Origin of the sequence: Agrobacterium sp. SOY23 (assembly GCF_027212525.1) — a bacterium.
GTDB classification, from domain to species: Bacteria; Pseudomonadota; Alphaproteobacteria; order Rhizobiales; family Rhizobiaceae; genus Agrobacterium; species Agrobacterium tumefaciens_I.
The window spans coordinates 112,836-225,573 of sequence record NZ_JAPWDT010000004.1; the positions used below are offsets into that span (position 1 = coordinate 112,836).

The 112,738-nt window shown below is 59.5% G+C and carries 109 protein-coding genes, 5 tRNA genes and 1 pseudogene (1 of these 115 running past the window's edge); 51 read left to right on the top strand and 64 right to left on the bottom strand.

Translation table 11 applies throughout. The annotated features are described in order from the left end of the window. Nucleotides 1–51 precede the first annotated feature (51 nt). Entirely contained in the window at nt 52–756 is a 705-nt protein-coding gene (locus O3S81_RS12770; protein ID WP_269343703.1) for a metal-dependent hydrolase, read from the bottom strand. An 83-nt stretch (nt 757–839) separates the two neighbouring features. Here O3S81_RS12770 and O3S81_RS12775 point away from each other — a divergent pair, with 83 nt between their 5' ends. Next, nucleotides 840–1,142, top strand: a complete 303-nt coding sequence (locus O3S81_RS12775; protein WP_269343705.1) for a zinc ribbon domain-containing protein YjdM — start codon at nt 840–842, stop codon at nt 1,140–1,142. A gap of 13 nt (nt 1,143–1,155) precedes the next feature. Further along, the gene (ruvX, locus tag O3S81_RS12780; protein ID WP_269343707.1) at nt 1,156–1,635 is read left to right on the top strand and encodes a Holliday junction resolvase RuvX; all 480 of its coding nucleotides are present in this window, start codon (nt 1,156–1,158) and stop codon (nt 1,633–1,635) included. Here ruvX and O3S81_RS12785 read toward each other — a convergent pair. The 6 genes from O3S81_RS12785 to O3S81_RS12810 form a co-directional block, all read right to left on the bottom strand. Then, nucleotides 1,587–1,904, bottom strand: a complete 318-nt coding sequence (locus tag O3S81_RS12785) for a DUF6105 family protein (RefSeq protein WP_269343709.1) — start codon at nt 1,902–1,904, stop codon at nt 1,587–1,589. The two genes, ruvX and O3S81_RS12785, sit on opposite strands and share 49 nt — an antisense overlap. Continuing rightward, nucleotides 1,901–2,032 (bottom strand): hypothetical protein, encoded by a 132-nt coding sequence (locus O3S81_RS12790; protein WP_269344467.1) that lies wholly within the window; start codon nt 2,030–2,032, stop codon nt 1,901–1,903. The genes O3S81_RS12785 and O3S81_RS12790 overlap by 4 nt, the downstream gene beginning before the upstream one ends. A gap of 279 nt (nt 2,033–2,311) precedes the next feature. Beyond that, nucleotides 2,312–2,956: a TetR/AcrR family transcriptional regulator gene (locus O3S81_RS12795; protein WP_269343711.1), complete on the bottom strand. Its 645-nt coding sequence runs from the start codon at nt 2,954–2,956 to the stop codon at nt 2,312–2,314. Nucleotides 2,957–3,111: 155 nt separating this feature from the next. Continuing rightward, nucleotides 3,112–3,723 carry a GNAT family N-acetyltransferase gene (locus O3S81_RS12800; RefSeq protein ID WP_269344423.1) on the bottom strand — a complete coding sequence of 204 codons (612 nt, stop codon included), beginning with the start codon at nt 3,721–3,723 and terminating at the stop codon, nt 3,112–3,114. 139 nt (nt 3,724–3,862) lie between these two features. Continuing rightward, nucleotides 3,863–5,515: an acyl-CoA dehydrogenase family protein gene (locus O3S81_RS12805; RefSeq protein WP_269343713.1), complete on the bottom strand. Its 1,653-nt coding sequence runs from the start codon at nt 5,513–5,515 to the stop codon at nt 3,863–3,865. 137 nt (nt 5,516–5,652) lie between these two features. Further along, nucleotides 5,653–6,231, bottom strand: a complete 579-nt coding sequence (locus O3S81_RS12810) for a LysE family translocator (RefSeq protein WP_269343715.1) — start codon at nt 6,229–6,231, stop codon at nt 5,653–5,655. Between the two features lie 286 nt (nt 6,232–6,517). Here O3S81_RS12810 and O3S81_RS12815 point away from each other — a divergent pair, with 286 nt between their 5' ends. From O3S81_RS12815 to dprA, 5 genes are all read left to right on the top strand, one after another. Then, nucleotides 6,518–6,949 carry a nuclear transport factor 2 family protein gene (locus O3S81_RS12815; protein ID WP_269343716.1) on the top strand — a complete coding sequence of 144 codons (432 nt, stop codon included), beginning with the start codon at nt 6,518–6,520 and terminating at the stop codon, nt 6,947–6,949. Between the two features lie 244 nt (nt 6,950–7,193). Next, complete coding sequence (locus O3S81_RS12820; protein WP_003521487.1) at nt 7,194–8,135, top strand: aspartate carbamoyltransferase catalytic subunit; 942 nt, start codon at nt 7,194–7,196, stop codon at nt 8,133–8,135. Next, nucleotides 8,132–9,424, top strand: a complete 1,293-nt coding sequence (locus tag O3S81_RS12825; RefSeq protein ID WP_269343717.1) for a dihydroorotase — start codon at nt 8,132–8,134, stop codon at nt 9,422–9,424. Before O3S81_RS12820 ends, O3S81_RS12825 begins: the two co-directional genes overlap by 4 nt. 48 nt (nt 9,425–9,472) lie before the next feature. After that, on the top strand, nt 9,473–10,090 hold the full coding sequence (gene plsY / locus O3S81_RS12830) for a glycerol-3-phosphate 1-O-acyltransferase PlsY (RefSeq protein WP_269343718.1): 618 nt from the start codon (nt 9,473–9,475) through the stop codon (nt 10,088–10,090). A gap of 20 nt (nt 10,091–10,110) precedes the next feature. After that, on the top strand, nt 10,111–11,250 hold the full coding sequence (gene dprA, locus O3S81_RS12835) for a DNA-processing protein DprA (RefSeq protein ID WP_269343719.1): 1,140 nt from the start codon (nt 10,111–10,113) through the stop codon (nt 11,248–11,250). Here the strand turns inward: dprA and O3S81_RS12840 are convergent. Next, on the bottom strand, nt 11,206–11,436 hold the full coding sequence (locus tag O3S81_RS12840; RefSeq protein ID WP_269343721.1) for a hypothetical protein: 231 nt from the start codon (nt 11,434–11,436) through the stop codon (nt 11,206–11,208). The genes dprA and O3S81_RS12840 overlap by 45 nt on opposite strands. Before the next feature lie 257 nt (nt 11,437–11,693). Here O3S81_RS12840 and topA point away from each other — a divergent pair, with 257 nt between their 5' ends. The 6 genes from topA to rpmG all read left to right on the top strand — a co-directional run bounded on the left by topA (nt 11,694) and on the right by rpmG (nt 19,344). Continuing rightward, nucleotides 11,694–14,378 carry a type I DNA topoisomerase gene (gene topA / locus O3S81_RS12845; RefSeq protein WP_269343723.1) on the top strand — a complete coding sequence of 895 codons (2,685 nt, stop codon included), beginning with the start codon at nt 11,694–11,696 and terminating at the stop codon, nt 14,376–14,378. Further along, nucleotides 14,375–16,729: a ribonuclease R gene (gene rnr / locus O3S81_RS12850; protein WP_269343724.1), complete on the top strand. Its 2,355-nt coding sequence runs from the start codon at nt 14,375–14,377 to the stop codon at nt 16,727–16,729. The genes topA and rnr overlap by 4 nt, the downstream gene beginning before the upstream one ends. A 43-nt stretch (nt 16,730–16,772) precedes the next feature. Next, nucleotides 16,773–17,216, top strand: coding sequence for a DUF983 domain-containing protein (locus O3S81_RS12855; protein ID WP_269343726.1), 444 nt, complete (start codon nt 16,773–16,775; stop codon nt 17,214–17,216). Between the two features lie 62 nt (nt 17,217–17,278). Next, entirely contained in the window at nt 17,279–17,905 is a 627-nt protein-coding gene (locus O3S81_RS12860; RefSeq protein WP_269343727.1) for an NUDIX hydrolase, read from the top strand. Nucleotides 17,906–17,922: 17 nt separating this feature from the next. Then, nucleotides 17,923–19,089 carry an MFS transporter gene (locus tag O3S81_RS12865; RefSeq protein ID WP_269344424.1) on the top strand — a complete coding sequence of 389 codons (1,167 nt, stop codon included), beginning with the start codon at nt 17,923–17,925 and terminating at the stop codon, nt 19,087–19,089. Nucleotides 19,090–19,176: 87 nt separating this feature from the next. Beyond that, nucleotides 19,177–19,344: a 50S ribosomal protein L33 gene (gene rpmG, locus O3S81_RS12870; RefSeq protein ID WP_003496403.1), complete on the top strand. Its 168-nt coding sequence runs from the start codon at nt 19,177–19,179 to the stop codon at nt 19,342–19,344. Nucleotides 19,345–20,236: 892 nt separating this feature from the next. On the opposite strand, the gene O3S81_RS12875 is transcribed toward rpmG, so the two are convergent. Continuing rightward, entirely contained in the window at nt 20,237–21,607 is a 1,371-nt protein-coding gene (locus tag O3S81_RS12875) for a PleD family two-component system response regulator (protein WP_269343732.1), read from the bottom strand. Between the two features lie 18 nt (nt 21,608–21,625). Next, nucleotides 21,626–21,997, bottom strand: a complete 372-nt coding sequence (locus tag O3S81_RS12880; RefSeq protein WP_003521498.1) for a response regulator — start codon at nt 21,995–21,997, stop codon at nt 21,626–21,628. 129 nt (nt 21,998–22,126) lie between these two features. On the opposite strand from O3S81_RS12880, the gene O3S81_RS12885 reads away from it, so the two are divergent. The 3 genes from O3S81_RS12885 (at nt 22,127) to O3S81_RS12895 (ending at nt 25,201) form a co-directional block, all read left to right on the top strand. Beyond that, nucleotides 22,127–22,435 carry a DUF3572 domain-containing protein gene (locus tag O3S81_RS12885; protein ID WP_269343733.1) on the top strand — a complete coding sequence of 103 codons (309 nt, stop codon included), beginning with the start codon at nt 22,127–22,129 and terminating at the stop codon, nt 22,433–22,435. Between the two features lie 69 nt (nt 22,436–22,504). Next, nucleotides 22,505–23,788 (top strand): DNA polymerase IV, encoded by a 1,284-nt coding sequence (locus tag O3S81_RS12890; RefSeq protein WP_269343734.1) that lies wholly within the window; start codon nt 22,505–22,507, stop codon nt 23,786–23,788. 174 nt (nt 23,789–23,962) lie between these two features. Further along, nucleotides 23,963–25,201 (top strand): L,D-transpeptidase family protein, encoded by a 1,239-nt coding sequence (locus O3S81_RS12895; RefSeq protein WP_269343736.1) that lies wholly within the window; start codon nt 23,963–23,965, stop codon nt 25,199–25,201. Nucleotides 25,202–25,212: 11 nt separating this feature from the next. Here the strand turns inward: O3S81_RS12895 and dnaE are convergent, their stop codons facing one another. The 26 genes from dnaE to O3S81_RS13025 form a co-directional block, all read right to left on the bottom strand. Beyond that, complete coding sequence (gene dnaE, locus O3S81_RS12900) at nt 25,213–28,713, bottom strand: DNA polymerase III subunit alpha (RefSeq protein ID WP_269343738.1); 3,501 nt, start codon at nt 28,711–28,713, stop codon at nt 25,213–25,215. Between the two features lie 536 nt (nt 28,714–29,249). Continuing rightward, complete coding sequence (locus O3S81_RS12905; RefSeq protein WP_269343739.1) at nt 29,250–29,933, bottom strand: ABC transporter ATP-binding protein; 684 nt, start codon at nt 29,931–29,933, stop codon at nt 29,250–29,252. Between the two features lie 15 nt (nt 29,934–29,948). Further along, nucleotides 29,949–31,256, bottom strand: coding sequence for a lipoprotein-releasing ABC transporter permease subunit (locus tag O3S81_RS12910; protein ID WP_269343740.1), 1,308 nt, complete (start codon nt 31,254–31,256; stop codon nt 29,949–29,951). 125 nt (nt 31,257–31,381) lie between these two features. Next, nucleotides 31,382–32,704 (bottom strand): proline--tRNA ligase, encoded by a 1,323-nt coding sequence (gene proS, locus O3S81_RS12915; RefSeq protein WP_269343742.1) that lies wholly within the window; start codon nt 32,702–32,704, stop codon nt 31,382–31,384. Between the two features lie 762 nt (nt 32,705–33,466). Continuing rightward, nucleotides 33,467–33,736 (bottom strand): DUF1467 family protein, encoded by a 270-nt coding sequence (locus O3S81_RS12920; RefSeq protein ID WP_269343744.1) that lies wholly within the window; start codon nt 33,734–33,736, stop codon nt 33,467–33,469. Between the two features lie 312 nt (nt 33,737–34,048). After that, entirely contained in the window at nt 34,049–35,716 is a 1,668-nt protein-coding gene (locus O3S81_RS12925; RefSeq protein ID WP_269343745.1) for a ribonuclease J, read from the bottom strand. Nucleotides 35,717–35,920: 204 nt separating this feature from the next. Next, complete coding sequence (locus O3S81_RS12930; RefSeq protein ID WP_269343746.1) at nt 35,921–36,661, bottom strand: biotin--[acetyl-CoA-carboxylase] ligase; 741 nt, start codon at nt 36,659–36,661, stop codon at nt 35,921–35,923. Between the two features lie 26 nt (nt 36,662–36,687). Continuing rightward, a complete protein-coding gene (nuoN, locus tag O3S81_RS12935) occupies nt 36,688–38,130 on the bottom strand; it encodes an NADH-quinone oxidoreductase subunit NuoN (RefSeq protein WP_269343748.1) in 1,443 nt (480 codons plus the stop codon). Between the two features lie 18 nt (nt 38,131–38,148). Next, nucleotides 38,149–39,660: an NADH-quinone oxidoreductase subunit M gene (locus O3S81_RS12940; RefSeq protein ID WP_269343749.1), complete on the bottom strand. Its 1,512-nt coding sequence runs from the start codon at nt 39,658–39,660 to the stop codon at nt 38,149–38,151. Continuing rightward, entirely contained in the window at nt 39,660–41,657 is a 1,998-nt protein-coding gene (gene nuoL, locus O3S81_RS12945) for an NADH-quinone oxidoreductase subunit L (RefSeq protein ID WP_269343750.1), read from the bottom strand. Before nuoL ends, O3S81_RS12940 begins: the two co-directional genes overlap by 1 nt. Before the next feature lie 7 nt (nt 41,658–41,664). After that, complete coding sequence (gene nuoK / locus O3S81_RS12950) at nt 41,665–41,973, bottom strand: NADH-quinone oxidoreductase subunit NuoK (protein WP_003521516.1); 309 nt, start codon at nt 41,971–41,973, stop codon at nt 41,665–41,667. Between the two features lie 28 nt (nt 41,974–42,001). Beyond that, a complete protein-coding gene (locus O3S81_RS12955; RefSeq protein WP_269343752.1) occupies nt 42,002–42,616 on the bottom strand; it encodes an NADH-quinone oxidoreductase subunit J in 615 nt (204 codons plus the stop codon). Between the two features lie 136 nt (nt 42,617–42,752). Next, nucleotides 42,753–43,244 (bottom strand): NADH-quinone oxidoreductase subunit NuoI, encoded by a 492-nt coding sequence (gene nuoI, locus O3S81_RS12960; RefSeq protein ID WP_004441327.1) that lies wholly within the window; start codon nt 43,242–43,244, stop codon nt 42,753–42,755. Between the two features lie 36 nt (nt 43,245–43,280). After that, nucleotides 43,281–44,327 carry an NADH-quinone oxidoreductase subunit NuoH gene (gene nuoH, locus O3S81_RS12965; RefSeq protein ID WP_269343757.1) on the bottom strand — a complete coding sequence of 349 codons (1,047 nt, stop codon included), beginning with the start codon at nt 44,325–44,327 and terminating at the stop codon, nt 43,281–43,283. A gap of 13 nt (nt 44,328–44,340) precedes the next feature. Then, nucleotides 44,341–46,422 carry an NADH-quinone oxidoreductase subunit NuoG gene (gene nuoG, locus O3S81_RS12970; RefSeq protein ID WP_269343759.1) on the bottom strand — a complete coding sequence of 694 codons (2,082 nt, stop codon included), beginning with the start codon at nt 46,420–46,422 and terminating at the stop codon, nt 44,341–44,343. Between the two features lie 148 nt (nt 46,423–46,570). Continuing rightward, nucleotides 46,571–47,875, bottom strand: a complete 1,305-nt coding sequence (gene nuoF / locus O3S81_RS12975; RefSeq protein WP_269343761.1) for an NADH-quinone oxidoreductase subunit NuoF — start codon at nt 47,873–47,875, stop codon at nt 46,571–46,573. Between the two features lie 10 nt (nt 47,876–47,885). Then, the gene (locus O3S81_RS12980) at nt 47,886–48,983 is read right to left on the bottom strand and encodes an NADH-quinone oxidoreductase subunit E (protein ID WP_269343762.1); all 1,098 of its coding nucleotides are present in this window, start codon (nt 48,981–48,983) and stop codon (nt 47,886–47,888) included. Between the two features lie 16 nt (nt 48,984–48,999). Further along, nucleotides 49,000–49,260, bottom strand: a complete 261-nt coding sequence (locus O3S81_RS12985) for a hypothetical protein (RefSeq protein WP_269343763.1) — start codon at nt 49,258–49,260, stop codon at nt 49,000–49,002. After that, entirely contained in the window at nt 49,260–50,450 is a 1,191-nt protein-coding gene (locus tag O3S81_RS12990) for an NADH-quinone oxidoreductase subunit D (RefSeq protein WP_020012326.1), read from the bottom strand. The genes O3S81_RS12985 and O3S81_RS12990 overlap by 1 nt, the downstream gene beginning before the upstream one ends. A gap of 1 nt (nt 50,451) precedes the next feature. Then, entirely contained in the window at nt 50,452–50,880 is a 429-nt protein-coding gene (locus tag O3S81_RS12995; protein WP_269343764.1) for a GFA family protein, read from the bottom strand. Further along, nucleotides 50,877–51,479, bottom strand: coding sequence for an NADH-quinone oxidoreductase subunit C (locus tag O3S81_RS13000; protein ID WP_269343766.1), 603 nt, complete (start codon nt 51,477–51,479; stop codon nt 50,877–50,879). Before O3S81_RS13000 ends, O3S81_RS12995 begins: the two co-directional genes overlap by 4 nt. A gap of 21 nt (nt 51,480–51,500) precedes the next feature. After that, nucleotides 51,501–52,085 (bottom strand): NuoB/complex I 20 kDa subunit family protein, encoded by a 585-nt coding sequence (locus O3S81_RS13005; RefSeq protein ID WP_003521524.1) that lies wholly within the window; start codon nt 52,083–52,085, stop codon nt 51,501–51,503. Continuing rightward, complete coding sequence (locus tag O3S81_RS13010) at nt 52,076–52,441, bottom strand: NADH-quinone oxidoreductase subunit A (RefSeq protein WP_035259670.1); 366 nt, start codon at nt 52,439–52,441, stop codon at nt 52,076–52,078. Before O3S81_RS13010 ends, O3S81_RS13005 begins: the two co-directional genes overlap by 10 nt. A 437-nt stretch (nt 52,442–52,878) precedes the next feature. Then, nucleotides 52,879–52,955 (bottom strand) — tRNA-Asp (locus O3S81_RS13015). 39 nt (nt 52,956–52,994) lie between these two features. Beyond that, nucleotides 52,995–53,071: transfer RNA gene (locus O3S81_RS13020), tRNA-Asp, on the bottom strand. Between the two features lie 98 nt (nt 53,072–53,169). Continuing rightward, nucleotides 53,170–53,475, bottom strand: a complete 306-nt coding sequence (locus O3S81_RS13025; RefSeq protein WP_269343767.1) for a hypothetical protein — start codon at nt 53,473–53,475, stop codon at nt 53,170–53,172. A gap of 41 nt (nt 53,476–53,516) precedes the next feature. Here O3S81_RS13025 and O3S81_RS13030 point away from each other — a divergent pair. After that, a tRNA-Val gene (locus O3S81_RS13030) sits at nt 53,517–53,592 on the top strand. A 655-nt stretch (nt 53,593–54,247) separates the two neighbouring features. Here the strand turns inward: O3S81_RS13030 and O3S81_RS13035 are convergent. The 5 genes from O3S81_RS13035 to clpP form a co-directional block, all read right to left on the bottom strand. Continuing rightward, nucleotides 54,248–56,446: an esterase-like activity of phytase family protein gene (locus tag O3S81_RS13035; protein ID WP_269343769.1), complete on the bottom strand. Its 2,199-nt coding sequence runs from the start codon at nt 56,444–56,446 to the stop codon at nt 54,248–54,250. A gap of 349 nt (nt 56,447–56,795) precedes the next feature. Beyond that, the gene (gene hupB / locus O3S81_RS13040; protein WP_003496481.1) at nt 56,796–57,071 is read right to left on the bottom strand and encodes a DNA-binding protein HupB; all 276 of its coding nucleotides are present in this window, start codon (nt 57,069–57,071) and stop codon (nt 56,796–56,798) included. A gap of 290 nt (nt 57,072–57,361) precedes the next feature. Then, nucleotides 57,362–59,779: an endopeptidase La gene (gene lon / locus O3S81_RS13045; protein ID WP_269343771.1), complete on the bottom strand. Its 2,418-nt coding sequence runs from the start codon at nt 59,777–59,779 to the stop codon at nt 57,362–57,364. Nucleotides 59,780–60,194: 415 nt separating this feature from the next. Further along, nucleotides 60,195–61,472, bottom strand: a complete 1,278-nt coding sequence (gene clpX, locus O3S81_RS13050; protein ID WP_003521528.1) for an ATP-dependent Clp protease ATP-binding subunit ClpX — start codon at nt 61,470–61,472, stop codon at nt 60,195–60,197. 292 nt (nt 61,473–61,764) lie between these two features. Then, nucleotides 61,765–62,397, bottom strand: coding sequence for an ATP-dependent Clp endopeptidase proteolytic subunit ClpP (gene clpP / locus O3S81_RS13055; protein WP_003521529.1), 633 nt, complete (start codon nt 62,395–62,397; stop codon nt 61,765–61,767). Nucleotides 62,398–62,851: 454 nt separating this feature from the next. Here clpP and O3S81_RS13060 point away from each other — a divergent pair, with 454 nt between their 5' ends. Together O3S81_RS13060 and O3S81_RS13065 are read left to right on the top strand one after the other, a co-directional pair. Continuing rightward, a complete protein-coding gene (locus tag O3S81_RS13060; RefSeq protein ID WP_269343773.1) occupies nt 62,852–64,099 on the top strand; it encodes a GGDEF domain-containing protein in 1,248 nt (415 codons plus the stop codon). Nucleotides 64,100–64,186: 87 nt separating this feature from the next. Next, a complete protein-coding gene (locus O3S81_RS13065; RefSeq protein WP_269343775.1) occupies nt 64,187–65,434 on the top strand; it encodes a cytochrome P450 in 1,248 nt (415 codons plus the stop codon). Between the two features lie 18 nt (nt 65,435–65,452). On the opposite strand, the gene O3S81_RS13070 is transcribed toward O3S81_RS13065, so the two are convergent. After that, the gene (locus O3S81_RS13070) at nt 65,453–66,223 is read right to left on the bottom strand and encodes an SDR family NAD(P)-dependent oxidoreductase (RefSeq protein WP_269343777.1); all 771 of its coding nucleotides are present in this window, start codon (nt 66,221–66,223) and stop codon (nt 65,453–65,455) included. 85 nt (nt 66,224–66,308) lie between these two features. On the opposite strand from O3S81_RS13070, the gene O3S81_RS13075 reads away from it, so the two are divergent. After that, entirely contained in the window at nt 66,309–66,632 is a 324-nt protein-coding gene (locus O3S81_RS13075; protein WP_269343779.1) for an ArsR/SmtB family transcription factor, read from the top strand. 14 nt (nt 66,633–66,646) lie between these two features. Here the strand turns inward: O3S81_RS13075 and O3S81_RS13080 are convergent, their stop codons facing one another. The 3 genes from O3S81_RS13080 to O3S81_RS13090 all read right to left on the bottom strand — a co-directional run bounded on the left by O3S81_RS13080 (nt 66,647) and on the right by O3S81_RS13090 (nt 68,194). Continuing rightward, on the bottom strand, nt 66,647–66,988 hold the full coding sequence (locus O3S81_RS13080) for a cupin domain-containing protein (RefSeq protein ID WP_269343780.1): 342 nt from the start codon (nt 66,986–66,988) through the stop codon (nt 66,647–66,649). A gap of 150 nt (nt 66,989–67,138) precedes the next feature. After that, nucleotides 67,139–67,651, bottom strand: a complete 513-nt coding sequence (locus O3S81_RS13085; RefSeq protein WP_269343782.1) for a DUF5004 domain-containing protein — start codon at nt 67,649–67,651, stop codon at nt 67,139–67,141. 78 nt (nt 67,652–67,729) lie between these two features. After that, entirely contained in the window at nt 67,730–68,194 is a 465-nt protein-coding gene (locus O3S81_RS13090; protein WP_269344425.1) for a hypothetical protein, read from the bottom strand. A 236-nt stretch (nt 68,195–68,430) separates the two neighbouring features. Here O3S81_RS13090 and O3S81_RS13095 point away from each other — a divergent pair, with 236 nt between their 5' ends. Continuing rightward, complete coding sequence (locus O3S81_RS13095; protein WP_269343783.1) at nt 68,431–68,787, top strand: MarR family winged helix-turn-helix transcriptional regulator; 357 nt, start codon at nt 68,431–68,433, stop codon at nt 68,785–68,787. A gap of 161 nt (nt 68,788–68,948) precedes the next feature. Here the strand turns inward: O3S81_RS13095 and O3S81_RS13100 are convergent, their stop codons facing one another. Then, nucleotides 68,949–70,232, bottom strand: a complete 1,284-nt coding sequence (locus O3S81_RS13100; RefSeq protein WP_269343784.1) for an O-acetylhomoserine aminocarboxypropyltransferase — start codon at nt 70,230–70,232, stop codon at nt 68,949–68,951. A gap of 73 nt (nt 70,233–70,305) precedes the next feature. After that, entirely contained in the window at nt 70,306–70,740 is a 435-nt protein-coding gene (locus O3S81_RS13105) for a CoA-binding protein (protein ID WP_269343786.1), read from the bottom strand. An 896-nt stretch (nt 70,741–71,636) separates the two neighbouring features. Here O3S81_RS13105 and O3S81_RS13110 point away from each other — a divergent pair. From O3S81_RS13110 to O3S81_RS13135, 6 genes are all read left to right on the top strand, one after another. After that, the gene (locus tag O3S81_RS13110) at nt 71,637–72,473 is read left to right on the top strand and encodes an EamA family transporter (RefSeq protein WP_269343788.1); all 837 of its coding nucleotides are present in this window, start codon (nt 71,637–71,639) and stop codon (nt 72,471–72,473) included. Between the two features lie 252 nt (nt 72,474–72,725). Further along, nucleotides 72,726–73,190 carry a 50S ribosomal protein L13 gene (gene rplM / locus O3S81_RS13115; protein WP_006312738.1) on the top strand — a complete coding sequence of 155 codons (465 nt, stop codon included), beginning with the start codon at nt 72,726–72,728 and terminating at the stop codon, nt 73,188–73,190. A 2-nt stretch (nt 73,191–73,192) separates the two neighbouring features. After that, entirely contained in the window at nt 73,193–73,660 is a 468-nt protein-coding gene (rpsI, locus tag O3S81_RS13120) for a 30S ribosomal protein S9 (protein WP_003496509.1), read from the top strand. A 131-nt stretch (nt 73,661–73,791) separates the two neighbouring features. Continuing rightward, on the top strand, nt 73,792–74,745 hold the full coding sequence (gene speB / locus O3S81_RS13125) for an agmatinase (RefSeq protein WP_269343793.1): 954 nt from the start codon (nt 73,792–73,794) through the stop codon (nt 74,743–74,745). Nucleotides 74,746–74,815: 70 nt separating this feature from the next. Next, nucleotides 74,816–75,748, top strand: a complete 933-nt coding sequence (gene argC, locus O3S81_RS13130) for an N-acetyl-gamma-glutamyl-phosphate reductase (protein ID WP_269343795.1) — start codon at nt 74,816–74,818, stop codon at nt 75,746–75,748. Beyond that, nucleotides 75,745–76,590, top strand: a complete 846-nt coding sequence (locus tag O3S81_RS13135) for an aminoglycoside phosphotransferase family protein (RefSeq protein WP_269343797.1) — start codon at nt 75,745–75,747, stop codon at nt 76,588–76,590. Before argC ends, O3S81_RS13135 begins: the two co-directional genes overlap by 4 nt. Before the next feature lie 6 nt (nt 76,591–76,596). On the opposite strand, the gene O3S81_RS13140 is transcribed toward O3S81_RS13135, so the two are convergent. Then, on the bottom strand, nt 76,597–77,700 hold the full coding sequence (locus O3S81_RS13140; RefSeq protein ID WP_269344427.1) for a COX15/CtaA family protein: 1,104 nt from the start codon (nt 77,698–77,700) through the stop codon (nt 76,597–76,599). A 143-nt stretch (nt 77,701–77,843) separates the two neighbouring features. Between O3S81_RS13140 and O3S81_RS13145 the strand changes: the two genes are divergently transcribed. Both O3S81_RS13145 and uppA read left to right on the top strand, forming a co-directional pair. Next, nucleotides 77,844–78,056, top strand: coding sequence for a DUF2842 domain-containing protein (locus O3S81_RS13145; RefSeq protein ID WP_269344429.1), 213 nt, complete (start codon nt 77,844–77,846; stop codon nt 78,054–78,056). Between the two features lie 97 nt (nt 78,057–78,153). Then, nucleotides 78,154–79,386: a polysaccharide biosynthesis GNAT family N-acetyltransferase UppA gene (uppA, locus tag O3S81_RS13150; protein WP_269343799.1), complete on the top strand. Its 1,233-nt coding sequence runs from the start codon at nt 78,154–78,156 to the stop codon at nt 79,384–79,386. Nucleotides 79,387–79,402: 16 nt separating this feature from the next. Here uppA and uppB read toward each other — a convergent pair whose 3' ends face one another. Next, the gene (uppB, locus tag O3S81_RS13155) at nt 79,403–81,667 is read right to left on the bottom strand and encodes a polysaccharide biosynthesis protein UppB (RefSeq protein WP_269343801.1); all 2,265 of its coding nucleotides are present in this window, start codon (nt 81,665–81,667) and stop codon (nt 79,403–79,405) included. Nucleotides 81,668–81,877: 210 nt separating this feature from the next. Here uppB and uppC point away from each other — a divergent pair, with 210 nt between their 5' ends. The 6 genes from uppC to O3S81_RS13185 all read left to right on the top strand — a co-directional run bounded on the left by uppC (nt 81,878) and on the right by O3S81_RS13185 (nt 87,716). Further along, nucleotides 81,878–82,450: a polysaccharide export protein UppC gene (gene uppC / locus O3S81_RS13160; protein WP_003502309.1), complete on the top strand. Its 573-nt coding sequence runs from the start codon at nt 81,878–81,880 to the stop codon at nt 82,448–82,450. A gap of 16 nt (nt 82,451–82,466) precedes the next feature. After that, complete coding sequence (uppD, locus tag O3S81_RS13165) at nt 82,467–83,609, top strand: polysaccharide biosynthesis type 4 glycosyltransferase UppD (protein ID WP_269343804.1); 1,143 nt, start codon at nt 82,467–82,469, stop codon at nt 83,607–83,609. Nucleotides 83,610–83,831: 222 nt separating this feature from the next. Beyond that, complete coding sequence (gene uppE, locus O3S81_RS13170) at nt 83,832–85,385, top strand: polysaccharide biosynthesis glycosyltransferase UppE (RefSeq protein WP_269343806.1); 1,554 nt, start codon at nt 83,832–83,834, stop codon at nt 85,383–85,385. Beyond that, the gene (gene uppF, locus O3S81_RS13175) at nt 85,382–86,623 is read left to right on the top strand and encodes a polysaccharide biosynthesis O-antigen ligase family protein UppF (protein ID WP_269343808.1); all 1,242 of its coding nucleotides are present in this window, start codon (nt 85,382–85,384) and stop codon (nt 86,621–86,623) included. Before uppE ends, uppF begins: the two co-directional genes overlap by 4 nt. Nucleotides 86,624–86,700: 77 nt before the next feature. Then, entirely contained in the window at nt 86,701–86,850 is a 150-nt protein-coding gene (locus O3S81_RS13180) for a hypothetical protein (RefSeq protein WP_269343810.1), read from the top strand. 221 nt (nt 86,851–87,071) lie between these two features. Further along, complete coding sequence (locus tag O3S81_RS13185) at nt 87,072–87,716, top strand: hypothetical protein (protein WP_269343812.1); 645 nt, start codon at nt 87,072–87,074, stop codon at nt 87,714–87,716. 64 nt (nt 87,717–87,780) lie between these two features. Here O3S81_RS13185 and O3S81_RS13190 read toward each other — a convergent pair whose 3' ends face one another. Beyond that, nucleotides 87,781–88,317 carry a DUF1269 domain-containing protein gene (locus O3S81_RS13190; RefSeq protein WP_269343814.1) on the bottom strand — a complete coding sequence of 179 codons (537 nt, stop codon included), beginning with the start codon at nt 88,315–88,317 and terminating at the stop codon, nt 87,781–87,783. Between the two features lie 230 nt (nt 88,318–88,547). Between O3S81_RS13190 and O3S81_RS13195 the strand changes: the two genes are divergently transcribed. The 3 genes from O3S81_RS13195 (at nt 88,548) to O3S81_RS13205 (ending at nt 89,421) form a co-directional block, all read left to right on the top strand. Further along, nucleotides 88,548–88,624: transfer RNA gene (locus O3S81_RS13195), tRNA-Pro, on the top strand. 137 nt (nt 88,625–88,761) lie between these two features. Beyond that, complete coding sequence (locus O3S81_RS13200) at nt 88,762–89,022, top strand: hypothetical protein (RefSeq protein WP_020012294.1); 261 nt, start codon at nt 88,762–88,764, stop codon at nt 89,020–89,022. A 195-nt stretch (nt 89,023–89,217) separates the two neighbouring features. Continuing rightward, entirely contained in the window at nt 89,218–89,421 is a 204-nt protein-coding gene (locus tag O3S81_RS13205; protein WP_269343817.1) for a hypothetical protein, read from the top strand. 191 nt (nt 89,422–89,612) lie between these two features. Here O3S81_RS13205 and O3S81_RS13210 read toward each other — a convergent pair whose 3' ends face one another. Both O3S81_RS13210 and O3S81_RS13215 read right to left on the bottom strand, forming a co-directional pair. Beyond that, entirely contained in the window at nt 89,613–90,167 is a 555-nt protein-coding gene (locus O3S81_RS13210; protein ID WP_269343819.1) for a dual specificity protein phosphatase family protein, read from the bottom strand. A 248-nt stretch (nt 90,168–90,415) separates the two neighbouring features. Next, nucleotides 90,416–91,003 (bottom strand): YqaA family protein, encoded by a 588-nt coding sequence (locus O3S81_RS13215; protein WP_269343820.1) that lies wholly within the window; start codon nt 91,001–91,003, stop codon nt 90,416–90,418. 513 nt (nt 91,004–91,516) lie between these two features. Here O3S81_RS13215 and O3S81_RS13220 point away from each other — a divergent pair. Further along, nucleotides 91,517–92,161 (top strand): exopolysaccharide biosynthesis protein, encoded by a 645-nt coding sequence (locus O3S81_RS13220; protein ID WP_269343822.1) that lies wholly within the window; start codon nt 91,517–91,519, stop codon nt 92,159–92,161. Here the strand turns inward: O3S81_RS13220 and O3S81_RS13225 are convergent. Continuing rightward, entirely contained in the window at nt 92,158–92,442 is a 285-nt protein-coding gene (locus tag O3S81_RS13225) for a hypothetical protein (RefSeq protein ID WP_269343824.1), read from the bottom strand. The two genes, O3S81_RS13220 and O3S81_RS13225, sit on opposite strands and share 4 nt — an antisense overlap. 176 nt (nt 92,443–92,618) lie before the next feature. Here O3S81_RS13225 and O3S81_RS13230 point away from each other — a divergent pair. Further along, nucleotides 92,619–92,693: transfer RNA gene (locus tag O3S81_RS13230), tRNA-Asn, on the top strand. Between the two features lie 100 nt (nt 92,694–92,793). Here the strand turns inward: O3S81_RS13230 and O3S81_RS13235 are convergent. Continuing rightward, a complete protein-coding gene (locus O3S81_RS13235; RefSeq protein WP_269344431.1) occupies nt 92,794–93,240 on the bottom strand; it encodes a DUF2934 domain-containing protein in 447 nt (148 codons plus the stop codon). A gap of 172 nt (nt 93,241–93,412) precedes the next feature. On the opposite strand from O3S81_RS13235, the gene O3S81_RS13240 reads away from it, so the two are divergent. Further along, nucleotides 93,413–93,652 carry a hypothetical protein gene (locus O3S81_RS13240; protein WP_269343825.1) on the top strand — a complete coding sequence of 80 codons (240 nt, stop codon included), beginning with the start codon at nt 93,413–93,415 and terminating at the stop codon, nt 93,650–93,652. Nucleotides 93,653–93,718: 66 nt separating this feature from the next. Here O3S81_RS13240 and O3S81_RS13245 read toward each other — a convergent pair whose 3' ends face one another. The 3 genes from O3S81_RS13245 to O3S81_RS13255 all read right to left on the bottom strand — a co-directional run bounded on the left by O3S81_RS13245 (nt 93,719) and on the right by O3S81_RS13255 (nt 95,251). Next, the gene (locus O3S81_RS13245) at nt 93,719–94,162 is read right to left on the bottom strand and encodes a TIGR02594 family protein (protein ID WP_269343827.1); all 444 of its coding nucleotides are present in this window, start codon (nt 94,160–94,162) and stop codon (nt 93,719–93,721) included. Nucleotides 94,163–94,275: 113 nt separating this feature from the next. Next, nucleotides 94,276–94,833 (bottom strand): methylated-DNA--[protein]-cysteine S-methyltransferase, encoded by a 558-nt coding sequence (locus O3S81_RS13250; protein ID WP_269344433.1) that lies wholly within the window; start codon nt 94,831–94,833, stop codon nt 94,276–94,278. A gap of 136 nt (nt 94,834–94,969) precedes the next feature. Next, nucleotides 94,970–95,251: a DUF982 domain-containing protein gene (locus tag O3S81_RS13255; RefSeq protein WP_269343829.1), complete on the bottom strand. Its 282-nt coding sequence runs from the start codon at nt 95,249–95,251 to the stop codon at nt 94,970–94,972. A 188-nt stretch (nt 95,252–95,439) separates the two neighbouring features. Between O3S81_RS13255 and O3S81_RS13260 the strand changes: the two genes are divergently transcribed. The 4 genes from O3S81_RS13260 to sseA all read left to right on the top strand — a co-directional run bounded on the left by O3S81_RS13260 (nt 95,440) and on the right by sseA (nt 100,227). Next, nucleotides 95,440–96,879 (top strand): cryptochrome/photolyase family protein, encoded by a 1,440-nt coding sequence (locus O3S81_RS13260; RefSeq protein WP_269343831.1) that lies wholly within the window; start codon nt 95,440–95,442, stop codon nt 96,877–96,879. A gap of 122 nt (nt 96,880–97,001) precedes the next feature. Next, nucleotides 97,002–98,039 (top strand): cysteine synthase A, encoded by a 1,038-nt coding sequence (locus O3S81_RS13265; protein ID WP_269343832.1) that lies wholly within the window; start codon nt 97,002–97,004, stop codon nt 98,037–98,039. A 12-nt stretch (nt 98,040–98,051) separates the two neighbouring features. Then, nucleotides 98,052–98,789, top strand: coding sequence for an alanyl-tRNA editing protein (locus O3S81_RS13270; protein WP_269343834.1), 738 nt, complete (start codon nt 98,052–98,054; stop codon nt 98,787–98,789). A gap of 16 nt (nt 98,790–98,805) precedes the next feature. Next, nucleotides 98,806–100,227: a 3-mercaptopyruvate sulfurtransferase gene (gene sseA, locus O3S81_RS13275; RefSeq protein ID WP_269343836.1), complete on the top strand. Its 1,422-nt coding sequence runs from the start codon at nt 98,806–98,808 to the stop codon at nt 100,225–100,227. A 106-nt stretch (nt 100,228–100,333) separates the two neighbouring features. Here the strand turns inward: sseA and O3S81_RS13280 are convergent. Further along, nucleotides 100,334–100,978: pseudogene (locus O3S81_RS13280) on the bottom strand (dihydrofolate reductase family protein). A gap of 51 nt (nt 100,979–101,029) precedes the next feature. Beyond that, nucleotides 101,030–101,914, bottom strand: coding sequence for a DUF4344 domain-containing metallopeptidase (locus O3S81_RS13285; protein WP_269343838.1), 885 nt, complete (start codon nt 101,912–101,914; stop codon nt 101,030–101,032). Nucleotides 101,915–102,078: 164 nt separating this feature from the next. Between O3S81_RS13285 and O3S81_RS13290 the strand changes: the two genes are divergently transcribed. From O3S81_RS13290 to O3S81_RS13300, 3 genes are all read left to right on the top strand, one after another. After that, nucleotides 102,079–102,546 (top strand): DUF1203 domain-containing protein, encoded by a 468-nt coding sequence (locus O3S81_RS13290; RefSeq protein ID WP_269343839.1) that lies wholly within the window; start codon nt 102,079–102,081, stop codon nt 102,544–102,546. A 98-nt stretch (nt 102,547–102,644) separates the two neighbouring features. Beyond that, entirely contained in the window at nt 102,645–102,980 is a 336-nt protein-coding gene (locus tag O3S81_RS13295) for a PilZ domain-containing protein (RefSeq protein WP_269343841.1), read from the top strand. A gap of 214 nt (nt 102,981–103,194) precedes the next feature. Then, on the top strand, nt 103,195–105,183 hold the full coding sequence (locus O3S81_RS13300; protein ID WP_269343843.1) for a bifunctional 2',3'-cyclic-nucleotide 2'-phosphodiesterase/3'-nucleotidase: 1,989 nt from the start codon (nt 103,195–103,197) through the stop codon (nt 105,181–105,183). Nucleotides 105,184–105,301: 118 nt separating this feature from the next. Here O3S81_RS13300 and O3S81_RS13305 read toward each other — a convergent pair whose 3' ends face one another. Together O3S81_RS13305 and O3S81_RS13310 are read right to left on the bottom strand one after the other, a co-directional pair. Beyond that, the gene (locus O3S81_RS13305) at nt 105,302–105,844 is read right to left on the bottom strand and encodes a DUF2087 domain-containing protein (RefSeq protein WP_269343845.1); all 543 of its coding nucleotides are present in this window, start codon (nt 105,842–105,844) and stop codon (nt 105,302–105,304) included. 388 nt (nt 105,845–106,232) lie between these two features. Next, on the bottom strand, nt 106,233–107,201 hold the full coding sequence (locus O3S81_RS13310; RefSeq protein WP_269343847.1) for a LysR family transcriptional regulator: 969 nt from the start codon (nt 107,199–107,201) through the stop codon (nt 106,233–106,235). Nucleotides 107,202–107,350: 149 nt separating this feature from the next. Here O3S81_RS13310 and O3S81_RS13315 point away from each other — a divergent pair, with 149 nt between their 5' ends. Next, the gene (locus O3S81_RS13315; RefSeq protein WP_269343849.1) at nt 107,351–107,968 is read left to right on the top strand and encodes an FMN-dependent NADH-azoreductase; all 618 of its coding nucleotides are present in this window, start codon (nt 107,351–107,353) and stop codon (nt 107,966–107,968) included. Nucleotides 107,969–108,008: 40 nt separating this feature from the next. On the opposite strand, the gene O3S81_RS13320 is transcribed toward O3S81_RS13315, so the two are convergent. The 3 genes from O3S81_RS13320 to ilvA all read right to left on the bottom strand — a co-directional run bounded on the left by O3S81_RS13320 (nt 108,009) and on the right by ilvA (nt 111,051). After that, on the bottom strand, nt 108,009–109,274 hold the full coding sequence (locus tag O3S81_RS13320; protein WP_269343851.1) for a GGDEF domain-containing protein: 1,266 nt from the start codon (nt 109,272–109,274) through the stop codon (nt 108,009–108,011). 117 nt (nt 109,275–109,391) lie between these two features. Further along, nucleotides 109,392–109,703: an HlyU family transcriptional regulator gene (locus O3S81_RS13325; RefSeq protein ID WP_269343852.1), complete on the bottom strand. Its 312-nt coding sequence runs from the start codon at nt 109,701–109,703 to the stop codon at nt 109,392–109,394. A gap of 73 nt (nt 109,704–109,776) precedes the next feature. Next, on the bottom strand, nt 109,777–111,051 hold the full coding sequence (gene ilvA, locus O3S81_RS13330; protein WP_269343854.1) for a threonine ammonia-lyase: 1,275 nt from the start codon (nt 111,049–111,051) through the stop codon (nt 109,777–109,779). Between the two features lie 80 nt (nt 111,052–111,131). Here ilvA and O3S81_RS13335 point away from each other — a divergent pair, with 80 nt between their 5' ends. Together O3S81_RS13335 and O3S81_RS13340 are read left to right on the top strand one after the other, a co-directional pair. Next, nucleotides 111,132–112,589 carry a TrkH family potassium uptake protein gene (locus tag O3S81_RS13335; RefSeq protein ID WP_269343856.1) on the top strand — a complete coding sequence of 486 codons (1,458 nt, stop codon included), beginning with the start codon at nt 111,132–111,134 and terminating at the stop codon, nt 112,587–112,589. A 107-nt stretch (nt 112,590–112,696) separates the two neighbouring features. Next, nucleotides 112,697–112,738: the 5' end (the start) of a heavy-metal-associated domain-containing protein gene (locus tag O3S81_RS13340; protein ID WP_269343859.1), read on the top strand. The gene runs 213 nt beyond the window's last position; 42 of the gene's 255 nt are visible here — the first part of the coding sequence; its start codon is at nt 112,697–112,699; its stop codon lies off the right edge, out of view.

Genomic DNA, 112,738 nt, shown 5'->3' on the forward strand with positions numbered 1-112,738 from the left:
CGCGTCAAACTGCGGAGCGGTTTTGCGGCAACGACATGCTCTGGGGGAGCCTCAGAAGGAGAGCGTATCGCCCGTCTTCGGCGTGTGGACACGCGCTTCCGCGCCTTCCATGCCGGCCACGAACTTTTCCGGCGTCTGGTCGATGATCGGGAAGGAACCGTAGTGGCAGGGAATGACGTGCTCGAACTTGAAGAAGCGCTGGCAGGCGAGCGCCGCCACGGCACCGCCCATGGTGAAACGATCACCGATCGGCACCAGGCCGATATCCGGCTGGTGCAGTTCGTTGATGAGCTTCATGTCGGAGAAGATATCCGTGTCACCCATATGATAGACGGCCGGACCGTCCTCGAAATGCAGCATCAGACCGTTGGCATTGCCGAGCGAATGGGAGACGCCGTCTTCGGTGATCTGGGCCGAGGAATGCAGCGCATTGGTGAAAGTGACGGAAAAACCGTCGAAATGCACGGTCCCGCCGGTATTGCCCATATCGACCTTCGCGACACCCTTTGCGGAAAGCCACGCGGCAAGATCGGCGTTCGCCAGCACCGTGGCACCCGTTTCGCGGGCAAGCTGGACGGTATCGCCGACATGGTCGCCATGGCCGTGGGTCAGGAGAATATGGGTGATGCCTTCGGCCGCCGTTTTCGCATCCTGTCCGGCAAAAGCAGGGTTGCCGGTGAAGAACGGATCGATGAGGATTTTCGTTCTGCCGTTCTCAAGGCGGAAGGCGGAATGGCCGAGCCAGGTGATTTTCATGGGAAGTTCTCCTTGTATTGCCCTTGTAGTATGACATAGGACGGCTTGAGAAACCGCACTACCGATATTTAGGAGAAGCGACAATGGCCGCTGACAATGACGATTATGTGTATGACGAAGCCACCGGCGAATGGCGGCCGGCTTCCGAACTGGCTGCTGAAGCGGCGCGCTCAAAGGAAGTGCGCGATGCGGCCGGCAATCTGCTGGCGGATGGCGATTCCGTGACGCTGATCAAGGACTTGAAAGTCAAGGGCACCAGCACGGTCATCAAGCAGGGCACCGTCATCAAGTCGATCCGCCTGACCGACAATCCCGAAGAAATCGATTGCAGGCATGATGCGGTCAAGGGTCTGGTGCTGCGCACCGAATTCGTCCGCAAACGATAAGGCAGCGCGCGACATGGCGATACTCAGCATCGAGGAACTGGCGGAAACCCTTCAGCCCGGACAGGCGATTGCCGGCCTCGACCTTGGCACGAAGACCATCGGGCTTGCCATGTCGGACCTGTCGCGGCGTTTCGCGACGCCGCGCCCCGTCATCAAACGAGTGAAATTCACGCAGGACGCGGAAGTGCTGCTGGCTTTTGCCGAAAAGGAAAAAGTCACCGCCTTCATCATCGGGCTGCCGATGAACATGGATGGTTCGGCCGGTCCGCGCGTGCAGGCGACACGCGCTTTCGTGCGCACCATGGGCGAAAAAACCGCCCTGCCCTTCATTTTCTGGGATGAACGGCTTTCCACCGTCGCGGCCGAACGCGCGCTGCTGGAAATGGACGTCTCACGCGCCAAGCGTGCCGAACGCATCGATTCGGCCGCCGCGAGCTTCATTCTTCAGGGTGCGCTGGACAGGCTTTCCGCGCTGACCCGCGCGGCCGACTGACGGCCCTGCCACCAGGCGGCGATCTGCTTTCTCTTGCGGAAGGCGAGGATCGCAAAAACGATCAGGCTGTCGACCGCAATGGCACGCGCCACCAGCGGCGGCAGGCTTTCCGGCGGCAGGCCGAGAATAGTGCCGTAAATCTCGAATACCAGATCATGTGTCTGGCGCGTCAGCATATAGAAGCCGAAACTCATGTCGTAATAGGAAAGCCAGTACCAGCTGCCAAGCAGCGCGACGGGACCGGCCCAGAGGATCAAAAACCACTTCATGCCGCCTGCCCTCGCGCAAAAATCGTATCGGGAATGCCAGCAAGCACCGCCCAGCGCACCACGGCCATAAGGCACAGGTTCAGCGCCGGCACGTCGATATCCAACGGCAGCATAGCAAAAAACGTCATCATGACGCCCAAGGCTGTCCAGCGGCTCACTTGCGGCTCCCTTATGCGCAGTCATTGCGCATGGTTAACACTTTATTAATACACACTGGACCCGCAGCCGTGGCGAGGCAAATGAAAGCTGTCATTATGGTTAATGCGGCCGGCATGGGTGTGGAAAACCCGTGGCAGAAGCAACGGATGGACCTGCCCTGCGGTTGCCTGCCGATGAAAACATGGCTGATTTTTCTTTAATGCCCCATCGGCCCCGAAGGCCGGCTGACTTCCGCCGGTGAAACCGGCTCAGCCGTAAACGCCGCGCACCAGCCTTTTGACGGCCGTGGCGATCTTGTCCCAGTCCCGGTCCGATTTGAGCGGCACGCCGGCAAACTGGCCGCTTGTGGCAGCGGAGATGACAAGGTGCTGGATGGCGGCGAACAGTACGGCGTTGACGGCAGCGGTATCCACGCCCTTCGGAGCAGCAAGCGAACCGCGCATGCGCTCCAGCCATTTGCCCAGCGACTTGGCGCGGGCTTCGGCCAGTTGGCGCACCTGCGGCGAGCCATCGGACACTTCCCAGGCGATGATCTTGCAGACGAGCGGATCGCTGCGCAGCGCATCCATGAAATAAAGCGCCAGCTTTTCCATGAGGTCGCCATAGGTCAGCAGAAACATGCCGCCGGTATCCTCGGGAATGCGATCCTTCACCCAGGAACCGAGATCCTCGCCGATCGCCTCGATCAGACCATCAAGGCCGCCGAAATAACGGTAGATCAGTTGCTTGTCACAGCCGGCGCGGCGGGCAACGGCATTGATGCCGAAGCCCTGAAACCCCTCTTCGGCAAGCAGCGACCGCGCCGCATTAAAAATCGCCTTCTCGGTCTGAGCGCGATCCTTGATGCGCTTTTCCGGTCTGTCGGCTGAAATCGCCTCTGCGTTCGCCAGCATGATTCCCTACCCGTTCTCTGAAAGGCCTTTTGAACGGGTTAACAAAGCATGAAGACAAGAACAATGTGGCGGGATGGATGAACGGAAGGTTCCTGTGGATGAAGGGTTGTTGACGTGAACAATCCCGAATCCATGTCTCATGGAATCCGCCAATGTCACTCCAGCCCCATACCGAACCAGACGCTGCCGGGCGTTTCGTGGCTGTCGAGACGTTTGAAGCCACGGGTTTCCCAGAACCGCATGCCCGCATGGTTACGTTCGCTGGCGCCGAGGTGAATGCCGTAGACGCTGTTCTGTCGCGCCATGTCGAGCCAGCGGGACAGAAGCCGGGTGCCACCGCCCTTGCCCTGCGTGCGCGGCAAAAGGTTCATGTGAATATGGGCCGGAAACGGATCGGTAAGCCAGGACGGCGTGCGGCGCGGATGGTGGATGAAATGGGCGCGGCGCTGGTCGGCGTCCCATGTCTGCTGGTCGCCACCGGGATCGGGATAAAGGGCGCGCAGATGCGGCCACCATTCCTGCTCCAGCCGTTCTTCGTGCGAAGCCGTATCGAGCGCGCCGACGATGTAACCGCAGACACCCTCCTCATCCTCCGCCACGAAAACGGCATCGGGCCAGAGATGAAGATAGGGCGCGGAATAGATGTGCCCGACCATGTGGCCGTCATTGTAAAGCGCCGTAGCATCCTGCCCGGCATCGCCGGTGGCAAGGCTTATGGCGTAGAGCGCCTCTTCATCTTCAGAGCGGGCGGAGCGGAAGGTCAGCATTTGCAGGCACCCTCCATCTTCACGCGCGGACACGCGCCAACCGCCTGAAAAACAGGAATACACCCCACACCAACGCTTCGTCTCAAATCCGATACCCCTCCCACAGGGACTGCAACAATTGCTCTCCGCCCTTTATCGGTCAGGATGCGGGCGGATACAATAAATCGATTATATAAGTCGGATCGAAGCGGGAATCGAGCATGCCGTAAGTGTGGCGCCAGCCGCCTGCGAGACGCGTTTCGAGGAAGGCATCGGCGATCTTGCCGGCACCCAGCCGGCAAAGCTCGGCAGCAGCGGCCGCAAGCGCGAACTGTTCCACCAGCAGGCGGGCCGCGCCCTCGTCGCGTTCGGCAAGGGCGATTGCGGCACGCAACACGTCGGTGGTCTTCTTGCCGGCAGGTCCGAGATCGCGCTCCAGCGTCTGGAAGACGAGATCGAACAGATCCTTGCCGCGCTGGAGAACCCGCAGCACATCCAGCGCCATGACGTTGCCCGAGCCTTCCCAGATGGCGTTGATGGGCGCTTCGCGATAGTGGCGGGCAATCGGCCGCTCTTCCACGTATCCATTGCCGCCAAGGCATTCCATGGCCTCATAGATGAGCGCCGGCGCGATCTTGCAGCACCAGTATTTGACGATAGGCGTCATGACCCGCGCATAAGCGGCTTCTGCCGGATTGTTGCGGGCAGCATCGAAGGCCGTCGCCAGCCGGAAGGAGAGTGCCGTCGCGGCGGCCACATCCAGCGCCATGTCGGCGAGAACGCGCGTCATGATCGGCTGGCTGACCAGCATCTTGCCGAAAACCGAACGGCCGCGGGCGAAATGCACGGCTTCGGCGAGCGAGGCGCGCATCATGCCTGATGATGCCAGCGCGCAATCGAGCCGCGTCAACGTCACCATATCCAGGATGGTGCGGATGCCGCTGCCGGGATCGCCGAGCAGATAACCGAAGGCATCGGTGAACTCGACTTCGGCCGACGCATTGGAGCGGTTGCCGAGCTTGTCCTTCAGCCGCTGGAAATGCAGGCCGTTCTTCGAACCGTCCTCGAGATAACGCGGTACGAGGAAGCAGCCCATGCCATCGCCCATCTGGGCCAGCATGACGAAGCCGTCGCTCATCGGCGCGGAGAGGAACCACTTGTGGCCGGACAGGCGATAGATGCCCTCGCCCACCCGCTCGGCCGTGGTGCGGTTGGCACGCACATCCGTGCCGCCCTGCTTTTCCGTCATGCCCATGCCGATGGTGACGGCGGTTTTCTGCAGGGCCGGTTTCTGCGCAGAATCATATTTGCGCGAGAGAATCTTCGGCGCCCATTCCTTCTGTACGCGCGGCGAAGCCATGATGGCGGCAACGGAGGCGCTCGTCATGGTCAGCGGGCAGAGATGCCCCGCCTCCAGCTGCGAAGTCAGGTAGAATTTCGTGGCGCGGGCCTTGTGCTCATTGCCGCGCGTATCGGGAGAGTTCTCCCAGACGCTGGAATGCAGGCCTGATGACATCGAACGGCGCATCAGCGCATGCCAGGCGGGATGGAATTCCACCTGGTCGAGACGCTCGCCGCGCGGGCCGTGGGTGTGCAGCTGCGGCACGCCCTGATTGGCCATGCGCGCCAGCTCCTGCGCCTCATGCGAGGTGACGTAGCGGCCGAGCTGATCGTACTCGTCCCTCAGATTGCGCGACAGGCCGGAGGTGAGATCGACGATCAGCGGATCGGAACGATAGGCATTGATGCCGGACCAGAGGCTAGGCTGGTTCAGTTCGGCGAGCGATTCTTCTGTCCGGGAATTCTGGGTCATCCGCTGCTTCTAGCTGTTTTGTACTGGCATTGCATAGTGGGGTGATATTGCATAATTCCACCCACAGGAAGCGATTGAGACGATTAAGCCGCCGCTTTCAGCATTTTTCGGGAGTGACCCTGATTTAGGTATCCGGCCTAGAGAATGCCAAACACGTTTCCGGCAAGACCGAGCGAAAGCACCAGGAGGAAGCCCGAAGCGGTGCCGCGCACCAGCCGCGGCGAAGACTGGCCGGCATGGCGGATAAGAAGCGCCCCGGCCGATAGCCATACGAGGGCCGCAAAACCCACCAGCACCGAAAAAAGCAGGATATGCGGCCAGATTTCAGCCAGCGGGGCCTGCGGCAACAGGACGAGGCCGACGATCAGCGCCTTCGGGTTGAGGCAGGTGGTCACGAAAACCCGGCGAAGTGTTATCGCCTCCCCGATCGGCGTTGAGGACGGCAACGTCCATAACCGGGCGGCCAGAAACGCCACCCAGATGGCAGCGCAGAGCTTGATTGCCTGCGCAAGGCCCGCATGCGTTTTCAGAAACTCGGAAAACAGCACGGCAACGGCAAGGATGACGAGCAGGTAGCCGGTGATTTCACCGATCATCAGCGGCAGCGACGCCCGGACGCCACGACCGGCACCGGAAAGGGCCAGAAGCGTGTTCGTCGGGCCGGGCGTCAGAAGCAGAGCCAGAACGGCAAGAGCGAAAACAGAATAGGAATACATTTCGATAGGTCCGATCACCTGCGTCGTAGCCAGGAATTAGCTTTGAACTCCAACTGAAACTGACTGATGCCACGGCGGTGCGCCTTGATATAAGGCAAGTGAAGAAGCATTCCCGACTCTGACCAAACTTCGGGTTCCGCCTATTGCAAGTCCCCGCCTGCAGCTCTCGGACGATCTCGTTTGAACCACCATCATCAACATTCTGCATAATCCTTCGCCCGGTGTGGAACTTGCGGCAGGCTTTTTCGGTTCGCGACTTACTGAAAGGCTGCACAGGGAGGAAGCCATGGAGGCCAGCGCAAGAAAGCTCTTCGAACGATATGAGCGGTTTTTCAACAAGTCTCTCAAGGGCGACATGAATATGGAGGAGGTTGCATCCCTCTACGCCTCCAACTTCATCGCCGCATCCCCTGCCGGGGTGATGACCGGAAAGAACGATGACCACCTGAAGCAGGTCATGACGAAGGGTTACGAGCGCTATCGGGCCATAGGAACGAAGGAGATGCGGATACGCCATATCCGTATCTCGCCCATCGATGAACATCATTGCGTCGCCCATGTCGCCTGGACGGCGACCTTCGCCCGCAAGGGCCGACCCGATGTCGCGATCGATTTCGACGTTCACTACTTCGTACAGGAGCTGGACGGGCCGCCGAAAGTTTTCGGCTGGGCGTCGGGAGACGAGCAGGCGCTTTTAAAGAAGCATGACATCGTATGACACGCGCTCGTCCCATCACCGCCCGCCGAAATGCCGGTCTAGAGGGTTGGGGAAACATCGTCGTGTTTTCATTTCAGGGGCCGCCGGCGCTTGCCCCGCGACCATGCAGTCTCTATAGAGCGCAGGACCGAATTCCGCGGCACTCCTGAGGCGTGTTCACAGCGAATGGGAGCGCACGGATCAGCATTCGGGCGTTCCGGGCATTTTCACGGGAAAATGCGGCGCCCGTCAGGAGGCAAACCGCATGGTCTTCTTCCCCCATCGCCATCTCCTCGGCATCAAGGGGCTTTCCCATCAGGATATCACCCTGCTTCTCGACAAGGCCGACGAGGCGGTGAAAATCAGCCGTCAGCGCGAGAAAAAGACCTCGACGCTGAGAGGCCTGACGCAGATCAACCTGTTCTTCGAAGCCTCGACGCGCACGCAATCCTCCTTCGAGCTGGCCGGAAAGCGCCTCGGCGCAGACGTGATGAACATGTCGGTCGGCAATTCCTCGGTGAAGAAGGGCGAAACGCTGATCGACACGGCGATGACGCTGAATGCGATGCGTCCGGATGTGCTGGTGGTGCGCCACTCTTCCGCCGGTGCAGCAGCCCTTCTCGCGCAGAAGGTCGCCTGCTCCGTGGTGAATGCCGGCGACGGCCAGCATGAGCACCCGACGCAGGCGCTACTCGATGCGCTGACCATCCGTCGCGCCAAGGGGGAACTTTCCGGCATCACGGTTGCGATCTGCGGTGATGTGCTGCATTCGCGCGTGGCCCGCTCCAATATCATCCTCCTCAACCAGATGGGCGCGCGCGTCCGCGTTGTCGCCCCCGCCACGCTTCTGCCTTCGGGCATTCGCGACATGAGCGTGGAAGTCTTCCACGACATGAAGGAAGGTTTGAAAAACGCCGACGTGGTGATGATGCTGCGCCTGCAGCGTGAGCGCATGTCCGGTTCCTTCGTGCCTTCGGTGCGCGAATATTTCCATTATTACGGCCTCGACGCCGAAAAGCTGAAGGCGGCGAAGGAAGATGCGCTGGTCATGCATCCCGGCCCGATGAACCGCGGCGTGGAAATCGCCTCCGACGTGGCAGACGGTCCGCAGAGCGTCATCGAAAGCCAGGTGGAAATGGGGGTTGCCGTGCGCATGGCCGTCATGGAAACCCTGCTTGTCTCGCAAAACCAGGGTGAGCGCGTATGAGTGCCGTTACCGTTCTCAAGAACCTCCGCATCGTTGATCCCTCCCGCAATCTGGATGAGACCGGCAGCATCGTCATCGGTGCCGATGGCACCATTCTCGCAGCAGGCAAGGATGCGCACAATCAAGGCGCGCCGGAAGGTGCGACGGTGCGCGACTGCAAGGGTATCGTGGCCGTTCCCGGTCTGGTTGATGCCCGCGTCTTTGTCGGCGAACCCGGTGCCGAGCACCGCGAAACCATCGAATCCGCCTCACGCGCGGCAGCGGCCGGCGGTGTCACCAGCGTCATCGTGATGCCGGATACCGATCCTGTCATCGATGACATCGCGCTTGTCGAATATGTGAAGAAGACGGCGCGCGACAAGGCAATCGTCAATGTCCATCCGGCAGCGGCCCTGACCAAGGGCCTCAATGGCGAGGAAATGACCGAATTCGGCATGTTGAAGGAAGCCGGTGCGGTTGCCTTCACCAATGGTCGCAAGGCGCTTTCCGACACGCTGGTGCTGCGCCGCGCCATGACCTATGCCCGCGAACTGGGCGCCGTCATCGCGCTCGAGACCCGCGACAAATATATCGGCGGCGGCGACATGAACGAGGGGCTTTTCGCAAGCTGGCTCGGGCTGTCGGGCGTTCCGAAGGAAGCCGAGATCATTCCGCTGGAGCGTGACCTTCGCATTGCCGGCCTGACGCAGGCGATCTACCACGCCGCCAAGATTTCCGTACCGGAATCGGCAGAGGCGATCCGTATCGCCCGGCAACGGGGCGTGAAAGCCACCTGTGGCATTTCCATCAACCACCTCACGCTCAATGAGAACGATATCGGCGAATACCGCACCTTCTTCAAGCTTTCCCCGCCGCTGCGCGCCGAAGACGACCGTAAGGCCATGGTGGAAGCCCTGAAGGACGGCACGATCGACATCATCGTCTCCTCCCATGACCCGCAGGATGTCGACACCAAGCGCCTGCCGTTTTCCGATGCGGCGAGCGGCGCGGTGGGGCTGGAAACTATGCTGGCGGCGGCGCTGCGCCTCTACCACAGTGGCGAGGTTCCGCTGATGCGGCTGATCGATGCGCTCTCCACCCGCCCGGCCAAGATTTTCGGTCTCGACGCCGGAACGCTGAAGGCTGGCGCGAAAGCCGATATCACCCTGATCGATCTCGACGAACCGTGGCTCGTGGCGAAGGAACAATTGGTGTCGAAATCCAAGAACACGCCGTTCGAGGATGCCCGTTTCAGCGGCCGTGCCGTCGCCACTTATGTGGCTGGCAAAGCCGTTCATTCCTTGGCATAAGATCACCGGCAGAGATCACGCGGGCAGCGCGACAGAGGGGACGTTTGAATGAGTGCTTTGACTGACTGGCAGACGGCGCCTGCCCTTCTCGCGCTGGCGGCGCTGATCGGCTATCTGCTTGGCTCCATCCCCTTCGGCCTCATCCTCACCCGCATGGCGGGGCTGGGTGACGTGCGCAAGATCGGCTCCGGCAATATCGGCGCCACCAATGTGCTGCGCACCGGTAACAAGAAGCTCGCCGCCGCAACCCTGCTGCTCGACGCGCTTAAGGGTACGGCGGCGGTTCTGGTCGCCAATGCTCTCTGGGGTTACGAGGCATCGCTGGTCGCCGGTTTATTCGCCTTTCTCGGTCACCTGTTTCCGGTGTGGCTGGGTTTCAAGGGCGGCAAGGGTGTGGCGACCTATATCGGCGTGCTCCTGGGTGCAGCACCGCTGATGATGCTGGCCTTTGCGCTGATCTGGCTCGCGACAGCCTTCATCACCCGTTATTCCTCGCTCTCGGCGCTGCTTGCCATGCTGGTCATTCCCGTGGCGCTCTGGGTGCTTGGTCCGGAAAAGACGGCGCTGCTGGTGACGCTGCTCAGCGTGATTTCCTGGTGGAAACACCGCGAGAATATCGCGCGCCTGCTGGCGGGCACCGAAAGCAGGATCGGTCAAAAGGGCTGAGCCCATCTTGAGGACAAGCCATGCCGCATGAGGAAACGACACGGCAGGGCATAGAGCTTTCCGCGCGACAGCGGGTCGCGTGGCTGAGGCTCATCCGCAGCGACAATATCGGTCCCGTTACCTTTCGCGAACTCATCAATCATTTCGGCAGCGCCGAAAAGGCGCTCGATGCCCTGCCCGAGCTTTCGCGGCGCGGCGGTTCCTCCCGCAGCCCGCGCATCGCCACACAGGCGGAAGCGGAAGGCGAGATCGAAACCGCTGAGAGATGCGGCGCGCGTTTCGTCGGCATTGGCGAACCGGATTACCCACCTGCCCTGCGGCAGATGGATGGCGCGCCACCGCTGATCGCCATGAAGGGCTCGGCAGATGCAGCGACAAGGCCGTGCGTCGGCATCGTCGGCTCGCGCAATGCCTCCATCAACGGCGCGAAATTCGCCGCCATGCTGGCACGCGACTGTGGACGTGCCGGTTATACGATCGCCTCCGGGCTGGCGCGTGGCATCGATGCGGCCGCACACCGGGCAAGCCTTGCAACGGGCACCGTGGCGATGCTGGCAGGCGGCCTCGACCGCCCTTACCCGCCGGAAAATTTCGGGCTTCTGCAGGACATATATGATCAGGGCGGCGCAACGATCAGCGAAATGCCCTTTGGCTGGGAACCCCGCGCCCGGGATTTTCCCCGCCGCAACCGGTTGATCGCGGGCGTGTCGCTTGGCGTCGTCATCGTGGAGGCGGCGGAGCGCTCGGGTTCGCTGATTACGGCGCGGCTTGCCGGCGAAGCGGGACGGCTGGTTTTTGCCGTGCCCGGCTCCCCGCTCGATCCACGCTGCGAAGGCACCAACCGGCTGATCAAGGAAGGCGCCATGCTGACCACGGGTGCGGCCGATATTCTCGAAGCGCTGCGACCGCTGATGGAGCCGCAATTGCCCTATGACCGCAAGATCGAGGAACCGCGCTCCGACGAGGACATGTCACCTCCCGGAGACGATGAGCGCAGCGTTATCGCTTCCGCCCTCGGCCCCTCGCCCGTGGAGATTGACGACATCATCCGACACACGGGCTTTTCCGCTGCCACCGTTCATCTGGTGCTGCTGGAGCTTGATATAGCGGGACGCCTAAACCGGCATGCCGGGGGACGGGTTTCGCTCCTCGCGGATTGACAGCTTGCGCCGTCCGCTCTGGATATCGCCGACTTCGACATAGGCCATCTCGATCAGATAACACAGCATGTCCGCGCCCTCGCGGCTGGCGACCTGGCGCAACTCCGCCAGCATCTGGCGAATGTAAGCCAAGTTCTCTCTGGTCCCTTCATTATCAGCATTATTGTTTGTCGCGTTCGGGACCATATATTTATCCTGCAATATCCGCCTGAAACGAAGAGCTTAAGTAGATTCAAATGATGTTGCCCATCATAACCAATTTACCAAAGATTGCAATACAACAATAGATTATCCATAGGTTGCAGTCACCTTGAAGCGATAAAATCGGGCTTGCCTCTTGACCAGCGGGCATTACCTGTCCATGTCGAATTATAAGGAAGGCCAATTGCGGCATCGCGCCGTGACCGGGCCACGTTAACGGACCAGTTCCAGAGAAGAACAATATGAATGTCGTCGTCGTAGAATCTCCTGCCAAAGCCAAGACGATCAACAAGTATCTTGGCTCGGGCTATAAGGTTCTTGCATCCTTTGGCCACGTCAGAGACCTTCCTGCCAAGGACGGATCGGTGCTGCCCGACCAGGATTTCGAAATGTCCTGGGAGGTCGACAGCGCATCCGCCAAGCGCATGAAGGATATTGCCGATGCGGTGAAATCCTCCGACGGCCTCATTCTCGCAACCGACCCGGATCGCGAAGGCGAGGCCATTTCCTGGCACGTTCTCGATCTTTTGAAGAAAAAGCGCGTTCTCGGCGACAAGCCGGTGAAGCGCGTGGTCTTCAACGCCATCACCAAGAAGGCGGTGCTGGACGCGATGGCGAACCCGCGCGACATCGACGTGCCGCTGGTCGACGCCTATCTCGCACGCCGCGCGCTCGATTATCTCGTCGGTTTCAACCTGTCGCCAGTGCTGTGGCGCAAGCTGCCCGGCGCGCGTTCCGCCGGCCGTGTGCAGTCGGTTGCGCTACGTCTTGTCTGCGACCGTGAATCCGAGATCGAGCGTTTCGTCTCCGAGGAATACTGGAACATCAGCGCGCTTTTGAAGACACCGCGCGGTGACGAGTTCGAAGCCAAGCTGGTTTCCGCCGACGGCAAGCGACTGCAAGCCCGCTCGATCAAGACCGGCGAGGATGCGAACCGGCTGAAGGTGCTGCTGGAAGGCGCGAGCTATGTCGTGGAGAGCGTCGAGGCGAAGCCCGTCAAGCGCAACCCCGGCCCGCCCTTCACCACCTCGACGCTGCAGCAGGCCGCGTCTTCGCGCATGGGCTTTGGTGCCTCGCGGACGATGCAGGTAGCGCAGAAGCTTTACGAAGGCATCGATATCGGCGGCGAGACTGTCGGTTTGATCACCTATATGCGTACTGACGGCGTGCAGATGGCGCCGGAGGCGATCGACGCTGCGCGGCGCGCCATCGGCGAGCAGTTCGGCGGCCGTTATGTGCCGGAAAAGGCGCGCTTTTATTCCACCAAGGCCAAGAACGCCCAGGAAGCGCACGAAGCGATCCGCCCGACCGATTTCAACCGCACGCCGGATCAGGTGAAGCGTTATCTCGATCCCGACCAGCTGCGTCTTTATGACCTGATCTGGAAGCGCGGTATCGCCAGCCAGATGGCGTCCGCCGAAATCGAGCGCACGACCGTCGAAATCCTCGCCAGCAATGGCGGCGAAAAGGCGGGCCTGCGCGCCGTCGGTTCGGTGATCCGTTTCGACGGCTTCATCGCCGCCTATACCGACCAGAAGGAAGATGGCGAACAGAGCGACGACGGTGATGACGAAGGCCGTCTGCCGCCGATCAATGAGCGCGAGAACCTCGCCAAGCAGAAGATCAACGCCAGCCAGCACTTCACCGAGCCGCCGCCCCGTTATTCGGAAGCCTCGCTGATCAAGAAGATGGAAGAGCTCGGCATCGGCCGTCCTTCCACCTACGCAGCGACGCTGAAGACGCTGAGCGACCGCGAATATATCGTCGTCGATAAACGCAAGCTGATTCCGCATTCGCGCGGCCGGCTGGTGACGGCTTTCCTCGAGAGCTTCTTCACCAAATACGTCGAGTATGATTTCACTGCAGCGCTGGAAGAAAAACTCGACCGCATTTCCGCCGGTGAGCTGGACTGGAAGCAGGTTCTGCGTGATTTCTGGAAGGATTTCTTCGCCCAGATCGAAGACACCAAGGAACTGCGGGTCACCAATGTTCTGGATGCGCTGAACGAGGTTCTGGCGCCGCTGGTCTTCCCGAAGCGCGAAGACGGTTCCGATCCGCGCATCTGCCAAGTTTGCGGTACCGGCAATCTTTCGCTGAAGCTCGGCAAATATGGCGCCTTCGTCGGTTGCTCCAACTATCCGGAGTGCAACTACACGCGCCAGCTCACCTCCGATGGTGCGGAAGCGGAGGCTGCGGCCTCGAACGAGCCGAAAGCACTCGGTTCCGATCCGATGACCGGCGAGGAGCTGACGCTTCGCTCCGGCCGTTTCGGACCCTATATCCAGCGCGGCGATGGCAAGGAAGCCAAGCGTTCCTCGCTGCCCAAGGGCTGGAAGCCGGAAGATATCGACCACGAAAAGGCGCTGGCGCTGATCAACCTGCCGCGCGATATCGGCAAGCATCCGGAAACCGGCAAGATGATTTCCGCCGGCCTCGGTCGCTACGGGCCGTTCCTTTTGCATGACGGTTCCTATGCGAATCTCGAAAGCATCGAGGACGTGTTCTCGATCGGCCTGAACCGTGCCGTCACCGTCATTGCCGAAAAACAGAGCAAGGGACCGGGGCGTGGCCGCAGCGGCACGCCGGCTGCTCTGAAGGAACTCGGTGACCATCCCGATGGCGGCGCCATCACCGTGCGCGACGGGCGTTATGGCGCTTACGTCAACTGGGGCAAGGTCAACGCCACCATTCCGAAGGGTCAGGACCCGGCTTCGGTGACGCTGGACGAGGCGCTGGTGCTGATTGCCGAGCGCATCGCCAAGACCGGCACCGGCGGCAAGCCTGCCAAGGGCAGGAAGACGGCTGCCAAGAAGGCCGATGGCGACGCGGCAGCAAAGCCGAAGGCCACCAAGGCCAAGGCGGCAACCAAGAGCAAGGCGGCCGCCAAGCCGAAGGCAGCGGCCAAACCCAAGAAGGCAGCAGAGTGAGCAAAGCGCCGCGTCAGAGACAAGGTTCCGCCAGCGACGGTTTCGGACGCACCGGGCGTGGCAAGCGAGTGAGCGAAGGTGAAGGCATCATCCATGGCGAGGTGCCTTCCCGCGAAGTTTTGCTGAAATTCATCGCGGACCATCCGCAGCAGGCCTCCAAACGCGAGATCGCCAAGGCTTTCGGGCTGAAGGGCGAAAACCGCGTGGTTCTGAAGGCGCTGCTGAAGGAGCTTGAAACCGATGGCATGGTGCAGAAGAGCCGCAAGTCGCTGACGCGGCCGGGCGGTCTGCCGCCCGTCACGGTTCTCGACATCACCACCCGCGACAAGGATGGCGAATTGATCGGCCGTCCGGCGGAATGGCCGGAGGATCAGGGCGCGGCACCGGCCGTGCTGATCCGCCAGTCATCGCAGGATCGCGGCAAGAAGGCCCCGGCTGCCGGTCTCGGCGACCGCATTCTCGCAAAGATATTCCCCTCCAAGGAAAGTTCCGGCCCGGCCTATACGGCCCGCGTCGTCAAGCTGATCGACCGCCGCCAGAATGCGCTGCTCGGCGTGTTCAAGGAAACGGCGGGCGGTGGCGGAAGGCTGATGCCCATCGACCGGCGCGGCGAAGAAATGGTTATCGACCCCGACGGCGTTGGTGACGCCAGGGATGGTGATCTGATCGAGGTGGAAACCTCGCGCAATAGCGGCCGTTACGGGCTGACGCGCGCCAAGGTGCTTTCGGTCATCGGCTCCGTGGCCTCGGAAAAGGCGATCTCGATGATCGCGATCCATTCCCACGGCATTCCTCATATCTTCCCGCAGAATGTTCTGGCCGAAGCGGATGCCGCCAAGGCCGCGACCATGTCGCACCGCGAGGACTGGCGCGATCTGCCGCTCATCACCATCGATCCGGCCGACGCCAAGGACCATGACGATGCGGTCTATGCCGAACCGGACACTTCGCCCGACAATCCGGACGGTGTCATCGTCACCGTCGCCATTGCCGATGTCTCCTGGTATGTGCGGTCCGGTTCTCCGCTCGACCGCGAGGCGCTGAAGCGAGGCAATTCCGTCTATTTCCCCGACCGCGTCGTGCCGATGCTGCCAGAGCGCATCTCCAACGATCTCTGCTCGCTGAAGGAAGGCGTCGACCGCCCTGCCCTTGCTGTGCGGATGACTTTCTCGAAGGAAGGCCGCAAGGCTGGCCATACCTTCCACCGCATCATGATGAAGAGTGCCGCCAAGCTCTCCTACAGCCAAGCGCAGTCCGCCATCGACGGACGGCCGGACGACAAGACCGGCCCGCTGCTGGAGCCGATCCTGAAGCCGCTGTGGCACGCCTATGAGGTGATGAAGCGCGGCCGCGACCGTCGCCAGCCGCTGGAGCTCGACATGCCGGAGCGCAAGATCCTGCTTCGGCCTGATGGAACGGTGGACAAGGTCGTCATTCCCGAGCGGCTCGACGCGCATAAGCTGATCGAAGAAATGATGATCCAGGCGAATGTCGCCGCCGCCGAGACGCTGGAAAAGAAAAAGCAGCCGCTGGTCTATCGTGTCCACGATGCTCCCACACTTTCCAAGCAGGAGGTGCTGCGCGAATTCCTCGGCACCATCGGTATTTCCATGGCCAAGGGTGCGGCCATGCGTGCCAATTCCTTCAACGGCATTCTGGCGCGTGCCATTGATACGCCGCACCAGATCATGGTCAACGAGATGGTGCTGCGCAGTCAGAGCCAGGCGATCTACAGCCCGGAAAATATCGGCCATTTCGGCCTAAACCTGATGAAATACGCCCATTTCACCTCGCCGATCCGCCGTTATGCCGATCTGATCGTGCATCGGGCATTAGTGGGCTCGCTGGGGCTCGGCGAAGGCGGCATCACGCCGCAGGAAGAGGCGACGCTCGACGATATCGCCGCCGAAATCTCGACCTTCGAGCGCCGCGCCATGGCAGCCGAGCGCGACACCATCAACCGGCTGATCGCCCATCATCTGTCCGAACGGGTGGGCGAGGAATTCGAAGGCCGCGTCGGCGGTGTCACCAAGGCGGGACTATTTGTCGCGCTGCCGCAGTTTGGTGCTGATGGCTTTGTTCCTATATCTACACTCGGAACCGATTATTTCCTGTATGATGAAGCCCATCAGGCTCTGACCGGGGAAAAGACCGGTCTCGGCTATCAGCTTGGCGACACGGTTCAGGTCCGGCTTGCGGAAGCCGTGCCACTGGCGGGTGCGCTGCGGTTCGATATGTTGAGCCCGGGGCGCAAGATGCCGGTCGGCGCGCGCTCTTTCCACAAGGCGGGCCGGCGGACATCGCGTCTTGCCGCCAAGCCAGGAACAAGGCCGCCGAGAAGGCGACGATAACAAAACCGCTTCAGGCGGTTGAAAGCGGGAGAAGGACTTAGGGATGAGTGCACATCAGGGCTCGGAAACGGTCACCTTCGGAGATAGCAGTGCGGAACGGCCGCTTGGCCGCTCGATCATGCGGGGTATGGCCAACCGCTGTCCGGCCTGCGGCAGCGGCCGCCTGTTCCGGGCCTTCCTGAAGCCGGTGGATGCCTGTGCGGCCTGCGGCGAGGAAATGCACCATCACCGTTCGGACGACCTGCCGCCCTATATTTCCATCGTCATCATCGGCCATATCGCCGTTGGCGGCTTCATGATGACAGACATGGTGTTTTCCGTGCCCATGTGGGTGCATTTCGCCATCTGGGTGCCGATCACCATCCTGGCCGCGCTCCTGACGCTGCAGCCCATCAAGGGCGGCGTCATCGGCCTGCAATGGGCGCTAAGGATGCACGGCTTCGACCGAAAACAACCAAAAGCGCAGATAGACGGCTCGTCTCACTGACGGTGCGCGGGACCTTGCAAGAGCCTCAGCGCTCCCGGGATGCCGAAACGGCAGGCGCGCCCATGCGGCCGCGCGATGCCGCCTCCATCATCCTGTTCGACCGTTCCGGTCCGCAGCTCAGGGTGCTGATGGGCCAACGCAGCAGCGCCCACGTCTTCATGCCCGGTGCTTACGTATTTCCGGGCGGCAAGCGCGATCCACGTGACCATGCGCTGCCCTTTTCCGGCGATCTGCATCCCGCCGTCCTTCACAGCCTCACCGCTTCCGCAGCGCGCCGCCTGAGTGCCGCCGGTGCAAGAGCACTGGCGCTGGCCGCCGCGCGCGAACTTTTCGAGGAAACCGGCATGGATCTGGGACTCAGCGCCGACGGTCCGGATCTTTCCCGTTTTCGTTATGTGGCGCGCGCCATCACCCCACCCGGAAATGTTCGACGTTACGACACGCGATTCTTTTGCTGTTATACCGATGAATTGGGGCTCGATACCCGGCTAACACGGGATTCCGACGAGTTGCACGGTGTGCAATGGCTTGACATGACAGACCTTTCCGGTCTGAACATGCCCAAAATCACGCGTACGGTTCTCGAAGATGTCACAAAACTCATGATAGGTGATCCCTCATTACCCTTTGAAAGCCCCGCGCGGCTCTATGTCACGCGCCACGGCCGGTTCATTCGAGACTTTGTATAAAGGCCGTCATGTCACAAATGAAATGCGAAGAAGCGGACGCCATTCACTGGCCCTCACTGATCGCCGCGATTTCTGCCATCAGCGCGGTTGGTGTCGCCATCGGTCTTGGCCTGCCGCTCCTGTCGATCATCCTTGAAAAGCGTGGCATCTCCTCCACCATGATCGGCGTGAACTCGGCCATGGCCGGCGTCGCGGCGATGATGGCGGCACCGGTGACCACCAAGATCGCCCATGATTTCGGCGTGGCGCGAACCATGCTGTTTGCGGTCTTCATTTCGGCGGTCAGCGCACTCGGCTTTTATTTCGCCGAGGCCTTCTGGATGTGGTTTCCGCTCCGAATCGTCTTCCACGGCGCCACCACCACGCTGTTCATTCTCTCCGAATACTGGATCAACATGACCGCGCCGTCGAAGAAACGCGGCATGGTTCTCGGCATCTATGCCACCGGCCTCGCTGTCGGCTTTGCAGTCGGGCCGCTGCTGTTTTCCGTGGTCGGCAGTGAGGGCATCCTGCCGTTTCTGGTGGGTGCGGCGATCATCATGCTCGCGGCGATCCCGATCTTCGTGGCGCGCAGTGAAAGCCCGGAGCTGGACGAGCGGCCCAACCACCATTTCGTGCGTTATGTCTGGCTGGTGCCCATGGCTTCCGCCGCGGCCTTCGTCTTCGGCTCGGTGCAGGCGGGCGGTCTTTCACTCTTTCCGATCTACGCTACCCGTGAAGGCTTCAACGAATCGCAGGCCGCCCTTCTGCTCACCGTGATGGGCATCGGCAACATGGTCTTCCAGATCCCGATCGGCCTGCTTTCCGACCACATGAAGGACCGGCGAACCATGCTGGGGCTGATGGCCTTTGCGGGCGTCTGCGGCACGCTGGCACTGCCTTTCCTGGTGGAAAGCTGGATGCTGGTGGCGGCCTTGCTGCTGTTCTGGGGCGGGCTTGTTTCCGGCATGTATACGGTCGGCCTAACCCATCTCGGCTCACGCCTGAAGGGTGCCGATCTGGTCGCCGCCAATGCCGCCTTCATCTTCTGTTATGCCGTCGGCACGATTGCCGGTCCGCAGGCTGTCGGCATTTCCATGGACATTGCCGGAACCGATGGCTTTGCCTGGTCGCTCGCCGTATTTTTCGGGCTTTACGTGGTGCTTTATGTCGTCCGTTTTGTTTTCCGGGCAAAACAGGCTTGACTTTTCGGGCGCGATACGTAGTTTCGCGCCAGATTTAGCCGAGGTGAGAAGCGCCTGGCTTCTCTTTTGTTTAAAGGCAGGACGACCATGGCGAAAGCTACAACAATCAAGATCAAGCTGCTGTCGACAGCCGACACCGGTACCTTCTACGTCACCACCAAGAACAGCCGTACGTTCACGGACAAGATGACGAAGACGAAGTACGACCCGGTTGTACGCAAGCACGTTGAATTCAAGGAAACCAAGATCAAGTAATCTGCTTGATCGGTATTCCGGCAAATAGCGCGCCCAATGGGCGCGTTTTTTGTTTGTGCATGTATGGACCGGCTGGCCGCAAATGCGCCCCTCCCAGCCTGAAACAACCCTGCTTTTTTCGCAGGCCATGGCCCCTGCCCGACCGGCAGATCCAGGAATCATACTCAGCCAACATCGATATTCTGATTCTGCCCCTCCCGAGAGATGCGCCAGCGACGCCAAACAGGCCCACGCGACGGGCGGGAACCCAGTGCGACCGCACATCGAACCTGATCTCTGGAAAGCGCAACAGGCCGCTTAAAAGCACGAGAGCGCCGTTCACCCTCTCAAGGCGGGCAGCGCTGCAACAGGCGAATTTCGGGAAGAAGGCGGTCGGCCAACGATGCGATTACGGCACGAGGAACCGATTCGGACATCGTCAGCCGACCGACCCCACGATTCAGGAGATGCGGCGGACCTGAGCATCATGGGGCATTCAAACTACGCAATACCAGCCCCTGAGCAGCGAAATCACGGGCGGCCAAAGCCACCATCATCCCACCATCACGAGACGGAAAAACCGCCGGAAGAACTGTTACTCTCAATAGGGAGTGTGCGCAGAAGTAAAATAAAAATCAACAAATTCTTAAGCCAGAGATACATCACCTCGGAAACATGGTTAAATATACCAAGCTGGCACACTATAGTTCTCTGAGAGATTGAATTCAATGTATTTTTCAACTTGGACTCTATTAATCTCGCTCAATTTCATCCATTCATTGTAAAATGATAAAATACATCCAAGGTCAACAGCTTGCAGTCTCGCAAGCCCTGCCCTCGATTGTTGAATGACTATTTCGCCGGGAAAAACCGGAGAAAAATGAACTATTTTATTTTATCCGTTGCTGCCGGCTCAGGCCGCCGCCGCCACGACGCGGTTGCGTCCGGCGTGTTTTGCCTCGTAAAGCGCCCTGTCGGCCTGCTTTAATATCTCGTCCGGCGCACCGAAGGCGCCGCTGCTGGTGGCGATGCCGAGGGAAGCGGTGATGCTCAATTCACGATCGATGGAACGAACATAAAAAGGCTGGTCCTCAACGATCGCCCTCAGGCGCTCGGCAACGCTTGCGGCAAGCTCCATCGGCGTATCGGGCATGACAACGACGAATTCCTCGCCGCCATAACGGCAGGCGAGATCGGCGCCACGCACCGTACTGCGGATGCGCGCTGCAAATTCCCGCAGGACCTCGTCACCCACATCGTGGCCATAGGTGTCATTGACCAGCTTGAAGCGGTCTATATCGGTCATGCAGATGGAAATCGGGCGGCCACGAACGGCGGCGCGATCGAAGAGTATCTTCAGATGATTGTCGAGATAACGGCGATTGTTGAGGCCCGTCAGCCCGTCAACGATGGCAAGCTCCATCGTGTGCTGCAGGTTGAGCCGCAGATGCTCGTTGTAGCGCTTGCGCCTGATCTGCGTCAGCGACCGGGCGACGAGTTCGTTTGGATCGATCGGACGGAGAATGTAATCATTCACACCAAGATCGAGCGCACGCGCCACCATGTCATCCGCCCCCTGCTCCGCCACCAGAAGCAGCGGCAGGAACCGGGTGCGCTCCAGCGAGCGAAGCTGTGAACATAGCCGCAGCGGATCGTAGTCCTCGAAATTCGAATTGACGATGACAAGCTCAAACGGGTTACTCGCCGCCTTGAGCAAGGCCGCCTGCGGTTCCGTCACGGCATCGACCTCGGCAACCGGCTTCAGCGCCCGGACGATACGTTCCTGCGAACTGGCGCGGCCATCGGCAACCAGCACGCGGCCCGGCGTCTGCATCAGGCCGTCGCTGCGCAGCATCTCCTCGATGCCGATCTGCCGCGCGGTTTCGGCACGCAGCCGCAATTCGTCACTGACAGCCTTGAGACGGACCAGACTTTTGACGCGGGCGATCAGCTGGAGGTCGTTGACAGGCTTGGTCAGGAAATCGTCGGCGCCGGCTTTCAGGCCACGCACGCGGTCCGAGGGCTGATCGAGCGCGGTGACCATCACCACCGGAATATGCGCGGTTTTCGGGTCGGCCTTCAGCCTTTCGCAGACCTCGAAGCCATCCATGCCCGGCATCATGATATCGAGCAGGATGATATCCACCTGCTCCTCGTCGCAGATGGCCAGCGCCTTGAATCCATCCTCGGCGGTGACCACATCGAAATATTCCGCAAGAAGCCGCGCTTCGAGAAGCTTCACATTGGCCGGAATATCGTCAACAACCAGAACTCTCGCCGTCATAACCGTTCCCCAGTCGCCTCACGCATCGCCCAGATAAGTCTTGATGACTTCGATGAATTTCGGAACGGAAATCGGCTTCGACACATAAGCCTCGCATCCACCCTGACGAATACGCTCCTCGTCACCCTTCATGGCAAATGCCGTGACCGCAATGACCGGGATGACGTGCAATTCGTCATCCTCTTTCAGCCACTTCGTCACCTCCAGTCCCGAAACCTCCGGCAACTGGATATCCATCAGAATAAGGTCCGGGCGGTGCTTGCGGGCGAGATCGAGCGCTTCCATGCCATTGCGCGTCTGGATCGTCGTATAACCGGACGCCTCGATCAGGTCGCGAAAGAGCTTCATGTTCAGCTCGTTGTCTTCGACTATCATGACCTGCTTGGGCATGGTGAGCAGTCCCCGTTTCACTTTGAAACCTTCTTCCAGACATATAAGTTGCCAGAGAACCGATTCCATCGTCCATTTTGCGCAAGGCTAGAGGGATTTGGTTTCAAAATAGGTAACTTCGGGGAAGAAATGCTGCGCGATACGAAAAACAAAGGCAAAGCCAGCCAGGATCCGCAAGAAACGGCGGCCGCCATACTTGGCTGGCTGGCAAACGAACCGGACATGCTGGCACGTTTTCTGGCATTGAGCGGACTGCAGGCCAACATGCTGCGCCAGGCCGCCACCGATCCCGGCTTTCTGGCCGGGCTCACCGATTTCCTGATGAGCCATGAACCGGACCTGATGGCGTTCTGTGCCGCCACCGATACATCCCCCGAAACGGTGGCCGCCGCCTGGCACCATTTTTCCGGGCCGGGGCTGGATTCGGGTGTGTATTGACGGGACGCCCCTTGAGCCATCGCCACGGCCGGAGTATGGTCGGCGACGTTCTGGTTTTGTTTTCAGCTCATGTCCACGTCGCACCGCTATGATCCCGGTTTTTGCCGCGACTGTCTGGCCGGCCAGCCAGAGGGGTTGAGGCGTTGCCGCGCCTGTGGCAGCCCGCGTCTTCTCTACCATTCCGAACTCTACGATCTGACCATCGCCCATATCGATTGCGACGCCTTTTACGCCTCGGTCGAAAAACGCGACAATCCGGAACTGGCCGACAAGCCGGTCATCGTTGGCGGCGGCAAGCGCGGGGTTGTTTCCACCGCCTGTTATATCGCCCGCATCCACGGCGTGCGGTCCGCCATGCCCATGTTCAAGGCGCTGGAAGCCTGCCCCGACGCAGTCGTCATCAGGCCGGATATGGAAAAATACAGCCGTGTCGGCCGCGAAATCCGGGCCATGATGCAGGAATTGACGCCGCTGGTGCAGCCGCTTTCCATCGACGAGGCGTTTCTCGATCTCTCAGGTACCGAGAAGCTGCATCACGATCCGCCCGCGCGGGTGCTGGCGAAATTCGCCCGGCGCGTGGAAAAAGAGGTGGGGGTGAGTGTTTCTGCGGGGCTTTCCTATTGCAAGTTTCTCGCCAAGGTCGCTTCAGACCTGCAAAAGCCGCGCGGCTTTTCGGTTGTCGGCGAAGCGGAAGCGTTGTCCTTTCTGGCGGCGCGGCCGGTTACGACCATCTGGGGCGTCGGCAAGGCCTTTGCCGCGACGCTGGAGGCGGATGGCATCCGCATGATCGCGCAATTGCAGGAGATGGAAGAGAGCGAGTTGATGCGCCGTTACGGTGTGATGGGGCAGCGGCTGTTCCGGCTCTCGCGCGGCATTGACGAACGGCATGTGCATAATAATGATCCGGTCAAAAGCGTCTCGTCCGAAACCACCTTCTTCAACGATATTTCCCGCCATGAGGACCTCGTTCCGATCCTGCGATCGCTTTCCGAAAAGGTGGCCTGGCGGCTAAAGAAAAGCGGTATTGCCGGCCAGACGGTGGTGCTGAAGATGAAGACGGCCGACTTCAAGAGCCGCACCCGCAACCGCAGGCTGGACGACCCCACCCAGCTAGCCGACCGCATATTCCGGACCGGCCTCGCGCTGCTGGAAAAAGAAACCGACGGCACGAAATTCCGCCTCATCGGCATCGGTGTCAGCGACCTGCGCGACGCCGGCCTCGCCGATCCACCCGATCTGGTCGACCGGCAAGCCGGGCGGCGGGCGGCGGCGGAAGCGGCGATGGACAAGCTGCGCGACAAGTTCGGCAAGGGCAGCGTCGAGACCGGCTATACCTTCGGCACCCGCAAATAGGGACCTTAAGGCGGCCATGCGCGAGACCTGTCCACCCGCGTCCACCATCACCTCGTGCCCGAGGTATTTTAGATTTTACACAAATTCGTGATGTCGCGGCCGCGGCTTCCTTAAACTTCATTAAACTTCGCATGGTTGAGTGAGGGAAGTTTTGTGCATGTGGTGTATTGCGTCATGTCCCTTCGCCTCAGTCTTCTGACCGGCATGCTGTCGGCCAGCATTCTTGCCTTTCCGGCGCTTGCCGCCGACAGCCGATCGCTGCAGATCCTGGTGTCCAAAAGCGACCAGTCGCTCTCGCTTTATGAAAATGGCGAGATCATCGCCACCTCGAAAGTCTCCACCGGCAAGCCGGGGCATGAGACGCCGAGCGGTATCTTCTCCATTCTGGAAAAGCGCAAATACCACGAGTCGAATATCTATTCGGCCGCGCCCATGCCTTTCATGCAACGGCTGACATGGTCCGGCATCGCGCTGCACGAAGGCAAGGTGCCGAACTATGCGGCCTCGCATGGCTGCGTGCGCCTGCCATCGAAATTCGCGAAGTCACTCTTCGGAGACACGCAGACCGGCGTGCATGTCATCATCACCGATCGCCCGGTCTCGCTGCGTTTCGTGCAGCATCCGACGCTGTTTGCGCCGCGCGAGGATGCCGATGACGGCAAGCTGCTTCTCTCGGATGTAGAGTTGCGCCCGGCGACCTTCGATGCGGCTTTGGGTACGGTCGAGGTTGCCGTCAATGAAAAGACGCAAGCCATCAAACCGGTGGCAAAAACCAAGCTCCCCTCGCCGCTGCGCATTCTCATTACAAGGCGTGGCGAGCGGGAAAAGGTGATGGACGTCCAGACCGTGCTGACGCGTCTAGGTTTCGACGCCGGTTCTGCCGATGGTTACGCCGGCGAGATGACGGTGAGTGCCATTAACGGGTTCAAGCGGTGGAAAGGGCTGAAAACCACCGGGCCGCTTCTGACCGACGCCTTTGTGGCAGCGCTTTACGCTTCCGCCGGTGAAGATCATCCACCGAACGGCCAGATCATGGTGCGACAGGACTTCAAGCCGCTGTTTGAAGCGGCCATCGATATCAAGGACCCGGAAGTGGCGCTCGGAACCCATTTCTTCGAGGCTGTTTCCGTGGATCGCGCAGCCGGAACCGCCGAATGGAACGGCGTGACGCTCGAAAATCATCTTCCGGCCGCTGCCCGCAAGCGGCTTGGCATCACCGTTACCGAAGCGCCCGGCGGTTTCGACCAGTTGAGCGGTGTGCTCAGCCGCCTCGAAATCCCCGCGGAGGTACGCAACCGGATCGAGCAGGAGCTTTCAAGCGGCAGTTCGATCACCGTTTCCGATCTCAGTCACCAGCTGGAGACAGGCATGGGAACGGACTTCATCACCGTCACCAAGGAAGGACCGGTGTGAGGGCTTTCGCCCTACACCAGTTCGACATCAACGACGCCGGGTGCGGACCGCAACGCGGCGGCGATCTCCGGTGAAATGCGGTATTTCTCCGTCAATTCCACCTCGATCTCGCGGCTGCCTTCATCCTTGATGACGATGAAATAGACCGATCCGTCGCCCTTTGTGTTCAGGTGACGGGCAACGGTTTTCAGCGGGCCGGAATCACGTACATAAACCCGAAGTGCCTTCTGCATCTGCACGGATTTCTCTTCCAGAGACTGAGCCGTCTGGATACGCAGGCCGATGCCTTCCGGCCGCTCCTCCGCCTGTACGGTAATGACGAGCGATTTGCCGACTTCCAGCAGATCACGGAACTGGCCGAGCCCTTCGGAAAACAATACGGCCTCATATTGCCCTGAAGCATCCGAGAAGGTGACGATACCCATCTTGTTGCCGGTGCGGGTCTTGCGCTCCTGCTTGCCGGTCACGGTGCCGGCCAGACGCCCGGCGGTGGCCCCCTGTTTCACCGCGGCGGAAAAATCGGCGAAATTCTGCACACGCAACTTTTCCAAGATCGGACGGTAAGTATCGAGCGGGTGGGCAGTAAGGTAAAAACCGAGCACCTGATATTCGCGCAGCAGCTTTTCCGAGGCGAGCCAGGACTGGAAGGCGGGCAGGATCAGCTTTTCCGGGCCATTGCCGCCACCGGAGCCGAACATGTCCGACTGGCCGATGGTGCGGTTGTTCTGCGCCATCTGGGCATAACCGATGATGCGGTCCAGCCCGCCGATCAGTTCGGCGCGGTCACGGCCGAAACAATCGAAGGCGCCGGCATTGATCAGGCTTTCCAGCACACGCCGGTTGATCTGCTTGGGATCGATGCGCAGGCAGAAATCCTCCAGGCTGGTGAACGGCTTGTCGCCACGCACTTCAACGATGTGCTCCACCGCCCCCTCACCCACGCCCTTGATGGCGGCGAGCGAATAATAAATGCGGTTTTCACCCGTCTCGAATTGCCGGAAAGAGGTCTGCACCGAAGGTGCCACGACCTCGATACCGAGACGGCCGGCATCCTGACGGAAATCGTTCAGCTTTTCCGTGTTGGCCATATCGAGCGTCATGGAGGCCGCGAGGAACTCCACCGGATAATGCGCCTTCATATAGGCGGTCTGGTAGGACACGATGGCGTAAGCGGCGGCATGGCTCTTGTTGAAGCCGTAATTGGCGAATTTCGCCAGGAGGTCGAAGATGGTGTCGGCCTGCGGTTTCGAGACGCCGTTCTTGATGGCGCCATCAACGAAACGTTCGCGCTGCTTGTCCATCTCCTCCTTGATCTTCTTGCCCATGGCGCGGCGCAGAAGATCGGCTTCGCCGAGCGAATAACCCGAGAGGACCTGGGCGATCTGCATCACCTGTTCCTGATAGACGATAACGCCCTGCGTTTCCTTCAGCAGATGGTCGATGGTCGGATGGATCGATTCTAGCTCCTCCTCGCCATGTTTGCGGGCATTATAGACCGGGATGTTTTCCATCGGACCGGGACGATAAAGCGCCACCAGCGCGATGATGTCCTCGATGCAGTCCGGGCGCATGCCGATCAGCGCCTTGCGCATGCCCGCACTTTCCACCTGGAACACGCCGATGGTCTCGCCGCGCGACAACATCTCGTAGGTTTTGGCGTCTTCGAGCGGGATTGCCGCGAGATCGACCTTGATGCCGCGCTTGGCAACAAAATCGACGGCAACTTTCAGCACCGTCAGCGTCTTCAGGCCGAGAAAGTCGAATTTGACGAGGCCGGCGCTTTCCACCCATTTCATGTTGAACTGGGTGACCGGCATATCGGATCGCGGATCGCGATACATCGGTACGAGTTTGGAGAGCGGGCGGTCACCGATGACGATACCGGCGGCGTGGGTGGAGGCGTGGCGGTAAAGCCCCTCGATCTTCTGAGCGATATCCAACAGGCGGGCGACCACCGGCTCCTTGTCCGCCTCCTCCTGCAGGCGCGGCTCTTCCTCGATCGCCTTCGACAGCGGCGTCGGGTTGGCCGGGTTGTTGGGCACCAGCTTGCAGATCTTGTCCACCTGGCCATAGGGCATTTCCAGCACACGGCCGACATCGCGCAGAGCCGCACGCGCCTGCAACGAACCGAAGGTGATGATCTGCGCCACCTGCTCGCGGCCATATTTGGCCTGCACGTAGCGGATCACCTCTTCGCGGCGATCCTGGCAGAAGTCGATATCGAAGTCGGGCATCGAAACGCGTTCGGGATTAAGGAAGCGTTCGAACAGCAGCGAGAAGCGCAGAGGATCAACATCGGTAATCGTCAGCGCATAAGCGACGAGCGAGCCCGCACCCGAGCCACGGCCCGGCCCGACCGGAATATCATGCTGCTTGGCCCATTTGATGAAGTCGGCAACGATCAGGAAGTAACCGGGAAACTTCATGCGCGAGATGACGCCGAGTTCGAAATCCAGCCTCTCGCGATATTCCTGTTCCGTATAACCGGGCGCCATGCCAAGGGCGGCAAGACGCTGATCCAGCCCCTCCACCGCCTGCCGTCGAAGCTCCTCGGCTTCAGCACGTTCGGCCGCTTCCGGATCTTCGCTGGCGCCGGTGAAACGCGGCAGGATCGGGCCTCGCTTTTTCAGCACATAGGAGCAGCGCAGCGCAATCTCGACGGTATTCTCCAGCGCTTCGGGAAGATCAGCAAACAGCGCCGTCATCTCCGCACGGCTCTTGAGGTAATGATCGGGTGTCAGGCGGAACCGGCTGTCATCGGACACGATGGCGTTGTGCGCCACCGCCATCAGCGCATCATGTGCCTCGTAATCGGCCTTGGACGGGAAAAACGCCTCGTTGGTGGCAACAAGGGGAATGTCGTGCTCATAAGCAAGGCCAATCAGGCGCCGCTCATGGGAGCGATCGTAACCGGACTGGCGCTGCAATTCGATATAAAGCCTGTCACCGAAGAGTGACTTAAGTGCCAGCAGCCGCTCCTTCGCCTGCACGGCGTGGCCTTCCTTCAGCGCCATATCGACAGGGCCACCGGAAGCGCCGGTCAGCGCAATGAGGCCGGCATTGGAAGCTTCCTCCAGCCATGCGCGGGTAATGTGCACGGAATGGCTGCTGCCCTCACCGTCCAGATAGGCGCGGCTGACGAGATCCACCAGCCGCTCATAGCCTTCCGCATTGGCGGCGAGGAGAACGATGGCCGGAAGTTTCTGAAGATGGCTGTTATGGTTGCGGCGATCCTCCGCCACATCCTGCATGTCGATGGACAGCTGGCAGCCAATGATGGGCTGCAGACCTTCGTCCCGCGCCTTTTCGGAAAATTCCAGCGCGACGAAAAGATTGTTGGTGTCGGTAATGGCAATGGCCGGCTGGCCGTCCCCAACCGCCTTGGTCATGATTTTCTTGAGGGGCAACGCCCCCTCAAGCAGGGAGTATGCGGAATGAACCCGAAGATGGACAAAACCGGGGGTCTTCAGCGTTTCGCCAGAGGTCTCTCCACGCACAACCGTATCGCCCATATCGTCTTCCTGTCATTCTGAATCGAGGGGGCGATTTTCCGATTTCCGGCGCTTAATGTCCACCATTTTGCGGTATCCATACAGGCTTCTGCGCCGGTGTCTTCTTCACAGGGCGGTGAGGATCACCGAAAAGCTGGCAACGAAGACAGCGATGGAGGCGAAAGCGGCAACGTCACGGATGAAATCAGTCATTGGTCTCTCCTTACTCGTTATGTTCCAACTTTGTTCTCATTTTGTTCGATTGTCAACAGGGTTCTGCTGATATTCCTCTTGCTAATGCAGCAGAATCGCCTCCGGTTCCCCGATGAGGTGCAACAAGCCCCTGACTCCAAAGCGAAAAAACCCGGAGGCAAAAACACCTCCGGGTTCGGAAAAAATTCAGATGTGGAGAACAGGCATCCCTTGCAGGGTGCTGACGGGCCGACTCGCCCGCTCGACATGACCCCTTCCAGAACCGTCACTTCCATGACGGAAGTGATCGTCTCAAGTGCTGCGGGCGCATGGGATGCACGAGGACCGGCCTCGTGCAAACGAGGTCAGAAATCGACGATCTTGCCGTCAGCAAGTGTGACCCGTCGGTCCATGCGGGCAGCGAGTTCGTGATTGTGGGTGGCGATCAGCGCCGCGAGGCCGGACTGGCGCACCAGCGCCTCCAGCGCATCGAAAACATAATGCGCGGTTTCCGGATCGAGATTGCCGGTCGGCTCGTCGGCCAGCAGCAGGAGCGGCGCATTGGCGACGGCGCGGGCGATGGCGACGCGCTGCTGTTCGCCGCCGGAGAGTTCGGCAGGGCGATGTTCGCCGCGATGACCGACCCGCATATAGTCGAGCAGCGCGCTGGCACGCTTGCGGGCTTCTGCCTGCGTGAGACCGGCGATGAGCTGCGGCATCATCACATTTTCCACTGCCGAAAATTCCGGCAGGAGATGATGGAACTGATAAACGAAACCGATATCGCTGCGACGGATCGCGGTACGCGCTTCATCCGGCAGGCCGTTGCAGGGCGCGCCGTTGATGAAGACCTCACCGGCATCAGGATGTTCGAGAAGCCCAGCCAGATGTAACAGCGTCGATTTGCCGGTGCCCGAAGGGGCGACCAGCGCCACCATCTCACCGCTCTTCAATTCAAAATCGGCCTTGCGCAGAATGGAAAGCGATGTCTCGCCCTGACCATAGGTTCTCTCGACATCGGTAAGCCGCAGCACTGTTTTTTTTGCCATATTGCGAAGCGGTCCTTATTCGTAACGCAGGGCCTGCACCGGATCGAGCTTGGAAGCCCGCCAGGCCGGAAAGATCGTTGCCAGGAAAGAGAGCGTGAGCGCCATGATGACAACGGAAATGGTCTCGCTGATATCCATTTCAGCCGGAAGCTGGCTCAGGAAATAAAGCTGCGGATCGAACAGCACCGTGCCGGAAATCCACGAGAAGAACTGGCGGATCGATTCCACATTGAGGCAGACGATGACGCCAAGCGCCACGCCGGCAAAGGTACCGACCATGCCGATGGCTGCCCCGGTCATGAAGAAGATGCGCATCACCGAGCCCGAGCTTGCCCCCATGGTGCGCAGAATGGCGATGTCGCTGCCCTTGTCCTTCACCAGCATGATGAGGCCGGAAATGATGTTCAGCGCCGCCACCAGAACGATGAGGGTGAGGATCATGAACATCACGTTTCGTTCCACCTGCAGGGCGGAGAAGAAGGTCTGGTTCCTCTGTCTCCAGTCGGTGATATATATCTGCCTTCCGGCCGCCTGCTCCACCAGCGGACGGATGCCGTCGACATCATCAGGACGACTGACATAAAGCTCGATGGACTGCACGATGCCGTCGGCATTAAAATAGAGCTGCGCCTCGGACAGCGGCATATAGATCATCGAGGCGTCATATTCCGACATACCGATCTCGAAGACGCCCGATATCTTGTAGGATTTGACGCGTGGATTGACGCCCATCGGCGTCACGTCGCCTTCCGGCGAAATCAGCGTGATATCGTCGCCCGCCGTCACGCCCAGCTGGGCGGCGAGCCGCGAGCCGACGAGAACGCCATCACCCGCCATGAAGCCGACGAGATCGCCGGTCTTGATGTTGGTGGCGACTTCCTTGACCTTGTCGATATCTTCCTGCCGCACGCCGCGCACCAGCGCGCCGGAACCCGCACCGCCACGGCCGGAGGCCAGCGTCTGGCCCTCCACCAGCGGCAGGGCCATGGTGACGCCGGGAACGGCGGCGAATTTCTTCGCCAGTTCATCGTAATTGTTGAAGGGCTGGTCGATCGGCTGCACGATCATATGACCGTTGATGCCGAGAATGCGGGAGATCAGCTCGGTGCGGAAACCGTTCATCACCGCCATGACGATGATGAGCGTCGCCACGCCCAGCATGATGCCGACAAAGGAAAACCCGGCAATGACGGAAATGAAGGCTTCCTTGCGCCGCGAGCGCAGATAGCGCCAGGCCACCATACGTTCAAAAGCGGAAAACGGCCGGGCGGTCTTTGCCCCGGCGGAAACAGCCGCACCCTTTTCAGCCTCGGCTTGTGCCATGTCGTCTCCCTGATCTCACACTGCAAGGCCGGTCTTTTCCGAAAACCGGCCTCTATTTCTGCGGCACCCGCGCTGCGAAAGGGGAGCGGACTTCGCCCGAAGCCGCTCCCATCTTTCCCTGGCGCTTAGCCAAGCACCTTGTTCATCGCCGCTTCGATCGTCACGGTTTCCCGTTCGCCGCTCTTGCGATCCTTCACTTCGACTTCGCCATTCGCAACCGAACGCGGGCCGACAATGATCTGCAGCGGCACGCCAATCAGATCGGCGGTAGCGAATTTCTGGCCCGCACGGTCGTCCGTATCGTCGTAAAGAACATCCTTGCCGACGTTGGAGAGCGAGGAATACAGCTTTTCACAAGCCGCATCGCAGGCCGCATCCCCAGCCTTCATGTTGATGATCACGACATCGAAAGGAGCGACCGAAGCCGGCCAGATGATTCCGTTCTCATCATGCGATGCTTCAATGATGGCGGGAACAAGGCGTGTCGGCCCGATGCCATAGGAACCCATGTGGACAGGGTGTTCCTTGCCGTCCTTGCCCTGCACCTTCGCGCCCATCGGCTCGGAATATTTGGTGCCGAAATAGAAGATGTGACCAACCTCGATACCGCGCGCGGAAAGGCGCTCGCCATCGGGAATGGCGTCGTAGGCGGCCTCGTCATGCATTTCCGACGTCGCGGCGTAATCGGCCGTCCACTCGTCGAACACGCCCTGCAGCGCCGCGACATCGTCGAAATCGGTGCTTTCGGCGGGAATGGCGCGGTCAAGGAAGCTCTTGTGGCAGAAGACTTCGGATTCGCCGGTATCGGCCAGAATGATGAATTCATGGCTGTGGTTGCCGCCGATCGGGCCGGTATCGGCACGCATCGGAATGGCGCGCAGGCCAAGACGCTCGAAAGTGCGCAGATAGGCCACGAACATCTTGTTATAAGAATGGATCGCGTCTTCCTTGGTGAGGTCGAAGGAATAGGCATCCTTCATCAGGAACTCGCGCGAGCGCATGGTGCCGAAACGCGGACGCACCTCGTCGCGGAACTTCAGCTGGATATGATAGAGGTTCAGCGGCAGGTTCTTGTAGGACTTCACATAGGAACGGAAGATGTCGGTGATCATCTCCTCATTGGTGGGGCCGTAAAGCATCTGGCGGTCCTGGCGGTCCTTGATGCGCAGCATTTCCTTGCCGTAGTCATCGTAACGACCGCTTTCCTGCCAGAGTTCGGCCGTCTGCAGCGTCGGCATCAGAAGCTCGATGGCACCGGCGCGGTTCTGCTCCTCGCGGATGATCTTGTTGACCTTGTCCAGCACCCGCTTGCCAAGAGGCAGCCAGGAATAGATGCCAGCCGATTGCTGCCGGATCATGCCGGCGCGCAGCATGAGGCGGTGAGAAACAATCTCGGCTTCCTTGGGGTTTTCCTTCAGGATGGGCAGGAAATAACGGCTAAGACGCATGACGGCTTCCATTGATACGGACGACAGCGCCAAAGGCGCGGGAATCGCCCCGAATAGAGGGATATTGGCGCCGGATATAGCCGTTTCCCGCCAAGAAGAAAACCCGCCATGAAAAGAGCATCAAAGGCCATTTCAGGGTATTTTCACGACAGCTAATTCGCGTCAAAACGCTTTGGTCGAAATATTATTCTTGATCCGGTGCGACAAATCGCACCACAGGGAATTTTTTGCCGACTGTAACAATTATGCAAAAAATGAGATGACAAGCATGGGGGTTTGAGCTAGCTTTAGCTTACAAAAGAGGCAGGAAGTTTAAATTCTTGTCATTTTCGCGGTCAGTCTTGGGAGGATCAGATCTTAGGCGCGCTCGTTCGCAGCCCCGGCAACGGTTACAGATCACGCGAAACCTGGAAAACAAGGCTGAAAGGCCTTGTTTTTTTTTGATCTCAGCACACAAAAGCGCCCCGGCCCGCTATTCCGGTAAAATTATGGCGATGAATCAGCCGCCAGACACGCTCATGCTGTTTGCACGACAGAGATGACATCCATATGACAGTGTTCCGCGCATTCCCTGGCGGAACAGGCCGCGCCGTTAGCGCGTCGTAACCGTTTCCCTGCCGGCTTCAGCCGCCGTCGTCCGGTTTAGATGTCTCGGTGGACTGCATTCCATTGAAGTCGAAGGCAAAGGGCCGTGCATTCTCTCGGCGTCCTCGCCTTGGTGACGAAGGCGCCCTGTCAAGGCTGCCGGCGAATACCGATACCTCAGTCGAAAACGGGAATGATCCTCGGAAGATCATCAAGGCTCACGTCGAACCACCAGGTTCCGCCATACCAGAGCCCGCAGATCAGGGCGGAGATCAGGGTCGTCCACAGAACGATCCGCCCGCCCCGGAAACGCGATGGCGCGCTCGCCACCGTGCCCAACGCCACCTCGCCCTCCTCCGCCTGCGTGCGCAAGCCGATAGGCAGCACGATGAAAAGCACCGTCCACCAGACGATGAAATAAACGGCAAAGAGCGAAAGAAGCGGCATGTGATCCTCCTGCACAATGCGCTCTTGTAACGCATTCATCGCAGAACCGGAATCATTTCTCCGCAAGAAGCACAAAAAGCCTTGGGAGGACGACCAGAACCGCGCTTTGAGCAGGTGCCGTCAGGTCGCTGACGAAGGCGTGCGACCGCTCCTCCGTCATGCCGGACTTGATCCGGCATCCAGCCACGGCGCGTCTACGCCGTGAGACGAGTCTTTACGCGATCAAGAACTTGATCGCGCTGGCCCCCGGACCAGGTCCGGGGTGACGGAGTGCGGATGATACTATCGCCCGAAAGCTCCTGCCTCTCCGGCTCAGACTTTCGTGACGAACACGGTCACGATCGGCTTCTTGCCCCAGCTCTGGTTGGCAGCGGCGCGCACGGCGCGGCGCACCGCTTCGCGCAGCAGATCCAGATCCTTGCGGCGGGCACGCGGAATGCTTTCGACCGCACCGAGCACGGCGTCATAAAGCGTGTCCTCCATCGCCTCGTCCTCGTCATCGAACTCAGGCAGGCCGAAAGGCACGACATCGGGATCGCCGTGGAAGTCGTAACGGCTGTCCAGCACGACATTAACCGCGACATGGCCGGCGAAGGAGAGCTTGCGGCGGTTGCTGATGCCCATCTCGTCCATGTCACCAACGAGATTGCCGTCCTTGAAGACGCGGCCATGCGGCACGTCGTCGATGACTTCCGCGGGGCCGGGCGCCAGACGCAGAACATTGCCGTTGCGCACCTTCGGCACCTGGGAAATACCGGCCTGTTCGGCCAGCTCCTTCTGCGCCACCAGATGCGCCGCTTCACCATGCACGGGCACGACGATCTGCGGCTTGGTCCATTCATACATCTTCAGAAGTTCATTGCGGCGCGGATGGCCGGAAACGTGAACCAGCGCCTCATTGTCGGTGACGATATGCACGCCCTGCTCGATCAGGCCGTTCTTGATATCGATAATGGCCTTTTCATTGCCGGGAATGGCACGCGAGGAAAACACTACGGTATCGCCGGACGCCAGCGCGACATTGCGCATCTCATCACGCGAAAGCTTGGCGAGGGCTGCACGCGGCTCGCCCTGCGAACCGGTCAGGATCAGCACGACACGGTCACGCGGAATATAGCCATATTCGTCTTCGGCCAGGAACGGCTTGATGCCTTCCATGATGCCGAGATCCTGCGAAACGTTGACGACCCGCTTCAGTGACGAGCCAAGCAACAGCACCTCGCGGCCGGCCGCTTCCGCCGCCTGCGCAATCGAGCGGATGCGCCCGACATTGGAGGAGAAGGTGGTGACGGCCACGCGGCCTTCGGCACTTTCGATGATCTGGCGCAGGCCTTCGGAAACCTCGTGTTCGGAGGGCGACACACCATCGCGCACCGAATTGGTGCTGTCGCACATCAGCGCCAGCACGCCCTCTTCGCCGATGGCGCGGAAACGCGCCTCATCCGTCAACGGACCGAGCGACGGCGCCTCGTCGATCTTCCAGTCACCGGTGTGGATGACATTGCCGAGCGGCGTGCGGATAACCAGCGACATAGGCTCCGGAATGGAGTGATTGACGCCAACCGCCTCGATTTCGAACGGACCGACATTGATGCGGTCGCCGGCCTTGAAGATCGTCACCGGAATTTCGGCACGGGTGCCCTCATAGGCGCGCTTGGCTTCCAGCATGCCGGCGGTGAAAGGCGAGGCATAGACCGGCACGTTGAGGCCGGGCCAGAGATCGTTCAGCGCACCATAATGGTCCTCATGGGCGTGGGTGATGATGATGCCCTTGAGGTTCTTTTTCTGCTCGGCGATGTAACTGATATCCGGCAGCACCAGATCGACGCCCGGCAGGTCCAGGCCGGCGAAGGTCACGCCACAATCCACCATGATCCATTGGCGCTTGCTTTCCGGCCCGTAGCCATAAAGCGCCAGATTCATGCCGATTTCACCCACGCCGCCAAGCGGCACAAAGACCAGTTCGTCCTGTTTAGCCATTGTTTTTCTTATCCATTCACGAAAGCGCGCAGGCGCCGGCAATTTGCCGCGCCCGCCACCTCTATCCAGCATCGGACCTGTTGAACCATCTGATCGACCGGGCCGATGCGGAACCGGTTTGTCACCCTGCATTTCATGAGCCGCAGGAAAGCTCCAACCTCCGGGATCCGGTTCGGCGCGGGCTCCTCGGCCGCACCGTTCACCTCATCCGAAAAACACGTCGCCGGCGGCGATGGAGCGCCTTGCGCCCTCGTCCTCGTCCAGCAGCAGATAACCATTATCATCAATTCCGACAAAACGCCCGCCAATCGAACGGTCCGGAAAATTGACGGTGATGTGTTCGCCAATACCGCAGGCGGCGGCCCGCCAGCCGGCCATGATGCCGGAAACGCCCCTGCCCTCGTCCCAGTCCCGCAGAACCTCCGCCGTTTCGCGGAAGAGATGGGCGAAGAGTTCATCCGGCGAGCAGGACGCGCCATGTTCGGAAAGCATGGTGACGGGATAGAGCGGATTGTCCGGCTTATGGGCAATGTTGATGCCGATGCCGATGACGATGGCACGCCGTCCGTCGGACAGCAGCTCCGCCTCCATCAGGATGCCGCAGGTCTTGCGGCGGCCGATCAGCACATCGTTCGGCCATTTGATTTCGAGCGGCTCACCACCCGTCGGCAGCACCGCGCGAATGGCGCGATAGACCGCAAGCGCGAAAGCAAGCGGCAGGGAGCCGATGCGCTCCATCGGCGCGGGATCGATCAGAAGAAGCGAGGCGTAAAGATTGCCGGGTTCGGAGACCCATGGACGGCCACGACGGCCACGACCACCGGTCTGGCGGATGGCGGTAACCCACAGGTTGCCGCCATCACCTGCCCGCGCCCGGGCGAAACATTCCAGATTGGTCGACGGCGTCTCCGCCATCGCCTCGTGCCGGAAGTCATCGATGGACATCCGGCCCGTATGCCTGTGTGTGCTGCTCAAAAGAAGGTCTTCGCCGCAGCAGTCACCGCATTGCCAAGCGCGCCGCCGAAGACGACGAAGGCAACGACGAACAGGGCTGAAAGGGCATAAACGACCTTCAATTCACCGGCCGGACGTTCGAACTTGTCCTTGGCCTCATCGAACCACATGACCTTGACGACGCGGATATAATAGTAGGCGCCGACGACCGAGCCGATAACGCCGATGACGGCGAGCGCATAGAGCTTTGCCTCGATGGCGGCGAGGAAGACGTAATACTTGCCGAAGAAGCCGGCGAGCGGCGGGATGCCGGCAAGCGAGAACATCAGGATCGTCAGCACAACCGCCATGAAGGGATTGGAGGCCGAAAGACCGGCCAGATCCTCGACAGTCTCGACATTGCCGATTTCCTTGCGGCGCATGGAGAGAATGCAGGCGAAGGTGCCGAGCGTCATGACCATATAAACGGTCATGTAGAGAATAACGCCGGCAACACCAGCCTGCGTGCCAGCGGCAAGGCCGACCAGCGCATAACCCATGTGACCGATGGAGGAATAGGCCATCAGACGCTTGATGTTCTTCTGGCCGATTGCGGCAAAGGAGCCGAGCAGCATGGAAGCGATGGAGATGAAGACGACGATCTGCTGCCAGTCGGCAAAGACCGGCTGGAAAGCCTCGACGACGATACGAACGAGGATCGCCATGGCGCCGATCTTCGGTGCGGCAGACAGGAAGGCAGTGACCGGGGTCGGCGCGCCTTCATAAACGTCCGGCGTCCACATGTGGAACGGCACGGCCGAAATCTTGAATGCCAGACCGGCAAGAACGAAGACCAGACCGAAGACGAGGCCGAGCGAGCGGGTTTCCGACGCCAGAACCTGTGCGATTTCAGTAAAGCCGGTATTGCCGGTGAAGCCGTAAACCAGCGACATGCCGTAAAGCAGCATGCCCGAGGAGAGCGCACCAAGAACGAAATACTTCAGGCCCGCTTCCGTGGAGCGCAGGCTTTCGCGGTTGATGGCGCAGACGACGTAAAGCGCCAGCGACTGCAGTTCCAGCGCCATGTAGAGCGAGATCAGGTTGTTGGCCGAGATCATCAGCAGGATGCCCAGCGTCGCAAGCACCAGCAGCACCGGATATTCGAAACGGCCGATCGGCTCGAAACGGCCCTGGCCAACGGCCAGGATCATGGCGGTGATGGAGCCGATCAGCGCCAGAACCTTCATGAAGTTGCCGAAGGCATCGGCGATGTAGACACCGCCGAAAGCCACGCCCGATGCGGGGGCGAAGATGATCCAGAGACCGACGACGAGCAGGAGGGCAACGGCAAGGCCGGTGACCGTCGTTGTCGACTTGTCGCCCGAGAAGACGCCAATCATGAGCAGCGCCAGCGCGCCGACCGCAAGGATCAGCTCGGGCGTCGCGATGTGCAGACTGGCAAAAAGGATTTCAGCGGTCATGTCCAACGGGTCCTGTCGTCAATTCATAGTGAGCGCAACATTTTGCGCCGCCTGCAATGCAGCCGTATAGTTGTTTACCAGAAGATCGACCGATGCGGCGGTGGCATCGAACACCGGTGCCGGATAGACGCCGAAGAAGATCGTCAGAGCAACCAGCGGATAAAGGATGACCTTTTCGCGGGTCGACAGATCGAGCATCGATTTCAGGCTTTCCTTCTCCAGCGCACCGAAGATCACGCGGCGGTAAAGCCACAGCGCGTAAGCGGCCGAGAGGATGACGCCGGTTGCCGCAAACAGTGCGACCAGCGTGTTGGCACGGAATACACCGATCAGCGTCAGGAACTCACCGACGAAGCCGGAGGTACCGGGCAGACCGACATTGGCCATGGTGAAGATCATGAAGGCCACGGCATATTTCGGCATGTTGTTCACGAGACCGCCATAGGCGGAAATCTCGCGGGTGTGCAATCGGTCATAGACCACGCCGACGCAGAGGAAGAGCGCGCCGGAGACAATGCCGTGCGACAGCATCTGGAAGATCGCGCCCTGCACGCCCTGAACATTGGCGGCGAAGATGCCCATGGTCACGTAACCCATGTGGGCGACGGAGGAATAGGCGATCAGCTTCTTGATGTCATCCTGCATCATCGCCACCAGCGAGGTGTAGATGATGGCGAGAACCGAGAGCGTGAAGACGAAGGGTGCGAAATAATCCGACGCCAGCGGGAACATGGCGAGCGAGAAACGGATGAAACCGTAACCGCCGAGCTTCAGCATCACACCGGCAAGAATGACCGAACCGGCGGTCGGTGCCTGAACGTGTGCATCCGGCAACCAGGTATGCACCGGCCACATCGGCATCTTGACCGAGAAGGCGGCAAAACAGGCGAGCCACAGCCAGGTCTGCATGCCGGCCGGGAATCCGTATTTCAGGAGTTCGGTGATGTCCGTCGTGCCGGCCTGCCAGTACATCGCCATGATGGCGAGCATGGTGAGAACCGAACCGAGCAGCGTATAAAGGAAGAACTTGTAGGATGCGTAGACGCGATCCTTGCCGCCCCAGACGCCGATGATGATGAACATCGGGATCAGCGTCGCTTCGAAGAAGACGTAGAAGAGAACGGTATCCAGCGCCACGAAGACGCCGATCATGACGACTTCCAGAAGCAGGAAGGCGATCATGTATTCCTTGACGCGCTTTTCGATCGAATCCCAGCTTGCCAGCACGCAGAAGGGCATGAGGAAGGTGGTGAGGATGACGAAGAGCATGGAGATGCCGTCGACGCCCAGATGATAGGCGGCGATATTGCCGAACCATGCGTGTTTTTCGACCATCTGGAAACCGGGGTTCGAATTGTCGAAACCGATCCAGACGAACAGCGACACCAGGAAGGTGAAAACGGTCGTCAGCAGCGAGACATTGAGAATGTTGCGGCGACCGTAAGGGCCGTTCTCATTTGTCAGAAGCAGGAGCACCACGCCGACGAGCGGCAGAAAGGTGACCGTTGAAAGAATGGGCCAATCGGTCATCAGAAGGCACTCCCGAGCATCATCCAGGTGACAAGCGCCGCGATGCCGATCAGCATCGCAAAGGCATAATGATAGAGGTAACCGGATTGCAGGCGGACCATGCGGTTGGTCACGTCAACCACACGCGCTGCAATGCCGTTCGGTCCATAGTGGTCGATGACAGCGACGTCGCCCTTCTTCCACAGGAAGCGGCCGAGCGCCTTTGCGGAACGTACGAAGAGGAAGTCATAGAGTTCGTCGAAATACCACTTGTTCAAGAGGAACTGGTAGAGGCCACGATGGGTCTCTGCCAGACGCTTCGGCGTCTCCGGCGACTTGATATACATGTACCACGCGGTCACGAAACCAAGCGCCATGGCGAAGAACGGGCTCCACTTCACCCACAGCGGCACGTGGTGGAATTCCTCGAGGATTTCGTTTTCCGGAAGTGTGAACAGAGCACCCTTCCAGAATTCGGCATATTCATGACCGAAGAAATAGCCTTCGAAGAGCACACCGGCGAAGATCGCGCCGACGGTGAGGATGAAGAGCGGGATCAGCATGACCATCGGCGATTCATGCACATGGTGCATGACGTCGGCGGAAGCGCGCGGCTTGCCGAAGAAGGTCATGAAGGCCAGACGCCAGGAATAGAAGCTGGTGAACAGCGCAGCGATAACCAGCAGTGTGAAAGCGAAACCGGACAGCACCGAATGGGACGCGTAAGCGGATTCGATGATGACGTCCTTGGAGAAGAAGCCGGCAAAACCGATCATCGTGCCCGGGATACCAACGCCGGTCAGCGCCAGCGTGCCAACGGTCATGGTCCAGAAGGTGATGGGGATATGCTTGCGCAGGCCACCCATGTAACGCATGTCCTGTTCGCCATCGACGGCATGGATGACCGAGCCGGCGCACAAGAACAGCAGGGCCTTGAAGAAGGCGTGCGTGAAGAGGTGGAATACGGCGGCACCATAAGCGCCGACGCCGAGCGCCACGAACATGTAACCGAGCTGCGAGCAGGTCGAATAGGCAATCACGCGCTTGATGTCGTTCTGCACGAGACCGACGGTCGCGGCAAAGAAGGCGGTGATCGCGCCGATCAGCGTCACGACGGTCAAAGCATCATGCGACAGTTCGAACAGCGGCGACATGCGAGCGACAAGGAAGACGCCGGCGGTAACCATGGTTGCGGCGTGAATGAGGGCCGAAACCGGGGTCGGGCCTTCCATCGCGTCCGGCAGCCAGGTGTGCAGCAGGAACTGCGCCGACTTACCCATGGCGCCCATGAAGAGCAGCAGGCAGACGCCCGTCATCGCATTGGCCTTGTCCAGCTGCATGCCGAACAGGTTGATGACGGTTTCGGTGGAAGCGGCACCTTCGGCCGGCAGATAGGTGCCGGCGGCGGCGAAGATTGTTTCCAAATTGATCGAACCGAACAGCACGAACACACCGCCAATGCCGAGGATGAAGCCGAAGTCACCAACACGGTTGACGATGAAGGCCTTCATGGCAGCAGCAGAGGCCGAAGGTTTCTTGAACCAGAAGCCGATCAGCAGATAGGACGCCAGACCCACGCCTTCCCAGCCGAAGAACATCTGCAGCAGGTTGTCGGAGGTTACCAGCATCAGCATGGCGAAGGTGAAAAGCGACAGATAGGCAAAGAAGCGCGGACGATGCGGATCGTGGTGCATGTATCCGATCGAATATAGGTGCACCAAGGTCGAGACCGTGTTGACCACGACGAACATGACGGCCGTCAACGTATCGATGCGGAACGCCCATTCGACGTCGATGCCACCGGACTGGATCCAGCGCAGCACGGTGACCTTGATCACCTCGCCCGGCTCGCCGTGGGCGAGTGCGATGTTGAAGAACACGATCCACGACAGGATGGCGACCACGATCATCAGACCGGTGGTGACATATTCCGAGGCCTTGGCGCCGATAGAGCGGCCGAACAGGCCGGCGATCAGGAAGCCGATCAGTGGAAGAAAGACGATAGCCTTGTAGATCATAGCCTTATCAGCCCTTCATCATATTGACGTCTTCCACGGCGATCGATCCGCGGTTGCGGTAGAAGACAACGAGTATTGCAAGACCGATGGCCGCTTCGGCGGCTGCGACGGTCAGAATGAAAAGTGCAAAGACCTGGCCGACGATATCGTTCAGGAAGGCCGAGAAGGCCACCATGTTGATGTTGACGGCGAGCAGGATGAGTTCGATCGACATCAGGATGACGATGACGTTCTTCCGGTTGAGGAAGATGCCGAAGACGCCGATCGTAAAGAGGATGGCGCTGACCGTCAGGTAGTGGGAAAGACCGATTTCCATATTCTGTTTCCTTGGATCCGTTCGCGCCTCAGATGCCCTGGCCCGGCTTGACCTTGACCGTGGTGACGGCGGTCTTCGGGTTACGGCCAACCTGCGTGGTTATATCCTGCCGCTTGATGTCGGTGCGATGACGCAGCGTCAGCACGATGGCGCCGATCATGGCCACCAGCAGCACGAGGCCGGCGAGCTGGAAGAAATAGACGTAGTTGGTATAGAGCACATCGCCGAGCGCCGCCGTGTTGGTGCGTTCCGTCACCGGCGGGATCGGCATGGTGATCGATTTTGCCGCCTGCGGGTTCAGCACGCTGCCGCCGACAACGACGATCAGTTCAGCCGCAAGGATGATACCGATCAGCGCGCCGACCGGGGCATAATGCAGCACGCCGGAGCGAAGCTCGGCGAAATCCACATCCAGCATCATGACGACGAAGAGGAAGAGCACCGCAACGGCGCCGACATAGACCACCAGCAGGATCATGCCGAGGAATTCGGCCCCCGTCAGCAGGAACAGCGCGGCTGCGTTGAAGAAGGTCAAGATCAGAAACAGCACCGAATGAACAGGGTTCTTCGATGCGATGACCATGAACGCAGACGCCACGGCGACGAAAGCGAATATATAAAAAAATACAGCGTGCAGACCCATCTTGGTGCCTTCTTGTCCTCATCGGGAGAAGATGGCTCGAAGGCCCCTCACCCGTTTCGTCCCCGCCGGCGAAAACCGCGCAGGCATTTTACTTTTCATCGCTCTCCGGGGTCGCCCCCGGAAAGACGGTTGCACCTTAACGGTAAGGTGCATCCAGTGCGAGGTTGCGCGCGATTTCACGCTCCCAGCGGTCGCCATTGTCGAGAAGCTTCTGCTTGTCGAAATAAAGCTCCTCGCGGGTTTCCGTCGCGAATTCGAAATTCGGGCCTTCGACGATGGCATCCACCGGGCAGGCTTCCTGGCAGAAGCCGCAATAGATGCACTTCACCATGTCGATGTCGTAACGCACCGTGCGGCGGGTGCCGTCATTGCGGCGCGGGCCGGCTTCGATGGTGATCGCCTGAGCGGGACAGATCGCTTCACACAGCTTGCAGGCGATGCAGCGTTCTTCACCGTTCGGATAACGGCGCAGCGCGTGTTCACCACGGAAGCGCGGCGAGACCGGACCCTTTTCGAAAGGATAGTTGATCGTCGCCTTCTGTTTGAAGAAGTGGCGCATGGTCAGGAAGATCGCGCCTACGAATTCCTTCAGGAACAGCGAGTTGACGGCTTGGGAGAGGCTTGCCATCTCAGTCTCCAGATCTTTGAGCGAGGAGTTCAGACATCAACCGGCCCACCCCGTCAGCTTCAATACGAATGCAACAATAACGACCATGGCGAGCGACAGCGGCAGGAACACCTTCCAGCCAAGGCGCATGAGCTGGTCATAACGATAACGCGGAACGAAAGCCTTGGTGAGCGCGATCATGAAGAAGACCATGCAGCCCTTCAAAGCGAACCAGACAATGCCCGGAACCCAGTTCAGGAACCACACATCCACGATCGGCAGCCAGCCGCCGAGGAACAGGATCGTCGTCAGGCAGCAGATCAGGACGATCGCGGCATATTCGCCGAGCATGAACATCATGTAGGGCGTGGAGCCGTACTCGACCATGTGGCCGGCAACCAGTTCCGATTCCGCTTCCGGAAGGTCGAAGGGCGGACGGTTGGTTTCGGCAAGGCCGGAAATGAAGAACACGATGAACATCGGGAACAGCGACAGCCAGTGCCAGTCGAGGAACGATGCCGGCAGGCCGAGCATGGTGCCGAGGCCGGTGCGCTGTGCAAGAACGATATCCGTCAGGTTCAGCGAGCCGACGCAGAGCAGAACGGTGACGATGACGAGACCGATCGATACTTCGTAGGACACCATCTGCGCGGCCGAACGCAGCGCGCCGAGGAACGGATACTTCGAGTTCGAAGCCCAGCCGCCCATGATGATGCCGTAGACTTCAAGCGACGAGATCGCGAAGATGTAGAGAATGCCGACATTGATATTGGCGACGACCCAGCCATCGGCGAAGGGAATGACGGCATAGGTGGCGAGCGCCAGCGTCACGGCGACAAGCGGCGCCAGAAGGAAGACGGCCTTGTTGGCGCCGGCCGGAATGACCGGTTCCTTCAGGATGAACTTCAAGAGGTCGGCGAAGGACTGGAAAAGACCAAAGGGACCAACGACGTTCGGACCACGGCGCAGCTGCACGGCTGCCCAGACCTTACGGTCGGCAAGCAGCAGGAAGGCGATGGCCACGAGAAGGCAAACGAGAAGCAGCAGGGACTGGCCGACCATGATCAGCGCGGGCCAGACGTAGCTCCAGAAAAACTGTTCCATAAATCCCCTACCCTTACTCTGCCGCAGCCTGGAAATTGTTGCGGGCCAATGCGGAGCACTCGGCCATGACGGCAGAGGCGCGCGCAATCGGGTTCGTCAAATAAAAGTCTTTTACCGGCGAGGCAAACGCCGACTTGGTGAGCGAGCCGGTTTTGCCGGCCAGCGCTTCGATATCCTTACCGTTGCCGGCGGCGATCTCGTCGGTTTCCGCCAGATGCGGATGCGCGACATAAAGCTGGCCGCGCAGCGCCGACAGCGAATCGAACGGCAGCTTCTTGCCGAGAACGTCGGACAGAGCACGCAGGATCGCCCAGTCTTCACGGGCTTCGCCCGGTGCGAAACCGGCGCGGTTGCCCACCTGCACGCGACCTTCGGTATTGACCCAGATACCGGATTTCTCGGTATAGGCCGCACCCGGAAGGATGACGTCGGCGTTCATAGCGCCCTGATCGCCGTGGCTGCCGATATAGACGGTGAACTTGGCGCCCTTGTTGGACAGGTCGAGTTCATCGGCGCCGAGCAGGAAGAGAACGTCCATCGAAGCGACCATTTCGGCTACGGCAACACCGCCCTCGCCCGGCACGAAGCCGATATCGAGACCGCCAACGCGGGCGGCGGCAGTGTGCAGCACCGAGAAGCCATTCCACTCTTCGGTAACAGCGCCAACCGAAACGGCAAGCTTTGCAGCAGCCGCGAGAACGGCAGCGCCATCGGCACGCGCCAGAGCGCCCTGGCCGATGATGATCAACGGGTTCTTGGCGGATTTCAGCTTGTCGATGAAGCTGTGCGCACCATTGGCCAGATCCGAAAGCGTTTCCGCGCCCGAACCGAGATATTCGTAATTGTAACGCAGTTCACCAGCCTCACCGATCACGCCGATCGGGAAACCGCCGCGACGCCAGCGCTTGCGAATGCGGGCGTTGAGCACGGCCGCTTCGAAGCGCGGGTTGGAACCAACGATCAGCAGGGCGTCGGCCTGTTCGATGCCTTCAATGGTGGAATTGAAGATGTAGCTGGCGCGACCGAGAGACGGATCAAGCGCTGCGCCATCCTGGCGGCAATCGACATTGGCCGAGCCGAGCGAAGCGAGAAGCGACTTCAGCGCGAACATTTCTTCGACGGAAGCCAGATCACCGGCGATTGCGCCGATCTTCGAACCAGACGTTGCGGCAACAGCCTGCTTGATGGCGCCAAAGGCTTCACCCCAGCTTGCAGGCTGCAGACGGCCATCCTTGCGGACGTAAGGCCGGTCGAGACGTTGCGTCTTCAGGCCGTCCCAGATGAAGCGGCTCTTGTCGGAAATCCACTCTTCGTTGATCGCCTCGTTGACGCGCGGCATGACGCGCATGACTTCGCGGCCACGGGTATCGACGCGGATGGCCGAACCGAGAGCGTCCATCACGTCGATGGTTTCGGTCTTGTTCAGTTCCCACGGACGGGCGGTGAAGGCGAAAGGCTTGGAGGTGAGCGCACCGACCGGGCAGAGGTCAACCACGTTGCCCTGAAGCTCGGAGGTCATGGCCTGCTCAAGATAGGTGGTGATTTCAGCATCTTCGCCGCGACCGATGAGGCCGAGTTCGGCAATACCGGCAACTTCCGTCGTGAAACGGACGCAGCGCGTGCAGTGAATGCAGCGGTTCATCACCGTCTTGACGAGCGGGCCGATATATTTGTCTTCAACCGCGCGCTTGTTTTCCGCGTAACGCGAACCGGCGATACCAAAGGCCATGGCCTGGTCCTGCAGGTCGCATTCGCCGCCCTGGTCGCAGATCGGGCAATCGAGCGGATGGTTGATGAGCAAGAATTCCATCACGCCTTCGCGGGCCTTCTTGACCATCGGCGTGTTGGTGAAAACTTCCGGCAATTCGCCGTTCGGGCCGCCGCGAACGTCGCGAACGCCCATGGCGCAGGATGCGGCAGGCTTGGGCGGTCCGCCCTTCACCTCGATGAGACACATGCGGCAGTTACCCGCGACCGACAAGCGCTCATGAAAACAAAAGCGCGGAACTTCAGCACCCGCCTCTTCGCACGCCTGCAACAGCGTGAAATGATCCGGAACCTCGATCTCTTTACCGTCAACCTTGAGCTTTGCCATGGTTCTACTTACGTCCTGTTGCCTGTTCGTCCCATGTCTCACACGGTCCGCAACAAATCCTTAATCGCGCCCGGCATCCGAAAAATCGCCAGACGCTTCATGGTGTCGCGGGGCCGGAAATTTCCGGCTCCGCCTGAAGCCTGAGTGCTTATTCAGCGGCTTCCAGAACAGCGCCATCATCCATGGCCCTGTAGGTATATTGGTCGATCCGCTTTTCGATTTCCGGACGGAAATTGCGGATCAGCGCCTGTACCGGCCATGCGGCGGCATCGCCAAGCGCACAGATGGTGTGGCCTTCGATCTGCTTCGTCACTTCGAACAGCATGTCGATTTCGCGCTTCTGCGCATTGCCCTTGACCATGCGCTCCAGCACGCGCCACATCCAGCCCGTGCCTTCGCGGCACGGCGTGCACTGGCCGCAGCTTTCATGCTTGAAGAAGGCCGCGATGCGGGCAATCGCCTTGATGACGTCGGTGGACTTGTCCATGACGATCATGCCGCCGGTGCCGAACGAAGACTTCACTTCGCGCATGCCGTCGAAATCCATGATGGCGTCCTTCATGTCCTCACCGCGAACGATGGGGCAGGATGCGCCGCCGGGGATGACGCCGAGCAGATTGTCCCAGCCGCCGCGAATGCCACCGCAATGGTGTTCGATCAGCTCACGGAAGGACAGGCCCAGCGCATCTTCGAAGGTGCACGGACGCTCGACATGGCCCGAGACCATGAACAGCTTGGTGCCGACATTGTTCGGACGGCCGATGGACGAGAACCAGGCGGCGCCACGGCGCAGGATGGTCGGCGCAACGGCGATCGATTCAACGTTGTTGACGGTCGTCGGGCAGCCGTAAAGACCCATATTGGCCGGGAACGGGGGCTTGAGGCGCGGCTGGCCCTTCTTGCCTTCAAGGCTTTCGAGCAGAGCCGTCTCTTCGCCGCAGATATAGGCACCCGCGCCGTGATGGACGTAGATGTCGAAATCCCAGCCGTTCTTGTTGTTCTTGCCGAGCAGGCCGGCATCGTAACATTCATCGATGGCTGCCTGCAGCGCTTCACGCTCGCGCATATATTCGCCGCGAACATAGATATAGGCCGTATGCGCACCCATGGCGAAACCGGCGATCACGCAGCCTTCGATCAGCGTATGCGGATCGTTGCGCAGGATTTCGCGGTCCTTGCAGGTGCCGGGCTCGGATTCGTCGGCATTGACGACGAGATAATGCGGACGGCCGTCATTTTCCTTCGGCATGAAGGACCACTTGAGACCTGTCGGGAAGCCAGCGCCGCCGCGACCGCGAAGGCCGGAAGCCTTCATCTCGTTGATGATCCAGTCACGGCCCTTTTCGACGATCTGCTTGGTACCGTCCCAATGGCCGCGCGCTCTTACGCCCTTCAGGGACTTGTCCTTGAGGCCGTAGAGATTGGTAAAGATGCGATCCTGATCTTTTAACATGCTTCACCTCTTACCGCGGCTTCTTGCCGAAGACCCTGATATACTCGGCTTCGCCACCCTTGGCGAGCGCCTCGGCCTGCTTGATCCACTCGTCGCGTTCAATGCGGCCCTTGAAATTCAGATAACCGTCGACCCAGTCGCATTCGGCCTTTTTCCAGCCGGCGACCTGCGCATAGGTGAAAATGCCGAGCTCGTTGAGCGTGCCCTCGATCTTCGGACCGACGCCGGAAATGAGCTTCAGGTCATCGGGCGTCGCCGGCTTTTCGATGCCGGCCGGACGATCCTTGGAATCGAGCGACGGCTTCGCGGAACCCGAAGCTTCCTTTTCAGCAGCCTTGACATTGGCTTCCGCAGCCTTCGGCTCGTTGGCCGGCGTCTTCAGCTTCGGATCGGTTTCCGGAGCGTCCGTCTTCGGCTTGGCGGCATTGGACGGCGGAACCGGAGCGGCATCCGCAGCCACTTCGGCCGGCTTGTCGAGATTGGAGCGATCCGGCTTGATCTCTTCCGTCAGCGTCGTCAGGCCACCGACCGGGACCGACTCGTGACGGTCGATCTGCGGGCCGGTCTTGACCGTGTCGCCCTTGCCTGCCTCGAATGTGTCGATGATCTCTTCCAGACGCTCGGGCGTCAGGTCCTCATAGGCATCCTTGAAGATGATGACCATCGGCGCGTTGACGCAGGCGCCCTGACATTCCACTTCTTCCCAGGAAAGCGTGCCGCTCTCATTGGTGTGCAGCGGATCGTGGTGGATCTTCTTGCGGCAGACATCCATCAGCGCTTCCGAGCCGCGCAGCATGCAGGGCGTGGTGCCGCAGACCTGAACATGGGCGCGCGTGCCGACCGGCTTCAGCTGGAACTGGGTATAGAAGGTCGCCACTTCCATGACGCGGATATAGGCCATATCCAGCATGTCCGCGACTTTTTCAATGGCGGCGCGGGTAACCCAGCCGTCCTGCTCCTGCGCACGCATGAGCAGCGGGATGACCGCCGATTGCTGGCGTCCCTCGGGATATTTCTTGATCGTCTTTTCCGCCCATGCGGTGTTTTCCGCATTGAAGGCAAATGCCACGGGCTGGAACTGATCTTCGGCTAGTCGACGAACGGACATACTTCCTCACGCCTTTTCAGTTTAACGTCTCACAACGCGATCTCGCCACCGTGACGAATTCGCAGGCGTAAGCCGCCTTGTCTTTCTGCATGAACACGATGAACTTGCTGCCATTGGGAACCGAGGCCTTGATCTCGTATCCCAGGGACAGAAGCTGCTTGATGGTCGAAGAGCCGCCGCTCGACAGCGATACGCCGCCCTCGTCCGTCGCCGTCTGGGCGAAAACGGGGGCAGACATCGCAGCAAGAAAAGCCGGAATGGCCAGCGGCAGACGCATCAGCGGTCGACCTCCCCGAACACGATGTCGAGAGAGCCGAGCACGGCTGTAACGTCGGCAAGCTGATGGCCCTTGCACAGGAAATCCATGGCCTGCAGATGCGCATAACCCGGCGCGCGGATCTTGCAGCGGTAGGGCTTGTTGGAACCGTCCGCGACCACGTAGACGCCGAATTCGCCCTTCGGCGCTTCGACGGCGGCGTAAACTTCGCCGGCCGGAACGTGGTAACCTTCGGTATAAAGCTTGAAGTGGTGGATCAGCGCTTCCATCGAACGCTTCATCTCGCCGCGCTTCGGCGGAACCACCTTGCCATCCAGCGAGGAGACCGGGCCGATGCGATGCTTGCCGGACAGAAGATCGACGCACTGCTTCATGATCTTTACGGATTCGCGCATTTCCTGCATGCGGATCAGGTAACGGTCGTAGCAATCGCCGTTCTTGCCGACGGGAATGTCGAATTCCAGATCGGAATAGCACTCGTAAGGCTGCGAACGGCGCAAATCCCAGGCAGCGCCGGAACCGCGCACCATCACGCCCGTGAAACCCCAGGCAAACGCATCTTCCAGCGACACGACGCCGATATCGACGTTACGCTGCTTGTAGATGCGGTTGTCGGTCAGAAGACCTTCGATATTGTCGAGAACGGTGAGGAACGGATCGCACCACTTGCCGATATCATCGACCAGTTCCGGCGGCAGATCCTGATGCACACCGCCCGGACGAACATAAGCCGAGTGCATGCGGGCGCCACAGGCGCGCTCATAAAACACCATCAGCTTTTCGCGCTCTTCGAAGCCCCAGACCGGTGGCGTCATGGCGCCAACGTCCATGGCCTGCGTCGTGACGTTCATGATGTGCGACAGGATACGGCCGATTTCCGAATAAAGAACGCGGATCAGCTGGCCACGCATCGGGATTTCAAGGCCCAGCAGCTTTTCGACGGCGAGCGCGAAAGCGTGTTCCTGGTTCATCGGCGCCACGTAGTCGAGACGGTCGAAATAAGGAACGGCCTGCAGATAGGTCTTGGTCTCGATCAGCTTTTCGGTGCCGCGATGCAGGAGACCGATATGCGGATCGACGCGCTCGACGATTTCGCCGTCCAGTTCCAGAACCAGACGCAGCACGCCGTGCGCGGACGGATGTTCCGGACCGAAGTTGATCGTGAAATTGCGGACGTTATGCTCAGTCATTCTAGTGCTCCGCCGAGGTGATCATGGCGATGAATTCGGGGCCGGTCATGTTCTGCGTGGTTTCTGCGAAAGAATAGCTCGAAGGCTTTTCATCCGTGAAAATCTGCGACGCGAACTTGAAGCTGGAAGGGTTGTCGAAAGCCTGCAGCGAAACGGCAAAATGCTTGCCATCCTTGGAACGCCAGACCAGCGTGCTGCCGCAGTTCTTGCAGAAGCAACGCTCACCCCATTCCGACGAGGAATAAACGCCAAGGCTTTCCTCGTTCTCGAAGGTGATACCAGTGCATTCAACAGCCATGAAAGCACCGCCGGACCAGCGGCGGCACATGGAGCAATGGCAAACGCCGAATTCGCGGGCACCGATCGTGGCCGTGAAGCCAACGGCGCCGCAAAGACATTGTGCATGCTCTGTCGCGGGGGCTTCGCTCATTGCTTGGCCTTTTCATCGCCCGGGAGAACATATTCGGTCCCTTCCCACGGGGAAAGGAAATCGAAGTTGCGGAATTCCTGCTTCAGTTCGACCGGTTCATAAAGAACCCGTTTCAGAACGTCATCGTAACGCACTTCCACAAAGCCGGTAACCGGAAAATCCTTGCGCAGCGGATGGCCTTCGAAACCATAGTCCGTGAGGATGCGGCGCAGGTCCTTGTGGCCCTCGAAAGGAATGCCATACATGTCCCATGCTTCGCGCTCGAACCATTCCGCGCCCATGTAAACGGAGGTCGCCGAAGGAACGCCCTCGTCCTCTTCCACCTGCAGCTTGACGCGCACGCGCAGGTTCTGGCGCGGCGACAGCAGGTGATAGACGACATCGAAACGCTTTTCGCGCTGCGGCCAGTCGACGCCACAAATATCGATGATGTTGACGAAACCGCACTGCACGTCGTCCCGCAGGAAGGTCAAAAGCGCGATGACATTTTCCGGCGTCGTGTTCAGCGTCAGCTCGCCATAGGCGATATCGGCCGACACCACGAGAGAACCGCGCGCTTCCTTAACGTAAGCAGCAAGATCGTTGAGAGCTTCGCTCATTCCTAAATCCGTCCTTTGCCCTTAGCGCTCGATCGTACCGGTACGCCGGATCTTCTTCTGCAGCAGAAGTACGCCGTAAAGCAGCGCCTCCGCCGTGGGGGGACAGCCCGGAACGTAGATATCCACCGGCACGACGCGGTCGCAGCCGCGCACGACAGCGTAGGAATAATGGTAATACCCACCACCGTTGGCGCAGGAGCCCATGGAGATGACATAACGCGGCTCGGGCATCTGGTCATAGACCTTGCGCAGAGCGGGCGCCATCTTGTTGGTCAGCGTGCCGGCAACGATCATCACGTCAGACTGGCGCGGTGAGGCGCGCGGGGCGACACCGAAGCGCTCCATGTCGTAACGGGGACCGGACGCCTGCATCAGGCCTTCAACGGCGCAGCAGGCGAGGCCGAACTGCATCCACATCAGCGAGCCGGTGCGCGCCCAGGTGATCAGCTCGTCGGTCGAGGTGACGAGAAAGCCCTTGTCGGCCAGCTCGTCATTGATTTCCGTGAAGTAGGCGTCGTTGCTGCCAACCGGCTTGCCGGTCGAGGGATCGATGATGCCCTTCGGCTGCGGCGCAACGAGCGTGGTGTTGTTCTGGCTCATGCCCATTCCAGCGCTCCCTTCTTCCACTCATAGATAAAGCCGATGGTGAGAACGATGAGGAACACCATCATCGACCAGAAACCGAACCAGCCCATCTCGCCGAAAGACACCGCCCAGGGAAACAGGAAGGCGACTTCCAGATCGAAGATGATGAACAGGATCGATACCAGATAAAAGCGGATATCGAACTTCATGCGGGCATCGTCGAAGGCGTTGAAACCGCACTCGAAAGCGGAGAGCTTTTCCGGGTCCGGCGCCTTATAGGCGACAGCAAAAGGCGCAATGAGAAGCGCCAGGCCGATGACAAGAGCGATACCGATGAAGATTGCGATCGGAATATAGGAACTGAGGAGTTCAGTCATGGTCTCTTCCCTGCCCGGCCAGGTGCCGGACCTGCCTTTGCGACCCAAGGTCTCAAAGAGCGCACAAATATGTTGCAACGCCAAAGTGGTTAGCGCAGCCGCGCCCTCTCTGCAAGAGTTTAGGCTCCATTTCAAGACACCTGCCGCATTGATTGGCAACAATATTGCCGGAATTGACGCAAATTTGGGCCACAATTCCGGCCTAAGCCCCTCAAATACAATAATAATCGATTGAAGGACGCAACCGCAAAAAAGTCACACGAATTTTACGTCGAAATGGCAGCGAAGTGACGGTTTTCGGAAATCGAAACCTGACTAAAAAAAGCAGGAAAAATCGCGCATAAAAACGCTGGAATCAGCCACCGGAAATGCCAATACCAGAGCGCGTACAGGACACGTCTGTTTCACTTTTGAGGAGACATTTCGGAAGAGAGAAATGGCGCGAGTGACGGGGCTCGAACCCGCGACCTCCGGCGTGACAGGCCGGCACTCTAACCGACTGAGCTACACCCGCGCACCACAGACATTCATCTGTGTTTTCCGAGGAACAGGATGGCGCGAGTGACGGGGCTCGAACCCGCGACCTCCGGCGTGACAGGCCGGCACTCTAACCGACTGAGCTACACCCGCATCTCCTGACGACAGGACCTTGTCCCGCCGCTCGAACCAGCCTCGGCCGTTCGATGAGCGGCTAACTACGGCGTTCGTGCGGGGGTGTCAAGCAGGTTTCACGACAAAAGAATAAGCTTCTTCATTTTGATCGGGAAAAACCGGGAGGCCTTTGACCGCCATTGCGGCAAACGCCCTGTTTTACGGGCTTTTCCCAACGAAAACAAAAAACTTGTCCACAGCCACCGGCTTCCGCGACGGGATTTCCACATGGCCGTCAAGGCGCCATCGTATCGTGTTTCGACCAAAAACCCCGCAGTTCCCGGCTTTTTGCCGATAACCTCCGGCGGAGAAAAAAGCGGCCCGGAAAAAAAACAAAAAAACTTCACAAAAGCCCTTGCGGTTTTTTTCCGATCCGAATACATCACGGCCACCGACGCGGCGGACATGATCCGCAGGACGCGAAGGGCGATTAGCTCAGTTGGTAGAGCGCCTCGTTTACACCGAGGATGTCGGGAGTTCGAGTCTCTCATCGCCCACCATTTTCCCGAATTCCTTAAATCAGATCTTATCGCGCCGGATATTTCTTCCGCATGCTGTGTTCTGTCCGGAATTTACATCGGCAATCAGACATCCCTGCCCCGCCACTCGTCTTCGAAGCACAGGATTTGCGCTCCGAACCGGGGGAATCGTTTTTTCCGGCCCGTTTCTATTCCAAATTGACACTTCTGTTCCAGATTCCGACAGTTCCGTCGAATCTCTGTGTCACTCCGTAACATACCGAAAAATAAGCAAATTCAGACTTTTTAAAGAGATTTCAGGCATTGTTTCCATACCGTTTCATGATGAACGGTTGAACTGATGGATGAAACCATGTCGATCGACGCGTTTGTAACACTCGCGCTTATTGCGCTGCCTATTTATATTTTTTTTCGCTGGGTCCAGCAGGATTCGGAAAAATCAGATACTCCCAAAAGCAGGAATTCCATGGGGCGCTGACCTGCACATAGATCCCAGGCATTTGCACGGACAGCCCCCGAACAATCCCCCGACAATCCGACACAGAAGCGCCAAAACCGATTCCAGCGGCTTTGGCCCACTGATGGCGCAAAATCGGTGATCCCTCCCCCGGGAAACTCCTCGCCACAAAAAAGCCGGGCACAGCCCGGCTTTTCTATTTGCGACACAATCGAGCGATCAGTTGATCGCCTTCAGATTGACGGTGAAGAACAGCGTCTCGCCGGAAGAATCGTCAACGCCGTCATTGTCGGTCACGGCATAGGCGGTTCCTGCCTTGTCGAAGGTGAAGCCTTCCAGCTTGTCGACGACATAACCATTGGTCTGGGCCTTGAGGTCGGGCAGGAAATCATGCGCTTCCTGCTTGGCCACCAGCGGCAGCTCGCCGCCGATCTTGCCCGGCTTCAGGTCAGCGATAGCGACGCGGTAGAGCTTCTTGAGCTTGGCCTTGTCGCCGATCTGGTTGTCGCGTTCGACGATATAGACATATTCGCCCTGCGCAGTGATTTCAGACAGACCAACCCAGCCTGCTTCGGTCTTGTCGAGTGGGTAACGCACGGCGCCCCACTCCTTGGACTTCGGATTGTAGGAGACGAGCTTGACGAAGCCCTTCTCATCCGTGCCCCATTCGCGCTGCACGGCCATCCACAGCGTGGCGTCATCGCCCTTACCGATCATGGTCACGCCTTCGAAACCGAAACGGGTGTCGCCGGAAAGCAGTTCCTTCGGCAGTGCGATCTCAGCCTTGATCTCGCCCTTGGCATTGACGTTGTAAAGCGCGTGCGGAACGAGCTTGGCGCTGTCGCCTTCCGACGCCAGCCAGAAGCCACCCTTGCCGTCGAGCGTGATACCTTCGATGTCGAGTTTCTGGGCAGCGATACCGTCACGCTTCACCCGCAACACGCTGGTGATGGTGGCGGGCTTCTTCGTGGCGTCGATGGTGTAGATCGACGGCTGGTTGCCATAAACCGAGTCGGAAACGGCATAGAGGATGCCGGGCTTTTCGGCGTCACCAACCAGGCCGGAGAGCGCACCCCAGCCGATCGGCGCGCCGTCGACGGTGGCGGAAACGAGCTGCGGATAGGCCGGCTGGCCTTCGGCGCGCTCATAGAGCATGACATGCGAGCGGACGCCGCCGTCTTCGATCAGATCCACCTCATTGGCAGTGGCGAGAAGGTTGCGCGACGGGATGGCGACCGCACCTTCCGGCGAAACGCCCGAAGGCAGGAGCTGCGTCAGCTGCGGCTCTGCGCCGGTATCCTTGTAGACGGCAACGACGGAGGCGCGCTCGGCAAGGACGAAGAAATAGTTCTGGCCATCGAAGGTCGCTGCCTCAAGACCTTCCGGCTCGATACCCTTGGCCTTGGAGCGCTTTTCCGGATAGTGGCCGATGGCGGCAACGGCGTGCTCGAGCGATGCACCCGATTCGTAAACGAGCTTGCCCGTCTTGTCGAAGATGGTGAAGCCGCGCGAACCGCCCTGCCAGTCGCCCTCATTGGCGACGACGATACGGTCATTATCCAGCCACTTCACCGCATCCGGCTCGCGCTTGCGGCCTTCCTGCTTGTCGGTGAACTTCAGCTGGCCGTCGGTCTTGGTGTCGATGCCTTCCAGATTGACGGTGCCGGCGGAGAAATGCGTCTTCACCGTGCCGGTTTTTCCGTCGAGAATGACGATGTGGTTGTTTTCCTGCAGCGTCAGCGCGATCTCGCCATTGGCGTTGATCGAGACGAATTCCGGCTCCGGATCTTCCGGGGAGATTTCGGCAAGGCCGGTCAGCTCGATCTTCTTCAGCGTTGCGCAATCGGCAACACCGTCCTTCAGGCCGACAGTGACCAGGTAACCGGCAGGCATCTGCGGCAATGCGCCTTCGTTCACCTCTTCATCGCGCTCGTTTTCGATGGCGATGGCGGCAAAGGTCTTGTCCGGGGAAATGGCGACGGAATCGGGCTGACCGCCGAGATCGCAGCTCGCGTCGATCTTCTTGGTGGCGATATCGACCGTCACCAGCTTGCCGGAGGGCTTGGCGCGGTTTTCGGACGTGTTGACACCGGCCAGAACCTTTGCGCCGATGGCGGCAACGGAGGTCGGCTCGCCCTGCAGTAGCAATGCGCCGCCGGCCTTGGGAGCCTTTGCGTCCGTAATGTCGATGAAGCCGATGCCGCCGAGGGGGCTGTCCGAATAGATCAGCGTCTTGCCGTCTTCGCTGGCGGTGATGATTTCAGCCGAGGTGACGGATTTGGCGTCCTTGTCGGCGGGAAGGTTCTTCGCCACCGGGAAAGACGCGATGCGGTTGAAAACCGGCTCGGCAGCGGCCGGGAAGGCAGCGGATGCGAGCAGTGCCGCGGTCAAAGCCATTTGAGAAAATCGGAACGCCATTTTAATCCCCCTTGGGTCCAGAAATACCCCAAGGCTTCTGCGTCAAAGACATGACAGTGGCATGACATTTCATTGCAGGAATCAAAAAGCCCGGCCGTAAAGGCCGGGCTTTCGTGTTTCTGCGCACATTCCGCGTTTCGAAACGCCGTGTGTCCGGATGGAAAGCTACACAGGCGCAGGCGCCGAGACCTTCAATCCACACCATACCGGGTGAAACCGGGCCGCCCGAAAGAGCTTTCGAAGGCCGCCCCTTTATGCCGGTTGATGGCATGAGCGCGTCACAACATGCTTCCTCGTGAACCTGAAAAGCCGCCCGCCCGCCGCCGGGCGTTGCGGCTTTCCGGAAAACTTACGAGTTAACGGCGTCCTTCAGGCCCTTGCCTGCGGAAAACTTCGGTACGTTGCGAGCCGGGATATCGACTTCAGCACCCGTGGAAGGGTTACGACCCTTGGAGGCTTCACGACGGCTGACGGAGAAGCTGCCGAAGCCAGCGAGACGGATGTCGCCACCGCTCTTCAGTTCGTTCTGTACGGTTTCGAATACGGCATCAACAGCGGAAGCAGCATCTGCCTTCGTGAGACCAGCCTTTTCGGCAACAGCAGAGACGAGCTCGTTCTTGTTCATGTTTCCACCCCTTTCAATGGTTTGAAACGACTAGGAATTAAGCCGGCGCAGAATACGTTTGCATCCGCGCACAGCAACTCAAAAGCGCTGGAATCGCCTGAAAAACAAGGGGTCTGCGATTTTTTTCACAAAAAAGGCCGACATTTCTGCCGGCCTTCCACATATTCGTGCCAATTTGGCATCAGTTGCGCGGAGCTGAGCACCGCGCGCGCCCTCTGACACCTAACGCATTGATTCTATGCATTGCCCGTCGCGAAAGGCGATTCCCGCCCTCGCGACGATGCCATCCATCAATGCGCGATCGTCTGGCTGCCGTCGTCGACGCCTTCGACCGTTGCGATCACCGGCGTCTCGATGCTGCCGTCCCACTCGATGGGCTCCGGCGTGCGGATGAGGGCATGCCTGATGACTTCGCCCATGCGCGAAACCGGGATGATCTCCATCTCGTTCTTCACATTGTCCGGAATCTCCGCCAGATCCTTGGCGTTTTCTTCCGGGATCAGCACCTTCTTGATGCCGCCGCGCAGAGCCGCAAGCAGCTTTTCCTTCAGGCCGCCGATCGGCAGCACGCGACCACGCAACGTGATCTCGCCCGTCATCGCCACGTCCTTCGAGACCGGAATACCGGTCATGATGGAGACGATGGCGGTGGCCATGGCAACACCGGCAGACGGACCGTCCTTCGGGGTTGCCCCTTCCGGAACATGGACGTGGATGTCGCTCTTGTCGAAGCGCGGCGGTTCGATGCCGAAGTCCACGGCGCGCGAACGGACATAGGATGCCGCCGCCGAAATGGATTCCTTCATCACTTCCTTGAGGTTGCCGGTGACCGTCATGCGGCCCTTGCCCGGCATCATCACGCCTTCGATGGTGAGCAGCTCACCGCCGACTTCCGTCCAGGCCAGACCCGTGACGACACCGACCTGATCCTCGCGCTCGGCCTCGCCGTGGCGGAACCGCGGAACGCCCAGATAATCCGGAACGTTGGCAGCGGTGACTTCCACGGACTTGACCTTGCCCTTGATGATCTCGGTGACAGCCTTACGCGCCAACTTCATCAGCTCGCGCTCGAAGCTGCGCACGCCCGCCTCGCGGGTGTACTGCTGGATCACGACCATCAAAGCTTCATCCGTAACCGAGAACTCTTCCGGACGCAGGGCATGTTCCTTGATCGCCTTCGGCAACAGGTGACGCTTGGCGATTTCGCGCTTTTCGTCTTCCGTGTAACCGGCGATGCGGATCACTTCCATACGGTCCATCAGCGGACCCGGAATGTTCAGCGTGTTGGCCGTGGTCACGAACATCACGTCCGACAGATCGTATTCCACTTCAAGGTAGTGATCCATGAAGGTGGAGTTCTGTTCCGGATCGAGAACCTCCAGCAGTGCCGACGACGGATCGCCGCGGAAATCCATGCCCATCTTGTCGATTTCGTCGAGCAGGAAGAGCGGGTTCGCCTTCTTGGCCTTCTTCATCGACTGGACGATCTTGCCCGGCATGGAGCCGATATAGGTGCGGCGGTGACCGCGGATTTCCGCCTCGTCACGAACGCCACCAAGCGCCATGCGCACATATTCGCGGCCGGTCGCCTTGGCGATCGACTTGGCGAGCGAGGTCTTGCCGACGCCGGGAGGACCGACGAGGCACAGGATGGGTCCGCGGATCTTCGAAGCGCGCGCCTGCACGGCGAGATATTCGACGATGCGTTCCTTGACCTTGTCGAGACCGAAATGATCCTGGTCGAGGATTGTCTCGGCAGCATTGAGATCGGTCTTGATCTTCGACTTCTTGCCCCAGGGCAGGCCCAGCAGCCAGTCCAGATAGTTGCGCACGACGGTCGCTTCCGCGGACATCGGGCTCATCTGGCGAAGCTTCTTCATTTCCGCCTCGGCCTTTTCCTTGGCCTCCTTGGAAAGCTTGGTCTTGGCGATGCGCTCTTCCAGCTCGGCCATCTCGTCACGACCGTCCTCGCCGTCGCCGAGCTCCTTCTGGATTGCCTTCATCTGCTCGTTCAGGTAATATTCGCGCTGGGTCTTCTCCATCTGGCGCTTGACGCGCGAGCGGATGCGCTTTTCGACCTGAAGCACGGAAATTTCGCCTTCCATGAAGCCGAGAGCCTTTTCAAGCCGCTGCTTCACGCTGACGGTTTCCAGCATTTCCTGCTTTTCAGTGATCTTGATCGACAGGTGCGAAGCGACCGTATCGGCCAGCTTCGAATAATCGTCGATCTGACCGGCAGCGCCGACAACCTCGGGTGAAATCTTCTTGTTGAGCTTCACATAGCTCTCGAATTCGGACACGACCGAACGCGACAGCGCCTCGATCTCGACCGGATCTTCAGCGGGTTCCTGCAACGGCGTCGCGGAGGCTTCGTAGAAATCCTCGCGGCCGGTATAGCTGTCGATCTGGGCGCGACCCTTGCCTTCCACCAGCACCTTCACGGTGCCGTCGGGAAGCTTCAGAAGCTGCAGGACGTTGGCGACCGTGCCGACCTTGTGGATGGCCTCGGGGGTCGGGTCGTCATCGCTGGCGTTGATCTGGGTGACAAGCATGATCTGCTTGTCCGAGCCCATGACTTCCTCGAGCGCACGAATGGATTTTTCCCGCCCGACGAACAGGGGAACGATCATATGCGGGAAAACGACAATGTCGCGCAGGGGAAGTACCGGGTAGGTACCGCCAGATGCCGCAGACGTGATGTTCGTCATATCATTTCCTTTCCTGGTCCCTTTCGGGACACTTTGCCGGACAGCTTGGGGCATCCGGCACATTCATTTCTCGAGACTGAAAGTGGAGTTTCGAAACGCCGATTTCAAGTCGCCGGAACAGACAGTCTCGCGCAGCGGCAAGACCGTGAAATTCAACAAAACCCAGCGCCGGCTCATACTCCCGACATTTCCGGTTATCCCTGAGGACATGGGAACCGGGTCGCCGACGGGAATTCACATTTCCGTCATATCGCGCTGCAAATCAGTTGTAAGACTTTATCAGCAAAGCGCAATCCGCTCCAAACGCAAAATCGGGCTTCGCCAAGTTAGGCGCAAGTTTCATGCGCCGCAGACAACGGAAAAGGCCCGCACGAATGCGGGCCTTCTGATTTCATTACAGTACCGGACCAGCCGATCAGGCCGAAACGTTGGTCTTTTCTTCCTGACGATCCGCATAGATGTAGAGCGGACGCGCGACGCCACTGACGACATCGTTGGAGATAACAACTTCACGCACGCCTTCCAGGGTCGGCAGTTCGAACATGGTATCCAGCAGGATCTTTTCCATGATCGAGCGCAGGCCGCGGGCGCCGGTCTTGCGGGTGATCGCCTTGCGGGCAATCTCGCGCAGCGCGTCCTCGTGGAAGGTCAGTTCCACGTCTTCCATCTCGAACAGGCGCTGATACTGCTTGACCAGCGCGTTCTTCGGCTCGGACAGGATCTGGATCAGCGCATCTTCATCAAGGTCTTCCAGCGTTGCGAGAACGGGCAGACGGCCGATGAATTCCGGGATGAGGCCGAACTTCACCAGATCTTCCGGCTCGAGTTCGCGCAGCACTTCGCCCACACGACGATCGTCTTCCGCCTTGACGGTCGCACCGAAGCCGATCGAGGTCTTTTCACCACGGGCCGAGATGATCTTGTCGAGGCCGGCAAAGGCGCCACCGCAGATGAACAGGATGTTGGTCGTATCCACCTGCAGGAATTCCTGCTGCGGATGCTTGCGGCCGCCCTGCGGCGGAACGGAAGCGACCGTGCCTTCCATGATCTTCAGAAGCGCCTGCTGAACGCCCTCGCCCGACACGTCGCGCGTGATGGACGGATTGTCCGACTTGCGGGAAATCTTGTCGACTTCGTCGATATAGACGATACCGCGCTGGGCGCGCTCGACATTATAATCCGCAGCCTGCAACAGCTTCAGGATGATGTTTTCCACGTCCTCGCCGACATAACCGGCTTCGGTCAGCGTCGTTGCGTCCGCCATGGTGAAGGGAACGTCGATGATGCGGGCGAGCGTCTGGGCAAGATAGGTCTTGCCGCAACCCGTCGGACCGACGAGCATGATGTTCGACTTCGCAAGCTCAACATCGCCGTTCTTGGAGGCGTGCGCGAGGCGCTTGTAATGGTTGTGAACGGCCACCGACAGGATCTTCTTCGCCTGCTTCTGACCGATGACATATTCGTCGAGGATCTTGATGATGTCCTGCGGGGTGGGAACACCCTCACGCGACTTCACCATCGACGTCTTGTTCTCCTCGCGGATGATGTCCATGCACAATTCGACGCATTCATCGCAGATGAATACCGTCGGTCCGGCAATGAGTTTCCGGACTTCGTGCTGGCTCTTGCCGCAGAATGAACAATAGAGTGTATTCTTAGAGTCGCCGCCGTTGCTGCCGCTGACTTTGCTCATATCTCTTTCCTTCCAGCACGCCGCAGGTCCGCCAAACGGATCGCGGTCAACTTACCGCCCGCAGATACGGCCCGCCTTGGGGTGCATTGCCGTATCCGCCTCGTTTCCCGGGGTACTAGCCGTATCAGATACAGGAGCTGACAACCGGCTGCAACGAATTCCCCATCAAACCAAAGGCCACGTCATAAAAACTCAACATAGCCTTTATATATACTAATATCGCTTTCTGTTGCGGTTGAAAGCCCCGAAATTACTTTTGCGGGGTCAAACAAACGTCAGAAAGCGGCGCGCCTCAATTCGCGGCGGCGCCCTCGATTTCCTGGCGCGAGGTCAGGATCTTGTCGATCACGCCCCAGTCCTTCGCCTCGTCTGCATCCATGAAGTGGTCGCGATCAAGGGTTTTTTCAACCTCTTCGAGCGTGCGGCCGGTGTGCTTCACGTAGACTTCATTGAGACGACGCTTCATCTTGATGATGTCGCGGGCGTGACGCTCGATATCCGATGCCTGGCCCTGGAAACCGCCGGAAGGCTGGTGCACCATGATGCGGGCGTTCGGGGTTGCGAAACGCATTCCCTTCTCACCGGCAGCCAGAAGCAGCGAGCCCATGGATGCGGCCTGGCCGACGCAGAGCGTCGAAACGGCAGGGCGAATGAACTGCATCGTATCGTAGATCGCCATACCGGCGGTCACGACGCCACCCGGCGAATTGATGTAGAGCGCGATTTCCTTCTTCGGGTTTTCAGCCTCGAGGAAAAGGAGCTGCGCGCAGACGAGCGACGCCATCTGGTCTTCCACCGGGCCGGTGAGGAAAATGATGCGTTCCTTGAGAAGACGGGAAAATATGTCGTAGGAGCGTTCGCCGCGATTGGTCTGCTCAACGACCATCGGCACCAGAGCCATGGCGGTATCAACTGGATTTTTCATGTCCGTCCTTTGTCAAACTCTGCCCTTCGCGGAAAACCGCTCCGGAATCACTTCTAACCTTCATACTCCCTACATAGAGTGTCCCTGCCCCGCACTTCAAGACACGAAGCCGCATATCCTTAACGGCTCAACAGCGTTTGCAGGCCGTTGGGGCCCGGCCTGGCAGGGGTTTCAAACCGGACGGGGCCGGCCGCCCCCCTTTCACCCGCCGCCACCAATTTTTTACTATGGCTGGCGACGGAGGTAAAAATTGCTTGCCATGCACAGATATAACTTCTCACCGGCAAGAACTCGTTAGGTATTTGCTGCTGATACTGCCCAGCGAATTTCCGGTTCCCATCAGGGAATGGGCCCTTCCGGGCAAAATGGCAGCTCAACAATTCCAGCGGGCATAACGCACCTCGTGCGAAAGGGCCCGCTTTTTACCGCATTATGGCGCAGATAGGATTTTGCAATGCTGGATGCAAAGACGAGCACGCTACTATGGGCGGCGGAGACGTTCACCCTGGCCGTGCTTTTGGGAATGCTGTGGCTGCACCGCCCTTCCCGCTGGCATAACCTCTATTTCGCCACCGGTTTCCTCGCCACAGGCTTCGGCACCGTCATGGTGGCACTTCGCGGGGATATTCCCAGTTTTCTGTCCATTCAGGTCGGCAATACGCTGGCACTTTCCGCCTTCGGCTTCTGGCTCGCGGGCCTCTTGTGCTTCGAGCAGCGTAAGCTCGGCGGCTGGATCGCCATTCCGGCCCTGCTGTGGATCGCCGGAATGTTCGTGCCCTCAGTGCGTGAAGACATGGTTGCTCGCATCCTGCTTTATCATGCCAGCGCGGCCACGGGCTATTTCATGCTCGCCGGCGTGCTTTTCGCCAGCAGGGCGCGCGCATCACGCAGCCGAAAGGTACTGGCCACGATCCTGATCCTGCAGGCTTTTGCCGGAGCGATCGTCGCCTCCATCGTCATCCCGGCCAATGCCGCGGTTCCCAATGCCATTCCCATGACATCGGCGCTCTCCATTTCCGGCATGCTCGGCTTTACGGCCATCATCATGATCAGCGCGAAGATCATCATGGAGGATACAGAGATTCGTCTCCACCGGCTCGCCATGACCGATCATCTGACCGGTGTCCTCAACCGGCGTGGCCTGCTGGAGGAGTTCGAACGCATCAAGAAGCGCTCGCACGGCTCCGACCGCTACGTGGCGCTGGTTCTTTTCGACATCGACCATTTCAAGAAGATCAATGACAGATACGGGCATCAGTCCGGCGATGCCGTACTCGTGCATTTCTGCAATATCGCACAACGCGTGATCGGCGATCGCGGCCTTTTCGTCCGGATGGGCGGCGAGGAATTCGCGCTGGTGGCTGAAGTCGAGAGCCCTTCCAGCACCGTGACACTTGCGGAGTCCATCCGTAGCAATCTGCGCCTTTCGAAGATCACCGCCCGCAACGAAGCCATCAAGGTGACGACAAGCGTCGGCATATCCGAAGCCCTGATCAAGGATGCCGAGCTGAGCGTGATGATGACTGAGGCCGACCGTGCGCTTTATGCCGCCAAGAAGGCCGGGCGCAACCGGACTGTCATCCACGTGAACTCCGCCAATGTCGTCGTGCCCGCCCCGGACCGGGACGAAAGCCCGATGGACAACAATGCCGACCGGCAGGTCGCGGCGCTGAACCGGATTTCGGCCATCGCCGGCCGGTGACGATGTAACCATACGGTGACAGTCGGGAAGCACCCAAGAGGCGTTCCCGCCCTTCCCAAAGCGCCGCGCGCAGAATAGACCTTGGGCATGACAGCGACATTTCCCTTTCTCAAAATCGACCCCACGACCCGCCGCGTTTCGCTCGATGCCCGCGATCCGGCCTTCTATAACGATCCGAATCCGGTCTATGCCGCCCTGCATGCGCAATGTCCGACCTTTTATTGGGAAGAGCAGCGGCAATGGTTCTTCACCGGCTATGACCATGTCGGCGCGCTTCTGCGCGACCGCCGCTTCGGCCGGCAGATCCTGCATGTGGCGAGCCGTGAAGAGATCGGCCTGCCCCAGCCGCTCGAGCATGTAAGACATTTCGACCTGGCAGAGCAGCATTCGCTTCTGGAGCTGGAGCCGCCGGAACACACGCGGCTGCGCACCCTCATCAACCGCGCCTTCGTTTCGCGGCATGTCGACAAGATGAAGCCGGAAATCGAGGAACTCGCCAACCGCCTGATCGACGCCTTCGAACGGAACGGCGAGACGGAACTGCTCTCCTCCTATGCCGACATCATTCCGGTGACGATGATTGCCCGCATGATTGGCATTCCCGAGGAGATGGGGCCGCAGCTTCTGAAATGGTCACATGCCTATGTCGGCATGTACATGTTCAAGCGCACCGCCGAGGACGAGCTTCTGGCCGACAGGGCCGCACGGGAATTTTCAGACTATGTGCGCAGCGTGATCGCCGAGCGGCGGGCCGAGCCGAAGGACGACCTGCTGAGCCACATGATCCACACCGAGCACAAGGGGCAATATCTGACCGATGACGAGCTGGTCTCCACCACCATCGTGCTCCTGAATGCCGGGCACGAGGCGACCGTGCACCAGATCGGCAATTCCGTGCGCATCATTCTCGAAAGCGGCATCGCCCCCGAGACCCTGTTCAACGACGAGACGGCCACGGAACGCACGGTGGAGGAAACGCTGCGCATCTGCGCACCCGTCCACATCTTCCAGCGCTGGGTTCTGGAACCGGTCGAAATCGACGGCGTGCAGTTCAAGCGTGGTGACAAGGTCAGCCTCATCCTGGCCGCCGCCAACCTCGATCCGGCGAAGTTTACCGATCCGCTGGCCTTCCAGCCGGACCGCAATGAAGGCGCCAATGTCTCTTTCGGCGCCGGCATCCATTTCTGCATCGGCGCGCCGCTTGCAAGGCTGGAGCTCAATCTCGCCCTGCCCCTGCTTTTCAAGCGCCTGCCGGGCTTGAAGATTGCCGAGCCGCCCAAGGTGAAGGACGTCTATCACTTCCATGGTCTGGAGCGGCTCGATCTCAGTTGGTAATCAAGGGGCGAAGCGCCCTTAGATCTGCGCCAATCCGCCGTCCACGGAGAGTTCCACACCCGTTATGTAGCTGGCCTTGGAAGAGGCCAGAAACAGCACCGCCTCGGCAATTTCATCAGGGTCGGCCATACGGCCGATCGGTGCCGCATCCTTCAGGTAGGCCTTGAAACCGGCGATCTTTTCATCGTCCATCTTCAGGCCATTTTCCATGATCGGCGTGCGGGTGACACCCGGGCTGACCGTATTGACGCGGATTCCGCGCCCCTTCAGGTCATTGGCGAAGCTGCGGGCGAATGATCGAACCGCCGCTTTCGAGGCATTGTAAGCGCTCAGTCTTTCCATGCCCTTGTTGCCGACGATCGAACCCGTCAATACGATCGAACCGCCGTCGCGCAGCACGGGCAACAGCGTCTGCACCGTGTAGAATACGCCCTTCACGTTGATATCGAAAATCCGGTCGTAAAGTGCCTCGTGGGTCTCGCCAAGATCGTTATTCTCCGCGATGCCGGCATTGGCGACCAGCACATCCACTTTCCGCCCGTCTGCCTCTATGCGGCTCTTGAGCTGTTCCAGGTCCGAGAGCTTCGCAACGTCAGAAACGAAGCCGATTGCCCCCTTCCCGAGTTTGGCGATGGCGGCATCGAGATTGGCCGAATTGCGGCCCGTCACATAGACCGCAGACGCCCCACCTTCCAGAAACAATTTGGCGACTGAAAAGCCGATGCCGGTCGATCCGCCCGTGACGACGACCACTTGCCCGCTGAATATTCCAGACATTGCAAACTCCATATCTAAGTTTCCGAATAACCGTAATTCGGTATTTCGGTTTTATTGAAATATTGAAGCCTGTCAATCCATATGCTAGAGCCGATCCATGGTTCAGTTTTTTCATCCCGCTCGCGAGGACATATCGCTCACGGCCGTGCTGGCTGCCCTCGGCGAACCCGCACGAATGGGCATCATCCGCAAATTATGGGGGTCCGAGTCCGGGCAAAATTGCGGCGCGGCAGCGCCCTGTCAGGATATGCCGCGCTCAACCCTTTCCAGCCATATGCGAATCCTGCGCGAGGCCGGATTGATCCGCACCCATAAACAGGGCGTCGAAAATATCAGCGTCGTCCGTCTGGAGGATATGGAAGCCCGCTTTCCCGGGCTCCTGCCATCGATTCTTGAATTCGATGGGCAACAGCAGCTTTAAGCCGTCCTCCGGCCTCAAAGCCGGATGACGTAGTCCTTGCGCGTGGTTTCCACGACTTCCCAGGTACCGGTAAAGCCCGGGCGCAGGACGACGCGATCACCCGGCCTCAGATCACGCGGTGTGCCGCCGTCTTCAGTCAGGATGGAATGGCCTTCGAGAATGCTGAAATACTCCCACTCATCATAGACCACCCGCCATTTGCCGGGCGTGGACTGCCAGATGCCGGCATAGATGCCGCCGGGAGCCTCTTCGAGATTCCATGTCGTGAATCTGGGATCACCGGATATCAGCCTTTCCGGCGCAGGCGCGCCATGCTCCACTTCGGTGACATCATCAAAAGACAGAAAATTCGTCATGGCATCCCGGTCCGTCAAATGTGGTTGGTACCATAGCTTTGCGCGATTGTGAGTGCGCCGTCAAACATCTTCAACCACAACAACAACTTAAAATTGATTGCTGATCCAGCCACGATGAATACTTGCTCGTTTCTTCCGGAAAGCTGCGACTTACTCGATCTTGGTCCAGCCAAAAACCAGCCACTTGTATCTCGACTTCTTGTCGGGTTCGGCGGTGTAGGTCATCTGCATATCGCCGTCCTTCGCATAGATATCGAGCCTCGGCGCCGTATCCAGCTTGAGCCATAACGAGCTCTTGTTGAACGACCATGTTCCGCACCAGACGCAAGCGGACGGCGGATCACCGGCTTGATGGAAATTGTAGCGTCCGTCAGCCGTGATCTCCAGATAATCGAAGGCGGAATAAAAAGTCGTCACCGTTTCCTGGAACAGTGTCGCATCCGTTTCCTGCTGGGCGGTCGGCTCGGTCTTCATATCCCGCGGCGGGCGGCTGGTCGCACCGGTGAGCTTCCATTTTCCGACAAAATCCTGCTGCGTCGGGAAATATTCCGCCTCAGCCTGCGCCTTCTGGACCGGAGCAACGCCCGGTACATCGGCCATGACTGCAATTCCGAACGCAAGGAAAAAGCTGACGATTCGAAGCAGTCCGGTTCGGTTTTCCATCTGACACGTCTTTCGTGGTGGGAGCGCTGGAGTATCTGTCTTAGGCGGATTCGGCGCCGGAAGCGACGGTGCACAACCTCAATTTCCCGCCAATTTCGCAAGCGCAATGAACAGGAAGAGCACCGCCAGGAATTCGATGGGAAGCCGCCAGCGGCTCAATCGGACCCATTTCGTTGCAGCCTTATGGGCCGTCGCAATGTCACCGGCCGGTTCAGTCTCAAACCGGAGCGCCATGGGGATGAAATAGGCAAAGGACCAGATCCGCGTGGCAAGATGCGCCGCAAGCGCCAGCCATATCCAGATGCGAATGCCGGGCTGAGCCCATGTCAGCCAGACAGCCAGAAGCAACACCACCTCGAACAGCCCGTGAGCAGGACCCCAGAAAAGCTTTCGATTGATCCCGCCCCTTGCAGGCTGGATCAACATCGGCTGCGAAGGCCATACCCGATCGACGAGGAAAGTCTCGTAAATGCCGCCACCCAGCCCGATGGTGCCAAGAATACCGGCGATCATGACCGCGTAAAAAACCGAGGGTTCGAACATTGTCGTCACTCACCTTTTCCAGAAACCATCGCTGTGATGCTTGCAAGAGCAAGTTCGGTGATGAACTTACCGCTGGCGCAATCACGCCCGGTTCATTACCTTGATGACTATGATTTCTTAATTATCGAGATACTTTAATGTCAAGAGACATCTTAAACCGGCAATTGACCGACCTGCTTCGCCGGGCCAGTGCGCAGTCCCTTCTTATAAGCCAGGCTATCTCAGCAAAGGCTCGGTTGAACACCACCGATCTGGAGTGCCTGGACATTCTTCAAATGCAGGGCCAGGCCAGCGCGGGCGAACTTGCGAAAGCGACCGGCCTCACGACCGGGGCGGTGACGGCGCTGCTGGATCGACTGGAAAAGGCCGGCTTCATAAAACGTCTGCCCGACCCTGCTGATCGCCGGCGCGTGCTGGCAGCGCCAGATCCTGAGAAAATGCGTGAGCTGTTTCAAATGTACGCGCCGCTTCAGGAGAAGATGGAAGCGCTCTATGGAGACTATGATGAGGCGCAACTGGAGATCATCATCGGCTTCATGGATAAATCCTGCGCCATCTCAAAGGATTTCATCGGCACGCTGCAGAAGACATAAGCAACATGCAAACAGGCGGTTGCAGCACGACGTGAAGCCCGGCCACGCCGTAACAACAAAATACGCAACCGCCAAAAACACCTTGTTTCCAAGGTCTTTCGGCGGTTAAGTGATCACAGGTCGGCCGTCAGGCCGGTATCAGACTGGCGCGACGAAACGTCTTAGACCTTGGCAAGCGATTGCTCGAGATCGGCGATGATGTCCTTCACATCTTCGATGCCGATCGACAGGCGCACCACATCCGGCCCGGCGCCGGCCGCCGTCTGCTGTTCCGGCGTCAGCTGGGCATGGGTGGTGGAGGCCGGATGGATGACCAGCGAGCGCGTATCGCCGATATTGGCGAGGTGCGAAAAAAGCTGCAACCCCTCCACCAGCGCCTTGCCGGCGGCATAACCGCCCTTGATGCCGAAGGTGAAGACCGAACCCGCCCCTTTTGGCGAATAATGCTGCTGGATGGCGTGGTTGTCGCTGTCCTCCAGCCCGGCATAATGCACCCAGCCGACCTTCGGATGCGCCTTCAGCCATTTCGCGACGGCCAGCGCATTGTCGGAATGGCGCTGAACGCGCAACGGAAGCGTCTCTATGCCGGTCAGGATCAGGAAGGCGTTGAAGGGCGAGATCGCCGGGCCGAGATCGCGCAGGCCAAGCACGCGGCAGGCGATGGCGAAAGCGAAATTGCCGAAGGTCTGGTGCAGCACGACGCCGGAATATTCCGGCCGGGGCTGCGACAGCGCCGGATATCTGTCCGTCGCCGACCAGTCGAAGGTGCCGCCATCGACGATGATGCCGCCCATGGAATTGCCATGGCCGCCGAGGAATTTCGTCAGCGAATGCAGCACGATATCCGCGCCGTGCTCCAGCGGCCGCAGGAGATAGGGGCTCGCCATGGTATTGTCGACGATGAGCGGCAGGCCGTGGCGATGGGCGACATCGGCAATCGCGGCGATATCCACGAAGGTGCCGCCCGGATTGGCGAGGCTTTCAATGAAGATGGCGCGCGTGCGGTCGTCGATCTGCTGCTCGAAACTGGCCGGATCGGTCGCATCCGCCCAACGCACCTGCCAGTCGAAGCCCTTGAAGGCGTGGCCGAACTGATTGACGGAACCGCCATAGAGCTGGCGCGCCGCGACGAAATTATCGCCGGATTGCAGCAGAGTGTGGAAAACCAGCAATTGCGCGGCATGGCCGGAAGCGACAGCGAGCGCGGCCGTGCCGCCCTCGAGCGCTGCCACACGTTCTTCCAGAACCGCCTGGGTGGGGTTCATGATGCGGGTGTAGATATTGCCGAACTCTTTCAGGCCGAACAGGGCGGCGGCGTGATCGGCATCCCGGAAAGCATAGGCCGTGGTCTGATAGATGGGCGTCGCGCGCGCGCCGGTGGTCGGATCGGGTTGCGCGCCCGCATGAACGGCTAGCGTTGAAAATCCGGGATTGCTGTTCGGCATTATGTTTCCTCCATTGGAATTTTGGAGGGATCATAATGCCTTGCCGCCAAATGATAAGTCCGATCCGTACCAACTATCGCACAATATTGAGACGCGGATACTCAATTGCGGGGCAACGGTCCATCACAACTTCCATGCCATAGGCCTCCGCCTTGGCGGCGGCATTGTCGTCCCGCACGGAAAGCTGGCCCCAGATCACTTTCGGGCGTTGCGGCAGCAAGATCGCCTCTTCGACGATTGCCGACAAATATTCCGGCGCGCGGAAGACATCGATCATATCCACGGGCTCGGGAATATCGGCAAGCCGCGCATGGACCTTCTGCCCCAAAATCTCCTTGCCGGCCTGTCCGGGATTGACCGGAAACACGCGATAACCCTTGGACAGCAAAAAGCGCATGACCCCGTGGCTCGGCCTGTCCGGATTGGGGGAAGCGCCGAGCAGCGCGATGGTTTTGACATCCGTCAGGATTTTCCTGAGGTAGTCGGGCTCATAAGCATCATGCTGCATGTCAACTTATTCCTTTCGGCACATCAGATGATTTGCGGGCTTCCCCGCGCAACCCCGCCATTCGAAAACCGCGCGAGCACAGCATATCCTGCATAATTCCGCAGGCCCATCCTCAACGCCTTCTGTGGCGTCTGTCATTCCCATCTAGGAATTGTCATGGCTCTCGTGAACCCCTCCTCGCCGTAACCTGCGATCAGGACGGCCCGCGTCGCAAAACAGCGTGTTTTCATTCACGCAAAATGATTTCACTAAAATGCCTGAAAACCGCTTGTATTGAGTATTTTAATCCACTTTTCAAAAATGGCGCAAATGGCCGCGAATGCCGGCTCCGAACAACATTAACGTGCAATAGATGCGCCCTTCGTCTCCTGTTTGTTTTCATTCCGTTCGCAGATGAATTAGTGATGCCTAATTTTCAGAAAGTTATTTTGTAAATCAATCAATATACAATACTGCAACGTTACAGGAGACGATTTAAGAAAACCATGAAATTTATTTTCAAACCGTCTCCAGCAAATTGATATAGTCACAGTCTCGAAATGCCAGACGGGCCAGCAAGAATACAGCGCAAATCAGCTCGTATTCCTGGTCAAAACACGCTCCCTTGCGAAACCGCAAGCTGTGCATCCGACGCTGATACCAGCATCCGGCAGATGAAATCGTGAGCAGAACAACACGGGGAGTTCGCGCAAAATCATTCCATCTTTTTACGACGTGCAGAAAAGGCAAATTTTACGCGTGTCGCAATCGCTGTCGCGGCCACGTCCCGTTTGCGACAAGGGAGCCTGAAGGGCATCGGACAATCGGAAAAGGCGCATCACGCGCATTGAAATCGATTCCGGTTTTCAAGCCGATGCTGTAGGTTGCGCAGAGTAGCCCGCGAGCGAGTCTCTATTGTGACATTCGACATTCTTCTTCTGGTGCTCCTGGGCGCGATTTTGCATGCCGGATGGAATGCGCTGGTCAAATCCGGGTCCGACAAATCGCTGGACGCGTCGCTGATCGCGGCGGGGGCTGCGGCCTGCTCTTTGCCCTTCCTGCCTTTCCTGCCTTTTCCCGCGCCGGTGGCCATTCCTTTTCTGATTGCCTCGGCCGTTCTGCAATTTGCCTATTTCCGCCTTGTCGCCGCCGCCTATACGATCGGCGATATCGGCCTCGTTTATCCCGTCATGCGCGGCGTGGCGCCCTTGATCGTCGCGGCGACGAGCAGCCTGTTCCTGAGCGAGGTGTTGAGCCCGCTCGCCCTTGCCGGCATCGCCGTCATTTCCGGCGGCATCCTCACGCTCGCCTTCGAAGCGCGCCGCGGCGGCGGAAAGGCGATCCTCGTCGCCCTGCTCAACGCCTTCGTTATCGCCTCCTACACCTTCGTTGACGGCGTGGGCGCCCGGCTTTCCGGCAACGCGATCTCCTATACGCTGTGGATGTCGCTTCTGCCGCCGGTGCTGCTGTTCGGTTTTGCCTTTTTCCAGCGCGGGGTCGGCCCCGTCGCGCAGCATGTCCGGCGCAACTGGTGGCGCGGCCTGATTGGTGGCGGCGGCTCCATTCTGTCCTACGGTCTGGCGCTCTACGCCATGACCAAGGCCCCCGTCGCCGTCGTCGCAGCACTCCGGGAAACCTCCATTCTGTTTGCGCTGGTGATCTCCGTCGTGATCCTTAAAGAACGCGCCAGCATCTGGCGTTATCTCGCCGGCGGCATCATCGCGGCGGGTGTTCTGGTCATGCGACTGGGTTAAAATGGGGCCTTTCAATGGGGTAAAATAATACCCCACAACTAACGCACTGTTTTTATTTAGTTATTTTTACGATCCACAAAATCGGTCATATTGACGCTTTCGTGCACACACCGTATAAGCGCGCCAGATCGGATTCCAGCCGGAATAGGGTCATTTGCGGTTGCCTTTAACGGCAACCAAATCAAGCAACAAGAAACGCCCGTATGCTCTTTCATCAAGAGTGTGACGGGTCCACGTTAGAAAGTGAAATCCATGTCTACTTTCGTTCAGAAGCCCGCTGAGGTGGAGAAGAAGTGGATCATCATCGACGCCGAAGGCCTCGTTGTTGGTCGCCTCGCCACCATCGTTGCAACCCGCCTGCGCGGCAAGCACAAGGCTACCTTTACCCCCCACGTTGATGATGGCGACAACGTCATCGTTATCAATGCGGAAAAGGTTGCTTTCACCGGCAAGAAGTATTCCGACAAGAAGTACTACTGGCACACCGGTCACCCGGGTGGCATCAAGGAGCGCACCGCTCGCCAGATCATCGAAGGTCGCTTCCCGGAGCGCGTCGTTGAAAAGGCTATCGAGCGCATGATCCCGCGCGGCCCGCTCGGCCGTCGCCAGATGAAGAACCTGCGCGTTTACGCCGGCTCTAACCACCCGCACGAAGCACAGCAGCCCACCGTTCTCGACGTGGCCGCGCTTAACAAGAAGAACGTAAGGAGCGCCTGATAATGGCCGATCTTTCCTCTCTGAAAGACCTCGCCCCGGCATCGGAAGCTTCGGCTCCCGTGCACGTCCGCAAGGTTGACACCCTCGGCCGCTCCTACGCGACCGGCAAGCGCAAGAACGCCGTAGCCCGCGTATGGGTGAAGGCCGGTTCTGGCAAGATCATCATCAACGGCCGCGATTTCACCACGTATTTCGCACGTCCGGTTCTGCAGATGATCCTCCAGCAGCCGCTGGTCGCAGCTGCCCGTTCGGGTCAGTTCGACATCATTGCAACGGTTGCAGGCGGCGGTCTTTCCGGCCAGGCCGGTGCCGTTCGTCACGGTGTTTCCAAGGCTCTCACCTACTTCGAACCGGGCCTGCGCTCCGTTCTGAAGAAGGGTGGCTTCCTGACCCGCGACAGCCGCGTTGTCGAGCGTAAGAAGTACGGTAAGGCCAAGGCCCGCCGTTCGTTCCAGTTCTCCAAGCGTTAATCGCTTATCGGAACGGTTCGTTCAGAACTTCGAAAGGCGGGGCTTCGGCTCCGCCTTTTTTCATGGCCCTCCTCCCTTGTTTTTTCGCTAAGAAGGCAGCACCTTCAGCTCAAAACGCGATGGGGTGATATATGCCGGCCAAAACAATCGACCATGCCTTTACCGCAACGACCCTGACTTCGGCTGCCACCGACCCGACCCATGCGGGCGTCCTCTCCTTCATGCGGCGTAAATATACCAAGAACCTCAAGGGCGTTTCGACGGCCGTGTGGGGCATTCCCTTTGACGCGGCGACCTCCAACCGGCCGGGCGCGCGCTTCGGGCCGCAGGCGATCCGCCGCGCCTCGGCGATTTTCGACAATGATCCGCAATATCCCTTCGGCCGTGATCTTTTCGCCCATATGCCGACCATCGACTACGGCGACTGTCTGCTCGACTATGGCAACCACTGGAAAACGCCGGACACGATCGAAAAGGAAGCGCGCAGGATCATTTCCAAGACGGATTATCTGCTGACGCTGGGCGGCGACCATTTCATCACCTGGCCTTTGCTGAAGGCGCATGTCGCCAAGCATGGGCCGCTGGCGCTGGTGCAGTTCGATGCGCATCAGGATACCTGGTTCGATGATGGCAAACGCATGGACCACGGCTCCTTCGTGGCGCGCGCCGTGCGCGACGGGCTGATCGATCCGGACAGATCGATCCAGATCGGCATCCGCACCCACGCGCCGGAGGATTTCGGCATTCGCATTCTCCACGGTTACGAGGTGGAGGAAATGCGGACGGGCGATATCGCCTCGCTGATCGTCAAGCACACGGCCGGCATGCCGGTCTACCTGACCTTCGATATCGACTGCCTCGACCCCGCTTTCGCGCCGGGAACCGGCACGCCCGTCGCCGGCGGACCGACCAGCGCCAAGATTCTCTCGGTTCTGCGCGGGCTTGGCCAGCTCGATATTCGCGGCTCGGACGTGGTGGAGGTTGCACCCGCTTACGACCATGCGGATATCACCGCCATTGCCGGAGCGACCGTTGCAATGTATATGCTTGGCCTGCGTGCCGAACGGCTGGCGAAGGCTGGCTGACAAAGAAAACGGCACTTGCCGAAATGATTCCGAATACCCTTACAACCCTTTGAAAAGTCAGGACAAGGACATGACAGCGAAGATCTTCATCGATGGCGAACACGGCACCACGGGTCTGCAGATCCGCACGCGCCTTGCCGGTCGCCGCGATATCGAGTTGCTGTCCATTCCCGAAGCCGAGCGCCGCAATGCCGCGATGCGCGAGGATATGCTCAACAGCGCCGACATTTCGATCCTCTGCCTGCCGGATGATGCCTCGAAGGAGGCCGTCTCCATGGTGGCTGGCAACAACAATGTCCGCATCATCGACACCTCCACCGCCTATCGCGTCCATCAGGACTGGGCTTACGGTTTTGCCGAAATGGACCGGGATCAGGGCGAGAAGGTTCGCTCCGCCCGTTTCGTCGCCAATCCGGGCTGCTACCCGACCGGCGCGATCGGCCTCATCCGTCCGCTGCGCGCCGCCGGCATTCTGCCCGACGGTTATCCGGTCAGCGTCAATGCGGTTTCCGGTTATACCGGCGGCGGCAAGCAGATGATCGCGCAGATGGAAGACCAGAGCCGCGATGACGCGATCAGCGCCAATAATTTCCTTTATGGCCTGACGCTCAAGCACAAGCACGTGCCGGAAATGACCATTCACGGCCAGCTTGACCGCGCACCGCTCTTCTCGCCGTCCGTCGGGCGTTTCCCGCAGGGCATGATCGTGCAGGTTCCGCTGTTTGCCGCGGACCTTGCCGAAGGCACGACCACTGAAACGATCCAAGCGGCATTGACCGCCCATTATGCGGGTCAGGACATCGTCAGCGTCGTGCCGCTTGCCGAAAGCAAGGGGCTTTCCCGCATCGACGCCGAGGAACTGGCAGGCAAGGACACGATGAAGCTCTTCGTCTTCGGTACGCCGGGTGGCGAGCATATCAATCTCGTTGCGTTGCTCGACAATCTCGGCAAGGGCGCATCCGGGGCTGCTGTGCAGAACATGGAGCTGATGCTCTCCGCATGAGCAGCAATACGCCATCTTTTCCGGCCTCGTGGAATATCGAGGCCGCAAAACAGATTGCCGATACGCCCGCCGGGGTGGTCTACGAGGTAAGGCAGGGCGACGGCGCGTTGGCCGTCGCGAAAGTCCTGAAAAAGAAGGTCCTGGAAGACAGCCTTCGCGGTGCGGATTTCATCGCCTGGCGGGCGGGTATCGGCTGCGTGGAACTGCTCGACCGCGCGGACGACATTCTGCTGATGGAACATGCCGGCACCGAGACATTGCGCGATGTGCTGTTCCGTGACGGCGACGACGATGCCGCAACGGAAATCGCCGCCAATGTCCTGCTCGAATATCACCAGCCATCCGATCAGCCACTGCCCTCAAGCCTGCTGACGCTGCCGCGTTATTTCCAGAGCTTGTTCCAGAAGGCCGAGCAGGATCATGCCGAAGGCATGGACAGCCCCTATGTCGAAGCAGCAAGGCTTGCGCAGACGCTCATCGACCAGCAGCGGGATATCAAGCCGCTGCATGGCGACCTGCACCACGAAAATATCATGCGCAGCGAACGCGGCTGGATTATCATCGACCCGGCTGGCCTGATCGGCGATGCGGCGCTTGATGTCGCCAACATGTTCTCCAATCCGCTCGACCGTTTCGACCTCACTCGCAGCGAGGCGCGCATCGCCTCCATGGCCGCGATCTTTTCCAGAACGCTGCAACGGGACGAGCGCCTGTTGCTGCAATATGCCTTTGCTTATGGCTGCCTTTCGGCCGCATGGCACGAAGAGGACGAAAATGCGGAGGAGCGCGACAACGAACTCGCCGTCGCGGCAACCATCAAGGCTGTTCTCAAACAGTTTTGAGCGGGGTCAGTCCCTGACTTCGACCGCAACGGGCGCCGGATATTCACCGATGAACCCGCGCCAATGGGCGACCGAGAAGCCGAGCACGATCAGCGCCATGCCCTGATGGGCGAGCGCGACATGAATATCCACATGCATCAGAAGCGTGGTGATGCCAAGTGCTGCCTGAATGGAGATGAGCACGAAGAACAGCACCGCGCGGCGGGCATGCGGCGTGCCGGGCAAGGCGCGGGCCATCGACACCATATGCCACAGCGTGGCGGCAAACAGCGTATAAGCACCCAGGCGGTGAACAAATTGCACCGTCTTCGGGTTTTCGAACAGGTTGATCCACCAGGGCTGCTGCAGGAAGAGATCACCCGGCACCAGCGAACCATCCATCAGTGGCCAGGTATTATAGGACAGGCCGGCATTCAGCCCGGCCACCAATGCGCCGAGATAGATCTGGAACAGACAGAGCACCGTCAGCAGCGCGGCAAAGCCCCTGCCCGTCCGCTCATCCGCAGCCTCCGGCGAGTGATGCGACAGGCCGCGCAATATCCACATGCAGCCGGCAAAGATGAGGCAGGCAATGGTCAGATGCGTGGCGAGACGATATTGCGAGACATCCGTGCGGTTGACGAGACCAGAGGACACCATCCACCAACCGATGAAACCCTGAAAGCCGCCCAGCGCCAGAAGGCCGACCAGCGGCAGGCGAAGGCGTTTTTCAACCCGGCCGGTGAGCCAGAAAAAGGCAAGCGGCAGGGCGAAGACGAGGCCGATGGTGCGGGCAAGCAGGCGATGTGCCCATTCCCACCAGAAAATCGTCTTGAACTCATCAAGCGACATGCCCTTGTTGATTTCCTGATATTGGGGAATGCGCTTGTAGAGCTGAAACTCCTCTTCCCATTCCGCGACGGAAAGCGGCGGAATGGCGCCGTGGATCGGCTTCCATTCCGTGATCGACAGGCCGGATTCGGTGAGACGCGTGGCGCCGCCGACGAGGACCAGACAGAAGAGCGTGAAGAGCACGACGCGCAGCCAGATGCGCAGCAGGCGGCGGTCCTTCTCCTGTTTCTGCAGGGCGGCCTCCACCACCATTTCCGCAGAACCATTTGCCATCGTCATGCCGCTCGAACGCATCTTTCAGGTCTCCCTCATACAGTCATGTTGATTAGCCCCAACCGGCACCACAAAACAAGGCCTCAGGGTTTGCGGCATGCGGTCGCGGCGGTATAGTCCCGCGCAGACATTCAATGACGGAAGATTTCATGCATCCTCGCCTCAGATCGTTTATCGGCACCATCGTCATCATCGGCCTCGTCGTCGTTTACGCCGTGGTGGCGACCGCCATTGCATCGGCGGCGCTGGCGCAATCGCCCTGGTGGGTGCATCTCGCTTATTTCGTGCTGAGCGGGATTCTGTGGATATTGCCCGCGATGCTGATCATCAAATGGATGGCCGGCCCCAGAAAACAGGGATAAGCACCGGCTGTTGCTCGACACCCTGAGGTCGCAATCTTATAAACCGATTGTTTGCCGCTCAACGATATAGTCCGACCGAAACAACCGGAGAGAGTGGATGGTGGCTGAGGGGCCGCTCACAATCAGCGAGGACAAAGCGACGACCGCCGTGCAAAGCGAGCGGCGGGCTGTCGATCGTCTGGTGATCGATCTCGTTGATGACGCCTCAACCGTCCGTTCCGACTGGGAGCGGCTGGAGAAGGATCCGCTCAATTCACTACATCAGGGTTTCGGCTGGTGCTCCATCTGGGCACAGACACAGAAAAACGCCCTCCTCACCCTTCGTGGACGAAAGGGCGGAAAGACGGTCTTCCTGCTGCCGCTCGAAATCGTGCAGGAAGGCGGCATCCGCAAGGCGCGTTTTCCCGGCGGCCGGTTCAATAATATCAATACCGGGCTTTTCGACCCCGCCTTTGCCGAACAGGCGGGACAGGAGATCGCGGCGGCGATTGCCCGCGAGGCGCGGAAGCTGCTGCATGGCCGGGCCGATATCCTGGCCCTGCAGAACATACCGCTTATCTGGCGCGGCAGGATCAGCCCGCTCTCGCATCTGGCCTCCGTCGAAAACCAGAACCCGGCCTTCCAGCTTCCGCTGCTGGAAAGCTTCGAGGCCACGCTAAAGCAGGTCAATGCCAAGAGACGGCGAAAGAAATTCCGCATCCAGAGCCGCAGGACCGAGGAAATGGGTGGTTACAGCCATGTGATCGCCCGCTCGCCATCGGAAAAATGCGAATTGCTGCAGACATTCTTCCGGCAGAAAGCCCTCCGTTTCGCCTCACAGCGCATTCCGGACGTCTTTCGCAATCAGTCGGTGAAGAATTTCTTCTACGATCTGGCCAATTTTCCCGAGACGGGCAGCGACAGCCTTCTGGAACTGCACGCCATTCGCCTGCATGGTGCAAACGAGGGCTTCATCGCCGCAATAGCCGGTCTTTCGCGCAAGCAGGATCACATCATCTGCCAGTTCGGTTCGATCGATGAATCCGTGTCGGAACTCAGCCCCGGCGAATTGCTGTTCTGGCTGATGATCGAACGGGCATGCCGCGAAAAGGCGGCGATCTTCGATTTCGGCGTCGGCGACCAGCTCTACAAGCGCAGCTGGTGCCCGATTTCCACGTCGCAGCACGACATATTCCTGCCGGTGACGGTGAAGGGCCGCGCAGCGGCGTCCGCCTATGTCGCCATTGCCCGGACGAAAAGCCTGATCAAATCCAATCCGGCACTCTATGCGCTTATCCAGCGTTTTCGCGCCGGTCGGCCAAGAACGGACGCGGCGGACACAGCCGACTGAGCGGTTGCGACGCCCGTCAGGCGGCGCTCAGACGATCCGGCTTGCGCATGCCGGTCATCGGCAATGCCTGTTCGTAACCCTGGGCAACCAGTTCACCCAGCGTCCTTTCCAGCATCTCGCCATCCTTGCCGGGAACGGAAACGATGATTTCCGCCGGCAGATTGCGCAGCATTTTCTCAAGGCTTGCAATCTGCACCGCGCCGCATTCCACGAGAACCGTGTCATAAGCGTCGGAAAGCGCGCCGAGGATCATCGTCAGGCGGTCTATCGCGCGCATGGCCTCACGCGGCTGCGCATTGCCGCGCGGCACGATATGGGCATCGGAAAGCCGGTCACCGTGAATGGTTTCACCGAAGGCCGCCGCACCCGCCAGAAGATCCATGACACCGGGAAGCCCGGCTTCGGGCGCCATCAGCCGTGTTGGACAGCCGGACGCCGTCATATCGACGAGTACCACCGAGCGGCCCATTTCGGACAGCGCGCGCGCCAGCATCACGGTCGAGGTCGAACCGCTATCACCGCCCGGTGATACGACGGCGGCGACCGGTTTGGCAAGCCGCGTGGCAAGGAAGCCCGCAACGGCGTCGATCGAGAAATCGTCGGAGGTTTCGTCGTCCTCTTCCGCCGCCTCTTGGGCAACAGCCACATCCTCCCTGGGCAGGACAGGCATCGCAGCTGGAGCCTCGGCCGGCATCTGCCGTTCCTCTTCGACAACGGGCTGGTATGCCGCAGCCGGCACCGCGCGCGCGGCGGATGACGGCATAGTCTCATGGCGCTCGGCGACGGGCTGCTCCGGCAAATCCGTGGTCTCAACCGTATCAACAGGTGCGCGTGCCGGCGGCGGCGGGTCGGAGGGCGGCGGAACCTGGCTCCTGCCCACCGGCTTCAAGGCCCGGCCCGTGAAAAGTTCCACCAGCATGACGACGATTGAGGAAAGCAGAAAGGCCGCCAGCGTCACGACGATGGTGATGGCGCCGGTTTTCGGGAAATAGGGCTCGCGCGGCTCGACTGCCGTGGAAATCACGCGTGCATCGGCGGGGGTGGAGTCCACCGATCCGGCGCGCGACGTCGCCTCGCGGTATCGGGCAAGATAGGTTTCGAGAAGCTGCCGCTGGGCCGAGGCCTCGCGTTCGAGGTCGTTGAGGCCGACCTGCTGTTCGCCGGCGCGCACGCTTTCCGACTTGAGCACATTCAATTGCTGGACGAGCTGCCGCTCGCGCAGGCGCGACACATTCGCCTCGTTTTCGAGGCTTGCCAGCACCTTGCGGGTCTCTTCCTGAATCTGCCGCTCCAGGCCGTCAAGCTGGTTGCGCAGCGCCCTGATGCGCGGATGACCTTCCAGCAACGAGGAGGAAAGATCGGAAATCTGGCTGCGGATCGTCGTTTCGTTTTCCTTCAGCCTCTGGATCGTCGGGGAACCCACGACATCCGGGAAAGTATCGAGCGGACGACCGCTTGCAAGCGCGTTGCGCACGCCTTCCGCCCGCGCTTCCGCGTTGGCGCGCTCGCCGCGAATACGACCAAGTTCAGTGGAAATATCGCTGAGCTGGCGGGTGGCGAGCGTTTCCCCCTGCCCGGCCGACAGAAGATCCGACGAGGCGCGATAATCCGCAACCTTCCTGTCCGCGTCACGCACCTTTTCGCGCAGATTGGCGATTTCCGGCTCCAGCCAGCGCGCCGCTTCCGTACTGGTATCGAGCTTCGCGCCGCTTTGCAGCGCAATATAGGCCTTCATCATCTCATTGGGGATGGCGGCGGCAAGCTTCGGATCTTCGGACGAAAACTCGACCGTGATGACGCGCGAGCTTTCGACCTGATAGACCTGCAGCTTTTCCCGGAAGGCCTTCAGCACCCGCTCTTCGGGCAGCACCTGAAGCGGATCCTTCTTGATGCCGACCGCGACCAGCAACTGCGAGACAAGCGAGGGATGCGCTTCCGGATCGAACTCATCCAATTCGTAAAGCTTCATATCCTTCGCGACCTGCTTGATGAGGTCGACCGATTGCAGGATCTGCACCTGGCTCGAAACGGTCAACTCGTCGAGCACCGGTTCGGCGGGCGCGTTGGACTGCTGCGATGCGCCGAAGGAGGCCGCGCGGGATTCGATCAGGACGCGCGCCTCGCCCTTGTAAGCGGGCGACATCATGCTGGCGATCACGAAGGCCGCGCCTCCGGCCAGCAGCGTGACGGCCGCTATCCGCCCCCTGCGCTGCCATATGGCCGCGACGAGCCGCCCAAGGTCGATATCCACATCCCTGTCGTCAATGCGATCGCCGTTCATGCGGGCTCCGTAACCGAGATAATCCTCGGGCGCTCAAATATAGATGGCCAATTTTCGCGAAGTTTAAGTCTTGCGGGTAACACAACCGTTAATCCCGGCGAATCCGACAAAATAAAGCCTCTATTACCATCGCTCGCGCCGACTGTTTACCGCGCATTAACCCTAACAGAACGATAAGAATGATCAAAGATCGACTCGGAGCCAGATGAGATGCCGCTCGCCGGATCACGACATGTCACCGCACTGACGCTTGCCGTTTTGACGGCCCTTTCCGGTTGCGCGGCATATCAACCCGCACCGCGCTCATTCAATGAGGCGGCGCTGCAACCCTATCACGTCGATAGCGGCGACAGGCTACGCATCAATGTCTTCGAACAGGCAGGGCTGACCAATACCTATACCGTTGATCAGGCGGGTTACGTCGCCTTCCCGCTCGTCGGCCAGGTTCCGGCCCGCGGCAAGACGCTGCCGCAGCTTGAGGCTGCCATCGCCGCCAAGCTACGCCAGGGTTATCTGCGCGACCCCGACGTGACGATCGAAATCGACCGTTATCGCCCCGTCTTCATCATGGGTGAAGTGGGTCGTCCCGGCCAATATTCCTATGTGCCGGGCATGACGGTGCAGAACGCCATCGCCATTGCCGGCGGCTTCACCCCACGCGCCAATCAGGCCGATGTCGACATCACCCGCAAGATCAATGCCGAGGTGATGACCGGCCGGATCGGGATCACCGCACCCATTCTGGCGGGTGACACCGTCTATGTACGCGAACGCTTCTTCTGAAAACGGAGTGGCGAACGTGTCGGATGACGGCCCTCCCCTGCGCATCATTCATTGCTTCCGCTCCCCGGTTGGCGGCGTTTTCCGCCATGTGCGCGATCTGATCGAGGAACATGTCAAACAGGGCCACAAGGTCGGCATCGTCTGCGACAGTTCGACGGGCGGCGCGCATGAGGAACGGCTTTTCGCACAGATCGCGCCGATGCTGGAGCTTGGCCTTATCCGCCTTCCCATCCGTCGCTCCATCAGCCCCGGCGACCTGCCGGCGCTCTACAAGTCCTATAACCACATCAAAAGTTTGCGGCCGGACATTCTGCACGGGCACAGCGCCAAGGGTGGCGCTCTTGCCCGGCTGATCGGCTCACTCCTGCGGGCGAACAGGTATCGCGTAGCCCGCCTCTATTCGCCGCATGGCGGCAGCCTGCATTATGCCCGCAACAGCCTGAAGGGGCAGATCTTCCTGCGGCTGGAGCGGTTTCAGGAGCATTTCACCGATGCGCTCTGTTTCGTCTGCAATTTCGAGCAGGCGACCTACGAAGCCAAGGTCGGCAAGCCGCGCACCCGCACGGCGATGATCTATAACGGCGTCCAGGAGAGCGAATTCAAGACCGTCCCTCCCCGCGAAGGTGCCGCCCGCTTCCTCTATATCGGCATGTTGCGTGACCTGAAGGGACCGGACGTTTTCATCAACGCATTTGCCAGGATGGAACGCAGCATCGGCCAGCCCATGTCGGGCGTCATCGTCGGCGACGGGCCGGACAGGGACAAATATGCGGCCATGATCGACAAGGCCGGGCTTTCCCGGCGGATTTCGATGCATGCCGCCATGCCCGCCAGACAGGCATTCGAGCTGGCGACGACGGTGGTGGTGCCCTCGCGTGCCGAAGCCATGCCCTATATCGTGCTCGAAGCGCTGGCAGCGGGAAAAACCGTCATTGCCTCGCATGTCGGCGGCATTCCCGAAGTTCTTGGAGAAGACAGCGAAGCGCTCGTGCCGGCGGGCAATGCGGATGCGCTGGCGCAGATCATGGTCAGGGACGCCGAAGACGGCGACTGGGCGAAGCGGGTCATGCCCCATCCCGACAGCTTCAAGGCGAAATTTTCAACCCCTGTCATGGCCGATGAGATGATGAAACTCTATCGTGACCTGCTGACCACCTAAAGTCATTTCAAAAACACGATTTTTAATTGTATATTCCAGCCGTCCTGTAGAAATTCATCATAAACGTTTCTTAGCATGTTTCGGCTAGTTTCCAGCTCGTGGAGCCCCCTGCGTCCATCAAGGCGTGACCGGGAGGCTCTACCACTTTGAGGTTGCGTATCGTCCGGTCGAAAATCGAATGCGACTTTCGGGCCGATGCGCTGGAGGGTGCGGACCAAAGCAATGACCAAGACTGACAAGGACAGACTGCAATTCGATCTGGCGTCATTGCGCAAGAAAATCTCCGACTACGAAGCCGGGTTGTCTTCGGCATCCGAACCCGTTGTCCTCAATCCGCTGGCGCGGCAGATCGCCAACCAGCTTCGCGCCGGCAACCATTCGCCGAACATGGTCATCGGCCAGTTGCGGCTTCTCGAATTCACGATGCTCGTGGTCATCGCCGCCATCATCAACGGCGTTGCGGCCGATCGTGGCCTTGAAACCTTTCTGACGGTTTTTGGCAGCGGTGTGCTGGGTGCGGCGCTCTGCGTGTTTCTTCTGCAGGCGGGTGATTGCTACCAGCTTCCGACGCTGCGTACGCCGCTGAAGATGTTCGCCCGCATTCAGGGCGCCGTCTGCCTCTCCTTCGTGGGCATTGCCTGTTTCCTCCTCCTGTTCTTTCCCGATACGCTGCATTCCTGGCAGGCTTTCGCCATCTGGTACGCCACGAGCGCCATTGCGATCTTCGCAGGACGGCTGATCCTCGGCTTTGCCATCCGCCATTGGGGCCGCAACGGCGTCATGGAGCGCCGTGCCGTCATCGTCGGCGGCGGCGATACCGCCAAGGATCTTATCCGTTCCCTGGAGCAGCAGTCCGACAATGATATCCGCATCTGCGGCATCTTCGACGACCGGAAAAGCGCGCGTTCTCCCGAGGTCGTCGCCGGTTACCCCAAGCTCGGCACCTTTGCCGAACTCGTCGAATTCGCCCGCCTGACGAAGCTCGACATGCTGATCATCGCCCTGCCGCTCAGTGCAGAGGCGCGCATTCTCCAGCTTCTGCGCAAGCTGTGGGTGCTGCCGGTCGATATCCGCATCGCAGCCCATGCCAATAAATTGCGTTTCCGCCCGCGTGCCTATTCCCATGTCGGCAAGGTGCCGATGCTCGATGTCTTCGACAAGCCGATCCGCGACTGGGATTCGGTGGCGAAGCGGGTGTTCGACATCACCTTCAGCGTCATGGGGATCGCCCTTTTCTGGCCGGTGATGCTGGCTGCGGGAATTGCCGTGAAAGCGACCTCGAAAGGCCCGGTGCTCTTCAAGCAGAAGCGTCACGGCTTCAACAATGAAACGATCAATGTCTGGAAGTTCCGCTCCATGTACACGGAACTCAGCGATCCCACGGCGAAAAAAGCCGTTACCAAGAACGACCCGCGCGTGACACCGGTCGGCCGCTTCCTGCGCAAATCCTCGATGGACGAACTGCCGCAGCTTTTCAACGTTCTCTACGGCGATCTTTCGCTGGTCGGACCGCGTCCGCATGCCGTCCACGCCCAGACGGGAGACCTGAAATATACCGAGGTGGTGGAGCATTATTTCGCCCGCCACAAGGTCAAGCCCGGGGTTACCGGCTGGGCGCAGATCAATGGCTGGCGCGGCGAGATCGACCATGGCGACAAGATCAAGTTCCGCACCGAATACGATCTCTATTACATCGAGAACTGGTCGCTGTTTCTCGACCTCAAGATCCTGTTCCTGACGCCGATCCGGCTGCTCAAATCGGAAAACGCCTATTGACCCACACCGGTTATCAGCACACGGCGGATTTTGACGCGCCCTTGGCCACCATGCGGCTCATCGGTGCGTTCTTTATCGCGTTTGGCGTGTTCCTCTCCGGCTTCGTCATCTCCGAACCGGCGCCCTACGAGCTGATGATGGTGGGACAGGTGGCCTTGTGGTTCCTGCTCGGCCTTCGCCTGTCGCGCACCGTTGTCCTGCTTCTGTGCCTGCTGCTTGCCTTTAACGTCGGCGGTTATCTTTCGCTCACCACCATGGCCGATCTGGATGAGGGGCCGCTTTACCTTGCCGTCTCAACCTTTCTGGCGCTGACCTCGGTTTTTTATGCGGCGATCGTGGAGGACAAATACCAGCGGCTGCTTTTGATCTTCCGCGCCTGGCTGGCGGCGGCGCTGATCACCTCGCTGCTCGGCATCATCGGCTATTTCCACGCCATTCCGGGTTTCGAGGTCTTCACCCTTTACGACCGCGCCAAGGGGGCGTTTCAGGACCCGAACGTCTTCGGTCCCTTTCTGGTGGCACCGTCGCTTTACCTCATCTATGGCCTGCTGACCGGCAAGGCGGTGCATGCGCCATGGCGGATCGCCGGGCTGCTCATCCTTTCGCTTGGCGTGTTCCTGTCGTTTTCGCGCGCCGCCTGGGGCCTGTTTCTGTTCGCCACCATCCTGCTCGTCTTCGTCATGCTGCTGAAGGAGCGTACAGCCGCCTTTCGCCTGAAAATCCTCGTGCTGTTTCTCATCGCCGCCGGCCTGATGGTCGCCGCGGTCATCGTCGCGCTGCAATTCAAGCAGGTGGCCGATCTCTTCTCCAGCCGCGCATCGGCGGTGCAATCCTATGATGGTGGCCATCTCGGGCGTTTTGCCCGCCACTATCTCGGTTTTCTGCTCGCCATGGAGCACCCGCTCGGCATCGGCCCGATGGTGTTCGACAATATCTTTCCCGCCGCCGAACATAATATCTGGCTGAAGAGCCTCACCACCCATGGCTGGTTCGGCTTCGTCATTTATCTCACCCTCATCTGCTGGACGATTGCCGCCGGTTTCCGGCAGCTGCTGCGCCCGCGGCCCTGGCAGCCGTTCCTGATCATTTCGTGGGTGACCTTCGTCGGGCATGTGATGATCGGCGCCGTCATCGATACCGACCACTGGCGACATTTCTTCCTGCTGCTCGGCATATTATGGGGCTGCATGGCGCTGGAAAAACGTGAAAGCCTGCGGCGGCGCGCACGCGCCGCGTAAAACGCTTACCCTTACGGAACCTTACGCCATTTCATGCGTTTAGCCCCCGATTTTGATTGTCGAACGGGGAAACATCCATGACGCGGACCAATAATCTCTATCTCATCATCGGCGCACTCATCGTAGTTGTCGCAGGGCTTGGCATTTATGTCTGGCACGAAGAGAGCAAGCCGAAGGGGATCGAAATGAATATCGGCCCGAACGGCGTTTCCGTTCAGGAGAATTGACGCACGTCTCCAAAACCGCGCAACGGTTTTGGGACAGGCCGTTTCGCCTACGCAAGCGTCGCGCAAAGTCCGACCATTAAGACCGGGTGTATCCCAAGCCGGAAGACGGCCGGGATATGCCCGGTCTCCTTATGAGAGGAGACGAAAGGCGGGATCGATGCCCGCCGAGCCGGCTCGGTACGAATGATGCGTATCGCCCGATCACGGAAACAGTTAGCGCAATGGTCTCCTCCATCGACCTCTCCACACGCCTCACCGCCACCAAGCTCGCCCTCAAGGTCATCAAGGAGCAGGAGGACACCAATTCCGCCGCTGCATCCTCCTCGTCGCGGACGGCTCTCCTTGGCTCCTATGGGCTCGATGCCTCCTCTTCCACCAATACCCGGCTGGCACAGCTTCTGGCGCAATATGGCCAGGCTTCCGGCGACGATACCCAGACCGACGGTACGGATACGCAGCCTTCTTCCGGCGACATCAGCAAGGCCGACTTCATGAAGGACCTGAAGAAGATGCTGGAGGAACTGGCGAAGGACCCCGACAAGGCTTCACAGGCAAAGGCCATGCTGCAAGCTTTGACCGCGGGCACGCTCACGGTCTCCGATCCCGCCGAGGGAGCGCAGATCAAGGCATGGGATGTGGCGTCCGATACGAAAACCACGTCCAAGCCCGCCACCGAGATCGCCCTGACGGGATGGAGCGACTTTCTGAAAGACCATCTCAAACGCGACGGCTCAGCCTATGCCAAGGGCGCCAGCGGCGCTTATGTCGATAATATTTCCGGCGACAATGCGTTTTTCGGCAGCGTCGGCAGCCGCTATTATTATCTCACCTGGCCACAGGCGAAAAACGGCACCCTGACGGTATAGGCCCACATGGCTGAACGAACCGCTGCGGCGTAAAACATGCCGCAGCGTTCCTGACTTCACCCATTCAGATGGCGGGCGCGGCGGCTGGTTCGGTTCCGCCGGAAAGCGCCTTTTGCAGCTGCGCTTCCTGCGCCGGCGAAAGCGAGGTCTTGATGACCCGCCCGCGTAGTCCTTCGAGTTCCGCCAGCACCTTTTCCGGCTGCACCTTGCGGATCAGCACGAACAGCGCCGAAGAGCCATTGGGAATGGTCTCACCGAGCGACTTGATGAAATCGTCATCGATGCCGAAATCCGTCAACGATCCCGCCAGCGCGCCCGTGCCGGCGCCAATTGCGCCGCCGATGGCAAAACCCGCCAGCGGATTGAGGAACAGCAGGCCGACGAGACCGCCCCACAGGCCGCCGGACAGGAAACCGGAGCTTGCGCCGATCGCCGTCAGATTGACGCTCTGCTTCAGATGCACCTTGCCGTTTTCATCGCGCACGACAACCACGGCATCCTCCAGATCGACCAGATATTCCTTCTTCAGGCCTGCAAGCTTCAGAAGGACCCGATCGGCCTCTTCCGTTCCGTCAAAACCAACAACGACGAGTTCAGACATAATTCGTCTCCCTGAGTTTCAATTCCGCTGCGATTGAACGCCGAAGCGGGCGGCTTGTTCCGGCAATGATGAAAAGAGGATGTGTCAGGCGTTTGACGGCCTCTCACGCCGGGAAACCCCGCCCCGTTTTGGTCCCTTCCCCGCCGTCCACACCCTTTGCTCCTTTTTTTATGAAAAGACCATTTTCCGCTTGCGCCCTAACTGGCTTATATATAAACGGCTTTCAGGTTCGGAGCGTAGCGCAGCCCGGTAGCGCACTTGACTGGGGGTCAAGGGGTCGTGGGTTCGAATCCCGCCGCTCCGACCATTAAATCAGATAGATAGCCAGTTCCCCCAGAGCTGGCTATATTTGTTTCAGCTCTCTTGTAAGCGGCGCCATGCGCGAATTTAACAGACCCGGTTCGGGTGTGCGTTTATCAAAGCCTGAGAATGAGGTGTGCCGGGATGGCTAAAAAACCGAAAATAGAACACTCGGAATTCTCGGGCGAGTTTGAAGATGAGGGTATCACGGTCCTCGTTGATATCTACCGGCCGGCCGGCACCCAGCAGGATTGGACGCTCGAGGTTATCAGCGAGCACGACGATGTCACCACCTGGGATGAACCTTTCGCGACAGACAAGGACGCCTGGGAAGAATTTCTGGCCACCTGCGAGAAAGACGGGATTCGCAGTTTCCTGGATGGCGAGGACCCGTCAGTTCATTGACGTTTGATTTCGCGGCACCGCAGGGATTTTGGGCAGAAATCCCGCGCTGCGGCCGTTCTCCTGAGCATTCTCCGGTTGAATTTCTGAAAAACCTCAATTCCAAAGCCGCCGACTGTCGAAAGATCGCGCATATTTGCCTTGTTGACTCTCCGCTAAAATTAGAACATTTAGTGAACAAAAGAGAGGTCATCCAATATGTCCAACGCTGAAAAAATCACCCCGATGCGGCCTGACGACATAGCGGGATATATCATCCAGTGTCATGACGGCGATGCGAAGGCTGCTGTCGAAGCTCTTCTCGGCGAAATCGAGCATTTGCAGGAACAGCTTTCCCTTGCGGTTGCCATCATGGGAAAGGGATATACGCGCGGATGGACGCCGGATATCGGGCGCGATTGAACCGAAGGCTTGCACTCCACAAGCCGTTTTGGGTGCAGCTTGTGGAGCGTGAGGAATGGCGTAGTGCCGGTGCGTGTTCAGCCAGCCAGCCGCAATTCGCGGCTTTGCGCCAGCCCCTATGACATGCATCATCAGGACGGAACGCAAAATCCGTTCAGATCATCATGCAGGCAGCGTGCCGGAAGCCGCTTTCAGTACTCGTTGGATGCAATGGCGACGTCGTCGATGATGGGGAGTTTTTCCGCGTTTTCCCAGGTCCGGTCCATGGCGTAGGTTTCCGACAGATAAGGGATGCCGATATGGCCGAAGCGGAAGGAAAGCTGGCTTTCCGCCTGTTCTTCGTCGAGCCCCGCAACACGGCTGAGATAGAGCGCAGTGGCGAGGCCTGTCCTGTCTGCGCCGGCCTTGCAATGGATAAGGATGGGTTTCGGCGCGTCGCGCATGATCGCGACCAGCTCGTTGACCCTGTTCATGTCGAGTTCCTGGCTGGCCGACATGCCGAAATCGATGTGATTCAGTCCAAGCTGACGCGAGGTTTCGACCTCTCCCTGATACCAGGCCTTGGATTCGTTGGCGCCGCGCAGATTGATGACGGTCCTGATACCGTAATCCTTGGTATAGCGGACAAGTTCCTCGGTACTCGGCTGGTTGGAGCGATAAAGTTGCCCCGCAACCACCTCATGAAAATTGCCCAGGAGCTGAATGCCGTAGAGATAACCGCCTGTGGCAAGCACAGCAATGCCCATGCCCCAAAAGGAGCACTTCCAAAATCTTCTCATAATAAGACGGCCCTCTGATTGAACGAGAGAACCGATACAGACGGATTCTGACAGTAAGCTGAAAGTTATGCGACAGTATTGTAAGAGTAGAAAAATCGCGCCCGGCTTAAGGTGATTTCGGCCCCGGCGGATCCGAAATCATCCTGATTCACATCGATAAAGTCCGGCGGGACCTCAGGTGAAAACCGCACAGATTTTTCGCCATCCTATTCCCGTCAACGCACGAAAACGTAAACCGCATAGACCGCAATGAGGGCGCCTGCCGCTGCCGCCGTTATGACGCCGAGGCGTTTTTCGATGAAATGGCGCACCGATTCCCCGTATTTCTGCAGCAGTCCTGCGAGGATGAAAAAGCGGGCGCCGCGTGTGACGACGGCCGAAAGAATGAACAGGCCGAGGCTGATATTGGCCGCGCCGGAAAGGATCGTGACGACCTTGATCGGCGGCAGATGCGCGAGCCCCGATGTCACCAGCAGGAGAATGATGGTTTCGTAATTCACCGAACTCTTGAGATGCTCGAAACTGTCGAGCTTGCCGTAAAATTCGAGAATGGGCCGCGCGACGCTCTCAAAGGCGTAATGGCCGAGAAACCAGCCGGCAATGCCACCGAGAACCGAGGCGACGGTTGCCACCAGCGCATAAAACATCGCCTTTTTCGGCTTGGCCAGCACCATGGGCAGGAACAGCACATCCGCAGGCACGACGAAGACGGAGCTTTCCACGAAGGCGACGATCGCAAGCCACCAGACGGCGGTTTTGCGGGCGGCCAGCGCCATCGTCCAAGCATAGAGGTTTTTCAGCATTTCATATCCCCGGGGAAGAGCATTGCGGAGTGAAGGCGGGCGGAAGATGAAGCCTTTCAGCGAGGCTTATATTGCATTTTGCCGATGGCGGCGGGCGGACAGCTGCGAAAAGAGGATGAGAGACAAGGCAAGAGGATGGCAAAGGGCGGATAATTTATTCTGCATTGCAAAAAGCAGGAAAGGCAAGCGATTCCAACCCCCGGCGATAGACGGTTGCTGCGATGCGAAATTTCACCCTGTGGTAGATGAACTCGCCTTTTTGCTGTAGAATGAGACGTGGAGGAAAGAGGAGGAAGTTATCATGGAATATGTAAACTTCATTACGTCGATCAATCCGGTCATACTTGTCATACTGCTGATTGTGCTTCTTGCGGGCGCTTACAGCAACTGGGTTTCCCATTAGCGGAAGCCAATGAACGGCTGCCGTGACGATGCCGATTTTCCATCGGAGATAGGCATGTGGCCGGATGAATGATATCACCCCCGGGAGTTAAACAACGTCCGGGAAGCAGCATGACGAACGAATTCGCATTCACTGATACGTCTGAGAAGCTCAGCACGACGCTTGAGAAGCTGATAGGAAAGCTGCAGGGCCAGACGATCACGTTGCGCGAGTTGATGGAAGCAATCGGCGAACAGGGCCTCTTGCTCATCTGCGCGATCGCCTCTCTACCCTTTCTCATTCCGGTATCCATTCCCGGCGTCAGCACCGTTTTCGGCGCCGCGATCATCCTTGTCAGCCTGGCGATCACCCTCAACCGCCTGCCCTGGCTGCCCGCAAAGATCCTCGACCGGCAGATGGAAACGGCAAAGCTCGTTCCCGCACTTCAAAAAGGCGTCGCCATCGTCTCCAAGCTCGATGGCTTCATCCGTCCGCGCATCCCCGCGCTGACGACGGGCATCATCGCCAACAGGATAAACGGGCTTGCCCTGATGACGGCGGGCGTGTTGCTGATGATGCCGCTCGGCTTCATTCCCTTCTCCAACACCCTGCCCGGCGTCGCCATCCTGCTTTTATCGGCCGGCATGATCCAGAGGGACGGCCTCACCGTGCTCGGCGGTTACCTGTTTCTCGGCCTCACAGCGATCTATTTCGCCGCCCTCGCCTATGCCGCTTTCTGGGCTGGCCAGGGCATCAGCAGCTCCATCAGCGGTTAAGGCTGCCGGCGGCCGCCATTGCGGGTGTCGCGGCGGTTCTGCCGCGATGCCCACCAGACCGCCAGCCGACGCCGCTGGCGGCGAACCGCCGGCAGATCGTGGGACAGCACCACAAGACCGAGCGGAATCATCCAGAAACCGAGAACCGGCAGGAACCCCAGCGTTCCGCCCACCACCAGCGCAGAGCCCGTCGCGATCCTGCCGACGCGCGAACGCGGCATTGCAACGCTCCATTTTCCGACATTGAGGCGATGCGTTCTGTGGTCCATACCGAATTTCATTCCATCCTGCCCTTTTGCATCTGGCCTGTGGATAATTTTTTCACCGTCGATAAGCCCGGAAAATCGGGACTTCGGAGGGATAAAACAAGAGGAATGCGTTTTTTTTAAAAAAACCGCTTGGCAAATCGGAAAAGCATTTGTATTACCCCGCTCACACCGCGCCAAGCAGCGCACGTTCCCTGGTAGCTCAGCGGTAGAGCATTCGACTGTTAATCGACAGGTCGCCGGTTCGAATCCGGCCCGGGGAGCCATTTTCTCAAAAACATCTCGTGAAGAGCGAAGTGCAGCTGCACTCGCCCGATCCGGTTCGTGGCGTTTTCGTCCCGGCCCTGTTACCGGGCCATAGGAACGTCAGGTCTTCTTGACCACACGCTTCGTCGCTTTCGTGGTACCGGTAAGTGCGGGCGGATCGCTGGCGGGGAAACTTTCTTCAAGACTCTCGGTCAGATCGTCCACTTTTTCCTTGCTCGCAGCCTTCTGCTCTTTCTCAAGCGATTTTACCGCTGGCGACTTGGTTTTTTTTGATGTGTCCTTCTTCACCGGCGCCTTGGTCACTGCCGTCTTGCTCGCCGCCGCCTTGCTTGATGGGGCCTTGCTCGCTGGAGCCTTCTTCGCCGCAGCCTTCACCGCAGGTTTTTTCGCCCCGTTCCGGCCGGTGGTTCCGGTGGGTTCCGCATTGGCGGAAATCTCCCGTTCCGCCTCCATCCAGTGCCTTTCGTGGTGCCCCTCCGGCCTTCCTTCCCTTTCCCATATTGCGCGCGCTTTTTCACGAATTGCGGCTTCGCGATCATGGTTCATAACGGGGCCTCCCTCTTTCGTTGCGCCGGTTTTGATTGTGCCATTGAAAAAACAGAAAAAGCTAGAGATTGTTCCGCGCTGCTCCGTCGCGACCAGACATTTTCCCAAAAAAGGGAACCGTCCCCGTCGGCTGATCGTTTGCCCGGCTCGAAACCCCGCAGGAGGATCATCCATGGACGCCCCGAAGCATAAGGATAAACAGCGCCTCGACATTCGCGATGCGGACGTGGCGCATTTCGACACCGACAGCGAACTCAAATCGAAAGAGGGCGAGATTTATCCGGACGAATCCATGAGCCTGCGGGCACGCCGGCAGGCGGCGCGGCAGCATGAGGATGCCTTCATCGTCGCCACCGATCTTGAGGACGACGACCAGCGCGAGGCCACACCCAGCATCCGGGAGCAACCATAGGCCCTTTAAACGCATAAGGCGGGCCATGGCCCGCCTTTATAGGGAAGATGGTGGTCTGTCCGGTCTTCAGCGGCGGACGGAAACAATGGCCCTGCGATTGAAATTGGACACCTGCACCCGGCCGGACTGGTTGCCGCCGAGAATCTGGGCCGTCTTGCCGCTCATGCTCTTCAGAATGCCGGCATGATAACCGCGACCATTGCGAATAACGACGACATCGCCGGGTTTGGCCTGGTTGACTGGAACGGCGTAACCGAAAGACGTCCAGGATTTCGCAAACCCATAGGATTTGGGAGACTGCCGGCCGGCCTTGCTGGCGACGGCATGCAGGAAAAGACCGCACCACGGCGTGCTGCGGGGATTTGCCCCAAGAATGGTCTTCAGGCTCTTGTTGTTCTTCGATTCATGCAGCCCGGTGTATTTCTCGGCCTGGTTCAGCATGCCGGCCGAGGCTGGCGCCAGGACTGTAAAAGACAAGGCAGCGGATAGAATTAACGCGGATACTCTCAAACGTCTCGCCCTTATGTTAGAGGGCGTCCGTGTATTGTGACAATTTAGCGACAATTTGACGAGAAATGGGCAGAAATCAGACGCCTATTCATGCGCGCTGATCTGTCATTGCTTCAAAACAGGCTGCCCTGCGCTTCATCGGCGCGGCTGCGCCCGGCATTTTCGAGATCCAGCATGCGCAATTTGGTGGTGGTTCCGCCCGGCGCGGAAAAGCCGCCCAGCCTTCCGCCGGCGGCCAGAACACGGTGACAGGGAATGATCAGCGGCACCGGATTTTTCGCCATGGCCTGGCCGACATCGCGGGCCTTTTCCATGCCAAGGCCAAGGGTCTTTACAATGCCGCCATAGGTCGTGGTGCTGCCCCAGCCGATCTGCCGCGCAACCGCATAAACATCGAGGAAGAAGCGTTCCTGCCCGGCCAGATCGAGTTCGACGGCGGCAAAATCGATCGGCTCACCGCCGAAATAACGGGTAACCATCGAAATCACCTCTCGCGTGCGTGTTTCCGGCACCGCGATCGTGGATGACGGCAGCCGTTTCAGGATAAGCCTTTCGGTCTCGCCGGCATCAGCACCGGGCAATTGCAGACGGGCGATGCCGCGACCTCCCCATGCAAGACCGCAATGGCCGAGCGCTGTCGGGAAAACAATATAGCCGTAATGGTTGATCATCACATTCATTCATCCGCTTTCGGGCAGACACGATGCCATATCCTGCGTCCGAAACAACCCGTTTCCTGACCCCTTAAAAAACAAGGCCACCCGGTCTTCGCGGGTGGCCCTTTTTGCATCTGTCCTGAAAATCCGCTCAGGATACGATTTTATTGTGCGCTTCCGCCTTGTCCTCCATCAGGCATTGCGCCTGCCGGCTGGCCGCGACGAAGGCGGTGCGGGCGATTTCCCCCGCCACGTCGCCCATCAGCGAGGCGCGGCACAGGCGCAGCGCCTGTTCATGCGCCTTGCCGCCGCGTTCGGGCCATTCATGCTGGAGAAAATCGAAGGCTTCATAAACGCCGTTGAAAATCCGGGGAGCGCCGTTTTCAAGGGATATGGTAACGGACTTTTCCCACTTAACATCATTCAGCAACATTGATTGCACTTCCATGCTCTATTAACCCGCGACAAACGCCGGCTCCTCCAGTTGGTTCCCTTCGCTTTCGGTTTCAAGGGCGAAAAAATAACCCTCGATAAACCATGTCCCCCTTCTTTCCATTCTAGCTGATTTGCGGAACAAAGCGGTTCAACACTCGTTCAAGCCGAAGTGAACCGGGTCCTTTCATGCCAACATCAGCCTCCCCCGCCATTGTCTGGTTCCGCAAGGACCTGCGCCTTTCGGACAATCTCGCCCTGCTTGCCGCGATGGATCACAACGGTCCCGTGATCCCGGTCTATATCCGCGAACAATCCTCCGGGCCGCTGGGCGGCGCGCAGCAATGGTGGCTTCATCATTCCCTCGCTTCGCTTGCCGCCGCGCTGGAAAAAATCGGCAGTCGTCTTCTGTTTCTCAGTGGCGATACCGAGAAGACGCTGCGCCGGCTGATATCTGAAACTGGGGCTGACGCCCTGTTCTGGAACCGCCGTTATGATTCAACCGGTATCACCACCGACAGGGTGCTGAAACAGACGCTGCGGGAAGACGGCCTGACGGTTCGCAGCTTCTCCGGCCAGCTGCTGCATGAGCCATCCCGACTGCAGACGAAATCAGGCGGGCCTTACCGCGTCTATACGCCCTTCTGGCGGGCGCTGGAGGGTGGCGGTGAGCCACGTGCGCCGGTGGATGCGCCGAAAAGCCTGAAGGCGCCGAAGACATGGCCGAAATCCGAAAAACTCTCCGACTGGAAGCTGCTGCCCACCAGGCCGGACTGGGCCAAGGATTTCAATGACATCTGGGTGCCCGGCGAAAACGGCGCGTTGGAAAAACTCGATGATTTCATCGACGGTGCCCTGAAAAGTTATGAAGAAGGCCGGGATTTTCCGGCAAAACCTGCGACTTCGCTGCTTTCGCCGCATCTGGCCTCAGGCGAAATATCGCCCGCCGCCGTCTGGCACGCGACGAAGGGGCTTTCGCGGCATATCGCCTCCCTTGATATCGGCCGTTTCCGCAAGGAACTCGTCTGGCGGGAATTCTGCTATCATCTGCTGTTTCATTTTCCCGAACTGGACGAAAAGAACTGGAACGACAGTTTCGACGCTTTTCCCTGGCTGGACGACGAGAAATCCTTCAAGGCCTGGACACGCGGCATGACAGGATATCCCATCGTGGATGCCGGCATGCGGCAATTGTGGCAACATGGCACCATGCACAACCGGGTCCGCATGATCGTCGCGTCCTTCCTCATCAAACATTTGCTGATCGACTGGCGCAAGGGCGAGAAATGGTTCCGCGATACGCTCGTGGATGCGGATGCCGCCTCCAACGCCGCCAACTGGCAATGGGTGGCGGGTTCGGGCGCGGATGCCTCGCCATTCTTTCGCATCTTCAATCCCATCCTTCAGGGCGAGAAATTCGACGGGGATGGTGACTATGTGCGCCGCTTTGTGCCGGAGCTTGAGAAACTCGACCGGAAATTCATTCACAAGCCGTTTCAGGCCCCGAAAGAGCTGCTGGACAAGGCGGGCATCGAGCTTGGGAAAACCTATCCCAGACCGATTGTCGACCATGCCAGGGCGCGGGAAAGAGCGCTTGCCGCCTATGCCGAAGTGAAGAAGACCGCATAAAATTGGGTATCGGCAAAATTTTGCGTGGCTAAGCCAAAGCCGGGAAGATAATTTCTTGCCTTGAGGCGGTTGTAACGGGACATAACGGCACCTAATTTCCGCTCAGACAAGAAGGCTCGATCATGACCATTCATTCCTCTGCGCTCAGTGCTATCGGCAATACGCCGCTCATCCGTCTGAAGGCTGCCTCTGAAGCGACGGGGTGTGAAATCCTCGGCAAGGCGGAGTTCCTCAACCCCGGTCAATCGGTGAAGGATCGCGCCGCGCTCTACATCATCCGCGATGCCGAGCGGCGTGGGCAGTTGCGCCCCGGTGGCACTATCGTGGAAGGGACTGCCGGCAATACTGGCATCGGCCTGTCACTGGTCGCCAATGCGCTCGGTTACAAGACGGTAATCGTCATTCCCGAGACCCAGAGCCAGGAAAAGAAGGACGCGCTGAAGCTTCTCGGCGCAAAGCTGGTCGAGGTTCCGGCAGCGCCCTATTCCAATCCGAACAACTACGTGAAGGTTTCCGGACGGCTCGCGAAACAGCTTGCCGCAACCGACGAGAATGGCGCGGTCTGGGCGAACCAGTTCGATAATATCGCCAACCGTCAGGCCCATATCGAAACCACCGCGCCAGAAATCTGGGACCAGACGGACGGCAAGGTGGATGGCTTCATCTGCGCGGTCGGTTCCGGCGGAACGCTGGCCGGTGTGGCCGACGGCCTGCGTGATTTCAATCCCGACATCAAGATCGGCCTTGCCGATCCCGAAGGTGCCGCGCTTTACGAATTCTACAAGCATGGCGTCCTGAAATCCGAGGGTTCCTCCATTACGGAAGGCATCGGCCAGGGCCGCATCACCGCCAATCTGGAAGGTTTCGCCCCGGATTTCTCCTATCGCATCGCGGATGCGGAAGCCCTGCCGATCCTGTTCGACCTCGTTACGAAAGAAGGCCTGTGCCTCGGCGGTTCTTCCGGCATCAACATTGCCGGCGCAATCCGCCTTGCCCGCGAGCTTGGTCCGGGGCATACAATCGTGACGATACTGTGCGACTACGGTAATCGTTATCAGTCGAAGCTCTTCAATCCGGATTTCCTGCGTTCCAAGGGGCTTCCCGTTCCGCAGTGGCTGGCGGCCAAGAGCGAGATTCCGGTTCCGTACGAAACCGTTTGAGGACATGCCGAAATGCCTGTGAATGCCCTGTTCCGTGACGATTTTTATCTTTCAACCGCAGAAGCGATCGTCACGGCGGTGCATGAGGATGGCGGCATCGAACTGGACCAGACCTGCTTTTACGCCACCTCCGGCGGCCAGCCGGGCGATAGCGGCTTTCTTGAGCGCGCCGACGGTTCCCGCATCGAACTCGGCATCGCCAAAAACGGCGCCGACAAGAGCGTCATCATCCATGTGCCGCTAGAAGGCCAGCCCTCCCCTGATATCGGCGAGAAGCTGACCCTACATGTAGACTGGCCACGCCGCTACAAGCTGATGCGCATGCACACCGCCTGCCATCTGCTCTCCGTCGTCTGCCAGTGGCCGATCACCGGTGCGGCGGTCGGCGAAGACGAGTCGCGTGTCGATTTCGACATGTCGGAAACCATCGACAAGGATGAGGTCACGGCAAAGCTGATGGAGCTGGTGAAGGCCAACCATCCGGTCTTCCTGCAATGGATCACCGACGAGGAGTTGTCTGCCAATCCGGGCATCGTCAAATCCAAGAACGTGCGCCCGCCGGTGGGCCTTGGTCGCGTCAGCCTCGTCTGCATCGGCGAAAATTCCAGCATCGACAGCCAGCCCTGCGGCGGCACCCATGTTTCCGAAACGCAGGAAGTGGGCGATATTCACATTGCCAAGATAGAAAAGAAGGGCAAGGAGAACAGGCGGTTCCGCATTCGTTTCGGCGCGCCTGAAGCTGTTGCCTGAAATCGGGAGAAACATCGTGAGCACGGATAAGAGCCGTTTCGTCGTTTCGGCGGACTGGGTGGAAAAGCAGCTCGGCACGGCCGGGTTTCGTGTCGTTGATGCGTCCTGGTATCTGCCGGCGCACAAGCGCAATGGCGCGGAAGAATATGCCGCCGGCCACGTGCCCGGTGCCGTGTTCTTCGATCAGGACAGGATCGCCGATCACACGACCGGCCTGCCGCATTCCCTGCCCTCGCCGGAATTTTTCGCGGAAGAGGCCGGCAAGCTCGGCCTCAGCGATACCGATACGATCGTCGTCTATGACGGCCCCGGTTTCTTTTCCGCGCCGCGCGTGTGGTGGATGCTGCGGGTGATGGGCGTGCGCAAGGCCTATGTGCTGGATGGCGGCCTGGACGGCTGGAAACGCGAAGGCCGGCCACTTGAAACCGGCACGCCGGAGATCGAACCCGCGACCTTCACGCCGGATTTCAACGACAAGCGTGTAACTTCGCTCAGTGCCATGCGCGCCATCGTCGATGGCGGCGAAAAGCAGATCGCCGACGCCCGCGGTGCCGGGCGTTTTACCGGCGACGAGGCCGAGCCGCGTGCCGGCATGCGCTCCGGCCATATGCCCGGCGCGCGCAGCCTGCCTGCGACGGCCTTTTCCGAAAACGGCCACTTCAAGGACCTGACCGCCATCCGCAAGATGGTCACCGATGCCGGCATCGATCTTTCGAAGCCCGTGGTGACGAGCTGCGGCTCGGGCGTTACCGCCGCCGTCATCACACTTGCGCTGGAATCGCTCGGCCATCGGGACAATTCGCTCTATGACGGCTCCTGGTCGGAGTGGGGCGGGCTTGAAGATACGCCCGTCGTCACCGGCGCTGCCGATCCCCTGCCGGTCATTTCCCATGGGCCCCTGAAGGCACATGTGACGCAGCTGGAAATGACCGCGCCGCCGAAGGTCAGCCTGCCGATCCCGGTCAACCTCCAGACGGCGCTGATGCGGGTCAATAATATCCCCCTGCACTTCTACCGCTACCTCTACTGGCGGGTGGGCAAGCGCTGGCATTGGCAGAAGCGCATGCGCATGAGCGATGCCGAGCTTTCCGCTATCCTGCGTGATCCGAAAAACAGCGTCACGGTTCTCTACATGAACGGCGCGCCTGCCGGTTTCTTCGAACTGCACAAGGCGAGCGACGAAGTGACCGAGCTTTCCTATTTCGGGCTGCTCGAAGAGGCGATCGGCGCAGGCGTTGGCAAATGGTTCCTTCTGCAGGCGCTTTACGCCGCCTGGCAGGACAATCCGCAACGGGTGACGGTGACGACGAACACGCTCGATCATCCGCGCGCCTTGCAGCTTTACCAGATGATGGGCTTCTCGCCCGTTGGCACCTATGAGGCCTGGGTGGAGCCGCTTGCTGATACGGAGCTTCTGGAGATTTCGCTGCGGAATTGAGGGGGCTGGTTGGGCATGCCTGTCCCGTCCCCTATTATGGGCGTGTCCACGCCCTACTCCCTCATTCCTGTGCCTGTCACAGAATGAGGGAGCGAGAGACCAGCATTCACGCCTTCTCGATAATCAGATGCGTAGCCCCCTCGCCCGCCACCGTTCCCGTACAGCGGTAACCCAACCCAGGTAGATCCAGCCCTTCGAAAAGCGGCTCCCCCTTGCCCAGAAACACCGGCGCAAGGGCCAGATGCAACTCATCGATCATCCCCGCCACCATATATTGCCGGATGGTGGAAACGCCGCCGCCGATGCGGACATCCTTGCCATTCGCTGCCGTGAGCGCCTGATCGAGCGCGGCTTTGATGCCATCGGTCACGAAATGGAAAACGGTGCCGCCCTTCATGGTGAAGGAAGGGCGGGCATGGTGGGTCAGGACAAAAACCGGAACGTGATAGGGAGGCTCCTCGCCCCACCAGCCCTTCCAGTTTTCATCCGGCCAGACGCCGCGCACCGGGCCGAACATGTTGCGCCCTAAAACCCAGGCGCCGATATTTTCGAAGCTCTTTTCGGAAAAATTCTCGTCCGTCCCGGTCGAGCCACCCTCCTAGCCGAACATGCGGTGGAAGGTGCGGGTCTTGAAGGCCCATTGGTGCAGCTCTTCGCCCTTCACGCCCAACGGGTTCTGCAGGCTCTGGTCCGGTCCTGCGCCATATCCGTCAAGCGAAATGGCGAAATTGCGAACGACGACCTTCGGCATGGCATTCTCCTCCATCAAGGAGGCCAGATCGCCAGCGCCCGGCAACCAGCCTCAGATTTCGCGTTCCAGATTGACGGCCGTGGGAATTTGCCCGCCGGCCGCTCCCTTGTCTTCCGTGACACTGTTGAGGAGATGATCGGCAATCAGCTCCGCCTGGAATTTGCCAAGCTCGTAGCAATAGGTGATTTCGCGCTTTTCCGCCGACCAGTAGACATCCGGACGGCCGCAGGACTTGGCCGTCAGCTTCACATCACCCTTCAGGCCATAACCGCCGAAACTGCGGCTGATGAGATCGAGAACCTTCGATTCCTTGACCATGATGGCGTACGGCTCAAGTTCCGGGTCGCGCGGCGGCACGTAGCTGACGGCAAATCTGGAAGGTGTCAGGCTACGGTGAGGCGCGAGGAAATTTTCCCAGGCGGAGGCAACACCCGGATAGGCGGCGGCGCATCTGTCGAATTCGGTATTGGGAAGCCCCATCATCGCGGCCAGATCGCCATAACCATCCTTGTCGCGGCCGACCATCAGGCAGGCCATGTTGCGGTCGCGGCTCCTGTCCGGCACCAGCGCGGAAAAGACGGGGGCTTCATGCTCGGGCAAGCTCTCCGCTTCGCGCGCCAGGTACCAGCTGTCAGTGGCGTTAACGAGCGCGGTGTCGAGCCATTCCTCATTGGCCTGGAGGATGAGCGTGCCCGCCAGTTGATCGGCCGGAGCCTGGACACTTGCCGTCTCCGCCGTTCCGAAATCCGAGATCAGCATGCGCGCGCCCTCATGATAGAGCGAGAAGATCGCATTGCCGATGACGAAATTGACCGCCTGCTGCAGCTGATCGTCGGACAGGCCATCGAGACCGGGGGCGACCTGCGCGCCCGCCTCGATCGGAGCCGTCAACGAAACGAAAGCCAGCGGAACGGCGGCCAGAAAACGACGGAACATAAAATCAGACCTTCCGGGAACGAGGAGCGTCACTGATTCCCGAAGCTAACGAGTCACGCAATGGGGTGGTTGCATCACCTGTCAAGAATCGGGTGGATAGTGCTCCATTTCGGGATCATAGCTGCAAAGAAGCAACGCCGATCCCAACCTGAAGAGGCCCCGCCATGACCGATCTCGTCTTCACTGCAATGCCGGCTAAGGAAGCAGAGGCCTTCCGGGCGGGCAGCGCCGACGCCTATGGCAACGCGCCGGAAAAGGCCGTTTCACCGGGCGGCATGCCCTGTCGCCACTGCCTGTCCCAGATCGATGAAGGCGAAGCGATGCTGATTCTCGCCTACCGGCCCTTTCCCTCGCTTCAGCCCTATGCGGAAACGGGGCCGGTATTCCTTCACGCCGAGCCCTGCGAACGCTACCCGCAGACGGAACTCGTTCCGCCAATGCTGGAGAGCCCGGATTATATCGTGCGCGGATATGGGGCCGACGACCGCATCGTATACGGCACCGGCGCGGTGACGGCGACGGGCGAGATCGTGTCACGCGCGCGGCATCTTCTGGCACGCGCGGATGTTGCTTATGTGCATGTGCGCTCCGCCCGCAACAATTGCTATCAGTGCCGTATCGATACAGCATAATCGGCAATTACCTGCAATTTTAACTGAAGAACTAAATGGCTCTCAAGCTTTCCGCAGCATGATGCATGGTATCGGAAACAATTGATTTGAGCAGCAAGATGACAAACAATCTCAATATGGCGACCCGCAGCGCACCTCGCAGCAAGACGAGGATCTTCGCGACTGTGCATTATTTCAGCCAGTCCACCCGAGGCCGTGTGGTTGATCTTTCTGCTACCGGAATGGCGCTTGAACTGGACGGACCTTTTGCCGCCGCCAAGGGCAGCCGGGTCAAGGTGCAGAGCGACGATCTGGGCTTCATCGAGGGTGTGGTGCAGTGGCAGCACCAGAACCGCCTCGGCCTGCAGCTGAAGCTTTCCACCAACACGCTGGCGCAGCTTTCCTCCTATTTCCGCTTCTTCCATGAGGAAGTGAAACCCACGCTCGCCCGCTGAGCCCTCGATCCCGAAGACCGGAATGCGCAGCACAAATGACGCGCATTCCTGACGCGCCGGCATGCGCGCCGCGCTTCAATGACAAAAAATTTATCAAACGGTTGAAAACTGGCCCATCCGTCACCGGCTTGTCATTTTGATGATGGACTCCTCGGCGATTGCTTCTACCTTGTCGTTTCCCATGACAGAGCAGGCTTCATCCGAAGGAGTTCCCATGTCGTCGCTTCTCGCTCTCCACCCCATCACCCGCCGTTCGCTTCTCGGCGGCATCGCGGCCTCCTCGGCACTGGTGCTGCTGCACCCCTTTGCCGCGCGCGCGGCCGCCAATCAGGCGCATCTGCGCATCATGGAAACGACGGACATTCACGTTCACGTCTTTCCCTATGATTATTATGCCGACAAGCCGAACGACACGATGGGGCTTTCGCGCACCGCCTCGGTCATCGATACGATCCGTGCGGAAGCCGGAAACTCGATGCTGGTGGATAATGGCGACTTCCTGCAGGGCAACCCGCTCGGCGACTATATCGCCTATGAGCGCGGCATGAAGGCCGGCGACAAGCATCCCGTCATCAACGCCATGAACGTGCTGGGTTATGATTGCGGCACGCTTGGCAACCACGAATTCAATTACGGCCTCGACTATATGTCGAACACGCTGGCGGGCGCCGGTTTCCCCTATGTCTGCGCCAACCTCACCAAGGGCCAGCTCGCTTCCGATCCGAAAAACGACGAGCTGTTCTTCAAGCCCTACGTCATTATCGAGAAGCAGATCCGCGACGGCGGCGGCGTGACCAGCCCGGTCAAGGTCGGCATCATCGGTTTCGTGCCGCCGCAGATCATGATGTGGGATTCCAAGAACCTCGAGGGCAAGGCCCAGACGCGCGATATCGTCGAGGCGGCGAAGGCCTGGGTGCCGGTCATGAAGGAAGAAGGCGCTGATATCGTCATCGCCCTTTCCCATTCAGGCATTGACGGCAAGGGCCAGACGGAGCGCATGGAAAACGCCTCGCTCTATCTGGCGGGCGTGGAAGGCATCGACGCCATTTTCACCGGCCACCAGCATCTCGTCTTCCCCGGTCCGAAGACCTGGGACGGCATCGAGGGCGTGGATGCGGTGAAGGGCACGCTGCTGGGCAAACCGGCGGTGATGGCCGGTTTCTGGGGTTCGCATATGGGCCTCATCGACCTGCTGCTCGAAAAGGACGGCAAGAGCTGGAAGATCATCGACTTCACTTCCGAAGCCCGGCCGATCTATCACCGCGACGAAAACCGCAAGATCGTCGCCGATTTCACCGACAAGGCGGAGATTCTCGTGGCCGCCAAGGCCGATCATGAGGCAGCGCTTGCCTATGTGCGCCGTCCCGTCGGCAAGACCTCGGCTCCGCTCTATTCCTATTTCGCGCTGGTGGCCGACGATCCGTCCGTGCAGATCGTCTCCAACGCCCAGACCTGGTACATCAAGGACATGCTGAAGGAAGGGCAATACAAGGACCTGCCGGTGCTTTCGGCAGCGGCACCCTTCAAGTCCGGCGGCCGCGGCGGCGCGGATTATTACACCGATGTCCCCGCCGGTGACATCGCCATCAAGAACGTCGCCGACCTTTATCTCTACCCGAATACGGTGCAGGCGGTGCTGATCAACGGTGCGCAGGTGAAGAACTGGCTGGAAATGTCGGCCGGCATGTTCAACACGGTCGAAGCCGGTGCAAAGGACGTACCGCTGATCAATGCGGATTTCCCGTCCTACAATTTCGATGTCATCGATGGCGTCACCTACCAGATCGATATTTCCAAACCGGCGAAATTCGACAAGGACGGCAAGGCGGTCAACCCGGACAGCAACCGTATCGTGAACCTCCAGTTCAACGGCAAGCCGATCGATCCCGAGCAGAAATTCGTGGTCGCCACCAATAATTACCGCGCCGGCGGCGGTGGCAAGTTCCCCGATATCGCCGCCGACAAGGTGATCTTCGTGGCCCCCGATACAAACCGCGACGTGATCGTGCGCTATATCATCGACCAGGGCACCATCAATCCGTCGGCGGATGCCAACTGGTCCTTCGCACCGGTGGCCAACACTACCGCGATCTTCGAAACCGGCCCCAAGGGTCGTCATTATGCGGCGGAGATCAAGGGCGCGAAGATCGAGGATGCCGGCGACGGCGCGGAAGGTTTCGCGAAGTTCCGTCTGGTTCTTTGAGGGCTACGGCCTTTCGGCTGTTGGCGGCAGGGTTGAAGCTCTGCCGTCATCCTTGAGCTTGTCCCAAGGATGACGGCGAGTTTTGATGGAGACTATCGGCAATACCGAGAGCTATCCCTCAATCACGCCCACTGAGTGTACGCAGCAGCAGCGTCAGTTCCGACGGCGGCTTCTGCTCGATACGCCGATAATCGCTACCATCGCGGTTACGACGAATGAGCCTCAGGCCGACCATGTCGCGCCTCAACATCGCGGCATCCCGGAACAGGTGCAGGCCATCCAGAAAGCTGCTGAATTCGCGTTCGGAAAAGCTGCGGCCGGCGGGAATTTGCGCCCACAGATACCAGAGGCATAGTTCCTGCTGCGAGCGGCGGGCGGGCCATTGCGTCAGCCGGCCTGTCTCATCGAAAAGCCGCGCGGTCCTCAGCACCCTGCCCTCATTGGCAGTCGGCGCTGTTTGCCGCAACGGAAGGGCATTTTCAGTGGACGGAATGCGGGAAGCGCGCAGGTGCTGGAAATTCCGGAACCCTGCGGCCCGGCTCAGAAGATTGAGCATCTCCACATGGCTCGGCTGGCGGTCCAGCCTGCCGATCTGTTCGCGCAGCGCTTTGGCAAAACTCGAGAGGTCGGCGACCTCCATGGAAAGGATCGAACGTCGCATGACTTACCCTCAACGTGCCATTCCGAATGGTGTCGCTGATCGCCGGCTTCCGACAGGGCACGGGATAAGTGCTGTCAATCTTTCAAATGCAGGTTTAGCTTCCCTTGCGGGACGGCGATGCCTCGGTGAACTGCTGACCGTGATTTACGTATAGGCAGGCCAGTCGCCAGCGTCAATCGGCGTCCGCTATGGCTTGGTATCGAGGTCGCCACTTGTTTCTTCTCCCCGCCGGGGAGAAGGTGGCCCGAAGGGTCGGATGAGGGGGCAAGCTCTCGGTTTATCTCTACCCTCGCCCCCGCATCCCGCTGCCGCGGACTTCTCCCCGGCGGGGAGAAGAAACAAGGGGCTGGCGCTCGCGCACTATTAATCGAAATGCCTGCGGCCAATGTCACTCTGCGGCGACAGCAACGGTCTTCTGCCTGTTCGATTCCAGCATCCCGTTGAAATCCTTATGTTTCGGGCAAGCAGACAGGCGCTGCTGGAATGCTTCGGAAAGCCACTGGCCGGCGGGACCCGCAGGGGTATCGACCCGTCGCAGCGTGAAGAGCGGATATTCGCCCTGCTCATAGGCTTCAAGTTCAAGCGCCTTCAGGCTGCCATTGGCGAGATCATTGTGCACGATCGAGGCGGGCAGACCACCCCAGCCAAGGCCGCCCTTGATGAGCTGGTATTTGGTGGCGATATCGCTGACCCGCCATGTCTTGTAGGAAAGGACATTGAAATCCCGGCCCTTGGTCAGGCCCGAGGCGTCGGTGACAACAAGCTGAACCTCCTCGCGCACATCCGCGAGTACCAGCGGCCGCTCGATCTGCGCCAGCGGGTGATCGGCAGCAGCGACCGGCAACATGAAGGAATGGCCGACCTTTTCCATGACGAGTTCATCATCCTGGCGCAGCACCGCCCCGCCGATGCCGATGCCCGCCTTGCGGGAGAGCACCATTTCCATGACCATGCCGAGTTCACCGACATTGAGGCTGAGTGTAACGGTGGGGAATTGCTGGCGAAAATCTCGCAGCACTGCCACCACGGCCTCCGCCGGCACCATGGTGCTGATGGCGACGGAAAGCTCCGCCTCCAGCCCTTGCTTCAGCCCCTTGGCGCGGGCGCGCATCTCCTGCAGGCCGGCGACGATGCGCCGTGCATCCTCCAGCATGGCGCGGCCCTCATCCGTCAGCCTCGGCTGGCGCACGCCATTGCGCTCGAACAGCGTCACTTCAAGCTGCGCCTCGAGATTGGCGATGGTGTAGCTGACCACCGACTGGGCGCGGTTGAGCGCCCGCGACGCGGCGGAGAAACTGCCGGTCTCGGCAACCGTCAAAAATACCTGCAACTGGTCGAGCGTCGGGTTCGCGTCCATGTCCCATCCAATTCTTCGATAGATGACTTCCATATTATCACAGTTTTCTTGATGGCAGTAATTTTTCATATAGGGGGCAAAGGAAGGGCATCGTGCTCTCCCGCCCTCCCAAGGCGCCCGTCAATTCATCGCATATGCAAGGAAAGACCATGTCCAACATTCTTCTCATCACCTCCAGCCCGCGTGGCGACGAATCGGTCTCCAACAAGTTTGCCGGTGAACTCGCCAGCAAGCTGAAGGCCAAGTCGGCTTCCAACACCCTCGTCCACCGCGATCTCGCCGCTGATCCGATCCCGCATCTCGACACCGTCAAGACCGCAGCGATCCGTAAGGCGCCTGACCAGCGCACCGCCGAAGAAGCGGTTGCCGCCGATTATTCCGACAAGCTGGTTACGGAACTTCTGGCTGCCGACACGGTCGTCATCGGCACCGGCCTTATCAACTTCAACATCTATTCCGGCCTGAAGTCGTGGATCGACAACGTCGCCCGCGCCGGCCAGACCTTCAAATACACCGAAACCGGCCCGGTTGGCCTCGCCACCGGCAAGAAGGTCTACATCGTGCTTGCTGCCGCCGGCGTTTATTCCGAAGGCCCGGCCGTTTCGATGAACCACGCCGTTCCCTACCTCAAGACCGTTCTCGGTTTCCTGGGCATGACGGATGTGGAAGTCATCTATGTCGAAGGCCTGGCCTTTGGCCCGGAAGCCGTCGAAAAGGCTGTTGCAGCCGCCGAAGCCAAGGTTGAAGAACTGGCGCAGGCCGCCTGAGGCACGCTAAATAGCGGTGATACCGGCATGTTCGCCGGTATCAGTCGACCCACATTCCGTAACGGCCGTGGACCTGATCCCGGCCGTTATTTTTTGCCGCATAGAGCCGCGCATCGGCCTCCGACAAAAGCGCTCGGAAAAGCTGCCCATCCTCGAAGGCCGTCGCGACACCGATGCTGACGGTCAGCGGCGAACCGTCCGGCCGTTGCAGGTCCGCAAGAACCGCCGCCCGGAGGCTCGCCGAAAATGCGAGCGCCGTTTCATGCGTCATCGCCGGCAGGAGGGCCACGAATTCCTCGCCACCGAAACGGTAGAGATGTCCCAGCGGCTGCACGGCGCGTTTCAGCACGGCGGCGAATTCCCGCAAGATCTCATCGCCCTGCAGGTGTCCGAACGTGTCGTTGACGGTCTTGAAATGATCGATATCGACGATCAGCACGCTGACCGGTCGCTTTTTCTCCAGACATTCAACGACGACGGAGGGCGCATCGAGTTCCATTCGGGCGCGGTCCGATACGCCGGTCAGCATATCGCGTCCGGAGCGGGACAAAAGCTCCTCGTAGCGTTCCCTGAAAGTGAGATCGTTGAAGACATCGGCGACGCTGCGGCGTGTCAGAAAACGGCCCTTGGCCGATGTCAGCCAGAGATAGGCGGCAAAGAGCAGCGAATAGATGCCAACCGCCGCCATCTTCGCCTTCCAGCCATCATAAAACACATCGACCGGCGCATTGTAGAGAAGCCGCAGCGCACCGTAAAAACCCGCCTGATCGAAGCTCAGGATGACAACGCCGCAGATGGCAAAGCGCAACACGATATGGCGCTGCAGATAACGCCCGAGCTTCTCGTAAAACAGGATGATGGCAATGGCGTCGATATAAAGCAGGCTGGTTCCCCAGACCATCAGCACGCCCATCTCATCGAGAAAGCCGGTATTGACCGTTTGTCCGGGAACGATCGCCACCGTCTGGTGAAAATGGACGATCTGCGCCATGATGACGGTCAATATATTGCCGAGGAACAGGCCGTAGATCGGCTGGCGCACCACCGCCGCATCCTCCCGCATATAGAGCATGAGGATCATCATCAGCTTGCCGGCAAACAGGATCGACGAGCCGGGCGAGGCCACGCCAAAGGGCAGCTCGACGTAAAAGACGGCCGCCAGATAGGTTTCCAGGAAATGCATGACGCCCAGCGCGGTGAGGAAAACACCGATGCCGAGAATATGGCGGTAATGCAGGAATGCCGTCATTACCGAAAAATAGACGATGGCCTCTGTCAGAAAGAGGGCCAGATTTGCCCATTGCATCGGCACATGCCCTATCGATCCATGTCGCGCGGGTTGATTGGCGCGACTCCATGCCCTTCAGGAACGATAGGCCGAAGCAAACAACGGAATCTTAATGTCCGGGGCAAGAAAACGTCATCATTTTCCTGGGAAAAGCGATGCGCCGTTCTGATCGATGATGAGTTTCGCCTTGCGGATCGTGAACTCCACCGCATCGTCCATGCTGGTGAAGACGTCGGCGCGTACGAATTCATGCACCAGCACTTCGTCACCGGCCTTCTTTTCGATACGCCCTGCCAGGCGGAACTGACCGCCTTCCTTGATGGGCATCGCATAGATCAGATAATCGCCATGCGCATGCGGCTCGGCCTGCGCCACCTTCTGCGGTGCGTCGGAAGATGGCTGGCCGGAGCCGAAGGCCGAAAGGATTTTGGAAAAAAACGATGCCATGGCTTTCACTCCCTCAATTCATCTAACATGCGAAGGGCGGTGTTGCCCGCCCTTCCCTGTCGCCCTGTCCAGATCAGATGATCAGGTTCGACAGGATGTCGTTTTCAGTAATGTCCTCATAACCGAGACCGGCCGCCTCGAAGCGTTCCAGCAGCCCGCCGAAATTTTCCTTGGCGCTGGTTTCGATACCGATCAGGATCGAGCCGAAGTTGCGGGCCGATTTCTTCAGATATTCGAAACGGGCGATATCGTCGTCCGGGCCGAGCAGGTTGAGGAAATCGCGCAGCGCGCCGGGGCGCTGCGGCAGGCGCAGGATGAAATATTTCTTCACGCCGGTGTAACGCATGGCGCGTTCCTTCACATCCGGCAGGCGCTCGAAATCGAAATTGCCGCCTGAAACGACGGCGATGACCGTCTTGCCTTCCAGTCTTTCGCGGCCAAGCTTTTCAAGCGCGGTGATCGCCAGCGCACCCGCCGGCTCCAGCACCACGCCTTCGAGGTTCAGCATCTCGATGATCGTCACGCAGATGGCATTTTCCGGGATGAGCACGACCTGCTCGGCCGGGAAGTCCTTCAGCGCCTTGAAGTTCAGGTCGCCGATGCGGGCAACCGCCGCGCCGTCGACGAAATTGTCGACCTTGTTCAGCGTCACCGGTTCACCGCGTTCAAGGCTTTTCTTCAGGCTCGGCGCACCTTCCGGCTCGCAGAACACGAAGTTTTCCTTCTTCACCGTGCCGGCCAGAAAGCCCGACAGGCCGGCCGAAAGACCGCCGCCGCCAACGGGCATGACGACGATATCCGGCTTCGTGCCTTCCGGAAGCTGATCCATGATCTCGGCAGCAACAGTCGCCTGCCCCTCGATGATATCCTCATGGTCAAAGGGCGGCACCATATAGCCGTCATTGTCCTGCACATGCTGACGCGCCGCGGCGTAACACTGGTCGAATATATCGCCTACCAGACGGATCTTGATGAATTCACCGCCGAAGATGCGGGTCTTTTCGATCTTCTGCTGCGGTGTCGTCACCGGCATGAAAACGACGCCGTGGACGCCGAAATGACGGCAGGCAAAAGCAAAGCCCTGGGCATGGTTGCCGGCGGAGGCACAGACGAAAATCTTGTCCTTGCCGGCCTTGGCGACCGCCTTGCGGAGAAAGTTGAATGCGCCTCTAATCTTGTAGGAACGAACCGGGGAAAGATCCTCACGCTTCAGCCAAATCGAAGCACCATATCGACGGCTGAGATGTTCATTCAACTGCAGCGGCGTTTCCGGAAATATCTCCCGCACTTCCCGCCGCGCTGCTTCCACAAGCTGCTTGTCCACGATTGTCAATCCATTGAAATTCATAATGGCACCCGCTATGCCATAGGAAGGCGTCCGAGACAAAGACTCATTTCAGCGCGGCTACGAACTCTGGGTTTCATTTCTTGAACAGCAACCTTCTGCGCTCGGTCATCTATGTGGCGTCCATCTTCGGACTCTATCTCGCGACGGCCATGTTCCTGCCCGCGCTGACCGATCTTTATTACGGCAATGACGACTGGATGGTGTTTGCGCTTTCCGGCTTCATGTGCGGCGGCTTCGCGCTCGCCTGTGCGCTGGCCACCCGCGGGCCGATCGCCTCCTTCAACAAGCGATTTGGCTTCCTGCTCGTCAACCTGCTCTGGCTGGTGTTTTCCATCGTCGGCGCGGTGCCGTTTTACCTGTCCGAACTCAACCTGACGCCCGGCCAGGCGCTCTTCGAATCCGTATCGGCCATCACCACCACCGGATCGACCGCCATATCCGGCCTCGACAACGCGCCACAGGGCATTCTTCTGTGGCGGTCGCTGCTCTGCTGGCTCGGCGGCATCGGTATCGTCGCGCTCGGCCTTTTCATCCTGCCGCTCCTGCGCGTCGGCGGCATGACCTTCTTCCGCATGGAATCCTCCGATACCGGCAACGACCGGCCCTTCGCGCGGCTGGCAAGCTTCACCCGGGCTTTCGTGGCGATCTATATCGTCATGACCATCGCCTGCACGGTGGCTTTCGATTTTGCCGGCATGTCGCATTTCGATGCGTTGAACCATGCCATGTCGACGGTGGCGACCGGCGGTTTTTCCACCCATGACGCGTCTTTCGCCTATTTCGACAATACGGCGCTGCTATGGATCGCCACCATCTTCCTGATCTTCGGCAGCCTGCCCTTCTCGGTCATGATCCTGCTTGCCGTGCGCCGCCGGCTGGAGACGCTGCGCGATCCGCAGATCGCCGTCTTCCTCGGCTATCTCTGCGCAATCTCGATTGCGGTCGGCGTCTATCATCATTTCAGGAACGGCGTGCCGCTGGATGATGCGCTCAGCCACTCCTTCTTCAACATGACCTCAATCCTCTCGACCGGCGGCTTTGCCAGCGATGACTATACGCTCTGGGGTCCCTTCGTCGTTGTCGTCGCCTTTTTTGCGACCTTCATGGGCGGCTGCTCCGGGTCAACGGCGGGCGGCATCAAGGCCTATCGTTTCCTCATCATCTTCAACGTGGCACGAGCCGGCCTCAAGAAGCTGATCTATCCGAACGCCGTCTATTCCGTGCGCTACGGCCAGCAGGTGGTCGATCCGGAAACCATCCGCACCATCTTTCTCTTCATCAGCTGCTTCATCGCATTGTGGATCGCCGGCAGCCTTGCCATGAGCCTGATGGGCTATGATTTCCTCACCGCCACCTCGGCCGTGGCGACCTCGCTTGCCAATGTCGGCCCCGGCATCGGCCCGATTATCGGCCCGGCCGGCAATTTCTCCACCATCAGCGAACCGGCGCTCTATCTCCTGTCGGTCCTGATGCTGCTCGGACGTCTGGAAATCCTGACGGTTCTCGTGCTGCTGATGCCGATTTTCTGGCGCAGCTGATCCGGCGATGCACATGTTGCGCTGGCGCGAATAAAGCGCTTGACCTTCCCACGTTGGAATAGTCCAGGCTCCGTCCTGTTAGAATTCCAAACCATGGAGAACCGCCTATGTGTACCGCTCACCAGCATCATGCCGAAATCACCACCGCA

What these genes read in the sequence shown, in the direction of transcription:
- O3S81_RS12855 (WP_269343726.1), top strand. Translation starts at nt 16,773, where the DNA reads ATGAGTGCACATCAGGGCTCGGAAACGGTCACCTTCGGAGATAGCAGT.
- topA (WP_269343723.1), top strand. Translation starts at nt 11,694, where the DNA reads ATGAATGTCGTCGTCGTAGAATCTCCTGCCAAAGCCAAGACGATCAAC.
- O3S81_RS13070 (WP_269343777.1), bottom strand. Translation starts at nt 66,223, where the DNA reads ATGGAGTTTGCAATGTCTGGAATATTCAGCGGGCAAGTGGTCGTCGTC.
- plsY (WP_269343718.1), top strand. Translation starts at nt 9,473, where the DNA reads ATGAGTGCTTTGACTGACTGGCAGACGGCGCCTGCCCTTCTCGCGCTG.
- O3S81_RS13185 (WP_269343812.1), top strand. Translation starts at nt 87,072, where the DNA reads ATGGTCTCCTCCATCGACCTCTCCACACGCCTCACCGCCACCAAGCTC.
- O3S81_RS13145 (WP_269344429.1), top strand. Translation starts at nt 77,844, where the DNA reads ATGCATCCTCGCCTCAGATCGTTTATCGGCACCATCGTCATCATCGGC.
- O3S81_RS13250 (WP_269344433.1), bottom strand. Translation starts at nt 94,833, where the DNA reads ATGATCAACCATTACGGCTATATTGTTTTCCCGACAGCGCTCGGCCAT.
- clpX (WP_003521528.1), bottom strand. Translation starts at nt 61,472, where the DNA reads ATGAGCAAAGTCAGCGGCAGCAACGGCGGCGACTCTAAGAATACACTC.
- dnaE (WP_269343738.1), bottom strand. Translation starts at nt 28,713, where the DNA reads ATGGGCGATACGGTTGTGCGTGGAGAGACCTCTGGCGAAACGCTGAAG.
- O3S81_RS13215 (WP_269343820.1), bottom strand. Translation starts at nt 91,003, where the DNA reads ATGCTGAAAAACCTCTATGCTTGGACGATGGCGCTGGCCGCCCGCAAA.
- O3S81_RS13235 (WP_269344431.1), bottom strand. Translation starts at nt 93,240, where the DNA reads ATGAACCATGATCGCGAAGCCGCAATTCGTGAAAAAGCGCGCGCAATA.
- nuoG (WP_269343759.1), bottom strand. Translation starts at nt 46,422, where the DNA reads ATGGCAAAGCTCAAGGTTGACGGTAAAGAGATCGAGGTTCCGGATCAT.
- O3S81_RS12810 (WP_269343715.1), bottom strand. Translation starts at nt 6,231, where the DNA reads ATGTATTCCTATTCTGTTTTCGCTCTTGCCGTTCTGGCTCTGCTTCTG.
- O3S81_RS12985 (WP_269343763.1), bottom strand. Translation starts at nt 49,260, where the DNA reads ATGCGTCTGCCGCTGGCCATTCCGGCTTTTCTTGCTGCGATGTCTGCC.
- O3S81_RS12825 (WP_269343717.1), top strand. Translation starts at nt 8,132, where the DNA reads ATGAGTGCCGTTACCGTTCTCAAGAACCTCCGCATCGTTGATCCCTCC.
- O3S81_RS13295 (WP_269343841.1), top strand. Translation starts at nt 102,645, where the DNA reads ATGACAAACAATCTCAATATGGCGACCCGCAGCGCACCTCGCAGCAAG.
- dprA (WP_269343719.1), top strand. Translation starts at nt 10,111, where the DNA reads ATGCCGCATGAGGAAACGACACGGCAGGGCATAGAGCTTTCCGCGCGA.
- O3S81_RS13010 (WP_035259670.1), bottom strand. Translation starts at nt 52,441, where the DNA reads ATGACTGAACTCCTCAGTTCCTATATTCCGATCGCAATCTTCATCGGT.
- O3S81_RS13100 (WP_269343784.1), bottom strand. Translation starts at nt 70,232, where the DNA reads ATGCCGAACAGCAATCCCGGATTTTCAACGCTAGCCGTTCATGCGGGC.
- O3S81_RS13310 (WP_269343847.1), bottom strand. Translation starts at nt 107,201, where the DNA reads ATGGACGCGAACCCGACGCTCGACCAGTTGCAGGTATTTTTGACGGTT.
- O3S81_RS13200 (WP_020012294.1), top strand. Translation starts at nt 88,762, where the DNA reads ATGGCTAAAAAACCGAAAATAGAACACTCGGAATTCTCGGGCGAGTTT.
- O3S81_RS12940 (WP_269343749.1), bottom strand. Translation starts at nt 39,660, where the DNA reads ATGACCGATTGGCCCATTCTTTCAACGGTCACCTTTCTGCCGCTCGTC.
- O3S81_RS12820 (WP_003521487.1), top strand. Translation starts at nt 7,194, where the DNA reads ATGGTCTTCTTCCCCCATCGCCATCTCCTCGGCATCAAGGGGCTTTCC.
- O3S81_RS12955 (WP_269343752.1), bottom strand. Translation starts at nt 42,616, where the DNA reads ATGGGTCTGCACGCTGTATTTTTTTATATATTCGCTTTCGTCGCCGTG.
- O3S81_RS13240 (WP_269343825.1), top strand. Translation starts at nt 93,413, where the DNA reads ATGGACGCCCCGAAGCATAAGGATAAACAGCGCCTCGACATTCGCGAT.
- O3S81_RS13220 (WP_269343822.1), top strand. Translation starts at nt 91,517, where the DNA reads ATGACGAACGAATTCGCATTCACTGATACGTCTGAGAAGCTCAGCACG.
- uppC (WP_003502309.1), top strand. Translation starts at nt 81,878, where the DNA reads ATGCCGCTCGCCGGATCACGACATGTCACCGCACTGACGCTTGCCGTT.
- O3S81_RS12800 (WP_269344423.1), bottom strand. Translation starts at nt 3,723, where the DNA reads ATGCTGACCTTCCGCTCCGCCCGCTCTGAAGATGAAGAGGCGCTCTAC.
- speB (WP_269343793.1), top strand. Translation starts at nt 73,792, where the DNA reads ATGCCGGCCAAAACAATCGACCATGCCTTTACCGCAACGACCCTGACT.
- O3S81_RS13265 (WP_269343832.1), top strand. Translation starts at nt 97,002, where the DNA reads ATGACCATTCATTCCTCTGCGCTCAGTGCTATCGGCAATACGCCGCTC.
- O3S81_RS13090 (WP_269344425.1), bottom strand. Translation starts at nt 68,194, where the DNA reads ATGTTCGAACCCTCGGTTTTTTACGCGGTCATGATCGCCGGTATTCTT.
- clpP (WP_003521529.1), bottom strand. Translation starts at nt 62,397, where the DNA reads ATGAAAAATCCAGTTGATACCGCCATGGCTCTGGTGCCGATGGTCGTT.
- O3S81_RS13210 (WP_269343819.1), bottom strand. Translation starts at nt 90,167, where the DNA reads ATGGGCATTGCTGTGCTTGCCACAGGCGGTTATCTCTACGGCATTCAG.
- proS (WP_269343742.1), bottom strand. Translation starts at nt 32,704, where the DNA reads ATGCGTCTTAGCCGTTATTTCCTGCCCATCCTGAAGGAAAACCCCAAG.
- O3S81_RS13290 (WP_269343839.1), top strand. Translation starts at nt 102,079, where the DNA reads ATGACCGATCTCGTCTTCACTGCAATGCCGGCTAAGGAAGCAGAGGCC.
- O3S81_RS13260 (WP_269343831.1), top strand. Translation starts at nt 95,440, where the DNA reads ATGCCAACATCAGCCTCCCCCGCCATTGTCTGGTTCCGCAAGGACCTG.
- O3S81_RS13085 (WP_269343782.1), bottom strand. Translation starts at nt 67,651, where the DNA reads ATGGAAAACCGAACCGGACTGCTTCGAATCGTCAGCTTTTTCCTTGCG.
- O3S81_RS12805 (WP_269343713.1), bottom strand. Translation starts at nt 5,515, where the DNA reads ATGACCCAGAATTCCCGGACAGAAGAATCGCTCGCCGAACTGAACCAG.
- O3S81_RS13300 (WP_269343843.1), top strand. Translation starts at nt 103,195, where the DNA reads ATGTCGTCGCTTCTCGCTCTCCACCCCATCACCCGCCGTTCGCTTCTC.
- O3S81_RS13025 (WP_269343767.1), bottom strand. Translation starts at nt 53,475, where the DNA reads ATGTATTCGGATCGGAAAAAAACCGCAAGGGCTTTTGTGAAGTTTTTT.
- O3S81_RS13060 (WP_269343773.1), top strand. Translation starts at nt 62,852, where the DNA reads ATGCTGGATGCAAAGACGAGCACGCTACTATGGGCGGCGGAGACGTTC.
- O3S81_RS13315 (WP_269343849.1), top strand. Translation starts at nt 107,351, where the DNA reads ATGTCCAACATTCTTCTCATCACCTCCAGCCCGCGTGGCGACGAATCG.
- O3S81_RS12925 (WP_269343745.1), bottom strand. Translation starts at nt 35,716, where the DNA reads ATGGCTAAACAGGACGAACTGGTCTTTGTGCCGCTTGGCGGCGTGGGT.
- hupB (WP_003496481.1), bottom strand. Translation starts at nt 57,071, where the DNA reads ATGAACAAGAACGAGCTCGTCTCTGCTGTTGCCGAAAAGGCTGGTCTC.
- O3S81_RS12860 (WP_269343727.1), top strand. Translation starts at nt 17,279, where the DNA reads ATGCGGCCGCGCGATGCCGCCTCCATCATCCTGTTCGACCGTTCCGGT.
- rpsI (WP_003496509.1), top strand. Translation starts at nt 73,193, where the DNA reads ATGGCCGATCTTTCCTCTCTGAAAGACCTCGCCCCGGCATCGGAAGCT.
- O3S81_RS12995 (WP_269343764.1), bottom strand. Translation starts at nt 50,880, where the DNA reads ATGAGCGAAGCCCCCGCGACAGAGCATGCACAATGTCTTTGCGGCGCC.
- rpmG (WP_003496403.1), top strand. Translation starts at nt 19,177, where the DNA reads ATGGCGAAAGCTACAACAATCAAGATCAAGCTGCTGTCGACAGCCGAC.
- O3S81_RS13000 (WP_269343766.1), bottom strand. Translation starts at nt 51,479, where the DNA reads ATGAGCGAAGCTCTCAACGATCTTGCTGCTTACGTTAAGGAAGCGCGC.
- O3S81_RS13190 (WP_269343814.1), bottom strand. Translation starts at nt 88,317, where the DNA reads ATGTCTGAACTCGTCGTTGTTGGTTTTGACGGAACGGAAGAGGCCGAT.
- O3S81_RS13325 (WP_269343852.1), bottom strand. Translation starts at nt 109,703, where the DNA reads ATGGCATCGTTTTTTTCCAAAATCCTTTCGGCCTTCGGCTCCGGCCAG.
- O3S81_RS12930 (WP_269343746.1), bottom strand. Translation starts at nt 36,661, where the DNA reads ATGTCCATCGATGACTTCCGGCACGAGGCGATGGCGGAGACGCCGTCG.
- O3S81_RS13285 (WP_269343838.1), bottom strand. Translation starts at nt 101,914, where the DNA reads ATGTTCCGTCGTTTTCTGGCCGCCGTTCCGCTGGCTTTCGTTTCGTTG.
- O3S81_RS13255 (WP_269343829.1), bottom strand. Translation starts at nt 95,251, where the DNA reads ATGTTGCTGAATGATGTTAAGTGGGAAAAGTCCGTTACCATATCCCTT.
- uppB (WP_269343801.1), bottom strand. Translation starts at nt 81,667, where the DNA reads ATGAACGGCGATCGCATTGACGACAGGGATGTGGATATCGACCTTGGG.
- O3S81_RS13140 (WP_269344427.1), bottom strand. Translation starts at nt 77,700, where the DNA reads ATGACGATGGCAAATGGTTCTGCGGAAATGGTGGTGGAGGCCGCCCTG.
- O3S81_RS13205 (WP_269343817.1), top strand. Translation starts at nt 89,218, where the DNA reads ATGTCCAACGCTGAAAAAATCACCCCGATGCGGCCTGACGACATAGCG.
- O3S81_RS13270 (WP_269343834.1), top strand. Translation starts at nt 98,052, where the DNA reads ATGCCTGTGAATGCCCTGTTCCGTGACGATTTTTATCTTTCAACCGCA.
- nuoI (WP_004441327.1), bottom strand. Translation starts at nt 43,244, where the DNA reads ATGGCAAGCCTCTCCCAAGCCGTCAACTCGCTGTTCCTGAAGGAATTC.
- O3S81_RS13075 (WP_269343779.1), top strand. Translation starts at nt 66,309, where the DNA reads ATGGTTCAGTTTTTTCATCCCGCTCGCGAGGACATATCGCTCACGGCC.
- O3S81_RS13005 (WP_003521524.1), bottom strand. Translation starts at nt 52,085, where the DNA reads ATGGGCATGAGCCAGAACAACACCACGCTCGTTGCGCCGCAGCCGAAG.
- O3S81_RS12885 (WP_269343733.1), top strand. Translation starts at nt 22,127, where the DNA reads ATGCTGCGCGATACGAAAAACAAAGGCAAAGCCAGCCAGGATCCGCAA.
- O3S81_RS13225 (WP_269343824.1), bottom strand. Translation starts at nt 92,442, where the DNA reads ATGAAATTCGGTATGGACCACAGAACGCATCGCCTCAATGTCGGAAAA.
- O3S81_RS13035 (WP_269343769.1), bottom strand. Translation starts at nt 56,446, where the DNA reads ATGGCGTTCCGATTTTCTCAAATGGCTTTGACCGCGGCACTGCTCGCA.
- O3S81_RS13180 (WP_269343810.1), top strand. Translation starts at nt 86,701, where the DNA reads ATGACGCGGACCAATAATCTCTATCTCATCATCGGCGCACTCATCGTA.
- rplM (WP_006312738.1), top strand. Translation starts at nt 72,726, where the DNA reads ATGTCTACTTTCGTTCAGAAGCCCGCTGAGGTGGAGAAGAAGTGGATC.
- O3S81_RS12865 (WP_269344424.1), top strand. Translation starts at nt 17,923, where the DNA reads ATGAAATGCGAAGAAGCGGACGCCATTCACTGGCCCTCACTGATCGCC.
- O3S81_RS12895 (WP_269343736.1), top strand. Translation starts at nt 23,963, where the DNA reads ATGTCCCTTCGCCTCAGTCTTCTGACCGGCATGCTGTCGGCCAGCATT.
- O3S81_RS12880 (WP_003521498.1), bottom strand. Translation starts at nt 21,997, where the DNA reads ATGCCCAAGCAGGTCATGATAGTCGAAGACAACGAGCTGAACATGAAG.
- O3S81_RS13080 (WP_269343780.1), bottom strand. Translation starts at nt 66,988, where the DNA reads ATGACGAATTTTCTGTCTTTTGATGATGTCACCGAAGTGGAGCATGGC.
- O3S81_RS12980 (WP_269343762.1), bottom strand. Translation starts at nt 48,983, where the DNA reads ATGTCCGTTCGTCGACTAGCCGAAGATCAGTTCCAGCCCGTGGCATTT.
- O3S81_RS12910 (WP_269343740.1), bottom strand. Translation starts at nt 31,256, where the DNA reads ATGGCACAAGCCGAGGCTGAAAAGGGTGCGGCTGTTTCCGCCGGGGCA.
- O3S81_RS12890 (WP_269343734.1), top strand. Translation starts at nt 22,505, where the DNA reads ATGTCCACGTCGCACCGCTATGATCCCGGTTTTTGCCGCGACTGTCTG.
- O3S81_RS12795 (WP_269343711.1), bottom strand. Translation starts at nt 2,956, where the DNA reads ATGCTGGCGAACGCAGAGGCGATTTCAGCCGACAGACCGGAAAAGCGC.
- O3S81_RS12920 (WP_269343744.1), bottom strand. Translation starts at nt 33,736, where the DNA reads ATGCCGCTTCTTTCGCTCTTTGCCGTTTATTTCATCGTCTGGTGGACG.
- ruvX (WP_269343707.1), top strand. Translation starts at nt 1,156, where the DNA reads ATGGCGATACTCAGCATCGAGGAACTGGCGGAAACCCTTCAGCCCGGA.
- ilvA (WP_269343854.1), bottom strand. Translation starts at nt 111,051, where the DNA reads ATGAATTTCAATGGATTGACAATCGTGGACAAGCAGCTTGTGGAAGCA.
- nuoH (WP_269343757.1), bottom strand. Translation starts at nt 44,327, where the DNA reads ATGGAACAGTTTTTCTGGAGCTACGTCTGGCCCGCGCTGATCATGGTC.
- O3S81_RS13320 (WP_269343851.1), bottom strand. Translation starts at nt 109,274, where the DNA reads ATGCAATGGGCAAATCTGGCCCTCTTTCTGACAGAGGCCATCGTCTAT.
- O3S81_RS12775 (WP_269343705.1), top strand. Translation starts at nt 840, where the DNA reads ATGGCCGCTGACAATGACGATTATGTGTATGACGAAGCCACCGGCGAA.
- O3S81_RS13065 (WP_269343775.1), top strand. Translation starts at nt 64,187, where the DNA reads ATGACAGCGACATTTCCCTTTCTCAAAATCGACCCCACGACCCGCCGC.
- argC (WP_269343795.1), top strand. Translation starts at nt 74,816, where the DNA reads ATGACAGCGAAGATCTTCATCGATGGCGAACACGGCACCACGGGTCTG.
- O3S81_RS12770 (WP_269343703.1), bottom strand. Translation starts at nt 756, where the DNA reads ATGAAAATCACCTGGCTCGGCCATTCCGCCTTCCGCCTTGAGAACGGC.
- nuoK (WP_003521516.1), bottom strand. Translation starts at nt 41,973, where the DNA reads ATGGAAATCGGTCTTTCCCACTACCTGACGGTCAGCGCCATCCTCTTT.
- O3S81_RS12990 (WP_020012326.1), bottom strand. Translation starts at nt 50,450, where the DNA reads ATGACTGAGCATAACGTCCGCAATTTCACGATCAACTTCGGTCCGGAA.
- lon (WP_269343771.1), bottom strand. Translation starts at nt 59,779, where the DNA reads ATGACGAACATCACGTCTGCGGCATCTGGCGGTACCTACCCGGTACTT.
- O3S81_RS12785 (WP_269343709.1), bottom strand. Translation starts at nt 1,904, where the DNA reads ATGAAGTGGTTTTTGATCCTCTGGGCCGGTCCCGTCGCGCTGCTTGGC.
- uppA (WP_269343799.1), top strand. Translation starts at nt 78,154, where the DNA reads ATGGTGGCTGAGGGGCCGCTCACAATCAGCGAGGACAAAGCGACGACC.
- nuoN (WP_269343748.1), bottom strand. Translation starts at nt 38,130, where the DNA reads ATGACCGCTGAAATCCTTTTTGCCAGTCTGCACATCGCGACGCCCGAG.
- O3S81_RS13105 (WP_269343786.1), bottom strand. Translation starts at nt 70,740, where the DNA reads ATGCAGCATGATGCTTATGAGCCCGACTACCTCAGGAAAATCCTGACG.
- nuoF (WP_269343761.1), bottom strand. Translation starts at nt 47,875, where the DNA reads ATGTTAAAAGATCAGGATCGCATCTTTACCAATCTCTACGGCCTCAAG.
- O3S81_RS12815 (WP_269343716.1), top strand. Translation starts at nt 6,518, where the DNA reads ATGGAGGCCAGCGCAAGAAAGCTCTTCGAACGATATGAGCGGTTTTTC.
- nuoL (WP_269343750.1), bottom strand. Translation starts at nt 41,657, where the DNA reads ATGATCTACAAGGCTATCGTCTTTCTTCCACTGATCGGCTTCCTGATC.
- O3S81_RS12790 (WP_269344467.1), bottom strand. Translation starts at nt 2,032, where the DNA reads ATGACGTTTTTTGCTATGCTGCCGTTGGATATCGACGTGCCGGCGCTG.
- O3S81_RS13135 (WP_269343797.1), top strand. Translation starts at nt 75,745, where the DNA reads ATGAGCAGCAATACGCCATCTTTTCCGGCCTCGTGGAATATCGAGGCC.
- O3S81_RS12840 (WP_269343721.1), bottom strand. Translation starts at nt 11,436, where the DNA reads ATGGTCCCGAACGCGACAAACAATAATGCTGATAATGAAGGGACCAGA.
- O3S81_RS12905 (WP_269343739.1), bottom strand. Translation starts at nt 29,933, where the DNA reads ATGGCAAAAAAAACAGTGCTGCGGCTTACCGATGTCGAGAGAACCTAT.
- uppE (WP_269343806.1), top strand. Translation starts at nt 83,832, where the DNA reads ATGACCAAGACTGACAAGGACAGACTGCAATTCGATCTGGCGTCATTG.
- O3S81_RS12875 (WP_269343732.1), bottom strand. Translation starts at nt 21,607, where the DNA reads ATGACGGCGAGAGTTCTGGTTGTTGACGATATTCCGGCCAATGTGAAG.
- O3S81_RS13305 (WP_269343845.1), bottom strand. Translation starts at nt 105,844, where the DNA reads ATGCGACGTTCGATCCTTTCCATGGAGGTCGCCGACCTCTCGAGTTTT.